The 108,338-nt window shown below is 72.5% G+C and carries 88 protein-coding genes, 2 pseudogenes and 1 riboswitch (1 of these 91 only partly in view); of the genes and pseudogenes, 52 read left to right on the forward strand and 38 right to left on the reverse strand.

Annotation, left to right across the window (positions count from 1 at the left end; all coding sequences use genetic code 11):
- Window positions 1–951, reverse strand: the 5' portion of a protein-coding gene (locus ABZ822_RS23995; protein ID WP_360857799.1) for a hypothetical protein. It extends 471 nt beyond the left edge of the window; 951 of the gene's 1,422 nt are visible here — the first part of the coding sequence; the start codon lies at window positions 949–951; its stop codon lies off the left edge, out of view.
- Window positions 952–1,751: 800 nt separating this feature from the next.
- Between ABZ822_RS23995 and ABZ822_RS24000 the strand changes: the two genes are divergently transcribed.
- Both ABZ822_RS24000 and ABZ822_RS24005 read left to right on the forward strand, forming a co-directional pair.
- The gene (locus tag ABZ822_RS24000) at window positions 1,752–3,392 is read left to right on the forward strand and encodes a hypothetical protein (RefSeq protein WP_360857802.1); all 1,641 of its coding nucleotides are present in this window, start codon (window positions 1,752–1,754) and stop codon (window positions 3,390–3,392) included.
- Window positions 3,393–3,614: 222 nt separating this feature from the next.
- Window positions 3,615–4,112 (forward strand): DUF6328 family protein, encoded by a 498-nt coding sequence (locus ABZ822_RS24005; protein WP_360857805.1) that lies wholly within the window; start codon window positions 3,615–3,617, stop codon window positions 4,110–4,112.
- Window positions 4,113–4,236: 124 nt separating this feature from the next.
- Here ABZ822_RS24005 and ABZ822_RS24010 read toward each other — a convergent pair whose 3' ends face one another.
- Complete coding sequence (locus ABZ822_RS24010) at window positions 4,237–5,250, reverse strand: hypothetical protein (protein ID WP_360857808.1); 1,014 nt, start codon at window positions 5,248–5,250, stop codon at window positions 4,237–4,239.
- A gap of 122 nt (window positions 5,251–5,372) precedes the next feature.
- Window positions 5,373–6,194: a PaaX family transcriptional regulator C-terminal domain-containing protein gene (locus ABZ822_RS24015; RefSeq protein WP_360857811.1), complete on the reverse strand. Its 822-nt coding sequence runs from the start codon at window positions 6,192–6,194 to the stop codon at window positions 5,373–5,375.
- A 101-nt stretch (window positions 6,195–6,295) separates the two neighbouring features.
- Between ABZ822_RS24015 and ABZ822_RS24020 the strand changes: the two genes are divergently transcribed.
- Both ABZ822_RS24020 and ABZ822_RS24025 read left to right on the forward strand, forming a co-directional pair.
- A complete protein-coding gene (locus ABZ822_RS24020) occupies window positions 6,296–7,942 on the forward strand; it encodes an acyl-CoA dehydrogenase family protein (RefSeq protein ID WP_360857814.1) in 1,647 nt (548 codons plus the stop codon).
- An 83-nt stretch (window positions 7,943–8,025) separates the two neighbouring features.
- Window positions 8,026–8,799 carry a crotonase/enoyl-CoA hydratase family protein gene (locus ABZ822_RS24025; protein WP_360858049.1) on the forward strand — a complete coding sequence of 258 codons (774 nt, stop codon included), beginning with the start codon at window positions 8,026–8,028 and terminating at the stop codon, window positions 8,797–8,799.
- 233 nt (window positions 8,800–9,032) lie between these two features.
- On the opposite strand, the gene ABZ822_RS24030 is transcribed toward ABZ822_RS24025, so the two are convergent.
- Window positions 9,033–9,203 carry a hypothetical protein gene (locus ABZ822_RS24030; RefSeq protein WP_360857817.1) on the reverse strand — a complete coding sequence of 57 codons (171 nt, stop codon included), beginning with the start codon at window positions 9,201–9,203 and terminating at the stop codon, window positions 9,033–9,035.
- Window positions 9,204–9,677: 474 nt separating this feature from the next.
- Between ABZ822_RS24030 and ABZ822_RS24035 the strand changes: the two genes are divergently transcribed.
- The 9 genes and pseudogenes from ABZ822_RS24035 to ABZ822_RS24075 all read left to right on the forward strand — a co-directional run bounded on the left by ABZ822_RS24035 (window position 9,678) and on the right by ABZ822_RS24075 (window position 17,572).
- Entirely contained in the window at window positions 9,678–11,231 is a 1,554-nt protein-coding gene (locus ABZ822_RS24035; RefSeq protein ID WP_360857820.1) for an FAD-dependent oxidoreductase, read from the forward strand.
- Window positions 11,232–11,337: 106 nt separating this feature from the next.
- Window positions 11,338–12,123, forward strand: coding sequence for a VOC family protein (locus tag ABZ822_RS24040; RefSeq protein WP_360857823.1), 786 nt, complete (start codon window positions 11,338–11,340; stop codon window positions 12,121–12,123).
- A gap of 148 nt (window positions 12,124–12,271) precedes the next feature.
- Entirely contained in the window at window positions 12,272–13,351 is a 1,080-nt protein-coding gene (locus ABZ822_RS24045; RefSeq protein WP_360857826.1) for an FUSC family protein, read from the forward strand.
- Window positions 13,352–13,411: 60 nt separating this feature from the next.
- A complete protein-coding gene (locus ABZ822_RS24050) occupies window positions 13,412–13,996 on the forward strand; it encodes a DUF1990 domain-containing protein (RefSeq protein ID WP_360857829.1) in 585 nt (194 codons plus the stop codon).
- Window positions 13,997–14,007: 11 nt separating this feature from the next.
- Window positions 14,008–14,778: a DUF72 domain-containing protein gene (locus ABZ822_RS24055; protein ID WP_360857833.1), complete on the forward strand. Its 771-nt coding sequence runs from the start codon at window positions 14,008–14,010 to the stop codon at window positions 14,776–14,778.
- 8 nt (window positions 14,779–14,786) lie between these two features.
- A complete protein-coding gene (locus tag ABZ822_RS24060; protein WP_360857836.1) occupies window positions 14,787–15,065 on the forward strand; it encodes an acylphosphatase in 279 nt (92 codons plus the stop codon).
- Window positions 14,960–15,868 (forward strand): annotated as a pseudogene (locus ABZ822_RS24065) (Mut7-C RNAse domain-containing protein); the annotation flags it as partial. The gene ABZ822_RS24060 and the pseudogene ABZ822_RS24065, both read left to right, overlap by 106 nt.
- 60 nt (window positions 15,869–15,928) lie before the next feature.
- On the forward strand, window positions 15,929–16,915 hold the full coding sequence (locus tag ABZ822_RS24070; RefSeq protein ID WP_360858052.1) for a DUF3048 domain-containing protein: 987 nt from the start codon (window positions 15,929–15,931) through the stop codon (window positions 16,913–16,915).
- Window positions 16,916–17,014: 99 nt separating this feature from the next.
- Entirely contained in the window at window positions 17,015–17,572 is a 558-nt protein-coding gene (locus tag ABZ822_RS24075) for a GH25 family lysozyme (protein ID WP_360857839.1), read from the forward strand.
- Between the two features lie 71 nt (window positions 17,573–17,643).
- Here ABZ822_RS24075 and ABZ822_RS24080 read toward each other — a convergent pair whose 3' ends face one another.
- Window positions 17,644–18,357 carry a hypothetical protein gene (locus ABZ822_RS24080; RefSeq protein ID WP_360857842.1) on the reverse strand — a complete coding sequence of 238 codons (714 nt, stop codon included), beginning with the start codon at window positions 18,355–18,357 and terminating at the stop codon, window positions 17,644–17,646.
- Between the two features lie 207 nt (window positions 18,358–18,564).
- Between ABZ822_RS24080 and ABZ822_RS24085 the strand changes: the two genes are divergently transcribed.
- The 3 genes from ABZ822_RS24085 (at window position 18,565) to ABZ822_RS24095 (ending at window position 23,316) form a co-directional block, all read left to right on the forward strand.
- Window positions 18,565–20,658 carry a SpoIIE family protein phosphatase gene (locus ABZ822_RS24085; protein WP_360857845.1) on the forward strand — a complete coding sequence of 698 codons (2,094 nt, stop codon included), beginning with the start codon at window positions 18,565–18,567 and terminating at the stop codon, window positions 20,656–20,658.
- Window positions 20,659–20,855: 197 nt separating this feature from the next.
- Window positions 20,856–22,343, forward strand: a complete 1,488-nt coding sequence (locus ABZ822_RS24090; protein WP_360857848.1) for a glycoside hydrolase family 16 protein — start codon at window positions 20,856–20,858, stop codon at window positions 22,341–22,343.
- Window positions 22,344–22,359: 16 nt separating this feature from the next.
- Window positions 22,360–23,316, forward strand: coding sequence for a DUF1996 domain-containing protein (locus ABZ822_RS24095; RefSeq protein WP_360857851.1), 957 nt, complete (start codon window positions 22,360–22,362; stop codon window positions 23,314–23,316).
- An 81-nt stretch (window positions 23,317–23,397) separates the two neighbouring features.
- Here ABZ822_RS24095 and ABZ822_RS24100 read toward each other — a convergent pair whose 3' ends face one another.
- From ABZ822_RS24100 to ABZ822_RS24125, 6 genes are all read right to left on the reverse strand, one after another.
- Window positions 23,398–24,789 carry an NADP-dependent succinic semialdehyde dehydrogenase gene (locus ABZ822_RS24100; RefSeq protein WP_360857853.1) on the reverse strand — a complete coding sequence of 464 codons (1,392 nt, stop codon included), beginning with the start codon at window positions 24,787–24,789 and terminating at the stop codon, window positions 23,398–23,400.
- A 480-nt stretch (window positions 24,790–25,269) separates the two neighbouring features.
- Window positions 25,270–26,418, reverse strand: a complete 1,149-nt coding sequence (locus ABZ822_RS24105; RefSeq protein ID WP_360857856.1) for a hypothetical protein — start codon at window positions 26,416–26,418, stop codon at window positions 25,270–25,272.
- Window positions 26,419–26,456: 38 nt separating this feature from the next.
- A complete protein-coding gene (polX, locus tag ABZ822_RS24110) occupies window positions 26,457–28,196 on the reverse strand; it encodes a DNA polymerase/3'-5' exonuclease PolX (protein ID WP_360857859.1) in 1,740 nt (579 codons plus the stop codon).
- Window positions 28,197–28,394: 198 nt separating this feature from the next.
- Complete coding sequence (locus tag ABZ822_RS24115) at window positions 28,395–28,664, reverse strand: DUF1876 domain-containing protein (RefSeq protein WP_360857862.1); 270 nt, start codon at window positions 28,662–28,664, stop codon at window positions 28,395–28,397.
- Window positions 28,665–28,681: 17 nt separating this feature from the next.
- Window positions 28,682–30,040 carry a phosphoribosyltransferase gene (locus tag ABZ822_RS24120; protein WP_360858054.1) on the reverse strand — a complete coding sequence of 453 codons (1,359 nt, stop codon included), beginning with the start codon at window positions 30,038–30,040 and terminating at the stop codon, window positions 28,682–28,684.
- A 126-nt stretch (window positions 30,041–30,166) separates the two neighbouring features.
- Entirely contained in the window at window positions 30,167–30,595 is a 429-nt protein-coding gene (locus ABZ822_RS24125) for an HIT domain-containing protein (RefSeq protein WP_360857865.1), read from the reverse strand.
- Between the two features lie 152 nt (window positions 30,596–30,747).
- Between ABZ822_RS24125 and ABZ822_RS24130 the strand changes: the two genes are divergently transcribed.
- From ABZ822_RS24130 to ABZ822_RS24150, 5 genes are all read left to right on the forward strand, one after another.
- Window positions 30,748–30,987 (forward strand): hypothetical protein, encoded by a 240-nt coding sequence (locus ABZ822_RS24130; protein ID WP_360857867.1) that lies wholly within the window; start codon window positions 30,748–30,750, stop codon window positions 30,985–30,987.
- Window positions 30,984–32,354: a glutamine synthetase family protein gene (locus ABZ822_RS24135; RefSeq protein WP_360857870.1), complete on the forward strand. Its 1,371-nt coding sequence runs from the start codon at window positions 30,984–30,986 to the stop codon at window positions 32,352–32,354. The genes ABZ822_RS24130 and ABZ822_RS24135 overlap by 4 nt, the downstream gene beginning before the upstream one ends.
- A 122-nt stretch (window positions 32,355–32,476) precedes the next feature.
- Window positions 32,477–33,544: an amidohydrolase family protein gene (locus tag ABZ822_RS24140; protein ID WP_360858057.1), complete on the forward strand. Its 1,068-nt coding sequence runs from the start codon at window positions 32,477–32,479 to the stop codon at window positions 33,542–33,544.
- Window positions 33,545–33,678: 134 nt separating this feature from the next.
- Complete coding sequence (locus ABZ822_RS24145; protein WP_360857873.1) at window positions 33,679–34,200, forward strand: hypothetical protein; 522 nt, start codon at window positions 33,679–33,681, stop codon at window positions 34,198–34,200.
- 89 nt (window positions 34,201–34,289) lie between these two features.
- Complete coding sequence (locus ABZ822_RS24150; protein WP_360857876.1) at window positions 34,290–35,003, forward strand: zf-HC2 domain-containing protein; 714 nt, start codon at window positions 34,290–34,292, stop codon at window positions 35,001–35,003.
- 139 nt (window positions 35,004–35,142) lie between these two features.
- On the opposite strand, the gene meaB is transcribed toward ABZ822_RS24150, so the two are convergent.
- The 3 genes from meaB to ABZ822_RS24165 are packed head-to-tail and all read right to left on the reverse strand — an operon-like array spanning window position 35,143 to window position 40,248.
- Complete coding sequence (gene meaB, locus ABZ822_RS24155; protein ID WP_360857880.1) at window positions 35,143–36,141, reverse strand: methylmalonyl Co-A mutase-associated GTPase MeaB; 999 nt, start codon at window positions 36,139–36,141, stop codon at window positions 35,143–35,145.
- Between the two features lie 4 nt (window positions 36,142–36,145).
- On the reverse strand, window positions 36,146–38,374 hold the full coding sequence (gene scpA / locus ABZ822_RS24160) for a methylmalonyl-CoA mutase (protein WP_360857883.1): 2,229 nt from the start codon (window positions 38,372–38,374) through the stop codon (window positions 36,146–36,148).
- Entirely contained in the window at window positions 38,374–40,248 is a 1,875-nt protein-coding gene (locus tag ABZ822_RS24165; protein ID WP_360857886.1) for a methylmalonyl-CoA mutase subunit beta, read from the reverse strand. The genes scpA and ABZ822_RS24165 overlap by 1 nt, the downstream gene beginning before the upstream one ends.
- A 100-nt stretch (window positions 40,249–40,348) precedes the next feature.
- On the opposite strand from ABZ822_RS24165, the gene cobF reads away from it, so the two are divergent.
- From cobF to ABZ822_RS24215, 10 genes and pseudogenes are all read left to right on the forward strand, one after another.
- Complete coding sequence (cobF, locus tag ABZ822_RS24170) at window positions 40,349–41,116, forward strand: precorrin-6A synthase (deacetylating) (protein WP_360857890.1); 768 nt, start codon at window positions 40,349–40,351, stop codon at window positions 41,114–41,116.
- A 75-nt stretch (window positions 41,117–41,191) separates the two neighbouring features.
- A complete protein-coding gene (locus ABZ822_RS24175) occupies window positions 41,192–41,590 on the forward strand; it encodes a MerR family transcriptional regulator (protein WP_360857893.1) in 399 nt (132 codons plus the stop codon).
- Window positions 41,591–41,652: 62 nt separating this feature from the next.
- Window positions 41,653–42,564, forward strand: a complete 912-nt coding sequence (locus ABZ822_RS24180) for a hypothetical protein (RefSeq protein WP_360857896.1) — start codon at window positions 41,653–41,655, stop codon at window positions 42,562–42,564.
- 4 nt (window positions 42,565–42,568) lie between these two features.
- Entirely contained in the window at window positions 42,569–43,582 is a 1,014-nt protein-coding gene (locus ABZ822_RS24185; protein ID WP_360857900.1) for a zinc-dependent alcohol dehydrogenase family protein, read from the forward strand.
- 252 nt (window positions 43,583–43,834) lie between these two features.
- Entirely contained in the window at window positions 43,835–44,320 is a 486-nt protein-coding gene (locus ABZ822_RS24190; RefSeq protein WP_360857902.1) for a helix-turn-helix transcriptional regulator, read from the forward strand.
- Complete coding sequence (locus ABZ822_RS24195; RefSeq protein ID WP_360857905.1) at window positions 44,307–45,116, forward strand: hypothetical protein; 810 nt, start codon at window positions 44,307–44,309, stop codon at window positions 45,114–45,116. Before ABZ822_RS24190 ends, ABZ822_RS24195 begins: the two co-directional genes overlap by 14 nt.
- Entirely contained in the window at window positions 45,109–46,320 is a 1,212-nt protein-coding gene (locus ABZ822_RS24200; protein WP_360857908.1) for an MAB_1171c family putative transporter, read from the forward strand. The genes ABZ822_RS24195 and ABZ822_RS24200 overlap by 8 nt, the downstream gene beginning before the upstream one ends.
- Window positions 46,321–46,528: 208 nt before the next feature.
- The gene (locus tag ABZ822_RS24205) at window positions 46,529–47,791 is read left to right on the forward strand and encodes a cytochrome P450 (RefSeq protein WP_360857911.1); all 1,263 of its coding nucleotides are present in this window, start codon (window positions 46,529–46,531) and stop codon (window positions 47,789–47,791) included.
- A gap of 104 nt (window positions 47,792–47,895) precedes the next feature.
- Complete coding sequence (locus ABZ822_RS24210) at window positions 47,896–48,588, forward strand: DUF429 domain-containing protein (RefSeq protein WP_360857914.1); 693 nt, start codon at window positions 47,896–47,898, stop codon at window positions 48,586–48,588.
- Between the two features lie 29 nt (window positions 48,589–48,617).
- A pseudogene (locus ABZ822_RS24215) lies at window positions 48,618–48,797 on the forward strand (zinc finger domain-containing protein); the annotation flags it as partial.
- Window positions 48,798–48,854: 57 nt separating this feature from the next.
- Here the strand turns inward: ABZ822_RS24215 and ABZ822_RS24220 are convergent.
- A complete protein-coding gene (locus ABZ822_RS24220; protein ID WP_360857917.1) occupies window positions 48,855–49,046 on the reverse strand; it encodes a hypothetical protein in 192 nt (63 codons plus the stop codon).
- Between the two features lie 232 nt (window positions 49,047–49,278).
- Between ABZ822_RS24220 and ABZ822_RS24225 the strand changes: the two genes are divergently transcribed.
- Complete coding sequence (locus tag ABZ822_RS24225; RefSeq protein WP_360857920.1) at window positions 49,279–50,412, forward strand: glutathione-independent formaldehyde dehydrogenase; 1,134 nt, start codon at window positions 49,279–49,281, stop codon at window positions 50,410–50,412.
- A 97-nt stretch (window positions 50,413–50,509) separates the two neighbouring features.
- Here the strand turns inward: ABZ822_RS24225 and ABZ822_RS24230 are convergent, their stop codons facing one another.
- Window positions 50,510–52,330 (reverse strand): AMP-dependent synthetase/ligase, encoded by a 1,821-nt coding sequence (locus ABZ822_RS24230; RefSeq protein ID WP_360857923.1) that lies wholly within the window; start codon window positions 52,328–52,330, stop codon window positions 50,510–50,512.
- Window positions 52,331–52,977: 647 nt separating this feature from the next.
- On the opposite strand from ABZ822_RS24230, the gene ABZ822_RS24235 reads away from it, so the two are divergent.
- From ABZ822_RS24235 to ABZ822_RS24270, 8 genes are all read left to right on the forward strand, one after another.
- Window positions 52,978–54,021 (forward strand): LacI family DNA-binding transcriptional regulator, encoded by a 1,044-nt coding sequence (locus ABZ822_RS24235; RefSeq protein ID WP_360857926.1) that lies wholly within the window; start codon window positions 52,978–52,980, stop codon window positions 54,019–54,021.
- 248 nt (window positions 54,022–54,269) lie between these two features.
- Window positions 54,270–55,517 carry a sugar ABC transporter substrate-binding protein gene (locus tag ABZ822_RS24240; RefSeq protein WP_360857929.1) on the forward strand — a complete coding sequence of 416 codons (1,248 nt, stop codon included), beginning with the start codon at window positions 54,270–54,272 and terminating at the stop codon, window positions 55,515–55,517.
- 214 nt (window positions 55,518–55,731) lie between these two features.
- On the forward strand, window positions 55,732–56,631 hold the full coding sequence (locus tag ABZ822_RS24245) for a sugar ABC transporter permease (protein WP_360857932.1): 900 nt from the start codon (window positions 55,732–55,734) through the stop codon (window positions 56,629–56,631).
- 125 nt (window positions 56,632–56,756) lie between these two features.
- Window positions 56,757–57,533, forward strand: coding sequence for a carbohydrate ABC transporter permease (locus ABZ822_RS24250; protein ID WP_360858060.1), 777 nt, complete (start codon window positions 56,757–56,759; stop codon window positions 57,531–57,533).
- A gap of 152 nt (window positions 57,534–57,685) precedes the next feature.
- Window positions 57,686–59,536, forward strand: coding sequence for a glycoside hydrolase (locus ABZ822_RS24255; protein WP_360857934.1), 1,851 nt, complete (start codon window positions 57,686–57,688; stop codon window positions 59,534–59,536).
- A 67-nt stretch (window positions 59,537–59,603) separates the two neighbouring features.
- Window positions 59,604–61,019 (forward strand): glucoamylase family protein, encoded by a 1,416-nt coding sequence (locus tag ABZ822_RS24260; RefSeq protein ID WP_360857937.1) that lies wholly within the window; start codon window positions 59,604–59,606, stop codon window positions 61,017–61,019.
- Window positions 61,016–62,434: a sulfatase gene (locus ABZ822_RS24265; protein WP_360857940.1), complete on the forward strand. Its 1,419-nt coding sequence runs from the start codon at window positions 61,016–61,018 to the stop codon at window positions 62,432–62,434. Before ABZ822_RS24260 ends, ABZ822_RS24265 begins: the two co-directional genes overlap by 4 nt.
- 209 nt (window positions 62,435–62,643) lie before the next feature.
- A complete protein-coding gene (locus ABZ822_RS24270; RefSeq protein WP_360857942.1) occupies window positions 62,644–63,504 on the forward strand; it encodes a formylglycine-generating enzyme family protein in 861 nt (286 codons plus the stop codon).
- Window positions 63,505–63,943: 439 nt separating this feature from the next.
- On the opposite strand, the gene ABZ822_RS24275 is transcribed toward ABZ822_RS24270, so the two are convergent.
- The gene (locus tag ABZ822_RS24275) at window positions 63,944–66,055 is read right to left on the reverse strand and encodes a DUF2264 domain-containing protein (RefSeq protein ID WP_360857945.1); all 2,112 of its coding nucleotides are present in this window, start codon (window positions 66,053–66,055) and stop codon (window positions 63,944–63,946) included.
- A gap of 361 nt (window positions 66,056–66,416) precedes the next feature.
- Between ABZ822_RS24275 and ABZ822_RS24280 the strand changes: the two genes are divergently transcribed.
- A complete protein-coding gene (locus tag ABZ822_RS24280; protein ID WP_360858063.1) occupies window positions 66,417–67,685 on the forward strand; it encodes a cellulase-like family protein in 1,269 nt (422 codons plus the stop codon).
- 102 nt (window positions 67,686–67,787) lie between these two features.
- On the opposite strand, the gene ABZ822_RS24285 is transcribed toward ABZ822_RS24280, so the two are convergent.
- Window positions 67,788–68,840 carry a magnesium and cobalt transport protein CorA gene (locus ABZ822_RS24285; protein WP_360857948.1) on the reverse strand — a complete coding sequence of 351 codons (1,053 nt, stop codon included), beginning with the start codon at window positions 68,838–68,840 and terminating at the stop codon, window positions 67,788–67,790.
- A gap of 159 nt (window positions 68,841–68,999) precedes the next feature.
- On the reverse strand, window positions 69,000–71,105 hold the full coding sequence (locus ABZ822_RS24290) for a SpoIIE family protein phosphatase (protein ID WP_360857951.1): 2,106 nt from the start codon (window positions 71,103–71,105) through the stop codon (window positions 69,000–69,002).
- Between the two features lie 218 nt (window positions 71,106–71,323).
- Between ABZ822_RS24290 and ABZ822_RS24295 the strand changes: the two genes are divergently transcribed.
- Window positions 71,324–73,081, forward strand: coding sequence for a SpoIIE family protein phosphatase (locus tag ABZ822_RS24295; RefSeq protein WP_360857954.1), 1,758 nt, complete (start codon window positions 71,324–71,326; stop codon window positions 73,079–73,081).
- Between the two features lie 193 nt (window positions 73,082–73,274).
- Window positions 73,275–73,886, forward strand: coding sequence for a TIGR03086 family metal-binding protein (locus ABZ822_RS24300; RefSeq protein WP_360857957.1), 612 nt, complete (start codon window positions 73,275–73,277; stop codon window positions 73,884–73,886).
- A gap of 52 nt (window positions 73,887–73,938) precedes the next feature.
- On the opposite strand, the gene ABZ822_RS24305 is transcribed toward ABZ822_RS24300, so the two are convergent.
- The 4 genes from ABZ822_RS24305 to ABZ822_RS24320 all read right to left on the reverse strand — a co-directional run bounded on the left by ABZ822_RS24305 (window position 73,939) and on the right by ABZ822_RS24320 (window position 77,979).
- Complete coding sequence (locus ABZ822_RS24305) at window positions 73,939–74,808, reverse strand: 3-hydroxybutyryl-CoA dehydrogenase (RefSeq protein WP_360857960.1); 870 nt, start codon at window positions 74,806–74,808, stop codon at window positions 73,939–73,941.
- 164 nt (window positions 74,809–74,972) lie between these two features.
- Window positions 74,973–75,722: a 2OG-Fe(II) oxygenase gene (locus ABZ822_RS24310; RefSeq protein ID WP_360857963.1), complete on the reverse strand. Its 750-nt coding sequence runs from the start codon at window positions 75,720–75,722 to the stop codon at window positions 74,973–74,975.
- On the reverse strand, window positions 75,719–76,303 hold the full coding sequence (locus ABZ822_RS24315; protein ID WP_360857966.1) for a methylated-DNA--[protein]-cysteine S-methyltransferase: 585 nt from the start codon (window positions 76,301–76,303) through the stop codon (window positions 75,719–75,721). The genes ABZ822_RS24310 and ABZ822_RS24315 overlap by 4 nt, the downstream gene beginning before the upstream one ends.
- A 107-nt stretch (window positions 76,304–76,410) precedes the next feature.
- Window positions 76,411–77,979 carry an AlkA N-terminal domain-containing protein gene (locus tag ABZ822_RS24320; RefSeq protein ID WP_360857969.1) on the reverse strand — a complete coding sequence of 523 codons (1,569 nt, stop codon included), beginning with the start codon at window positions 77,977–77,979 and terminating at the stop codon, window positions 76,411–76,413.
- A 369-nt stretch (window positions 77,980–78,348) separates the two neighbouring features.
- Between ABZ822_RS24320 and ABZ822_RS24325 the strand changes: the two genes are divergently transcribed.
- The gene (locus ABZ822_RS24325; RefSeq protein ID WP_360857972.1) at window positions 78,349–78,621 is read left to right on the forward strand and encodes a chaplin; all 273 of its coding nucleotides are present in this window, start codon (window positions 78,349–78,351) and stop codon (window positions 78,619–78,621) included.
- A 189-nt stretch (window positions 78,622–78,810) separates the two neighbouring features.
- On the opposite strand, the gene ABZ822_RS24330 is transcribed toward ABZ822_RS24325, so the two are convergent.
- Window positions 78,811–80,973, reverse strand: a complete 2,163-nt coding sequence (locus ABZ822_RS24330; protein ID WP_360857975.1) for a SpoIIE family protein phosphatase — start codon at window positions 80,971–80,973, stop codon at window positions 78,811–78,813.
- A gap of 281 nt (window positions 80,974–81,254) precedes the next feature.
- Between ABZ822_RS24330 and ABZ822_RS24335 the strand changes: the two genes are divergently transcribed.
- The 3 genes from ABZ822_RS24335 (at window position 81,255) to eccCb (ending at window position 88,055) form a co-directional block, all read left to right on the forward strand.
- Window positions 81,255–82,367 (forward strand): XdhC/CoxI family protein, encoded by a 1,113-nt coding sequence (locus tag ABZ822_RS24335; protein ID WP_360857978.1) that lies wholly within the window; start codon window positions 81,255–81,257, stop codon window positions 82,365–82,367.
- Between the two features lie 380 nt (window positions 82,368–82,747).
- Window positions 82,748–83,122, forward strand: a complete 375-nt coding sequence (locus ABZ822_RS24340) for a hypothetical protein (RefSeq protein ID WP_360857981.1) — start codon at window positions 82,748–82,750, stop codon at window positions 83,120–83,122.
- A gap of 127 nt (window positions 83,123–83,249) precedes the next feature.
- Window positions 83,250–88,055 (forward strand): type VII secretion protein EccCb, encoded by a 4,806-nt coding sequence (eccCb, locus tag ABZ822_RS24345; RefSeq protein WP_360857984.1) that lies wholly within the window; start codon window positions 83,250–83,252, stop codon window positions 88,053–88,055.
- A 167-nt stretch (window positions 88,056–88,222) separates the two neighbouring features.
- Here the strand turns inward: eccCb and ABZ822_RS24350 are convergent, their stop codons facing one another.
- Both ABZ822_RS24350 and ABZ822_RS24355 read right to left on the reverse strand, forming a co-directional pair.
- Window positions 88,223–89,023: a CbtA family protein gene (locus tag ABZ822_RS24350; RefSeq protein WP_360857987.1), complete on the reverse strand. Its 801-nt coding sequence runs from the start codon at window positions 89,021–89,023 to the stop codon at window positions 88,223–88,225.
- 16 nt (window positions 89,024–89,039) lie between these two features.
- On the reverse strand, window positions 89,040–89,261 hold the full coding sequence (locus ABZ822_RS24355) for a CbtB-domain containing protein (RefSeq protein ID WP_360857990.1): 222 nt from the start codon (window positions 89,259–89,261) through the stop codon (window positions 89,040–89,042).
- A 49-nt stretch (window positions 89,262–89,310) separates the two neighbouring features.
- Window positions 89,311–89,425, reverse strand: a riboswitch (adenosylcobalamin (AdoCbl) riboswitch).
- A gap of 383 nt (window positions 89,426–89,808) precedes the next feature.
- Here ABZ822_RS24355 and ABZ822_RS24360 point away from each other — a divergent pair.
- Together ABZ822_RS24360 and ABZ822_RS24365 are read left to right on the forward strand one after the other, a co-directional pair.
- On the forward strand, window positions 89,809–90,408 hold the full coding sequence (locus ABZ822_RS24360; RefSeq protein WP_360857993.1) for a histidine phosphatase family protein: 600 nt from the start codon (window positions 89,809–89,811) through the stop codon (window positions 90,406–90,408).
- 173 nt (window positions 90,409–90,581) lie between these two features.
- Window positions 90,582–92,084 (forward strand): DUF2252 domain-containing protein, encoded by a 1,503-nt coding sequence (locus ABZ822_RS24365; RefSeq protein ID WP_360857996.1) that lies wholly within the window; start codon window positions 90,582–90,584, stop codon window positions 92,082–92,084.
- Between the two features lie 56 nt (window positions 92,085–92,140).
- Here ABZ822_RS24365 and ABZ822_RS24370 read toward each other — a convergent pair whose 3' ends face one another.
- From ABZ822_RS24370 to ABZ822_RS24390, 5 genes are all read right to left on the reverse strand, one after another.
- A complete protein-coding gene (locus ABZ822_RS24370; protein ID WP_360857999.1) occupies window positions 92,141–93,166 on the reverse strand; it encodes a cytochrome d ubiquinol oxidase subunit II in 1,026 nt (341 codons plus the stop codon).
- Entirely contained in the window at window positions 93,159–94,550 is a 1,392-nt protein-coding gene (locus ABZ822_RS24375) for a cytochrome ubiquinol oxidase subunit I (RefSeq protein ID WP_360858066.1), read from the reverse strand. The genes ABZ822_RS24370 and ABZ822_RS24375 overlap by 8 nt, the downstream gene beginning before the upstream one ends.
- A 62-nt stretch (window positions 94,551–94,612) precedes the next feature.
- On the reverse strand, window positions 94,613–96,079 hold the full coding sequence (locus ABZ822_RS24380; protein WP_360858002.1) for an NAD(P)/FAD-dependent oxidoreductase: 1,467 nt from the start codon (window positions 96,077–96,079) through the stop codon (window positions 94,613–94,615).
- Window positions 96,080–96,132: 53 nt separating this feature from the next.
- A complete protein-coding gene (locus tag ABZ822_RS24385) occupies window positions 96,133–96,972 on the reverse strand; it encodes an SDR family oxidoreductase (RefSeq protein WP_360858005.1) in 840 nt (279 codons plus the stop codon).
- A gap of 179 nt (window positions 96,973–97,151) precedes the next feature.
- Window positions 97,152–98,744, reverse strand: coding sequence for a GMC family oxidoreductase (locus tag ABZ822_RS24390; RefSeq protein WP_360858008.1), 1,593 nt, complete (start codon window positions 98,742–98,744; stop codon window positions 97,152–97,154).
- A gap of 340 nt (window positions 98,745–99,084) precedes the next feature.
- Here ABZ822_RS24390 and ABZ822_RS24395 point away from each other — a divergent pair, with 340 nt between their 5' ends.
- On the forward strand, window positions 99,085–99,684 hold the full coding sequence (locus ABZ822_RS24395) for a hypothetical protein (RefSeq protein ID WP_360858011.1): 600 nt from the start codon (window positions 99,085–99,087) through the stop codon (window positions 99,682–99,684).
- A 61-nt stretch (window positions 99,685–99,745) separates the two neighbouring features.
- On the opposite strand, the gene ABZ822_RS24400 is transcribed toward ABZ822_RS24395, so the two are convergent.
- The 3 genes from ABZ822_RS24400 to ABZ822_RS24410 form a co-directional block, all read right to left on the reverse strand.
- Window positions 99,746–100,516 carry an alpha/beta hydrolase fold domain-containing protein gene (locus ABZ822_RS24400; RefSeq protein ID WP_360858014.1) on the reverse strand — a complete coding sequence of 257 codons (771 nt, stop codon included), beginning with the start codon at window positions 100,514–100,516 and terminating at the stop codon, window positions 99,746–99,748.
- Window positions 100,517–100,708: 192 nt separating this feature from the next.
- Entirely contained in the window at window positions 100,709–101,701 is a 993-nt protein-coding gene (locus tag ABZ822_RS24405; RefSeq protein WP_360858069.1) for a peptidase, read from the reverse strand.
- A 300-nt stretch (window positions 101,702–102,001) separates the two neighbouring features.
- A complete protein-coding gene (locus ABZ822_RS24410) occupies window positions 102,002–103,030 on the reverse strand; it encodes a methyltransferase (RefSeq protein WP_360858016.1) in 1,029 nt (342 codons plus the stop codon).
- Window positions 103,031–103,269: 239 nt separating this feature from the next.
- Between ABZ822_RS24410 and ppk2 the strand changes: the two genes are divergently transcribed.
- The gene (gene ppk2 / locus ABZ822_RS24415) at window positions 103,270–104,217 is read left to right on the forward strand and encodes a polyphosphate kinase 2 (RefSeq protein WP_360858019.1); all 948 of its coding nucleotides are present in this window, start codon (window positions 103,270–103,272) and stop codon (window positions 104,215–104,217) included.
- Between the two features lie 131 nt (window positions 104,218–104,348).
- Here ppk2 and ABZ822_RS24420 read toward each other — a convergent pair whose 3' ends face one another.
- A complete protein-coding gene (locus tag ABZ822_RS24420) occupies window positions 104,349–104,993 on the reverse strand; it encodes a hypothetical protein (protein WP_360858022.1) in 645 nt (214 codons plus the stop codon).
- A gap of 433 nt (window positions 104,994–105,426) precedes the next feature.
- Between ABZ822_RS24420 and ABZ822_RS24425 the strand changes: the two genes are divergently transcribed.
- Window positions 105,427–106,365: a universal stress protein gene (locus tag ABZ822_RS24425; protein WP_360858025.1), complete on the forward strand. Its 939-nt coding sequence runs from the start codon at window positions 105,427–105,429 to the stop codon at window positions 106,363–106,365.
- 297 nt (window positions 106,366–106,662) lie between these two features.
- On the opposite strand, the gene ABZ822_RS24430 is transcribed toward ABZ822_RS24425, so the two are convergent.
- From ABZ822_RS24430 to ABZ822_RS24440, 3 genes are all read right to left on the reverse strand, one after another.
- The gene (locus ABZ822_RS24430; protein WP_360858028.1) at window positions 106,663–106,971 is read right to left on the reverse strand and encodes a hypothetical protein; all 309 of its coding nucleotides are present in this window, start codon (window positions 106,969–106,971) and stop codon (window positions 106,663–106,665) included.
- A 434-nt stretch (window positions 106,972–107,405) separates the two neighbouring features.
- Window positions 107,406–107,645 carry a hypothetical protein gene (locus ABZ822_RS24435; protein WP_360858031.1) on the reverse strand — a complete coding sequence of 80 codons (240 nt, stop codon included), beginning with the start codon at window positions 107,643–107,645 and terminating at the stop codon, window positions 107,406–107,408.
- Window positions 107,646–107,657: 12 nt separating this feature from the next.
- Window positions 107,658–108,338: biotin/lipoyl-containing protein (locus ABZ822_RS24440; RefSeq protein ID WP_360858034.1), on the reverse strand; the 681-nt coding region annotated here is incomplete at its 5' end.

The raw sequence follows: 108,338 nt of genomic DNA on the forward strand, positions 1-108,338 counted from the left end.
CAGGTCGCACAGCGGGCACGCCTCGGCCGGGGGGAGGCCCTGGGTGATGCCGTCGAACCACAGGGCGTGGCGGCCCGTGAGCCCCATCCAGACGATGGTGGTGTTCAAGAGCCAGGTGTTCCACATCGGGGCATGCGCCTCGGGCATGCAGCCGTACTTGACGAGGGCTATCGCGCAGGCGGCGTAGAGAGCCTTGGTGTGGGTGGACATGTCGGCGAGCCAGAAGTTGCTGATCTCGCCGGTCACTGCGTCGGCCCGTACGTCAGTCATGTCGTCGATGACGCGGCACAGCAGCAAGGAGGCGAGGTGCTCCTCCTGCCAGAGTTCGGTGTCGGGTGAGACGTGCCAGAACAGGCAGTCCAGCATCTGCAGGCTTGCGTAGGCGCTCTGGCTGAGCGGATTGGTCTGGGGGAGCGCGACGTTGCCGGCGTGGTGCTGCTGCAGCCAGTACTCGTCGACGGAGCGCTTGTGGGCCGCGAAGAGTCCGGAGACCAGGGCCCGTGCGCTGTTGGTGCTGAAGTTCTCGGCCAAGCGGCCTTGGACGAGTTGGGTGAGGCGCGTGGTGTCGATGGTGTCGACCACGCGTTTGTATTCGTGGAAGACGAGGATGTCGTCCTCGAAACGGTGGCGGTGGCCCAGGTCCCGTTCAAGGTCGTTCATCTGCCGGGTCCAGGACCATCCACCGGTCAGCACGCTGTCGAGTTCCCGCCGGTACGGCCAGGTCTTGACGGTGAGGGGACGCCCGGCGCTCTGCCGCCAGCGGTAGTCGTCCAGCATGCGTGCGGGCGGCGTGGGCAGCCGACGGCACAGAGGGCACGCGCAGGCGGCTGCGTGCTCCTCCTCGCGCGGCGGGGTGAGTGCCCGGCTCCTCCAGGCCCCTTCCAGCATCGTGCAGGTCAGTCGGCAGACCTCGACATCGGTGCTGACTTGGGGGAAGGCTGCTTCGATCATGCGCAGGCCGGTATCGAGGTGCCTCAACCTGGCGTAGCCCGCCTCGTCGGGCGGGAGGAACGCTCGCTGCGCCGGACGGAGGGCTCCCTCCACGTGCAGCGTGGTGCCGGAGTGAGGGGATCCGAGTGCGTCCAGTCGCTGCTGAGCGGCGTTCCGGAACCTTCGGTACTGCTCCGTGCTCGGGTTGACGCGTCTCGCCAGGAGGCGGGCCAGGGTGTCCCCTGCCTCCTCGGGCCGGAGCTGGGCGCTCCGCTGCGCCGGCAGCAAGCCGTCGGCGGATGCCTCCGGAACAGCACCTGCGACTCGAGATTTCACACGGTTCCCTTCAAGCTGTGGTCCTGGCAACGGAATCGATCGACCGTGGTCGTCGGCCGGTCGATTCCGAGAACCCTCTTCGTCCTCGACACCGTCGGCCTTCCATGAACGGCCCGCCCTGCCGAAGCTCTCCTGCCGGCCGCGGACCAGGCCCACGTCTCAGATCCAGCACGGACGACGCTCCTGGGCGTACTCCGGATGTCTGCTGACGAGGGTGTTCAAGGGGAGGCCGAGGCGAACGTCCTGGGGCATCTGTCGTCCTCCTTGAGCGGGGGTCCCGGGGCTGGAGACGCGCTCGGGCTTCGGTCAACTGACGCTAGCCGTAAGGGTGTTGGCATGTCAGAAGAACAACCGACAAAAAAGATCAAGAGCTGCGCGCACCCGAACACATGCGCTCTCAAAAGCCGCGACTTTCGCATATGCCGAACGCCCTTGCGGACGGGCGGCGTTACGGCCCCCACCGCGCCTCCGGATACGGTGATCCCGTGGCGAACAGCGGGGACGGGACCGGACGGTACGAAAGCGGCACTGTGCCGGGGAGGGCGCTGCTGATCGCGGCGGCCCCCGTCGGCAAGGGCCGTCTGATGGACGCGGCGGCGGTGCTGCCCGCGCTGGCGGCCGTACCGCCCGCCGTCCTCGCAGGAACGGCGGCCGCGAGCGTCGTGGAGCTGGTCGACCCGGCCGACCCGCAGGTGATCCTGACCCGCCTCCGTACGGCGGCCGCCTCCCCCGGTTCCCTGCTGATCCACCTCATCGGACAGCTCACGCTCGACCGCAAGCAGCGGCTGCCGCATCTGGCGCTGGCCAGGACCACCCCGGCCACAGTCCGCTACACCGGATTCCCCTGGCATTGGCTGGCCGCCGAACTGGCCCACCGCGCACCGGGCAGCACCGCCGTCTTCGCGGATCTGGTGGCCGAGGCGGGCGCCTGGCAGCGCCTGCGGGCCGAACCGGGACTGCTGCTCGCCGGACTGCACCTGTACGGCACCGTGTCCCCGCCGCCGGACCGCCGAAGCGTCGCGTCGCCGGTCTACAGCCGCGCCGTCTCCGAAGTGCTTCGCCCGGCGGCCACGCGGCCCGCGCTGGACGAACTCCACCGCCACGCGGTGACCGTGGCGGGCATCCACCCGGAGGCATGGGACCTGGCGGGAACGGACCGTTCCGCAGGGCCCGGCGGTCTCTTGGGGGCCGGCGGTCTCTTGGAGGCAGGCGGCCTCATGGGGGCAGGCGGCCTCATGGGGGCAGGCGGCTCGACGGGACCGGGCCCGGTCCCGACGGGACCGGGCCCGGCTTCGGCTCCGGTTCCGTTTGCGGCTCCGGTTCCCGTTCCGGTCATGTCGCAGCCGGGCCCGCAGGACCGCGATCCCTCGCCGCCCGGCGCCGTGTACCCGGTCTCGCCGTCTCCGGACACCGCCGCCGCGCCTCCGGGCCCGTCGCACCAGGACGCCTCCCGCCCTCAGGCAGCCGACGCCGCGGACGCGCCCCCCGCGAGCCCGCCGCAGCCGGCCACCGGCGGCCACGCGGCCGTACCGCCCCAGCACCTGGCCGCTCCACCCGCCGCGCCTGCCCACGCGACCGGCTCGCGCCCGTACCCGTACCGGCAGGAGGCCGTCCCGGCCGGGCAGCAGCCGGTTCCGGCGCAACGGGGAGCCACCGTCCCCCAGCGGGACGCCGTACCGCCGCGGCCGGACGCCGTACCCGACCCGCACCCCGCGATCCTGGCCGCCGCCCACGAGGGCCGCCACGGGGAGGCGGCGGCCATGGCCGCCGCCTGGGAGCAGCAGGCCCTGCGCACGCACGGCCCCGCCTCCGCGGAGGCCCTGCACTGGCTGGAGGTCCGGGCCGACCTGGCCCGGCTGGCCGCCGACTACGCCCGTTCCTGCGAGCTGTGGACGGCCGCGGCGTCCGCCCGCCTGGGCCGCGGCGAGCTCGCGGACGCTCCCGACGTCGTGGCCGCGGTCGACCGGGCGCACCACTGCTGGGAACAGCTCGGCGACGGTGCCGCGGCACTGGCGCTGGCCGAGCACCTGGGAGAGGTACGACGGCGGGTGCCGGGCCGGCGACCGGGCGCGGTGGAGGCCCTGAACCGGCGGGTCGACGCCCTCAACACGATCGGCTCCAGCTGACCCGTACGCTCCCGTGCGGCCCCCGCCGCCGGACGCGCCTACGTCTCCCGTCGCCCCCGCTGCCTGGCCGGCTCCGTCCCCCGCACCGCACCCGCTGCCGGGCGCAGCTCCTTCCCGTGCGGCCTCCGGGACGGACGCCTGCTCCGCGACGACCCCCGCCTCGGAGCCGTAATCCCGGAGTCCCTGGGAACACGTCGGGAAGCGACGAACGAGGAGCGGGCCATGTCCGACGTCCACGAGTCACCGCCCGGCCGCGAGGAGACACAGGAGCAGCAGGCCGACCGCAGGTGGGGCGAGCTCCTGCAGGAGGTACGCGTCGCCCAGACCGGCGTGCAGATCCTGCTGGCGTTCCTGCTCACGGTCGCCTTCACGCCGCGCTTCGACGACCTGGGCGACGCCGACCAGGCGATCTACGTGATGACCGTCCTGTTCGGCACGGCCGCGGTGGGCGCGCTCATCGCCCCGGTCTCCTTCCACCGCATGGTCTTCGGCCGACGCCTGAAGCCGGAGACCGTGACGTGGGCGTCCCGCTTCACGCTCGTGGGTCTGGTGCTGCTGCTCTGCACCCTGCTCTCGGCGCTGCTGCTGATCCTCCGGGTCGTCATCTCGGACCCCCTGGCGGTCTGGCTGACGTTCGGGGCCCTGCTGTGGCTGGCGGGCTGCTGGTTCGTGCCGGCGCTCGTCGTACGGCACAGGACACGGGGTCGCAGAACGCCGTGAGGTGCGGCCCCGGCTGGGCGGGACCGCACCTCACGGCTCGATGCACTGCGCATACGCGGGCGGTCAGCGGGGCGCGTCCGCGGACCTCACCGCACGTGACGCCTCGGTTCGACGAGGCGTCACGTCAACGCCTTTGGGCGGCGTTTCCGAGCGTCTGCCCGGCGTCCGGCATGACGCCCGTGGCCGTACGCGTCACGGTGGCCAGCGGCAGCCGCTGGGGCTCGTTCCGCTGCGTGAGGCCGAGGCCCGCGCCCGGGTCGCCGTGCGCGGAGGGCGGTGTGAGGTCGGCGTCCGGCGCCTTCAGCTCCGGCAGGCCCTGCCGGCCGTCGCGCGGAGCCTGGATCGGCAGGTCGAGGCTGGTCCTGGGGCTGGTCGTGCGCACCGGGGCGTTGGGGGCTTCCAGGCGCGCGGCGCTACGGCCGCCGCCGTCCTGGAGCGTCGGGACCGGGGCCTCCAGGAAGGCCGTCGGGGCGCCCTGGGTGGAGAGCGAGGGGATGGTGGCGCGCGGAGCGACGCCGTCCTTGGTCATCTCCGGGGTCATCTCCCGCGCGCTGGGCTGCCGGACCGGCATGGCGGGCACGGAGCCTCCCAGCTCGGGGGCGTCGACGGGGAGGGAGGACTCCATCGTCCCCAGCGGCGCCATGAGCGGGACGCGCGGCTCCCGTGCGGTGCCGAAGTCGGCCTGAGGCATGGGGTTCTGGGCCATCCTGCCCTGGTCCGGCATGCCGAGGCCCATGAGCGTCTGCACCGGACCGGCCGGGGCGGGGGCGGCCTGTGCCTGAGCCGGAGCCGTCTGCGCCGGAGCGGCGTGGGCCGGTGCCTTGGCGGCCTGCGGCGGAGCGGGAGTTCGCGCGGTTCCCGCCACGTGGCCCTGGTCGACGGCGGCCGGATCCACGGCTCCGCCCTGGTCCGCGGGCGCGGGCCCGCTCACCGGTGACGGCCGGCCCGCCGCGTCCTGGCCAGGGGCCAGGCTCTCCACCGTCTGGCCCAGGAGGTCGTCCTGCGCGTTGCTGCCCGTGCGATCCCAGGTCGTTCCGCCGGGCTGTCCGGCGGCGAAGGCGGGCGTCGCCGTCACCGCCGCAGCCGCCGTCGCACAGAGTGCGAACGCGGCGAAGCTTCCACGCGAGGGGATCTTCATCTGTATTCCGTCCCTTTCAGACACGTCGGACACCGGCCGTCCTGCAAGAACGAGTCGGGGCGGGCGCGAGTGCGCGAATCCACTCCGATGGCTCAACACGCGTACGGGACTTGACCGCTGGGTCAGCGGTCGGCGTGCGCCTGGATGAGGCGGCCCATGCCCGCGCGGAACGCCGCGTAGCCCTGCCGCAGTTGGGCCCCCGGCCAGTCACCGGGCAGCAGGTCCTCCGGCAGCAGCGGATCGGCGAGCAGATGGCGCAGGACGGCGGCTCCCGCGGTGAACTCCCCCGCCGGTTCTGCGGCTTGCTCCAGGGCGTCGCCGAGCGCGCGGGCACGGCGCGCCCAGCCGTCCAGATCCCACAGCCCCGCCGCGAGGCGTACGGGATCGCCGTCCGGCGCGCCGGTCAGCAGCGTGCACTGCCCGGCGACGACGGGCGGGAGCTGCCGTACGAGGTTGGCGGGGCGCAGCCAGGTGCCCTCGCGGAGCTCGGCGAGGCGCAGCGTGGTCATGGCCTGGCGCAGGGCGGCCCGCTCGGCCGCCGGGCGGCGCTCGGCGGTGACGACGGCGATCTCCCACCGGCCGCGCCAGCGGCGGGTACGGGGGCTGAGGCTGTCGTCCTGCCGGGCCTGGCGCTCCAGGAGGCGGGCGGTGAGCGCGTAGCCGCCGTCGCGCTGTTCGAGATCGCCCCCGGCGACCATCCGGGAGAGCGCGACGCGGATCGTGCCCTCGGCGATGCCGAACAGTTCACCCGCGCCGACGAGGGAGCGTACGGGCAGGTGGGGCGGGTGGTGGCCGAGGAGTGTGCTGAGCACGACGGAACGGGCGGTGAGCGGACGCAGCCCGAGATCCCCGCCGCCGCGTCCGCTTCCGCCGCCGTTTCCGTGTCCGGTCCCGCTTCCGTTTCCGCTGCGGGTTCCGCCGTCGCCCTCGCCGTTTCCGTCCATCCGGTCCGCAAGCCTAGTCGTATGCGCTCTTACGCTCTTCCAACACCTGTATCTGAAGTGTAATGTCCACATCGGGACAAGGAACCGATCCGGAGGTAGCCGTGAGCGCCACGCACGAAGTCCTCAACCAGGCCCCGCCGCTGACCGCGTTCAGCACCGCGGACGACCCCGCACTGCTGGAGGCGCTGCGCCGCGACGGCGCCGAGTGGGGCGAGGAAGGGGTCAGGAAGCTCGGGGCCCTCGCGGGGTCGGAGGAGGTCCAGGAGTGGTCGCGGCAGGCCGAGGACCAGCCGCCCCGGCTGCGCACCCACGACCGCTACGGCCACCGCGTCGACGAGGTGGAGTTCCATCCGGCCTGGCACCGGCTGATGACCGTGGCGGTCGAGCACGGCCTGCATGCCGCCCCGTGGGCGGAGGAGCGGTCGGGCGCCCACCTGGCCCGCGCCGCCCGGTTCTACGTGTGGTCGCAGGCCGAGGCGGGTCACGGCTGCCCGATCTCGATGACGTACGCCGCGGTCCCCGCGCTTCGCGCGCAGCCCGAACTCGCCGCCGTCTACGAGCCGTTGCTCGCTTCACGGACCTACGACTACGGTCTGCGGCCTCCGTTGGGCAAGGCCGGCCTCATCGCCGGGATGTCGATGACCGAGAAGCAGGGCGGCTCGGACGTACGGGCCAACACCACGCAGGCCGTGCCCGCGGATGACGGCTCGTATCTGATCACCGGTCACAAGTGGTTCACCTCGGCGCCGATGAGCGACGTGTTCCTCGTCCTCGCGCAGGCGCCCGGGGGGCTGACGTGCTTCCTGATGCCGCGCGTCCTGCCCGACGGCACACGCAACCGGATGCATCTGCAACGACTGAAGGACAAGCTGGGCAACCGCTCCAACGCCTCGTCCGAGATCGAGTACGACGGCGCCGTGGCCTGGCCGGTCGGCGAGGAGGGGCGCGGGGTGCGCACCATCGTCGAGATGGTCAACATGACCCGGCTGGACTGCGTGCTCGGCTCGGCCGCCGGCATGCGCGCGGGGCTGCGCCAGGCGCTCCACCACACCGCCCACCGGCGGGCGTTCGGCGCCGAGCTGGCCGACCAGCCGCTGATGCGGAACGTCCTGGCGGACCTCGCCGTCGAGTCGGAGGCGGCGACGGTGCTCGCGATGCGGCTCGCGGCCGCGACCGACCGGGCGCAGGCCGGGGACGAGCAGGAGGCCGCGCTCCGCAGGCTGGGCCTGGCGGTCGGCAAGTACTGGGTGTGCAAGCGGGGCAGCGCGCACGCGGCGGAGGCCCTGGAGTGCCTCGGCGGCAACGGCTACGTCGAGGAGTCCGGGATGCCGCGCCTCTACCGCGAGGCACCGCTGCTGTCGATCTGGGAGGGCTCGGGCAACGTCGCGGCGCTCGACGTCCTGCGCGCCCTGGCCAAGGAGCCGGCGGGCCTCGACGCGGTCCTGGCCGAGGCGGATGCGGCCGCCGGGGCCGACGCGCGGCTGGACGCGGCGATCGCCCGGGTGCGCGCCGCGCTCCCGGGCCTCGCCGATCCGCACGCGGCACAGCTCGGCGCCCGTCGCCTCGCGGAGGAGATGGCGCTGGTGCTGCAGGGCAGCCTGCTCGTACGGCACAGCCACCCGGCGGTCGCGGACGCCTTCTGCGCCTCCCGCCTCGGCGGCGACTGGGGGAACGCCTTCGGCACCCTGCCGGCCGGCACGGACCTCGGCCCGATCCTGGAGCGCGCCCGGCCGAAGGACCTGGCGTGAGCGGCGGCGGGGTCGAGGACGGCGAGGCTTCGGCCCATGGAACGTCGGGCCGCGGCGCCGGTACGGACCACGGGAGCGACGCCTTGCGCGGTCCGGGCGTCCGTGTCGAGCGGCAGGGCCCGGTCACCACGGTCGTCCTCTCCCGGCCCGAGGCCCGCAACGCCGTGGACGGTCCGACGGCGCGGGCCCTCGCGGACGCCTTCCGCGCCTTCGACGCCGACCCGGACGCCCGTGTCGCGGTGCTGTGGGGCGAGGGCGGGACCTTCTGCGCGGGCGCGGACCTGAAGGCGTTCGGCACCGAGCGCGGCAACCGCGTCGAGGCCGAGGGCGACGGCCCCATGGGGCCGACCCGGATGCGGCTGTCCAAGCCGGTGATCGCCGCGGTGAGCGGCCACGCGGTCGCGGGCGGCCTGGAGCTCGCGCTGTGGTGCGATCTCCGGGTCGCCGAGGAGGACGCGGTCTTCGGCGTCTTCTGCCGCCGCTGGGGCGTCCCCCTGATCGACGGCGGCACCGTGCGACTCCCCCGGCTCATCGGCGCGAGCCGGGCCATGGACCTGACGCTCACCGGCCGTCCGGTGCCGGGCCCCGAGGCGTACGAGATGGGGCTGGCGAACCGTCTCGTGGCGACGGGGCACGCCCGCGAGTCGGCCGAGCGGCTCGCCGCCGAGATCGCCCGCTTCCCACAGGCGTGCCTGCGCGCCGACCGCGCCTCCCTCCTGGGCCAGGAAGGGCTGACGGAGGAGGAAGCCCTGCGGGCCGAACTGCGCGGCGGTCAGGACGTGTTGGGCGAGGCGGCGGACGGGGCGGCCCGGTTCGCGGCGGGCGCGGGCCGGCACGGCGACTTCACCGGCATCTGAAACCCGGACCGGCGCCGGGGGTCCGGCGCCGCGACGGCGACGGCGCCCGCACCACCAGGACGTCTCCGATACCGCTCCCGGACAGCTCAGGGACCGCCCAGGGACCGCTCAGGGACCGCTCAGGGACCGCTCAGGGACGGCACCAGCACAAGCGCCGGACCGGGCAACACGACGGCGCCGGGTGGCTGACCACCCGGCGCCGCAACCGAACGGGGGCGACTCTGCCCTGCCGATCAATCGATCCCGCGGAGAATGTGCGACTCCGCCGGATCGTCCTCGTAACCGGCGAGCCTGATCGGAGCCGATCGCGCCCAGACGTCGAAGCTACGGACGTCCACGCTCCGCTGGCGCCGTTCTCTGCGCTCGGAATGGATCTGGTTGGGCTGTGTCTCTTCTGGTGTCACCGCGCACACTCCTTAGCGTCGGGTGAAACCGGACGTGCCGACCACGGCCTCGACCGGTGCGCCGGACGCCCGGTTCGGGCTGCTGTGCAAGGGCAGTTCGGACGCGGTGGCGCCGGGCTGTACGACCGGGAGCGGGCCTTGGTGCCGGCCGGCTCCTCGGGACGGCCGAGGGTGTCGGTGCCTTCTGGAAGAGGCTGTCCGTCGACTTCCAGATTAGCGACCCGCACGCTCCCGCGCTCGCGATAATTCGTCCCCTCTCGGCCACGCTCCGCTTACCCCGCAGCTCCGGGGCCCTTTTTCGCCGATGCGATTCGCGACTGTTCGCATCCGCGGGCCCGCTCTGCGTCACCGGGTGCCGAATCGGCGGCACGGAGGGCACCTCACCACCCGCCACCGGCACCGACGGCCGTACCGGAGCACGGCTCCGTGGGCGGCCGCCCGTTATCCGGGGGCCCGGCGGGGAACTCGTGCCGCATGTCCGGCCAGGGTGCCCCCGGTGGATCCGGCGAGCCCGTGCACGAGTCGTACTGGATGGCGTCGTCGGAGAGCACCGGCTTCTCCCCGCTCGACGCCGATCTGGAGATGGACGCCGTCGTCGTGGGCGGCGGCATCGCCGGGCTCTGCACGGCGTGGGAACTGCAGCGCGCCGGGCTCTCCGTGGCGCTGCTGGAGGCGGACCGCATCTGCTCGGGCACGACGGGATACACCACGGCCAAGCTCACCGCCCTGCACACCCTGATCTACGCCTGGCTGCGGGAGAAGCACGGCCCGGAGGACGCCCGGCTGTACGCGCGGTCGCACCAGGAGGCCCTGGAGCGGGTGGACGGACTGTGTGCCGAACTGGGTGCGGACGCCGACCTGGAGCGGGTCCCGGCGTACACGTACGTCGAGTCGTCCCGGCGGGTCGAGGAGATCCGCGCCGAGGCGGAGGCGGCCCGTGAGGCGGGGCTGCCCGCGTCCTTCGTGAAGGAGACGGGGCTGCCGTTCCCGGTCGCGGGGGCGGTGCGGGTGGAGGACCAACTCCAGTTCCATCCGCGGAAGTTCCTGCTCGCGCTCGCCCGCGCCCTGACCGGCGGCGGGGGCCGGATCTTCGAGCGGACCCGCGCGGTCGCGCTGCACGACGGCGCGCGGTGCCGCGTCACCACCGAGAGCGGAGCGACGGTCGTGGCGCGGGACGCGGTGATCGCCACGCACTACCCGGTCTTCGACCACACGATGCTCTTCGCCCGGCTCAGGCCGCGCCGGGAACTGGTGGCCGCCGCCGTGGTCCCGGCGGAGCACACCCCGCCGGGGATGTACATCACCCCCGAGCAGCACACCCGCTCGGTGCGCAGCGCGCCGCTGCCCGGCGGCGGCGGGCGGCTGCTGATCGTCACGGGCGAGGCGTTCGAACCGGGAGCCGGCGGCGTGGAGGAGCGGTACGCGCTGCTGAGCGCATGGATCCGTGGCCGCTTCCCGGAGGCCGCGATCGCCTACCGCTGGGCGGCGCAGGACAACGACACCTCCGACCGGCTGCCGTACGTCGGCCACTTCCACCCCGGCACCCAGCACGTCTACGTGGCCACGGGCTTCGGCGGCTGGGGCATGAGCGGCGGGGTGATGTCCGGCCGTCTGCTGGCCGCCCACATCACCGGCGGGCCGCGCCCGGCGTGGACCGGGCTCTACGATCCGCGGCGGCTGCCCGGCGTGCGCGAGGCGGGACCGCTGCTCCGGCAGCAGGCCGCGGTGGTCGGGCGTTTCGTGGGCGACCGGCTGCACACCTCGCACGTGGACTCGGTCGCGGACATCCCGCCGGGCGGCGGCGCCGTCGTGCGGACGGGCGGCCATCCCTGCGCGGTCCACCGCGACGCGTACGGGGCCGTCACGGCGGTCGACGCCCGCTGCACGCACCTGGGCTGCCTCGTCCACTTCGACGACGCCGAGCAGGTGTGGGAGTGCCCCTGCCACGGCTCGCGGTTCGCCCCCGACGGCAAGGTGCTGCACGGCCCGGCGACCCGCCCGCTGGAGCCGCGTGAGATCACGGAATGAGCCGGAAAAGGAACCCAAAGGGGCTCAAAGGGGTGGCGTGGCGGCGCCACGGAGCGGAGTGTGGAGGCAGAGAGACGGCCCCCTGCCCGGAACGAGGTGAGCAGCCGTGCCCGTCGCGACGCGAGCGGTCCAGGGTGCGCCGTGCTGGGTGAGCCTGATGGCGCACGATCTGGATGCCTCCCGGGCGTACTACGCGGCCGTCCTCGGCTGGGACTACAAGCCGGGCTTCCAGGGCCAGGGCAACTACTCGGTCGCGCTCGCGCACGGGACGCCGGTGGCGGGGCTCGGCACGGGAGGCCGCGTCGTCGGATACCCGGTGTCCTGGACGCCGTACTTCGCCGCGGACAGCGCGGACCGCGCGGCCGAGCGCATACGGGAGCGCGTCGCCACGGTCGCGGTCGGCCCGCTGGAGTTCGGCAAGGGCCGCATGGTGGTGGCGGCCGACCCCGAGGACGCGGTGTTCGGGATCTGGGAGGGCGAGATCGATCCGGACTGGCGGGTCGGGCGCGGCACGGGCGCCCCGGCGCGGCTCGAACTCCGCACCCGGGACCCCTTCGCGTCGGCCCTCTTCTACGGAGGCGTCTTCGACTGGGACGCACCGGGTGCGGACCATATCGACGTGCGGTACGAGGACGAGCGCGTGGTCCTGCGGATCGCCGGGCACGCGGTGGCCGACCTGCGGGGCGGCGGCGAGGAGACCGCACCCGATCCGCACCTGCGGCCGCAGTGGCACGTGCACTTCGCCGTGGACGACGTGGAGGCAGCCGTCGCCAAGGGCGTCGACGCGGGCGGCTCGATCGTCTGCCCGCCGGGAGCGTCGCACTTCGGCCCGGTCGCGTCGCTGCGCGACCCCGAGGGCGGCCTCTTCCATGTCACCGAGGCCGACGACTGATCCGCACCGGGCCGACGCGACCGGTCTCGCGACGATCGCGGCAACACCGGTGACGCCGGCGACGAGGGCCGCGGAAATCGATGGCGCCCGTCACGTTATGCGCCGGGAGGCGTCGGGTACGACCGGCCCTATGCACCGTTTGATAGGTATGTCCCCTGATGTCCAATTGGTGGCCAAGGCGACGCTGGCCGCCGGTGGCGCCTGGTGGCTCTCGCAGTTCATGCCCGGCCACAACCTCCCCTACTTCGCGGCACTCGCCGCGCTGCTGGGCGTCTATCCCACGGTGCTGAGCTCGCTCCGCGAAGGCGGGCGTTACGCCTTCGGCTTCCTGCTGGGTCTGCTGCTCGGCGTCCCGGTCGCGATCCTCCTGGGGCCGACCGTCTGGGGCCTGCTCGTCGTCGTCCCGATCTCCCTGCTGATCGCCGCCTGGCCGCAGCTCGACGGCCACGGCATGCAGGTTCCCTTCGCCTCGCTGTTCGTCCTGCTCGCCGTCGGCAGCGAGCCGGTGGCCCGCGCGCTCCCGCTGCTGGGGGACGTGGTGCTCGGCGTCGCCCTCGGCCTCACCGTCAACGCCGCGCTGCCACCGGCCCTCCGGCAGCGGGAGACCGGGAACGCCTTCCGCCGGCTGGGTCGGCTCACCGCCGACCTGCTGCACGACACCGCCGCGGAGATACGGGCGAGCGACCTCTTCGATCCCGCGCACCGCGCACGGCGGGCGCTCGCCGTGCACAGCGGCGCCATGGACGTCGCCGAGGCGCGGACGAAGGCGGCCGAGAGCCTGCGGTTCAACGCACGGGCACGACTGGCCCGGCACGAGGGCCCGCTGCCCGCGAACCCCGTCCTGGAGGCGCTCTACGCGGCCGCAGAGCAGGCCCGGGTGATCACCCGCGAGGCGCGGCGCAGCGGCGCCGGTTCCGACCCCACGATGCTGAGCCCCGGTTTCCGCGCCCGGTTCGCCGAACTCCTCGATCTGCTGGCCGAGTTGGTGGACGAATGCGGCCGGTCCATGCGGCCGGTCCCGACGGAGCGGCTGGAGGAGGCGCAGACCCGGTTCCGGGAGCTGCGGGCGGAGGCGGTGGACTCCGCGCGTGCGGAGGAGTACGAGCGGGTCCCGTACCGGCGGCTCGCGGAGGCACAGCTCTGTGCCCTCGCGCTGCAGCTCCTCCTGGATCTCGCACCGGACGGTGCCGGGGAGATGGCCCCGGAACGGCTCGGGGTCTCGTACTGACCGCTCCCCGCGGCGGAACCCGGCTCCGGACGCAGGGGCGGCCCTTCGTAGATTGGCTCCATGTCCCCGTACACGGACCGGGCGATCGACCGGCGGTACCGCCGCGCCCTCGCGCAGGAGACGACGTATCCGGAGGACCTCACCGGCGCCGCCCTCGGCGGTGCGCTGCCCGCGGGGTACGACCGTCAGGAGCGCCGGGTGCGCCTCGGGGAGGGCGCGGACGTCTTCGAGCGGGCCGCCGCGTCCGTGATGGCCTGGGGCGTGCAACGCGGCTCGGGCTTCGCGGTGCACCCCGGCTCTCCCCCGGCCGCCGGGACCACCGCGCTCGTGATCATCCGGCTGCCCGGGCTGCCGGTGCCGCGCCTGGTGATCCCCTGCCGGGTCGTCGCGACGGTGTCGGAGGAGGACCGGGTGGGCTTCGCCTACGGGACGCTGCCGGGGCATCCGGAGTGCGGCGAGGAGTCGTTCGTCGTCGTCCGCGACGGGCGGGGCGCGGTGTGGTTCGAGGTGCGGGCCTTCTCCCGCCCTTGCTCCTGGTACGCCCGCCTGGGCGGCCCGCTGACCCGGCTGATGCAGCGCGCGGCGGCCTCCCGCTACCTGCGGGCGGTGGCGGCTGCGGTGGGCGCCGGGAGCGGCAGCCGCTGATACTGGCTGGTATGACCGTCCTCGTCGGAACCTCCGGGTGGCAGTACAAGGACTGGCGCGAGGTGCTCTACCCGCCCGATGTGCCGCAACGGCTGTGGCTGGAGGAGTACGCCCGGCACTTCGCCACGGTCGAGAGCAACAACGCCTTCTACCGGCTGCCCAGCGAGGAGAACTTCTCCTCCTGGCGCGAGCGGACCCCGGACGGCTTCGTGATGGCGGTCAAGGGGAGCCGCTATCTGACCCACATCAAGCGGCTGCGCGACCCCGAGGAGCCGGTACGGCGGCTGATGACGCACGCGGCGGGCCTCGGGCCCCGGCTCGGTCCCGTCCTGCTGCAGCTCCCGCCGACGCTCCGCGCGGACGCATCGGCCCTGGACGCCTGCCTGGCCTGCTTCCCGCCGGGAACGCGCGTGGCCGTCGAGCCCCGCCACGACTCGTGGTGGACGGACGAGATCCGTCGGGTTCTGGAGGACCGGGGCGCCGCGCTGTGCTGGACGGACTGGGGTTCCCGGCCCGCCACGCCCCTCTGGCGGACGGCCGGATGGGGGTATCTGCGGCTGCACCAGGGCCGGGCCGAGCCGTGGCCGCGCTACGGCCGCCAGGCCCTGGCCGCCTGGGCCCGGCGCATCGCCGACACCTGGGCGGACGATGCCGATGTGCACGTCTACTTCAACAACGACCCGGGCGGCGCCGCCGTCCTCGACGCCGTGGCCTTCGCGGACGCGGCGGCCGCGGCCGGCCGCACCGTGAGCCGGACGCCGGAGCACGGCGGAGCGGCGTGAGGCGGTCGGTGATCCGCAAGCACGTGACGGTCCTGGGCGATGTGCAGGGTGTGTTCTTTCGCGACACCTGCCGCCGTACGGCCCTGGGCCTGCGGGTTGCCGGCTGGGTGCGGAACCGGCCCGACGGGACGGTCGAGGCCGTGTTCGAGGGGGATCCGGACGCGGTGGATCGGATGGTCGGATGGGCGAGGGAGGGCCCGCCGTCGGCGATCGTGGACCAGGTGTCGGCTCGCGACGAGGACCCCGAAGGGCTCACCGGCTTCGAGATCCGTCCGACCCCGTACTGACGCGGCTCCCGGACGGACGCCGAACGGGTACGAGCGCCGACCGCGTACGGACGCGGGCCCCGGAGGCGGGCTCCGGTCCCGGTCCCGCCCCGCCCGCTCCCTCCTCGCCCCTCCCCGCACGGCCGGTCACGCCCGGATGCAGCCCAGCGATCCGGTGGCATCCTGAATACGTGTACGAACCGGCACTAAGCCTTCGTTTCCCCGCCGAGCTGCGGCTCTTCCTCCCGTCCCGCCACCGGCCGGACGGTGTGGTCAGGGTGGAGCCGGACGGGACGTCCACACTCGGCCACCTCGTCGAATCGGCGGGCGTCCCCCTCCCCGAGGTCGGAGCGCTGCTGGCCGACGGCCGGCCCGTCCCCGTCTCGTACCGCCCCCACGCGGGCGAGACCGTCGAGGTGCGTGCCGTGGAGCGGCCCGAGCCGGCCGGGCCCGAGCCCCTGCGCTTCGTGCTGGACGTCCACCTGGGCGCCCTCGCGCGGCAGCTCCGGCTCGTCGGCGTGGACACCGCCTACCGCAACGACATGGACGACGACGCGCTCGTCGAGCAGGCCGGCCGCGAGCGCCGTGTGCTCCTGACCCAGGACCGGGGGCTGCTGCGCCGCAGGGCGCTGTGGCGGGGCGCGTACGTGCGCGGCTCGCGCCCGGACCGCCAACTCGCCGATGTGCTGGAGCGGTTCGAGCCGCGGCTCGCCCCCTGGACGCGATGCATGGCGTGCAACGGGCTCACGGAGCCGGTCGGCAAGGCCGAGGTCGAGCATCTCCTCTGGCCGGGGACGCGCCGCACGTACGACACGTACCACCGGTGCCGTGACTGCGGACGCGTCTACTGGCGCGGCGCGCACAGCGGGCGGCTGGAGCGCATCGTGGCGTCGGCCCGGCGCTTCGCGGTCGCCGGGGTGGCCGCCGCGCTGCTGGCCGGCGGACTCGCGGCATGCACGAACGGAGGGGACGACGGCGGCCCCAGCCCCACCCCCTCGCAGACCAAGGAGTCCCCGGAACAGGAGCTGTCCCCGTTCACGGGGCTGCCCGCGAAACCGGCACCCGTCCTGACCGTCAAGATCGACAACGTCGGCCCGTCCCGCCCGCACACCGGCCTCGGCGCGGCCGACATCGTCTACGTGGAGCAGGTCGAGGCAGGGCAGAGCCGGATCCTCGCGGTGCTGTCGTCCAAGCTGCCCCCGACGCTGGGGCCGGTGCGCAGCGCGCGCGAGTCGGACCTCGAACTGCTGCGGCAGTTCGGGAAGCCCGCGCTGGCGTACTCGGGCGCCCAGTCGAAGCTCAATCCGCTGATCATGAAGGCGCCGCTGTATCCGCTGCCGCCGTGGAAGGCGCCCGACGCGTACTTCCGCGAGGGCAGCAGGCAGGCTCCGCACAATCTGTTCGCGCGCCCCGCCCGGCTGCTGGACGCGGCGCCCGACGCGTCGAAGTCGAAGGACATCGGCTTCCGCTTCGGGGACGCGCCGAGCGGCGGGAAGAACGTGAACACGGAGACGGTCCGCTTCCCGGCGGCGCGGTTCGCCTTCACCTGGTCCGCGCAGGCCAAGCGGTGGCAGGTGTCGATGGACGGGACGCCGATGACGACCACGGACGGCGGGCGGCTGACGGCGGCGACCGTGGTGATGCAGCGCGTCACCGTGCGGGAGTCGCAGTTCAGCGACTTCCTGGGCGCCAACTCCCCGTACAGTGAGACGGTCGGGTCCGGTACGGCCGAGGTGCTGCGGGGCGGCAAGAGCTACGACGCCAAGTGGAGCCGGAAGACCGCCGACGACGGCACGACCTTCACCACGTCGTCCGGCAAGCCGATGAACTTCGCGCCCGGCCCGGTCTGGGTGCTGCTGACCGCCAAGTGACGCCAGAAGCAGGGGCGTTGGCCTCTCGCCGTGGGCCGGCTTGCTGTGGATACGCCGTGAAAGCGCTTCACACACCCGTGCGGCGGGTACCCGATTCATATGACGGTCAAGGGTGTTGACGTCGCCTCATACCAGCCGACGGATTACAGCACGAAAGGTCTCGACTTCGTGTTCATCAAGATCACGGAGGGCAGGACCTACACCAATCCGAAGTGGGTCGACCAGCGGCAGACCGCGCGCGACGCCGATCTGGTCACCGGCTTCTACCACTTCGTACGGCCCGGCAGCATGACCGCGCAGGCCGACTACTTCATGTCGCGGATCAATCTGGTGAAGGGCGACATGCTCGCCCTCGACTGGGAGGACACCGGCGTCTCGAACGCCGAGAAGGACTCCTTCATCAAGTACGTGCAGAAGAAGCGCCCGCACACCCGCGTCCTGCTCTACTGCAGCCGCGACTTCTGGCTGAACCGGGACACCACGTCGTTCGCGGGCGACGGCCTGTGGATCGCGTACCACAACGGCAAGCCCGGCGAGCCGGGCATCAAGCATCCGTGGCGCTTCCACCAGTACAAGACGACACCGATGGACACCAACACCGGCCGGTTCGACGACAAGGCCGCGCTGCGCGAGTGGGCCCGCTCCAAGACGCCCTGACCGGAGCGGGCCACCCGCGTCCCGCGGCACGGCCGGGACGTCCGGACCGCGGGGTACGACGGTGCGCCGGATCAGCCGACGCGCTCGATCCGGGCGTTGCGGATGAGGTTCTTGCCGGGCTCGCGGACCTCTTCGAAGGCCGCGTTGTTCAGCAGGGCACAGCTGCCGGAGGTCGAGGTGACCTCGACGGTGACCGACTGGTCGTTGTCCAGGTTGGTGACCTTCAGCTGGGTGCCCACCGGGAAGTCGCCACTGGACGCGGCGGGCGCGCCGGCCTCGCCCGACAGCGTCACGGTCGAGCCCTCGCAGACCACCTCGCCGGCCGCCTGGCCGCCTCCTTCCGCCTGGCCGTCACCGGCCTGCTCGCCGCCCGCCTGGTCACCTCCCTGCGCCTGGCCGTTCCCGGCCTCCTCACCGCCGGCCGCTTCACCGCCGGGTGCGGCGGCCCCGCCCTGCTCCGGCGGCGCCTGGCCCTCGGGCGGAGCGGCGGCCTCGCCGCCCTCGGTGCAGCCCGCCGCCTTTCGCTGGGCCTCGATCTGCTGGATCACCTGCTGCCGGTTCGCGATTCGAGCGGCGGAATTGGCATCCGGATTCGCCTGCTGCCCGGCGATGAATTCCTGGTTATTGCCCAGCGCGGTCGAGAGTCCCTGGCAGGTGACCGATTCCTGGTTCGTCCCCGCCTGACTGGTCCCTGCCATGGCGAAGGCGGCGCCTCCGACCAGCGCCGCTGCGCCGACCAGTACGGCGATCTTCTTCTGGGGACTGACCGTTTTCTTCCGAGACACGTGCAAACTCCGTTCTCGATCACTGGCCGCGGCCGGGAAAGGGCCGCGTTGCCCTGAAGAACGTGACCGACGCGTAACTTGCTCAGAGTCGATAAATAGATGAATCAATTCGAAAGGAATCCGGTACGTTCGACTGCGCTGAACGCTCATCCAAGGGACCATGGATGCAGTGCCGCGCTGCATGGGCAACCGAGAGAGGTGCCCCGGATGAGACAGACCGATCCCCGGAGGGAGGACCTCCGCCGGATCGCGCCGCTTGGTGCCCCGGAGCCGTCGACTCCCGGGGGACTTCTCGACGTCCTGGGCATCGCCGCCGTCGTTCTGGACTCCTCCGGCCGGATCGCGCTGTGGAGCCCGGCCGCCGAGCAGCTCTTCGGTTACACCGCGGACGAGGCTCTGGGCCGCTCGGCGGCCAAGCTCCTGGTGGACCCGCAGCACGTACCCCTCGTCGTCGAGCTGTTCCAGCAAGTGCTGGGCGGGGCGAGCTGGTCGGGAGGCTTCCCGGTCCGGGTCAAGGACGGCAGCCTCCGCATGTTCGAGTTCCGGAACATGCGGATGCAGGACCAGCAGCGGAACGTCTACGCGCTGGGCATCGCCACCGATCGTGAGGCCCTGCAGACGGTCGAGACCGATGTCGCGCTGTCCATGCGGCTGATCTCCCAGTCCCCGATCGGGCTCGCCGTGCTCGACACGGACCTGCGCTACGTCCTGGTCAACCCCGCGCTGGAGCGCATCAACGCCCTTCCGGCCGCCCAGCATCTCGGCAAGCGCGTGGCCGAGGCGATGCCGTATCTCGACGTCGACGCCATCGAGTCCGCCTCCCGCCAGGTCCTGGCCACCGGCACCCCCCTGCTGGACCAGTACGCGGTCGGCCGCGCCCCCGGGGACCCGGCCCAGGACCACGCGTGGTCGGTGTCGTACTTCCGGCTCGAGGACACCGGGGGCAAGGTCCTCGGCATCGCGATCTCCGTGATCGACGTCACCGAGCGCCATCTGGCCACCACCGAGATGACCCGGGCCCGCCAGCGGCTCGCCATGATCGCCGACGCGGGCGTCCGCATCGGCACCACGCTCGACCTCCCGCACACCGCCCGCGAACTCGCCGACATCGTCGTGCCCGACCTCGCCGACCTGGCCGCGGTGGACGTGCTCGACGCCATCATCGACGAGCGGCAGAGCGGACCCCCGGTCTCCAACGGCAGCGGCCCGGCCGTCTTCCGCGCGCTCGCGGTGAAGGCCGCCTACCGCACGGAGGCCTCGCGCGCGCCGGACCCCGCGGGCAATGTCGCGCGCTACGACCCCGACCGCCTCATCACCCAGGTCGTCAACTCCGGTCAGCCGATCCTCGTTCCGCACCTGGACGACGAGTCCCTGCGCCGCGTCGCCCGGGACGACTACTCCGCCGCGCTGCTCGCCCGCGCCGGCGCGCACTCCTACCTCGGGGTTCCGCTCACGGCCCGCGGCGCCGTCATCGGCACGCTGAGTCTCATACGCGCCAGAACCCAGGCGCCGTTCGACGAGGACGACCAGCTCCTCGCCTCCGAACTGGCCGCGCGCGCGGCCATCAGCATCGACAACGCGCGGCTGTACCGCAGCGAGCGCCGCACCGTGCTGGCCCTGCAGCGCAGCCTGCTCCCCCGGCGCCCACCCGTCCAGCCTGGCCTGGAGATCGCCTACCGCTACCAGCCCGCCGGGTCCACGCACGAGGTCGGCGGCGACTGGTTCGACGTGCTGCCGCTCTCGGGCGACAAGACGGCGCTGGTCGTCGGGGACGTGATGGGCAGCGGCATCACGGCCGCGGCGACGATGGGTCAGCTCCGTACGGCGACCCGTACGCTGACCGCGCTCGACCTCGAACCGGCGGCGGTTCTCAGCCATCTCGACGAGGTCGCCACCGGCCTCGAGCAGACCTTCGCGACCTGTGTCTACGTGAGCTGCGACCCACGGACGACCCGCTGCCGGATATCCAATGCGGGGCACCTGCCGCCGATCCTGGTCGACCCGGACGGCAAGGCGCATCTGCTGGACATCCCGACCGGGGTGCCGCTGGGCGTCGGGGACGTCCCGTTCTCCACGGCCGATTTCGACCTCGCCCCCGGCAGCCGGCTCGTGCTCTACACGGACGGCCTGGTCGAGACCCGGGACGAGCCGATCGACGACCGGCTCAAGGCCCTGCTGCGGATGCTCAGCGGACCGCGGCGATCACTGGAGCGGACCTGCGACCTGCTGCTCCACTCCCTGCGCGACCCCGACGGGCACGACGACGTCGCCCTGCTCGTCGCCGAGGTCAAGCCCGGCTGACGCCACCGGCCACGCCGCCCGGTCCGCGCCGGCCACCCCCGTACGACCGCCTCGGAGCGGTGCCGCGCCATCGGTGCAGTCTGCATTCAGAAGATTGACGTGCTCAAGTCATTGACGCCCAGGACGCCTTCACTTAAACCATCTCTTGAGAGCGCTCTCATACCCTCTCTCCTCCCCCTCTCAGGAGGCACTCCCCCATGAGCACGAGCAGCCTCACCGCGGCGGAGCCGAATCCGCCGCGTCGCAAGCGCAGAGCCGTCCTGGCCGCTCTGTCCGCCGCAGCCCTCGCACTCGCCGGGCTCACCACGGCCGTCACCGCGCCGCCCGCACGGGGCGACGTACCGTCCGCACCCGGCTGGGACCTCCAGTGGAGCGACGACTTCACCGGTCCCGCCCGCTCCCTGCCCTCGTCCGCCAACTGGCAGATCGACACCGGCCATTCGTACCCCGGAGGCCCCGCGACCTGGGGCACCGGCGAGGTCCAGAACTACACGGACTCCCCCGACAACGTGAGCCTCGACGGCTCCGGCAATCTGCGCATCACCCCGCTCCGCGACGGCGCGGGCAACTGGACCTCCTCCCGCATCGAGACGCACCGGGGCGACTTCAAGGCTCCGGCGGGCGGCACGCTGCGCATCGAGGGCCGCATCCAGATGCCGAACGTCACCGGTGACGCGGCGCTCGGCTACTGGCCCGCGTTCTGGGCGCTGGGCTCGCCCTACCGCGGCAACTACTGGAACTGGCCGGGCATCGGCGAGTTCGACATCATGGAGAACGTCAACGGGATCAACTCGGTGTGGGGCGTGCTGCATTGCGGCGTCAACCCGGGCGGCCCGTGCAACGAGACCAGCGGTCTCGGCGACAAGGAGGTCTGCCCCGGGTCGAGCTGCCAGTCCGCCTTCCACCGGTACCGCTTCGAGTGGGACAGGACCACGACCCCGAACGAGCTGCGCTGGTACGTCGACGACCAGCTCTTCCACTCCGTGAACGCGGACCAGGTCGGCGCCTCGACCTGGGCGCAGATGACCGACCACGCGGGCTACTTCCTGCTCCTCAACGTGGCCGTCGGCGGGGCGTTCCCCGACGCCCTCGCCGGGAAGACCCCGACCGCCGACACGGTGCCCGGTCATCCGATGCTCGTCGACTACGTCGCCGTCTGGACCCGGGGCGGCGGCAGCACCCCGACGGATCCGCCCACCGATCCTCCCGGCGGCGACTCCTCCACCCTCAGTCTCCGGGCCGGCGGCGAGCTCGGCGCCGCCGCCGGCTCGGCCACCACGGCCACCCTCGCGTCCGCGGGCGGCGCCAACCACGACGGCGCCCCGCACAACCCGCAGACCTTCACGGCCTCCGGGATCACCAAGAAGCACACCGGCGGGTCCACGGCGTTCGATCTCTTCGTCGACGCCGGAACCTCGGTGGCCAACGGCCAGCAGGTGCGGGTGAGTTACGACCGCACGGGCGACGGCAGCTGGGACAGGACCGAGACCTACCAGTACTTCGCCACCGATCCCGTCACCGGTTACGAGCACTACACCCAGGACAAGGGCCTCAAGGCGTCCACCGGATCGCACGGCGACCTGGTGAACGGCAGGGTCCGGGTCGAGGTCTGGAACGCCATCGGCAACGGCGCCAGCACCCTCGGCACCGGCAACCAGTCCACCGTCCGCATCCCTTACGCGTGACCGGGGAGGCACCCTCATGCGACGGATCCTGGCGGCCACCGCCGCCGCACTCGTCCTCCTGACCACGGCCTGTACCGGCAGCAGCAGCCCCTCCGGCGCGCCCGAGCGGCACCATGAGCACCGGCAGAAGCAGCAACACGCCGCGCACGCCTACCGGTTCACCCAGGCCCAGACGGCCGCGATCACGGAACAGGCGGCCGCACCCGTCCGCGGATCCGAGTTCCGCGCCGAATGCTCCTCCAGCCACCGCAAGGGCGACGACCCGATCGTCTTCCCCGGGCAGGCCGGCCGGTCCCATGTCCACGAGTTCTACGGGAACAGGACCGCGAACGCCTCGTCCACGCTGGAGTCGCTGAGCGCTGGCACCACCAACTGCTCACCCCAGGTCGACCTGTCCTCGTACTGGACACCGACCCTCTACCAGAACGGCGCCCCGGTGGCCCCCGAGAAGGTCACCGTGTACTACCAGGGCATCACCGAGCCCACGCGCGCCGTCGCGCATCCCCGCGGACTGCGCTACGTCGTCGGCAACGCCCTGGCCACGAACCCCGACCAGAATCCGGCGGCCCGCTGGTCCTGCGTCGGCCGGCCCGAGTCGAGCCGGGACTTCATGAACTGCCCGGCCGGCACCAAGCTGGAGAACTACCTGGACTTCCCGACCTGCTGGGACGGGAAGCGGCTGGACAGCGACAACCACCGCGACCACATGGCGTACGCGACGGGCGGGACGTGCCCGTCCACGCACCCGGTGGTCGTGCCACGCCTCGAACTGCTCATCACCTATCCCGTCCACGGCGACGGGCTCGGCCTCGCGGGCACCCGCAACGGCACGAACGTCACCGACGCTCCCGGCTACACCTTCCACGGCGACTTCTTCAACGCCTGGGACGAGAGCGAGTTGAAGCAGCGCGTCACCACCTGCATCAACGGCGGCTACATCTGCGGAACGGACGGCCGTCCGATCGAGCAGTGACCCTGCCCGGTCCCGGCGCCTCCGCGTCCCCTGACTCCCGCGGGAGGGGGACGTGGAGGCGCCGGCCGTCCCCACGGAACGTCAGACGCCGTACCAGATCGTCGTCGCGTTGCAGAACTCGCGGATGCCGTGCCCGGCCAGCTCCCGCCCGTAGCCCGACCGCTTCTCGCCCCCGAAGGGGTAGCCGGGGTGCGAGGCGGTCATGCCGTTGAAGTAGACGCCGCCGGCCTCCATGTCCCGTGCGCAGCGCTCCTGTTCGTCAGGGTCCTGCGTCCAGACGTTGGAACTCAGGCCGAACGGGGTGTCGTTGGCGACCTCCAGCGCCTCGTCCAGGTCCGCGACCCGGTAGAGCGTGGCGACGGGCCCGAACGCCTCCTCGTAGTGGATGCGCATGTCGGGGGTGATGTCGGCCAGGACCGTGGGCTCGTAGAACCATCCCGAGGGCTGCTCCTCGGGCCGGTCCCCGCCGCACAGCACGGTCGCGCCGCGCCCGCGCGCGTCGTCCACCAGCTCCTCCAGGGAGCGCCGGCCCTGCTCGCTGGAGAGCGGGCCCACGTCGGTGGACTCCTCCATCGGGTCGCCGACGGTCAGCGCGGACATGGCCTGCACGAAGCGGGAGACGAAGGTGTCGTAGACGGCGTCGTGCACGATGAAGCGCTTGGCGGCGATGCACGACTGCCCGTTGTTCTGGACCCGGGCCGTGACCCCGACGGGTACGGCGCGGTCGAGGTCGGCCGAGGGCAGCACCACGTACGGGTCGCTGCCGCCGAGCTCCAGGACGGTCTTCTTGATGACGTCACCGGCGATCGAGGCGACGGCTCGGCCCGCGGGCTCGCTCCCGGTGAGCGTGGCGGCGACGACGCGCGGGTCGCGCACGATGTCGGCGACCGCGTCGGAGCCGATGAGCAGGGTCTGGAAGCAGCCCTCGGGGTAGCCGGCCCGGTGGAACAGGTCCTCGAGGTAGAGCGCGGTCTGAGGGACGTTCGATGCGTGCTTGAGGAGCCCGGTGTTCCCGGCCATCAGAGCGGGCGCTGCGAACCGTACGACCTGCCAGAGCGGGAAGTTCCAGGGCATGACGGCGAGGACGGGGCCGAGGGGGCGGTGGCGTACCACGACCCGGGAGGCGCCGGAGTCCTTCGCGTCGGCGTCCCTCGGGTGCACGTCGGCGAGCTCTTCCTCGGCGTGCTCCGCGTACCAGCGCATCGCCTTCACGCACTTGGCGGCCTCGGCGCGCGCCGCCTTCAGGGGCTTGCCCATCTCCAGGGTCATGGTGCGCGCGATGTCGTCCTGGTCGGCCTCCAGGAGGTCGGCCGCGCGGTGCATCAGCTCGGCCCGCCGGGCGAACGACGTCAGGCGGTGCTCCCGGAAGGCGCGGTGCGCGCGGTCCAGCCGGACCTCGATCTCCTCGCTGCCGAGGGCGTCGAAGGTCTTGAGCGTTTCCCCCGTGGTGGGGTTGACGGTCGCGATCGGCACGGGGATCCCTCCTCGGGTGGCGTCGGGGAAGCCACGTACGGCAGCCGTGCGCGACATCGGGGTGTCAACTCGCGGGTGACCCGCTCCTCCGTTTCTACTCCCGCCCCGGAAGTTCCGCTTCCGCAGTCGGCGGGGGCGTGGAGGCCCTTCGACGGGCACCGCACCCGTTGGGGACGGCGGTCCTCTTCTGTGACGGAGGGGGCTGCAGTGACACACCCGCGGGCGAGTCCGTCCGGGGGAGGCGCCCGCCCGGACCGGTCGGGGCGCACCGCGTCACGCGGTGCCGGACGGGGCGGCGGGCGCGGCCGGAGCCAGGGGTCGGCCCGGCGGGCGGCGCAGGCGCGGCGGAATGCGGGACCGACCTCTCAGCGGCGCGGGCCCGACGCTTGCCGCGCCACGCCGTCCGGCGACGCAGGCGCGGTGCGCCGGCCCGGGCGCGGTGCACCGGGACGGTGGCCGTACGGCGTCCGCCCCGCCTGGTCAGAAGCTCCAGCGCAGCACCGCGCCGAGTCCGCCGGACGGTCCCCGCATGCCCTGGGGCACCAGCAGGACGTTCGCGTCGGCCCCCGCGGCGGACCGCATCAGCGCGTCGTCCGCCCGGGCCCGCTCGGGCCGGGCGACCCCCATCGCATGGGCCTCGGAGCGCTGGACGGCGATCTGGTCCGGGCCCGGTCCGATCCATACGTCGCGCGCCGCGTCGGAGGCCGCCTCGGCCATCAGCATCGTCTCCACCTGGTGGCTGCGGGCGGCGTCCACGAGCGCCGGTACGCCCTCGGCGGCCCCGCCGGGCCCGGTGTCGACCGCTCCGGAGGGTCCGGAGCGGTGGTCCCCGGGGCGGCCCCGTCCGACGCGGAAGCGTTCGAGTGCGCTCTCCAGGCGGCCGCGCGCCTGTTCCGTGCGCACCTCGGTGATCCGCCGTTCGAGCTGGTCGTCGTGGGCGGAGGACCGGTTGCCGCGCTCGGCCTCGACGGTCATCGCCCGCATCGGTTCGGGGAGTTGGGCGTACACGGCCCTGCGCTCCCGCGCGTCCCCGACCAGCACCAGCGCCTCGGCCCCGATCTCCGGCCGGCGGCGGGTCAGCTCGGCGGCGATCAGCTCGGCATTCTCCTGCCAGATGTTCTCGGTCTTGTTCCGGTAGTGCCACTCGTACCGGTCCTCGGGGACGCTGCGGTGCGACCGCCACTCGCGGCCCTCGGCGCGCCCCACGGGCACGCGGCGGAGGGAGTCACGGATCTCCAGATCGGCCCCGGTGCGGTCGATGTACGCGATCACGCAGGGCGGCAGGGCGTCGACCAGGCCGACGAGCGGCGAGGTGTGCGGAAGCGTCGACCAGGCCGCCTCGCCGACGAGCGGTGCCCTCACGAGCGGGATGTCGAGGACGACCTCGGCGCCGGCGGCGAAGAGCGCGCGCCCGGGCGGTGTGCCGGAGACCGGCTCCTCGGCGAGTGTCAACATCAGGGCCCTGGTGGTGTACGCGTCGGCGCCCTCGTCGATCAGGCGGTTGGCGACGGCGCGCTCACGCAGGCGTTGCTGTGCGGGCGCGTCCTCCGTACCGCGTGTGGTGTCGATGTACACCGAGGCCCAGGGGCCCGGACGGTCGAAGAGCGGCTTGAGAAAACCAAGTTCCATGATCTCCCCCTGGCTCGGGGACGGTGAGTATTTCCAGGTTAGGCCGAACTGCCCGATGTGCCGCGCTTACGGAGAAACCTCCGAAGCCGGTCCAGCGGCCAGGTGTTGATCACGTCCTCGGCCGTGAGCCAGCCGCGCTGCGCGGTGCCCACCCCGTATCGCAGGTAGGAGAGGTGGAGCGGGGCGTGGGCGTCGGTGTTCACGGCGAACTTCACACCGTGCCGCCTGGCGCGCAGGATGTGCTCGTCGGACAGGTCGAGGCGGTCGGGGTGGGAGTTGATCTCCAGGGCCGTCCCGGTGCGGGCGGCCGCGGCGAACACCGCGTCGTGGTCGATGTCCAGCCCGGGCCGTCTGCCGATCTTCCGCGTGGTCGGATGGCCGATGATGTTGACCTCCGGGTTCTCGCAGGCGGTGACCAGGCGCCGGGTCAGGGCGGTCCGGTCCTGGTTGAAGTGCGAGTGCACGGACGCCACGCAGAGGTCGAAACCCTCCAGGAACTCCGCGGGCCAGTCGACGTTCCCGTCCGGGTCGATGTTCAGCTCGGTGCCGTGCAGCAGCCGCATCTTCCGGTGTTTTCCGTCGAGTTCGCGCACCCGCTCGCGCTGGGCGATGATCTTCTCGTCGGTCATGCGCTGCATGTAGAGGTTGGGGGCGTGGTCGGTGATCGCGAGATAGCGCAGACCGCGCCGGGCCGCCTCCTCGATCATCTCCTCCAGCGTCGCGAGGCCGTCCGTGAGACTGGTGTGGGTGTGCAGGTCGCCGCGGATGTCGGCCTCGGTCAGCAGATCGGGCAGCTCGCCCCTCAGCCCGGCCGCGACCTCGCCGCGGTCCTCACGCAGCGTCGGCGGGATCCAGGGCAGACCGAGCCGGGCGTAGACCTCCTCCTCGGTCTCGGACACGATCTTCTTGCCGCTCTTGGCGTGGAACAGGCCGTACTCGGAGAGCTTGAGCTTGTGGTGGACGGCCATCTCGCGGGTGCGGATGTTGTGCGCCTTCGAGCCGGTGAAGTACTGCAGGCCGGCGCCCCAGGAGTCGGGCGGCACGACCCGCAGGTCGACCTGGAGCCCCTTGGCGGTGCGGACGGACGTCTTCTTCGCGCCGTGCGCGATCACCTCGGAGATCCCGTCGAGTGCGGTGAAGGCGTCCATGAACGGCTCCGAGCGGTCGGCCGCGACCAGGATGTCCACATCGCCGATGGACTCCCGCATCCGGCGGAGCGAGCCCGCGTAACGGCAGTTCTCGCACCCGCTGATCGCCGACATCCGGGCGACGATCTCCTCGGCGACCTCCATGGCCACGTTGATCGGCACCCGGTCGCCGGCGGCCTGCATGAGCCCGATGCCGTGGAGGATGTTCTCCTCGGTCCGCGGGCCGAAGCCCTTGAGGTCGCGCAGGCGCTCCTCGTGGATGGCGTCCAGCAGTTCGGGCACGGAGGAGATGTGCAGGTCCTCGTAGAGGGTCATGGCCTTCTTGGGGCCGAGCGTGGGGATGCTGATCAGCTCGCGCACGCCCGCGGGGATCTTGGAGCGCACCTCGTCGACGGAGGGCATCCGCCCGGTGCGCAGGTACTCGAGGACCTTCTCGGCGATGGACTTGCCGACGCTGGGGATCTCGCGCAGTCCGTCGGCGTCGAGCGTGGAGACATCGGCGTGATAGCCGCCGATGGCCCGCGCGGCCTTCTCGTAGGCGCGTGCCTTGAACGCGTCTCCGCCGGTGATCAGGACGAGGTCCGCGTACTCCTGCAGCAGGGCCTCGACGTCCTCGTTGGGCCGGACCACACGGTCATTTTAGTTCGGGCCCGCGCCGCGGGCCTCCGCGGCGACGGGCCCGGGAGGTCCCGCACCGTGCCTGGCCGGGCGGACCGAGTCACGCCCGGCCGACGACATCGTCCGGCCGACCGACATCGCCCGGCGGGCCGTGCCTCGCCCGGCCGTCCGGCCACACCTGACCGATCCCCTCACCCCGCAGACCGAGCCTCACATGGCGAGATGCGCGCGGAGGTGCGTGACCTCCTCGATCTCCACACCGGCCTTGGCGAGCAGCTGGCGCGCCAGGTCGTTGAGGGCCCGGGCGGCCGCGATCTCCTCGCCGACCCGTGGCTGGTCCGGGTCGTCCGGGTGCTTGTTGGCGCGCCCGTGCGCCCGGATCTCCGTACCGTCCTGGAGCCTGAGCAGGGCGGCGGCCTCGGTCTTGTTGTCGACCTCACGGAACTCCATGTCGACATGCCATCCGACCGTGGTTTCCATGGCTTTCACCTCCAGCGTCACTGTCCAGCATGCGCCTTGGCATGGGGCAGGAACCAGTCCCGGGCGAGCTCGCAGACGGTCTCCAGCGCGCCGGGCTCCTCGAAGAGATGCGTCGCCCCGGGGACGACCTCGAGCCGGCACTCGCACGTCAGCCGGGCACGGGCCTGGCGGTTGAGGTCGACGACGGTCTCGTCCCGGCCGCCGACGATCAGCAGGGTGGGCGCCCGTACGGCGTCGAGGCGCTGCTCGGCGAGATCCGGCCTGCCGCCCCGGGAGACGACCGCGAAGACGGGCTCGTGCGGAACGGCGGAGCCGGGAGCCGCGGCGCCCGTCGCGGCGTCGTCCGCGGCGGCCCAGAGGGCGGCGGCCGCGCCCGTGCTCGCCCCGAAGTAACCGATCGGGAGCCCGTACTCCCGACGCACCATGCGGGTCGCCTCGGTGAGGCGGCGGGCCAGGGTCTCGATGTCGAAGACGTTCGCCCGGTCCCGCTCCTCCTCCGGCGTGAGCAGGTCGAAGAGGAGGGTGCCGAGTCCCGCCTCGGTGAGGGCGGCGGCGACGGCGCGGTTGCGCGGGCTGTGGCGGCTGCTGCCGCTGCCGTGCGCGAAGACCACGATCCCGCCGGCGCCCGGCGGCAGGACGAGGTCGCCGGGCAGGGCGACGCGGTCCGACGGCACGGGGATCTCGACCTCCCCGGACGCCGGAGGCGGCGCGGCGCCGGACCGGTCCGCGCCCCGGGTCCCGAGATCCGCGGCCCGCCGGTCCAGGAGTTCGACCACCTCGTCGTCGGAGGTCTGGGAGAAGTCCTCGTACCACTCCCCCACGGCGAAGAAGGCCGCGGGCGTGGACAGGCACACCAGTTCGTCGACGGCGGCGCGCAGGTGGTCCGCCGCGTCGGGCGGCGCGACCGGTACGGCCAGGACGACCTGTTCCGCCCCCTGGGCGCGCGCCACGCGGCAGGCCACGGACGCGGTCGCCCCGGTCGCGATGCCGTCGTCGATCACGACGGCGGTGCGGCCGTCCAGCGGCAGACGGTCACGGCCGCGGCGGAACCGCTCGGCCTGGCGCCGGAGTTCCGTCTCCTCGGCGTGTTCGACGGCGGCGAGCGCGCTGTCGTCGGCCCGGCTCAGCGCGGCGATGTGCTCGTGCACGATCCGCACGCCGCCCTCGCCTATGGCGCCGAACCCCAGTTCACGGTGGGAGGGGACGCCGAGCTTGCGGACCAGGATGACGTCCAGCGGGGCGCCGAGAGCGCGGGCGACCTCGTACGCCACGGGGACTCCGCCGCGGGGCAGCCCGAGCACGACGGGGTTCTCGTCCCTGAGGCGATCCAGCTCGGCGGCCAGCATCCGGCCCGCTTCGGCACGGTCGGTGAACATGGTGCACCCCCAGCCCGGGGAGAGGAGGAAACCCGCAGGACTGGTCACGTCCCTGATAGTCCGACTCCATCCCAAAACGACCGAACATGCAAACGGCCGATCCCTGTCCCCCGACCGGCGCACGCTCTACGTCGCGAGCTCCGCGCGTACGCGGGCCGCGACCTCCGCCGCCTGCTCCTCGTCCGCGTACGTCGTGCGGGGCCAGAAGAAGCCGCGCAGCCCGTCCTTCCGGTTGCGCGGCACGACGTGCACATGGAGGTGCGGTACGGACTGGCTGACCCGGTTGTTGGCGGCGACGAACGACCCGGCGGCCTCCATCGACCGCTCCACGGCGCCCGCGACCCGCCGGACCCGGCCGAAGAACGGCCCCACGTCCGCCTCCGGCAGATCGGTGAGCGTCTCCACGTGCCGCCGCGGCACCACCAGGACATGGCCCGGGAAGAGCGGCCGGGTGTCGAGGAACGCGACCGCCGTGTCGTCGTCGAGGACCCGGTGGGCCGGGACCTCCCCGGCGACGATCGCGCAGAAGCGGCAGTCCGCCGCGCGTGTACCCACTCCGCACTCCCCTCCGTCCGCGTTCCCTCCAGTCAACTATCCGGCGGCAGGCTCCGCCCCGCCTCGCCCCGCGCCACCCCCGCCGGGAGCTGCCCGCGGACCCCCGTCCGGCTCCGCTCGCAGGACGGACCGCCCCGGAGCACCCTGGATGCATGGAGAACGCCGCAGACACGCCCGATCCGGACTACCCGGTCGTCGTGGCCCCGTTCGAGACCGACGCCCGGTACCGCCTCGTCCATCTGGAGGGCCTCGGCTGGGAGCCCCTGGAGCGCGAGGAGTTCGAGGTACGGGTGCGGGAGGTGTTCCCCGACATCGATCTGGAGGACCCGGAACAGGTCTACTGGACGGACCGGCCCGGCGAGTGGCCCGCGTGGCACCCGGGCGAGGCGTGAGCGCCGCGCCCTCGCCCGCCGACCGTGAGCGCGCCCGGGAACGGGCCCGCCAGGAGGCCGGGGAACTGTCGGCCGAAGGCGTCCGCCGTATCGCGCTGACCTGGGTGGACAACGCGGGCATCACCCGTTCGAAGGCACTGCCGACCGGACGTCTGGCGCGGGCCGCCCGCTGGGGCGTCGGCATGTCCCCGGTCTTCGACGTCTATCTCGTCGACGACTCCGCCACGACCAGCCCCCACATCGGCGGCCCGGACGGTGACCTGCGGCTCTTCCCCGACCTGGACCGGCTGACCTCGCTGTCCGGGCAGCCCGGCTGGGCCTGGGCGCCCGTCGACCGCTACGACCAGGAGGGCGTCCCGCATCCCGGGTGCCAGCGGCTGTTCGCCCGGCGCATGGCCCGCCGCGCGGCGGACCGCGGGCTCGAACTGCGCATGGGCTTCGAGACGGAATGGGTCGTCACGCGCGGCGACACGGCGGGCGCCGGGCTGCGCTACCCCACCGGCGGCCCGGCGTACGGCATGACCCGGCTCGTGGAGCTCTCGGAGTACGTGGGCGATCTCCTCGACGCCCTGGTCGCCCAGCGCGTGGAGGTGCTGCAGATCCACCCCGAGTACGCGCCCGGGCAGTTCGAGGTGTCCGTGTCGCCCGCGGACCCGGTCGGGGCGGCCGACCTCGCCGTCCTCGTACGGGAGACGGTCCGCGCGGTGTCGGTTCGCCACGGGCTCGCGACCTCGTTCGCCCCCACCGTCGAGCCGGGCACGGTCGGCAACGGCGGCCATCTGCATCTGAGTGTGTGGCGCGACGGGATCAATCTGTGCCGGGACGGCGACGGGCCCTGCGGGATGAGTTCGGTCGCCGAGGGCTTCCTGGCCGGTGTGCTCCGCGCCCTGCCGGCCCTGCTGGCGATCGGGGCGCCGTCCCCCGCCAGCTATCTGCGGCTCGAACCCTCGCGCTGGGCCGGGGTGTTCCAGTGCTGGGGGCCGGAGAACCGCGAGGCCGCCATCCGCTTCGTCCCCGGGGCGCCGGACGATCCGGCGGGTGCGAACGCGGAGGTCAAGTGCTTCGACTCGGCCGGCAATCCGTATCTGGTCACCGGCGCCGTCATCGCCGCGGGCCTGGACGGGGTGGACGCGGGGCTCGCACTGCCGCCGCCGGTGACGGGCGACCCGGTGCACGCGGAGCGGGTGCCGCGGCTGCCGATGTCGCTGCCGGAGGCCCTGCGGCACTTCGAGGAGTCGGACGTGCTGCGGGAGGCGCTGGGCGAGGCTCTGTTCGGGGCGGTCGCCGCGGTGCGGCGGGCGGAGGTGGCGCTGTTCGCGGGGGCGGGCCCCGAGCACATCGCGGCCGCCACCCGCTGGCGGTACTGAAACCGGCGGTACGGAAAGGGGAAAGGACCGTGGGACCGCATTCCGTGGAGCCGGTACGGGAGGACGCCGCGCCGGGATCCGTCCCGCGCATTCCGCCCCTGGTCGACCACCACGGCCACGGCATCGTCCGGTCGGATCTCGACGAGACCGGGTTCGCCTCGTACCTCACCGAGTCCGACGCCCAGGCCGCGCCCGGCACCTCGTACTTCGACACACAGCTCGGCTTCGCCGTCCGGCGCTGGTGCCCGCCGCTGCTGGACCTCGAACCGCACTGCCCGCCGTCGGTCTACGTCGCCCGGCGGCGTGAGCTGGGCGCGGACGAGGTGGCGCGGCGGCTGCTGCGGGCGACCGGGATCGCCTCCTATCTGGTGGACACCGGGCCGCCCGGCGACCTCACGTATGCGCACGAACTGGCCGATCTGGCGGGGGCGTCGGCGCGCCGGATCGTCCGCCTGGAGCTGCTGGCCGAGGAGACCGCCGACGGCGCGCGCACCGCGGAGCCCTTCCTCGACGACCTGGCGGAGGCGGTACGGACGGCGGCGCGTACGGCGGTCGGCTTCAAGTCCGTGGTCGCCTACCGGTACGGGCTCGGCGTCGCGCCCGGCCCGCCCGACCCGGCCGAGGTGCGCGACGCCGCCCGGCACTGGCTCGACGGACGGGAGACGGGCGGCCGGATGACCGATCCCGTGCTGCTGCGCCATCTGCTGTGGTCCGCGGCGAGGACCGGGCTCCCGCTGCAGATCCACACCGGGTTCGGCGATCCGGACCTGGATCTCCATCGCTGCGATCCGCTGCTGCTCACCGACTTCGTCCGCGCGGTCCGCCCGACCGGCTGCCCGCTCGTCCTGCTGCACGGCTACCCCTACCACCGGAGCGCGGCCTACCTCGCGAGCGTGTACCCGCACGTGTACGCCGACGTGGGTCTGGCGCTGAACCACACCGGGGCGCGGGCCGGCGCCGTGCTCGCCGAGGTGCTGGAGCTGGTCCCCTTCGGCAAGCTGCTGTTCTCCACCGACGCGTACGGTCTGCCCGAGTTGTACGTGGTCGGGGCGCGGCTGTTCCGCGAGGCCCTGACCGGTCTGCTGGCCCGCTGGACCGCCTCGGGTGCCTGGTCGGACGAGGACGCGCAGCGGGTCGCGGCCATGATCGGCGCGGAGAACGCCCGGCGCCTCTACGGTCTCGAAGTGTGACGGACTGCATTACCCCACATATGCGTTGAGCAAACCTGGCACGCGCCGCGTGTGTGAGGGTGAAGAATCAGCGTTCGGGGGTCCCCTCGACGCATGAGCAGGAGACCGGAAGAACCGGAAGAAGGTGTTGCGGGATGCGTCCCGATTGCTCGTACGGCACCAGCGGTGGTGAGTTGGCGGTTCCGATGGCGTGGATGTACGCGGAGTACATCGCCGACGAGCTGCTGCGGACCGGCGACCTCATGCCCCCGACGACGTTCGAGTTCCGGGCCGGCCGTGACGCCCTCGCCCTGACGATCTTCCTCTCCGACACCGAGGGGGAGCTGTCCGGGATCCGCGTCATCTCGCAGATGGAGCACTGGCGTTCGCTGACCGCCCACGACCAGCCGTGGGAGGAGTGGGTCCGCGAGCGCCTGGCGCATCTCGAGCAGGAGGACCTCGCTCTGGGCGAGGAGGGCCGGAGCCCCGACCTCCGGCTGGCCCGCGCGGCCTGGCAGTGGCTCGACGAGACCGAGCTGCTCGCCGCCGACCTCGACGCGCCCGGCCCGTGGAACGACGCCGGTCTCGACTCGTGCGAGGAGGACGCGCCGAAGGTGTGGACCCCGGCCTGGCAGCTCGGCCTGCCGCTCGGGCACCTGGCGATCCACCTCTTCTGAGGTTTCTGACACATCTGTCAACTCGCTCGCCGCTCCGTTGAGCCGATCGCTCCTCCGTTGCGTACCTGATGGCGGACAAGGAGCGATGAATGAGAACGCAGCAGCATCTCGCCACAGGCGCCTATGCGCTGGGCATCATGGACCCGGCCGACGCCTGGCATTTCGAGGCGCACCTGGACGAGTGCGCGACCTGTGTCGCGCAGCTCCGCGAGTTCGCCGGCATCGAGAAGCTGCTGGCGGGTCTCGCGACGGCCTGGCCGCCCGGGGAGACCTGGCCGCCGCAGCCCAGTGACGGGCTGTGGGACCGGGTGGCCGGACAGGTCGCCACGGCCCGGCGGGCGAGCCGGAAACGGCGGTTGTACCTGGTCGCCGCGGCGGCCGCCCTGGTCTTCGGCGGCTCCGTGGTGACCGGGCTGGCCGCGTCCGGGCCCGCGCCGCCTCCACCCGCCGACCCCGACGAGCAGGTGCTGGCCGTGAACGAGAAGATCCGGCACACCGACGCGTCCAGCGGGGTGTCCGCGATGATCTCCATGACCGAGCGGGCCTGGGGGACGGACGTCGGGATCGAGATCCGGAACGTCCGCGGCCCCTTGCGCTGCAGCCTCGTCGCCGTCGGCAAGCACGGCGAGGAGGAGACCGTCTCGACGTGGTCCGTGCCCGAGCGGGGCTACGGCGTCCCTGGCACGGTCACCGAGAAGAAGGCCCTCCGCTCCGAGGGCGGCGCGGCCATGGACCGCCGGGACATCGACCGCTTCGAGGTGCGGACGCTCGACGGGAAGCGCCTGGTCGCGGTCGACGCGTAGGACCGCCGTCCCGTACGCGGCCAGGCCCCTCTTCCGGTCCAGCTCGGGCCCGCGACAGCGGCCCCGGCCGACGGCGGACCCCCGAGGGCCCGGCCCCCCGGAACCCGGCGCAGCAGCGTCCCCTCGGTGCAGCCGTACCTCAGCCGTTGCCGAAAGCGGACAGCAGGCGCTCGGCGGCGAGCGTGGCGGTCAGCGTCCCCTCCCGTACCTGCTGTTCGAGCTCAGGAGCAAGGCGGCGTACCTCCGGGTCGTCCCGCAGCCGGGCCAGGAGCTGTTCGCGGACCATCGACCACGTCCAGTCGACCTGCTGCTCCCGGCGCTTCTCCGCCAGCCGCCCGGTCGCCTCCAGCACCTTGCGGTGCTGCTCCAGTCGGTCCCAGAGGGTGTCGAGCCCGGTGCCCTCGCGGGCGCTGCAGGTGAGCACCGGCGGGTTCCATTCGGCGTCCGGGGGCTGCAACAGCCGCAGCGCGCCCGCCAGTTCACGGGCCGCCGACTTGGCGTCCCGCTCGTGGGGCCCGTCGGCCTTGTTGATGGCCACGACGTCCGCCAGCTCCAGTACGCCCTTCTTGATGCCCTGGAGCTGATCGCCGGTGCGGGCCAGGGAGAGCAGCAGGAAGGTGTCGACCATGTTCGCCACGGCCGTCTCGGACTGGCCGACGCCGACGGTCTCGACCAGCACCACGTCGTAGCCCGCCGCCTCCATGACGACCATCGACTCGCGGGTGGCGCGCGCGACGCCACCCAGCGTGCCCGCGCTCGGCGAGGGCCGGACGAAGGCCGAGGGGTCGGTGGCCAGCCGCTCCATCCGTGTCTTGTCGCCGAGGATCGAGCCGCCGGTACGGGTGGAGGACGGGTCGACGGCGAGGACCGCGACCCGGTGGCCCTGCCCGGTCAGCAGCGAGCCGAGGGCGTCGATGAAGGTCGACTTGCCGACACCGGGGACGCCGCTGATCCCGACCCGGCGCGCGGCACCGGTGTGCGGGAGCAGCTCGATCAGCAGCCGCTGCGCGGCCTCCCGGTGATCGGCGCGGGTGGACTCCACGAGGGTGATGGCCCGGGCGACATGCGCCCGGGACCCCTCCAGCACGCCCTTGGCGTACGCGTCGACGTCGATGCTGCGGGTCCTGCGAGCTGTCATGGGCTCACAGCTCGTGGCCGAGGACCCCGGCAAGGGCCTTCAGCAGGTCGTAGGCGGCGTCGGGAATGACCGTTCCGGGCGGGAAGACCGCTGCGGCGCCCATCTCCTTCAGCGTCTCGACGTCCTGGGGCGGAATGACACCACCGACGACGATGGTGATGTCCTCGCGGTCCTGGGCGGCGAGTTCCTCGCGCAGCGCGGGCACCAGCGTCAGATGTCCCGCGGCCAGCGAGGAGACACCGACGATGTGCACGTCGGCCTCCACCGCCTGGCGCGCGACCTCGGCCGGCGTCTGGAACAGCGGGCCGACGTCGACGTCGAAGCCGAGGTCGGCGAAGGCCGTGGCGATCACCTTCTGGCCGCGGTCGTGCCCGTCCTGGCCCATCTTGGCGACCAGGATGCGCGGACGGCGGCCCTCCTCGCGCTCGAACGCCTCGACCAGCCCGCGGGTGCGCTCCACGCCGGACGACGGTCCGGCTTCCTCCCTGTACACACCGGAGATGGTACGGATCTGGCCGGAGTGCCGTCCGTACACCTTCTCCAGGGCGTCCGAGATCTCGCCCACGGTCGCCATCGCGCGGGCCGCGTCCACGGCCAGCGCGAGCAGATTGCCCTCGAGCCCGGCGCCGGGGCCGGACTCGGCGGCCCTGGTCAGCGCGTGCAGCGAGGCCTGGCACGCGTCCTCGTCGCGCTCGGCGCGCAGCCGCTTCAGCTTCTCGATCTGCTGGGCGCGCACCGAGGTGTTGTCGACCTTGAGGACCTCGATCTCCTCGTCGCCGCCGACCCGGTACTTGTTGACGCCGATGACGGGCTGCCGTCCGGAGTCGATACGGGCCTGGGTGCGGGCGGCCGCCTCCTCGACGCGCATCTTGGGGATGCCCGCGTCGATGGCCTTCGCCATGCCGCCGGCCGCCTCGACCTCCTCGATGTGCTGCCAGGCCCGCCGCGCCAGGTCGTGCGTCAACCGCTCGACGTAGGCACTGCCGCCCCACGGGTCGATGACCCGGCAGGTGCCCGACTCCTGCTGGAGCAGGAGCTGGGTGTTACGGGCGATCCGGGCGGAGAAGTCGGTGGGCAGGGCCAGCGCCTCGTCGAGGGCGTTGGTGTGCAGCGACTGGGTGTGGCCCTGGGTCGCGGCCATGGCCTCCACGCAGGTGCGCGCCACGTTGTTGAAGACGTCCTGCGCGGTGAGCGACCAGCCGGAGGTCTGCGAATGGGTGCGAAGCGACAGCGACTTGGCGTTCTGCGGTTCGAAGCGCTTGACGAGCTTGGCCCAGAGCAGCCGCGCCGCGCGCAGCTTGGCGACCTCCATGAAGAAGTTCATGCCGATCGCCCAGAAGAAGGAGAGCCGGGGCGCGAACGCGTCCACGTCCAGGCCCGCCTCACGTCCGGCCCGCAGGTACTCGACGCCGTCGGCGAGCGTGTACGCCAGCTCCAGGTCGGCCGTGGCCCCGGCCTCCTGGATGTGGTAGCCGGAGATGGAGATGGAGTTGTACCGCGGCATCTTCTGCGAGGTGAAGGCGAAGATGTCGGAGATGATCCGCATCGAGGGCTGCGGCGGGTAGATGTAGGTGTTGCGGACCATGAACTCCTTGAGGATGTCGTTCTGAATGGTCCCGGCCAGCTTCTCGGGCGGTACGCCCTGCTCCTCGGCGGCGACGATGTAGAGCGCCAGCACGGGCAGCACCGCGCCGTTCATCGTCATCGACACGCTCATCCGGTCCAGCGGGATGCCGTCGAAGAGCTGCCGCATGTCGTAGATGGAGTCGATCGCCACGCCCGCCATGCCGACATCGCCGGTCACCCGCGGGTGGTCGCTGTCGTAGCCGCGGTGGGTGGGCAGGTCGAAGGCGACGGACAGGCCCTTCTGGCCGGCCGCGAGGTTGCGGCGGTAGAAGGCGTTGGATTCCTCGGCCGTGGAGAAGCCGGCGTACTGGCGCACGGTCCAGGGCTGGTTGACGTACATCGTGGGGTAGGGCCCGCGGAGGTACGGGGCGATGCCCGGGTACGTGCCCAGGAAGTCCAGGCCGTCCAGGTCCTCGGAGGTGTAGAGCGGCTTGACGCCGATGCCCTCCGGGGTCTCCCACACCAGGTCGTCGTCCGCCTTGCCGGTGGACTCCTTCAGCGCGGCGCGCCACTGGTCGCCGGTGACGGCCGGGGCGTCCCCGGCCGGGTCCAGGTCGACGCCGGTGAAGTCGGGGATCGTCGCGGGCTCGCCCGCCTTGCCGTGCATCACGCCACTCCCATGTCGTCGAGGGCCGCGGTCAGAGCCGCGACCGCGTCGGCGCCCGCGTACAGGAACGCGCCGATCCCGGCCGCCTCGTAGGCTTCCCGCTTCTCCCCCGGCCTTCCTGCCAGGTGGAGGCGGGTGGCGCCGGCGGCCCTGAGTTCAGCGGCGGCCTTCTCGGCCTGCTCCGCGTACACCGCGTCGCTGGAGCAGAGGCAGACGGCCGTGGCACCACTGGCCGCGAAGGACTCGGCGAGCGGGCGGCCGTCCTCGGCGGGGACGGCCTCGATGCCGCCCGCCTGGAAGAAGTTGGCGGCGAAGGTGGCTCGCGCGGTGTACGCGGCGGGGGAACCCAGGTTCGCCAGGAACACCCGGGGCCGCGCGCCGGTGGCGGTCAGATGCGCGTCGGAGCGGGACCGCAGCGCCTCGTACGCCTCGTCACGGCGCACCACCGGCAGACCGCCGGTCGAGCGCGCGGGCGCGGGCTCGCGCTCCACCGGCTGCTCCGCCAGGAACGGGAACTCGCTGACGCCGGTGACCGGTTCGCGGCGGTGGGCCAGCTCCTCCGAGCGGCGTTGCCAGGTCCCGCCGATGCGCTCGGCGATGACGCCGGAGCGCAGGGCGGCCGCCTGGCCGCCGGCGCGCTCGATGCGCTGGAACCACGCCCAGGCGGCGCGGGCCAGCTCGTCGGTGAGCCGCTCCACGTACCAGGAACCGCCCGCCGGGTCGATGACCTGCGCGAGGTGCGACTCCTCCAGCAGGATCGAGGACGTGTTGCGGGCGATCCGGCGGGCGAAGACGTCCGGCAGGCCGAGCGCGCTGTCGAAGGGCAGCACGGTGACGGCGTCGGCGCCGCCGACCCCCGCTCCGAGCGTGGCCACGGTGGTGCGGAGCATGTTCACCCACGGGTCCCGACGGGTCATCATCACCGGGGACGTCACGGCGTGCTGGCGCTGCGCGGCCGCGGCCGGGCTCACCCCGCACACCTCCGCCACACGCGCCCAGAGGCGGCGTGCGGCGCGGAGCTTGGCGATCGTGAGGAACTGGTCCGCGGTCGCCGCGTAGCGGAACTCCAGCTGCCCGCAGGCCGCGTCGGCCGACAACCCGGCCTCCGTCATGGCGCGGAGGTAGGCGACGCCGGTCGCCAGCGCGCAGCCCAGCTCCTCCGCGGGCGAGGCGCCGGCCTCGTGGTACGGCAGCGCGTCGGCCACCAGGGCCCGCACGCCGGGGTAGTTGTGGTCGCAGCGGCCGGCGAGCGCGGCGGCGGCCGCGGACCGGCGCGCGAGGTCCTCGTCCTCGCCCGTGCGGGCGAACAGACCGAGGGGGTCGGCGCCGAGGTGGCCGAGCGCGGCCTGCGGGGCGACACCGCGGTCGTCGTAGAGACGGAACAGCTCGCGCGCGGCCGGCTCGAAGTCCGCACCGGGCTCGAGGACGACCGGCGCGAGGTCGAGGTACACGCCGTCGAGGACCTCGGGGAGTTCGGCGACCGGCACGCCGGACTCACCGACCGTCAGCCAGACGGAGGTGGCGCCGTTCTCGAGGTCCGCGAGCAGCGCCTCGTTGGACCGCTTGGCGTCCGGATGCGTATGGCGCTGGCGCACGTCCCACCCGGAGACCGCGGTGCCCGCCGCTCCGCCGCCCCGCAGGAACGGGGGGAAGCCCGGGTAGCCGGGGTCGGCGGCGCCGTCCTCCGCGGTGTACAGCGGGCGGGTGGTGAGCCCGTCCTCGAGCTCGGTGGAGAGGGCGTCCTCTGCCGCGGTGCCCGACACGTCCGCACCCGATTTGCGCAGCACGCCTTCCACGAGGCTCTGCCACTGCTTGCGGGGCGCGTCCGGGAACTCGGCGGCCAGGGACAGCCCGTCGTCAGGCAGGACCGTCATAGGGGAAGGCTAGGGGAGTTCGCCCCCGCGGCAGCAGGTCACACGGCTGTGACCTTGCCCTCGTTCGATGGACGTACCACCCGTACGGCAGACTCGGGGGGTGCGAAAGATCCTCGTCATCGGTATCGGAGCGGGCGACCCCGACCATCTGACCCTGCAGGCCGTGAAAGCCGTCAAAACGGCCGATGTCTTCTTCATCCTCGACAAGGGGCAGGAGAAGGCGGATCTGGTGGAGTTGCGCCACGAGATCCTGACCCGGCACGCCGGGGACCGGCCGTACCGCGTGGTCGCAGCCCGGGATCCCGAGCGCGACCGCAGGGCCCCGACTCCCGGTTACGCGCCCGCCGTCGACGACTGGCGGCGGCGCCGGGCGGACGTCTGCGAGGGGCTGATCCGTGACGAGTTGGGGGACGGGGAGTGCGGGGCGTTCCTGGTGTGGGGCGATCCGGCGCTCTACGACAGCACGCTCACGATCCTCGACGACATCCTCGCGCGCGGTGCCGTGTCGTTCGGCTACGACGTCGTCCCCGGCGTCAGCAGCGTCTCGGCCCTGGCGGCCCGTCACCGCACGGGCCTGAACCAGGTGGGCCGCCCGGTGCGCATCACGACCGGCCGCCGACTCGCGGAGGAGGGTTTCCCCGAGGGCGCCGAGGACGTGGTGGTGATGCTCGACGCGCACGAGGGCTACCTCGGGCTGCGGGACGAGGATCTGGACATCCACTGGGGCGCGTACGTGGGGACGCCGGACGAGATCCTGATCGCGGGCCGGCTGGCGGAGGTCGCGGACCGGATCGCGGCGGCGCGGGCGGAGGCACGGGCACGCAAGGGCTGGATCATGGACACCTACCTGCTGCGCCGCCGCCGGTAGGTGCGGCGGCGGGGCCGCCCGCCGCGGGGCCCGGCCTTTCTTGACTCGGGCTGCGTCGCGGAATTTCATGCACACATGAGGACCAGAGGCGACGAGCCGTCGCTGACCATCGGCGAGCTCGCCGAGCGGTTCGGGCTCCGCCCTCACGAGCTGCGGCACTGGGAGGCGACCGGCCTGCTGGAGCAGGCGCACCGGGTCGGCCGCCGCCGCCGGTACAGCGACGAGCACGTCGCCAAAGTGGCGACGATTGTCCGCTGGAAGGCCGCGGGCTTCAACCTGGAGCAGCTGCGTGCGGTCCTCGACGCACGCAGCGCGGACGACCGCCATGAGCTGCTGCGCCGCCATCACCGCGAGCTGGAGGACCGGATCCGGCAGGTCGAGGCGTCCAAGGCGCTCATCGAGCATGCCCTGGAGTGCTCGGCCGAGGACTTCACGGAGTGCCCCGAGTTCCGCCGTCTGGTCGAGCGAATGTGACGATTACGGGTATACGTCACGGAACAGGTGATTGACGACGCACGAGTGATGGCGAGGTCGCGATGACCGGTATCCAGAACAAGGCGTACGAAGCCACCCCCGCAGGTCAGGGCGGAGACTCCACCGCCCAGAGCCCTGGCAAGACGTCCTTCGACGACATCTACGACCTCCCCGACCCGCGCGGATACTTCCGCACGCTGCGACCTCTCGAATACCAGATCCCGCACCACGCCCAGCAGGTCTTCCGGCGCCTGCTCGCCGCCCACACCCCCGTCACAGGACGTGACGGACCGGTCACCGTGCTCGACCTCTGCTGCTCGTACGGCGTCAACGCCGCGCTCCTCAACCACGACGTCACGCTGGGCGATCTGTACGAGCGCTACACCAACGACCGCAGATCGCGGCTGAGCACCGCTCGGCTCGCCGAGGAGGACCGGGCGTTCTTCGGCTCCCGCCACCTGCCGCACGGCGCCCGCGTGACCGGCCTGGACGCGGCACGGAACGCCGTGGCGTACGGGCGCGCGTCCGGACTGCTGACCGAGGGCTTCGGGGAGGACCTGGAGCACGCCGAGCCGAGCCGGGAGCTGACCCGGGCGCTGGAGCCGGTCCGGCTGATCACGGTCACGGGCGGCATCGGCTACGTCACCAGCCGCACCTTCGAACGGCTCCTCCCCCACATCGCCGGGCCGGTGTGGGTGGCGGCGTTCGTGCTCCGCACGGTCTCGTACGGGCCCATCGTCGACACCCTGGCGGGCGCCGGGCTCGTCACCCAGAAGGCCACCTCGCGGACCTTCCCGCAGCGGCGCTTCAGCGACCCGGACGAACAGCGCCACGCCGTCGAGGCCGTCGAGGCCGCGGGCCTCTCACCGGCGGGCAAGGAAAGCGCGGGCTATTACCACGCCGATCTGTACCTCTCGCGGCCCACGGCGCACGCCGCCGCGTTCCCGGTCTCCGACCTGCTGGAGGAGGGCTGACGGCATGCCGCAAGGGACGCGGCGGACCCGGGCCTGGGTGGTCGCGGAGCCGGGCCCGGTCGCCTCCGGCCCGCTGCGCCGCCGCGAGCGCACCGTCCCCGCCCCAGGCCCGTACGAGCTGCTGCTCGAGGTCGCCGTCTGCGGCGTCTGCCGTACGGATCTGCATCTGGCGGAGGGCGATCTGCCGCCCCGCAGGCCGGACTGCGTCCCCGGCCACCAGGTGGTCGGACGCGTCGCCGCCGCCGGTCCCGAGGTCCGCGAGGTCTCCGTGGGCGACCGCGTGGGTGCCGCCTGGCTGGCGGGCACCTGCGGCACGTGCCGCTTCTGCCGGTCGGGGCGGGAGAACCTGTGCCCCGACTCGCGCTACACCGGCTGGGACGTCGACGGCGGCTACGCGGGGCTGACGCTCGTCGACGCGCGCTACGCCTACCGGCTGCCCGAGGACTGGAGCGACGAGGAGGTCGCCCCGCTGCTGTGCGCCGGGATCATCGGCTACCGCGCCCTGCGGCGCGCGGAGTTGCCGCGGGGCGGGCGGCTCGGTGTCTACGGCTTCGGGGCCTCCGCTCATCTCACCGCCCAGCTCGCCCTCGCCCGCGGCGCGACCGTGCACGTCGTCACCCGCTCCCCCGCGGCGCAGCGACTGGCGCGCGAGCTGGGGGCGGCGTCCGCCGGGCCGGCACCGCCGCCCGAGCCGCTGGACTCAGCGATCCTCTTCGCTCCGGCCGGGGATCTCGTCCCGGTCGCGCTGGAGGCTCTGGACCGCGGCGGCACCCTGTCCGTCGCCGGGGTCCATCTGAGCGCCATCCCTCAACTGGACTACGAGCGGCACCTGTTCCAGGAGCGGACCGTGCGCAGCGTCACCGCGAACACCCGCGAGGACGGGCGAGCCCTGCTGGCGGAGGCGGAGCGGCTGCGCCCCGCGGTACGGCTCACGCGCTACCCGATGGACCGTGCGGACGAGGCGCTGGCCGACCTCGCCAGCGGCCGCGTCACGGGGGTGGCGGTCCTGGTCACCTGACCTCGGACCGTCAACTTGCCTGTACTGAGGGCCGGATGACGGTGTGCCAGGTGCGTCGGAGTGGCGATGCGCCGACCGAATCGGGTGACGACGGTCACGCCAACTGCCGGTTAAGTTGCCTCGCTCAACTACCGTCCGGAACCGGGCTGGTGCCCTCCGTTCGTACCGTGGCAAGATGCTCTACGCGGGTTGGTACGACTTAACTGACCGTGAATCAGTGGCAGTGGAAGCTGGGGGAAGGTGAAGATGCCGGTGGGGGATGGGGCATCGCCGAAGGCTGCGGGTTCTCCGCTCGCCCGCCGGCTCAACTACCTGTTCACGAACATGCATCCGCCGGGATCCCCGTACACCAACGCGTATGTGGCCGAGGAGATCAGCCGCGGAGGCGAGTACGGCGGCGTCACGCTCACCGAGCAGTATCTCTCGATGCTGCGCAACGCCAAGCGGGCCAATCCGAGCCCCGAAGTGCTGCGCGCGCTCGCCAAGTTCTTCGCCGTACCCGTCGGCTATCTCCTCGGAGACCTGTCGGAGTCCCAGGCCGAACGGGTCGAGGAGGAGGTCCAGTTCCTCGTCGCCATGCGCGACCAGCGGGTGCGGGCGATAGCGCTGCGCTCCGTGGGCCTGCCGCCCGAGGTGCAGGACAGCCTGACCGACATCATCGGCCAGTTCCGCCGGCAGATGAATCTCCCGGAGGCCCCGCCGGAGTCCGGGGGTGATACCTCCCGTGGAGGTCAATGAGGTCGACCGGGCCCGGGCCGGGCTCTTCCACGAGTGGCGGCGGATCGGCGACGAGGACGGTGCGGGTGTGCGAGTCGGAGGAATGCGCAGACGGTGCAAGCAGCTCATCAAGGAGCTGGGGCTGCCGGCGTCCACCGATCTGCAGGGGCTGTGCGATGTGGTCGCACGCCGGGTCTCGCGCTCCATCCACCTGGTGCCGATGAGCCTCGACGGTGTGGTCTCCGGCATGACGGCCACCACCGACGACGGCTACTGGATCTTCTACGAGCTCAAGACCTCGCCCTGGCACCAGGTCCACATCGTGCTGCATGAAATCGGCCATCTTCTGCTCGGCCACGAGCAGGACCCGGCCGTCACGGAGGACGCCCTGCGCGTCTGGACACCCACGGTCGACGTGTCGACGGCGATGCGCCGTATGGGGCTGACCATGGGCTTCGCCCGCCACCACTGCTACGACAACGTCACCGAGCGCGAGACCGAGGTCCTGGGCACGCTGCTGATGGAGCACGTCGTGCCCTCATCCGTGGACGAGGGCCCCCCGCTGCGGGGCCAGGCCGCCCGGCTGGCGGCCCAACTCGGCCCGGCGCTCCAGCACGTCCGCCGCACGGGGACCGGCGGCGCGGACGGAAGCCGCGGCGCCGACGGCATGGGTGAGACCGACGGCATGGGTGAGACCGACGGCATGGGTGAGACCGACGGCATGGGCGGGGCGAGCGGCCTGCCTCCCGTTGGGGACACCGGCGACGGCGACACCGGCGACACATCGCCGGACGAGGGCGGGGACGCCCGTGTTTGACGCCATCTACCTCTGCTTCGGCGCCGTCGCGTGGGCCATCGTCGCGTACAAGACCCGGGCCTGGCTGCGCGACCGCGGCAACGCCGACCTCGGACTGACCTGCGTCATGACCGCCGGTGTGGCGACGGTCTTCCTGCTGTCGGCGCCCAGCGTGTACCGCGCGTTCGACCAGCTCACCGGGGTCGCGAACCTCGCGATGGTCTTCCTCTACTCGTCCGTGGTGCAGTTCGCCATCGGCGCCCTGGTGCTGCTCCTCCGCTGGACCGGCGGCACGAGCGAGCAGGAGCGCGCCCGTACGGCCCGGCGGGCCTGGACCGTGGTGGCCGTCGTCTGCGCGGTGTGGACCGTCGCGATCGTCTGCTTCGCCGTCGGCCGCCCGGACGCCGTCGAGCATCCGCGCGACTTCAGCACGGCCTACGCGAACGCGCCGGGTGTCGTCGCCTTCCTGGTGATCTATCTGGCCATCTTCGGGACCGGTCTCGCCGCGCTCGGCGTCCTCTGCCCGCGCTACGCAGGACGGCTGGACGGCTCCTGGCTCGCGCGCGGTCTGCGGGTGATCGCCGCCGGCTGCTGGCTGGGCCTGCTGTACTGCGCCTGCAAGCTGACCGGGTTCGTCTTCTCCTGGTCGGGCCGGGAGCTGTACTGGCTCTCCAACGGCGTCGCCCCGATGAGTGCTTCGGTCGCCGCGCTGCTCGTCCTCACCGGGTTCGCACTGCCCGCGATCGGCCCCCGGGTGTCGGCCTGGCGCAGGCTGCGCCGTCTGGAACCGCTGTGGCGGACCGTTACAGCGGACGCCCCCGAGGTGACGATGGAGGACCGCTCCTGGCCGGCGCTGTGGCCCTTCGCCGATGTGGAGTGGCGCGCCAACCGGCAGATGGCGGAGATCCGGGACGTCCAGCGGGGCATCCGGCGCTTTGTCGAGGCGGAAGCCCTCGGGCTCGCCCGGGCCAAGGGCACGGAGGCCGGGCTCGACGACCGCCGTCTGACCGCGCTGGTCGAGGCGTCGGCGCTCCGGCGCGGCCTGCAGAACCAGGCCGTCGGGCACGTGCCGGCGCACAGCGCCGACAGCGTCGTGGTGACCATGGGCGCCGATCCGGCCGAGGAGCACGAGCACTTGGCGCTCGTCGCGGACGTCTACCGCCTGCCGCTGGTGGACGACGTCCTCGACGCGCTGCGGGAACGGAGCGCGGCACAGTCACCGTGACCGCGCGCGCCCTGAGCGAGGTGGCCCTGGACGGGGGTCTGGGCCACCTACGACACGGGCGGCGTCGGGGAGGGAAGGATCCCCGACGCCGCTCCTGCGACCGGATCGCGCGTCCGGATCGCCCGGCCGGATCGCGCAGGTGGCGGCCCACGCTTCGCGACGGAGGCTGTGACCGTTGTGTCAACTGCCGCGTCTAGAGTCGGTCTTCATGCAGAACACCGCCGAGTCCGGCACCACACCCCCTGACGAACCGGCCGGTGACGTACCGGCCGCTGATGTCGCCGCCCTGCTGGCCGACCCGTACGCGGAGTACGCCCGGCTCCGGCAGGCCGGGCCCGTCCACCGGATCACCGGAAGCGACGGACTGTCCGCCTGGCTGGTGACGCGCTACGAGGACGTACGGCAGGCGCTCGCCGATCCGCGGCTCTCGCTCGACAAGAAGAACGGGAGGCCCGGCAACTACAGCGGGATGCGGCTCCCCCCGGCCCTCGACGCCAACCTCGGGAATCTGGACCCGCCGGACCACACGCGGGTCCGGCGCCTGGTGACGAAGGCGTTCACCCCGCGCCGGATCGAGCAACTCCGGGACCCCGTACGGCAACTGGCGAACGACCTCCTGGACGCCGTCGCCGACGACGGCCGCGCCGACCTCATCGCCGCCTTCGCCGCACCTCTGCCCATCACCGTGATCTGCGAACTGCTGGGCATTCCCGCACGCAACCGGCCGGACTTCCGCTCCTGGACCGACGCCCTCATCGCGCCCGATCCGGAGCGGCCCGAACTCGCCCGGGACGCGGCGGGCAACATGCTGCGCTTCTACACCGAACTCATCGCCGCCAAGCGCGCGGAGCCCGGCGACGACCTGCTGTCCGACCTGGTGCGCGTGCGTGACGCAGGCGGTGACGACCGGCTCTCCGAGGACGAACTGACCTCGCTGGCCTTCATCATCCACTTCGGCGGCTACGAGAACGTCGTCCATCTCATCGGCAACGCGGTGGTGGCCCTGCTCGACCACCCCGAAGTCCTGGAGGAGTTGCGCAGGAATCCGGCCAAGCTCCCCGCGGCGGTGGAGGAGTTCGCCCGCTACGACGCCCCGGCGTCGCTGGCCGTCCGCCGCTTCCCCCTGGAGGACGTCGAGATCGGGGGCGTGACCGTTCCCGCCGGTGAGACCGTTCTGCTGTCCCTCGCGTCCGCCAACCGCGACCCGGAACAGTTCAAGGATCCGGACCGTCTGGATCCGCACCGCGTACCTTCCGGACATCTTTCCCTCGGTCACGGCATCCACTACTGCCTCGGTGCACCCCTGGCACGGATGGAGACGGAGATCGCCCTGACCGTACTGCTGGGCCGATTTCCCGGGCTCTCCCTGGCAGTTCCGCGGGACGAGCTGCGGCGGAGGCCGACGATCCGGGCCCATGGCTTGATATCGCTCCCAGTGTTCTGGCATCCGGAAAAACGAACAGGCATTTGATGCATGACCACTCCTCGATGAGGTAGAAAGGTGCTCGTGCCCGCCCGGTGTGCATCCCCCGTCGCACCGGGCGGGCCTTCTGCGTATCGACTACCGTCGGCGCCGTGAGCAACTCCCGTACCGACGTGATGGGTGTGGACGCCTGTCCCACCGGCTGGGTGGGCGTGGTGCTCCGCGCAGGACGCTTCGCATCCGCACACGCGGCACCGGATCTCCACGGACTGCTCGACCACGGCCGGGACGCGGCCGTGGTGGGCATCGACATCCCCCTCGGACTGCTGGACTCCCGCTGGCGGCAGGCGGACCGGCTCGCGGCAGCCCGGCTCGGACCGCAGCGCGCCCGGGTCTTCGCCGTACCGCCCCGCCCGGTGTGGGAGGAGGACGAGTACGCGGCGGCGAACCACCGCTGCCGGATGGTGACCGGCTCCGGGCTCAGCCGGCAGACCTGGGGCCTGGTGAAGAAGCTCCGCGAAGCGAACGGCATCCGGGAGGCGGGGGACGAGCGCCTGCACGAGGTGCACCCGGAGATCTCGTTCGCGGCGATGGCGGACGGCTCCCCCGTGACCTGGAGCAAGAAGAGCTGGACGGGACAGCGGATGCGGCACCGTCTGCTGCGCGCCCACGGCATCGTGCTCCCCGAGGACCTGGGCGCGGCCGGACGCGTTCCGCCCGACGACGTACTGGACGCCGCTGCCGCGGCCTGGAGCGCCGACCGCATCGCACGCGGAGCGTCCGAGCGCCTGCCCGACCCGCCGGAGCTGACCGCGACCGGACTGCCCATCGCGATCTGGTGGTGACGGGCGGCGCCGCGGAGCCGGGGAGGGATCGCCGGACACTGGGGCCGGCGGTGCGAGAGGGCCGCGTTCCGCCGCGGAGGGTTTGGCTCACGGGCCGGCGCGACGATCCGGATGCGGTGTGTCCGCGCTGTCACGGTCCGTTGCGCCGCGGCCGTCTCGGCGGACGGGGCACGCTGTGGTGCCCGCGCTGCCGGCCGGACACCGAGTGAAGGAGAGGTCACGCGGCGCGACGGCCGCGCGGTGGCGACCCGCGTCCGCGGGCGCGATCAGCGGTCCGCGGCGATGTCCTCGCGGAGGCCGTCGGAGAACTCCCACCACGACAGAGGGAGCCAGTCACCGTCGATGAAGCCGTCGACCGTCGCCCCGCGGCCACGGATGGCCACCGTGGTCCCGGGCGGGTAGGTTGTGCCGGACAGGCCGGGTACCGGGACGAGCAGGGTCCCGAGGCGCTGTGCCACTTCTCGTCCTCCTCCTTCACCCGATTTCGTCGCAGGACGGTCCGACTTTCATGACGACTTTACCGGGGTTGTCTGATCGTCCCCCCGGAGGAATCATGAGAGATAGGTCACGCGGATGGAGCGGCCGTGCCGCCTCGCGCTTTACGCGCCCGACTCGGGCCGCATTCGACCGACCGTGCCGTTCCCCCGCGGGCAGCAAAGACAGTGCATCGCCAAGCGGAGGTGGTATCCAATGAAGGCCGTCGTCTACAAGGGACCGTTCAGCGTGGCGGTCGAAGATGTCGAGAAGCCTCGGATCCAGCACCCGAACGATGTGATCGTACGGGTCACCTCTACCGCGATCTGCGGCTCCGACCTGCACATGTACGAGGGCCGCACGGCGGCCGAGCCGGGGATCGTCTTCGGCCACGAGAACATGGGAATCATCGAGGAAATAGGCGAGGGCGTCACCTCGCTCAAGAAGGGCGACCGTGTGGTCATGCCCTTCAACGTCGCCTGCGGATTCTGCACCAACTGCGTCGAGGGATTCACGGGATTCTGTCAGACCGTCAATCCCGGCTTTGCGGGCGGCGCTTACGGTTATGTCGCCATGGGACCCTGGCCCGGCGGGCAGGCGGAATACCTCCGGGTCCCCTACGCAGACTTCAACTGCCTGAAACTCCCGGCAGGGAACGAGCACGAAACCGACTTCATGCTGCTGGCCGACATCTTCCCGACCGGCTACCACGGCTGCGAGCTCGCCCAGGTGCGCCCGGGCGAGAGCGTCGCGGTGTACGGCGGTGGGCCCGTCGGTCTGATGGCCGCCTACTCGGCGCTGCTGCGCGGCGCGAAGAAGGTGTTCGTGGTCGACCGGGTGCCCGAGCGGCTGCAGAAGGCCGAGGAGATCGGGGCCACTCCGATCAACTTCGCCGAGGGCAACCCGGTGGAGCAGATCAAGGACCGGACCGAGGGCGTCGGCACCGACAAGGGCGTGGACGCGGTCGGCTACCAGGCGATGGCGCACGGCGAGGAACGCGAGGAGCCCGCGACCGTCCTCAACTCCCTCGTCGGCACGGTACGGCCGACCGGAGCGCTGGGCATCCCCGGCCTCTACGTCCCGGCCGACCCCGGAGGCCCGGACGAGAGCTCCAAGAAGGGCATGCTTCTCGTCTCCATCGGCAAGCTCTTCGAGAAGGGCCTGCGGCTGGGCACCGGTCAGTGCAACGTGAAGCGGTACAACCGGTACCTGCGCGACATGATCATCGAGGGCAGGGCGAAGCCGAGCTTCGTCGTCTCGCACGAACTGCCCCTGGACCAGGCCCCGTCGGCGTACGACAAGTTCGACAAGCGGGTCGAGGGCTACACGAAGGTGATCCTGCACCCGTGACCGCGTAGAGGCCGCGCGCCACGACATCCGGGGTGAGGGGCCGAGCGCCCCTCACCCCGCTCGGCGCGCCTGTACGGTCCTCTCCGCCGTACGGTCCTCACCTGCCGTACAGCGCGTCGATCTCGGCGGCGAAGACCTCCTCGATCCTCCCGCGGCGGAGCTTCCGCGACGGGGTCACCAGGCCCGCCTCCTCGGTGAACGAGGAGGACAGCACGCGGAACGTCCTGATGGACTCCGCCTTGGAGACAAGGGTGTTGGCGGCCGTGACCGCCCTGCGGATCTCCGTCTCCAGGTCGTCGTCCACGGCCGGATCCCAGGCGTCCAGCGGCGGTTTGCCGCGCAGCGCCAGCCAGTGCTTGACCGCCTCGAGATCGAGCGTCACCAGCGCCGCCACGTACGGCCTGTTGTTCCCGACCAAGAGGCAGTGCTCGACCAACGGGTGCTCGCGGACGCGCTGTTCGAGCTGCGGGGGCGAGATGTTCACGCCCCCGGCGGTGATGATGATCTCCTTCTTGCGCCCGGTGATGGTGAGGTACCCGTCGGAGTCGAAGGCCCCGATGTCACCGGTGGCCATCCAGCCGTCCCGCAGGACTTCGGCCGAGCCCTCGGGGTCGTTCTGGTACTCGGCGAAGACCGTTCCGCCGCGTACGAGGATCTCGCCGTCCTCGGTGATCCGGATCGACGTACCGGGGATCGGCGGACCGACCGTGCCGAAGCGGACCCTGCCCGGGGGGTTGCAACTCGCGGCGGAGGAGCACTCGGTGAGCCCGTACCCCTCGTAGATCGTCAGCCCGGCCCCCGCGTAGAACAGCCCGAGGCGGCGCCCCATGGTCGAGCCGCCGCTGACCGCGTTGCGCACCTTGCCGCCGAGTGCTTCGCGGACCTTGCTGTAGACGAACTTGTCGAAGAAGCGGTGCTGGACGCGCAGGGAGGCCGACGGCCCGGGACCGGTGCCGAACGCCCGGTTCTCCTGGGCCTCGGCGAAGCGCACCGCCACGTCGACGGCCTTGTCGAACACGGCGGCGTTCCCCTCCGCCTCGGCCTTGTTCCGGCCGGCGTTGAAGAACCGCTCGAAGACCTGCGGCACGGCCAGGAGGAAGGTGGGCCGGAAGCCGGCGAGGTCCTCGACCAGTGCTTCCGCCGTCATCTCCGGCTGGTGACCGAGTTGTGCCCAGGCCCGGATCGCCGCGACCTCGACCATGCGGCCGAAGACATGGGCGAGGGGGAGGAAGAGGAGGGTCGACGCCTGGACGCCTTCCGGCGCGAAGACCGGACTCCAGCGGGCGACGAGGTTGTCGGAGACGGTCATGAAGTTGGCGTGGGTGAGGACGCAGCCGCGGGGCGAACCGGTCGTGCCGGAGGTGTAGATGACCGTGGCCACCGAGCCCGGGGTGACCGCGAGGCGCTGCCGGTGCACCACGCCCTCGGGAATGTGCTCGCCCGCCTCGACCAGCTTCTCGACGATGCCGGTGTCGAGTTGCCAGACGCGGGTGAGCGCGGGCACCCGGTCGATGACCGAGCCGAGGGTCATGGCGTGGTCCTCGTGCTCGACGACGATGGCGACGCAGCCCGTGTCGAGCAGGATCCACGCGACCTGCTGGGGGGACGAGGTGGGGTAGACGGGGACCGGCTGGGCTCCGATGCTCCAGAGCGCGTAGTCGAAGAGCGTCCACTCGTAGCGCGTACGGGACATGACGGCCACCCGGTCGCCGAACCGGATGCCGTCCGCGATCAACCCCTTGGCCAGGGCCACCACTTGGTCACGGAACTCCGCCGCCGACACGTCCGTCCACCGGCCGTCCACCTTCCGGCCGAGCGCCGCCCTGCCGGGGGCCTCCGCGGCATGGTCGAAGACGGTGTCAGCCAGGCCACCGACGTGGGGCGCCGTGGCCATGACAGGCGTGGTGAACTCGCGCACGCGCATGCTCCTTGTGGGACTGGGAGCCCGGGGGACGTGCACGCTAGCGCGTGGACGGGTGTGATGAAAGCGCTGCAGCGCGTAGTCATGGTCTGTTGCGGAATTGTGTTTCGGGTCGCCGTACGGTGACCGGTCGAAACCGCCCGTACGGGACCGGAGTTGGCTCCGATCGGCGCGAATACGGCGTGAAGGCGGGGTGTCCCCCGGCGCGAAATCTCCACGCTCCGGCGCTCGGTGGACGGCTCACGCCGCGAAGCGGAATCCCACGACCGGACTCCGGCGCGAGTGGCCGCCGTGCGCCACGCGCCGTGCATCGGTCTTTTCGTGCCGCCGTTGCGCTGCCGCACTCCGGGTCACCGGGCCGTCGTGCGCCGCAATTCCGTCACCGGGCCCCCGGTCGGCCGTCACAGGCTACGGTCGTCCTCGCCACGTGCGCGCATGGCGGCGCCGGACCTGGCGCGATCCGACGGCAGCGGCGGAAGACGACCGGTGCGGAGAGCCTCGGCCGTACGCACCGTAGGGGCGGCCGGGGGCCACCCTTGCCCGCCGCCCCTGCGCGACCGTAGGCTGAATGCGCTTTCAGGCAGGTCACGGCGGGCGGGGAAGCGCGTCGGCCCGCGGGGGAACGGAAGAGACGAGGCTGCTGGATGAGCACACCCACGGTGTACGACGTCGCCGAACGGGCGGGCGTGTCCATCGCCACGGTCTCGCGCGTCTACCGCACCCCCGACTCGGTGCGCGCCGCCACCCGCGACCGGGTGCTCGCCGCGGCACGTGAACTCGGCTACCTCCCGAGCGGCAGCGCCCGCGGTCTGGCCAGCCGGACGACCGGCGTCCTGGGCCTGTGTTTCCCGGACTTCCACGACACGGAGGCCGAGGACGTCCCCGACGCCGACGACGCCGAGCTGATGCTCTACTCCGACGAGGTCATCCGCGGGATGGAGCGGGCCGCCCGGCGGCACGGCTACGCGCTGCTGATCTCCGCCTCGCACGCCGACCGCGCGGGCGAGCAGCTCGCCGAGGTCGCCGGGCGGGTGGACGGCCTCGCCGTGCTGGCGCAGACTGTGCCGGGCGAGGACCTCGAGGTCGTGTCGCGGCGGCTGCCCGTCGTGATGCTCGCGGGACAACGGAATGACGACCACGACCACATCGAAGTGGCCAACTTCGACGGTCAGCTCGAGCTCACCCGGCACCTGATCGTGGACCACGGTCTGCGCCGCCTCGCCTTCGTCGGCGGTCCCCCGGACTCCCCGGACGGCGAGGCCCGCTTCCGCGGTTTCCAGGCCGCTCACCTCGAAGCCGGACTCCCTCTGCCGGACCACCCCGACCTGCGCGGGGACCTGACGCAGTCGGCGGGGCGCAAGGCCGTCGCCGAGCTGCTGGACCGGGACGGGGAGCACCCGCAGGGCATCCTGCTCGCCAACGACCAGATGGCGGTGGGTGCGCTGCACGCCTTGGAGGGGCTCGGCATCGGCGTCCCGGACGGGATGGCGGTGACGGGCTTCGACGGGATCCCGCTCAGCAGGCTGGTCCGGCCGACGCTGACGACCGTACGGCAGCCGATGGGCCGGCTCGGCGAGGAGGCCGCGCAGCTCCTGGTGGCCAGGATCCGCGACCGGGACCGGGCGCCGGCGGCCCGGCTGCTGCCGGTGACGGTGACGCGGCGCGCGAGCTGCGGCTGCGGGCAGTAGCGGGACCGCTCGGTGGGCGCGGACGGCTCACCGGGGCCGGGTGGTGACGTACGCGCGGAGCAGTGGTCGCACGGATACACGGTGCGGTGGCCGCACGGTGACGCGGTGGTCAGGTGTCCGCACATGCGGACTGACCCTCCGGGTTTACGAAAGCGTTATCGTCCGGCCCCTTGAGCCCGCCGACAGGGTGCTACAGGGTCATGTATGCGCTTACAGGCAGCGCATACATGAACTCGAGGAGGGGCCGCATGACACGCACTGCCAAGTCCGTCACCATCGCCATGACCGTGGTGTCGGCGCTCGGCCTGACGACCGCATGCGGCAGCGACGGCGGCGACCAGACCAAGGCCGACGCCAAGCAGACGCTCACCGTGTGGGGCATGGGCGAGGAAGGCAAGCGGCTCCAGGCCGTGGCCGACGAGTTCACCTCGAAGCACCCCAACATCAAGGTCAAGGTGACGCCGGTCGGCTGGGACGTCGTCCACCAGAAGCTGGTCTCCGCGGCGGCCGCGGGGAACCTCCCCGACATGGCACAGATGGGCTCGACCCTCATGGGCGAGTTCATCGAGCTCGGCACCCTGGAGCCGGTGGACACCGGCACCTTCGACAAGGGCGACTTCTTCCCGGCGGCATGGGACGGCAACGTCAAGGACGGCACCGCGTACGGCGTCCCGTGGTACGTCGACACCCGGGCCCTCTACTACCGCACCGACCTGGCCGAGAAGGCGGACGTCGAGGGCGCCCCCGCCACGTGGAAGGACCTGCGTGCCCTGGCCGCCGCTTACCACGGCAAGGCGGACACGGACTACGGCATCAGCCTGCAGGCCGGCGGTACGGGCGCGTGGCAGAACTGGCTGCCCTTCCTCTACTCCGCGGGCGGTTCCGTCCTGGACAAGGACGGCAAGCCCGCCCTGGACTCCCCCGCGTCCGTGAAGTCCCTCGAGGAGTACGCGCACTACTTCGGCAAGGGCCTCGCCAAGAAGAACTTCACACCCGGCTACGACGTGGTGAAGGACTTCGGCTCCGGCAAGGTGCCGATGTTCCCCTCCGGTCCCTGGATCGTGCAGAACATCAACGACCAGCAACCGCAGCTCAAGGGAAAATGGAAGGTCGCCGAGCTTCCCGCCGGCAAGAAGTCCGCCTCGTTCATCGGCGGCTCCTCCCTGGTGACGTTCAAGGACAGTGAGCACAAGGCCGCGGCCGCGGAATTCACCAAGTTCCTGACCACACCGGAGAAGCAGGCCGACTGGTACAAGGTGTCCAAGACGCTGCCCGCCGTGAAGGCCGCCTGGGAGCAGCCCGTCCTCAAGGACGGCGACGACTCGCTCAAGGTCTTCCGGAAGTCCCTGGACAGCGCCCAGGAGGTCCCGCCGCTGGCGAAGTGGAACGAGATCTCGGTCAAGATGGACGACGCGCTGGGCAAGCTCGCCCGGGGCGCCGACCCGGCCGCGACGGCCGAGCAGCTGCAGAAGGCCACCGAGGGCCTGGTGGACTGAGCCGATGAGCACCACCGCCGCGAAGCCCGGCGCCGCCCCCGACCCGCCGCCGAGGGCCGGGGGGCGTACGCCCCCCGGAACCGGGGACGGAACCGGAACCGGAACCGGCGCGGGATCCGGGACCGGGAACGGGAACGGGCACGGTACCGGCGCCGGGAACAGGACCGGGCCCGGAGCCGGGCGCCGGGGCCCGCAGCAGAGGCACGGCCGGAAGATGCCGTCCCGCCGGGACCGGCTCTCCACACAGAACCTCTCCGGCTGGCTCTACTCCGCGCCGTTCCTGTCGCTCTTCCTCACCTTCATGGCGTTCCCCATCGTGGCGACGCTGGTGATGAGCTTCACCGATTTCGATCTGCAGAACGTCACCGATCCTCTGTCCGCGGAATTCATCGGCCTGGAGAACTACAGCAAGCTGGCCGAGGACGAGAAGTTCGTCCGCGCTCTGATCAACACGGTCTATTTCGTGGTGCTGGGCGTACCGCTGACGATCGGCGGCGGACTCGTCGCCGCGGTGCTGCTGAATTCCGGTATCGACCGTTTCCGCACCTTCTTCCGCGTCGGTTTCTACGCGCCCGTGGTCACCGCCATCGTCGCGGTCGCCGTCATCTGGCGCTTCGTCCTCGACCCCTCCGAAGGGCTCATCGCCGGGCTCGCCCATCAGGTGGGGCTCACCACCCCGAACTTCCTGGACTCCGAACTCCTCGCCATGCCGTCGCTGATCGTGATGGCGGCCTGGCGGAATCTGGGCACCGCGATGGTGCTGTTCCTCGCCGGGCTGCAGTCCATCCCGACCGAGGTCAGGGAGGCGGCGCGCATCGACGGGGCCGGGATCTTCCAGGAGTTCCGGCGGATCACGGTGCCGCTGCTGCGCCCGACCCTGCTGTACGTCGCGGTGATGACCACCATCGGCTTCCTCAACGTCTTCGAGGAGCCGTTCGTGATGACCGACGGCGGCCCGGGCAACAGCACGCTGACGATCTCGCTGCACATGTACAAGGAGGGCTTCGACTTCTTCCACATGGGCTACGCGAGCGCCATGGCGTACGTCCTGTTCGTGATCGTCCTGGCCGTCACGACGCTCCAGCTCCGCCTGCTGAAGGACAAGACGCGATGAGGACGACCGAGCTCCGTACCCCCGCACCCGGGTCCCCGTCCGGCGACGGCGGGGCCGTGCCCCCCGGCCGCCGGGGCGGCTCGCGCGCGGGCAAGATCCTCACCTACGCCCTGCTGAGCGCCGGCATGCTGGTGATGGTCGCGCCGTTCCTGTGGATGGCCCTGTCGGCCTTCAAGACCGATCGCGAACTGGGCGCCTCCCCTCCGGCGTGGATCCCCACCGAGTGGACGCTGGCGAACTTCCGCAGGCTGGTCGACCTGCTCGACATCCCGCAGTACTTCTTCAACTCCGTACTCGTCGCGGTCGTCGTGACGCTGTGCAATCTGCTGTTCTGCTCGATGCTCGGCTACGCGCTGGCCAAGCTGAACTTCGTCGGCAAGCGGCCGGTCTTCGCGATCGTGCTGGGCGCGCTGATGGTGCCGGGGAATCTCATGCTCCTCCCCATGTTCGTGATGATGAGCAGGATGCATCTGATCGACTCGTACGCGGCGCTCGTCCTGCCGTTCGCGGCCGGGGCGTTCGGGGTCTTCCTGATGCGGCAGTTCATGACGGCGATACCGGACGAGCTGCTGGAGGCGGCCCGGATCGACGGTGCGCGCGAGTGGTTCATCTTCTGGCGCATCGTGCTGCCGCTGGTGAAGCCCGCGCTCGCGACGCTGGCGATCTTCGTCTTCCTCGGCTCCTGGAACAACTTCCTGTGGCCGCTGGTCGCCACCAACGACCCGGACAAGTACACCCTCCCGGTGGCCCTGGCCACCTTCGCGATCGACCCGACCAAGGCCAACGGCTCCAACGGCGTGCTGATGGCCGGCGCCTTCCTCGTGGTGCTGCCGGTGCTGCTGGTCTTCGTGCTCCTCCAGCGCTACTTCACCCAGGGCATCGCGACCGCGGGCCTGAAGTAGCCCGGCCGGGGCCGGGGTTCGCGGGAGCCTTCCCGCCGGCTCCGGCCCCGGCACCCACCGCTCCTCCCCCACCACCCGCCCCACGGACCACGACCGACGACGGAACCCCTGCCGCACGCCCGTCATGTATGCGCATCCATGAAAGGTGGACCATGACCGACACGAACGCCGCCCGGCTCGACTGGGAGCAGCGGATCGGCCTCCCCAGCGACCGGCCGCTGGTGGGCACGGCCGATCTGCCCGCCCCTGCCGGGCTGCGCTCCGAGGACGGCACCGGGCACGTCCTGCTCGACTGGGAACCCGTCGAGGGCGCCCTGGGCTATCTCGTGCACCGCGCGCCGTCCGTCGACGGCCCCTTCGAGCCCCTGGACCACCAGGGCGGTGACGTCCTGGCCGTGCCCCATCCGCCGTACGCCGACTCGCTCGTCGAGCCCGGGCGCGGCTACTGGTACAAGGTCGCCTCCTGGACCGACGCGGGCCCCGGCCCGCTCACCGCGACCGCCGTTCCCGGCTGCGCCCGCGCACGGGGTGCCGAACCGGCCCGCGTCACCGTCACGGTGGACGCCGCAGCGACGCCCGTCCCCCTGCCGGGCGTCTGGAACCGCATGATCGGTGCCGAACACTTCTCGCTCCTCGTCTGGGACCGGGAAGGCCCGGGCGGCGCGGGCGTGGCCGCCGAGTACGCCCGGGCGCTGGGCATCATGCGCGACGAGATCGGTGTCCGCACGGTCCGGGCCCACGGCACGTTCCTCCCCGAGAACGTCACCGTGCGCGATGACGGGTCCTTCGACTTCTCCGGTCTGGACGAGGTCTACGACCGCTTCCTGGCGACCGGGCTCAAGCCGGTCGTCGAGCTGTCCTTCATGCCGCGCGAGCTGGCCGCCCACCCGGACTCCACCGTCTTCCAGTACCAGGCCGTCAACTCCGTCCCCGCGGACTGGGACCGGTGGGGCGACCTGTGCCGGGCGCTGACGGTGCATCTGCGGGAGCGGTACGGCGCCGACGAGGTCGCCGGCTGGGAGTTCGAGGTCTGGAACGAGGCCAACCTGGAGGTGTTCTGGACGGGGACGCAGGCCGACTACCACCGCCTGTACGAGGTGGCCGTCCGCGCCGTCAAGGAGGTGGACGCCCGCATCCCGGTCGGCGGACCGGGCTCGGCGGCGGCCGGGTGGGTCGGTCCCCTGCTGGAGTTCTGCCGCGAGCACGACGTGCCGATCGACTTCGTCTCCACCCACACCTACGGCAACGCGCCGCTGGACTTCCGGCCGCAGACCCGGTCGTTCGCCGAGGCGACGGGCCGGCCCGAGCCGGAGATCCTGTGGACCGAGTGGGGCGTGACGCCGACGCACTTCCACCGCGTCAGTGACGCCGTCTTCTCCGCGCCGTTCGTACTGCGCGGGATGAAGGCGGCCCTGGCGTCGACCGACGCGCTCGCCTACTGGGTGGCCAGTGACCACTTCGAGGAGCTGGGCTGGCCTCCGAAGCTCTTCCACGGCGGCTTCGGCCTGCTGACCGTCGGCAATCTGCGCAAACCGCGGTTCTGGGCGCTGTCCCTGCTCTCCGCACTGGCGGGCGGCCGGGTCCCGGCCCGGGTCACCGGCGACGGCGCGGAGGCGCTGACCGAGGCGCTGGCGACGCGTACGGAGGACGGCGCGCGCGTCGACGTCCTGGTGTGGAACGGCACGCTCGACCAGACGCGGATCGACGGGGCCCCGGCACTGGACCGTACGGCCGCGGTGGAGGTGAACGGCCTCGCGCCGGGCGCCTCGTACGCGGTCACGCTGCACCGCGTCGACGAACGGCACAGCAACATCAAGGCGGTCTGGGAGGACCTCGGCGGGGGCGACTGGCCGGACGCGCAGCAGTGGGCGAAGCTGCGCGCCGCCGACCGGCTCTCCGAGGAGTCCCTCGCCCCGGTCACGGCGGGCGCCGACGGCCGCGCGACGCTCACCGTCGATCTGCCGATGCCCGGTATCCGCGCCCTGCGCCTGACCCGTACCTGACCCGCCCCGGGCCGGGCACGCTCGCGCCACCCCCGGATTTCCCTTCCGACGAACGGAGTTGGACGCCATGGAACGCCGTACCTTCCTCGCCGCGGGCGCGGGCGCGTCCGCGGTCCTCGCCCTGGGCGCCCCCGCAGCAGTGGCCGGGTCCGCGGCACGAGCCGGCCGGACGGGCGGCTCGACCGAGGCACTGCTGCACCGCTGGTTCCGCGACACCTACCGCTCGATGGAGGCCATGACCACGCGTCTCGGTCTCGCCACCGACAAGATCGACGTCAGCGGCGACGCGCCGGTGCTGTCCGTCAACACCTCGCCGACCAACATCGGCTGCGGCCTGTGGTCGACGGTCGCGGCCGCCGGGCTCGGGGTGATCGGCCGCGACGCGATGCACCGGAAGCTCGAGCGCGCGCTGACGGCGGTCGAGAAGCTGGAGCGGGCGCACGGCTTCTGGTTCAACTGGTACGACGCGCACACCGGCGATGTCCTCACAACCTGGCCGGAGAACGGCGACCCGGTCCGCCCGTTCCTGTCCTCCGTGGACAACGCCTGGCTGGTCACGGGACTGCGTATCGCCGCCGACGCCGACCCCGCCCTGCGCCCCCGGATCCACCGCCTGCTGGCGGACGCCGACTGGTCGTTCTTCTACACGCCGTACGACGCCGACGACCCGGCGACCCACCCCGGCCAGCTCCACGGCGGCTACTGGACGGACGACGACACCTTCACCCCGCACTGGTACGGCGCCCTCAACACCGAGCCCCGTATGGCCAGTTACCTCGGGATCGGGGACGGCTCCCTGCCGCCCGAGCACTACTGGCACACCTTCCGCACCATGCTGCCGGAGTGGGAACAGGAGCAGACGCCCGAGGGTGAGTGGGTGACCGTCGACGGGGTGCGGGTGTGGCGAGGCCACTACACCTACCGCGGACGGAAGCTGGTGCCCTCCTGGGGCGGCTCGATGTTCGAGGCGCTGATGGTGCCGCTGTTCGTCCCGGAGGCCGCCTGGTCCCCCGGCGCGTGGGGGCTGAACCACCGCCGCCACGTCCTGAGCCACATCGAGCACGGACTGGAGGAGGAGAGCTACGGCTACTGGGGCTTCTCCCCCGCGAGCATCCCGGCCGGCGGGTACGGCGAGTACGGCGTGGACGCGATCGGCATGCAGGTCGAGGGCTACACCTCCAAGGGCGTCGTCACCCCGCACGCCTCCTTCCTCGCCATGCCGTTCGCCCGCGACAAGGCCATCGCCAACCTTCTGAAGACGGCCCGTGACTTCGGCGCGTACGACGACGGGCTGGGCTTCCGCGACGCGGTCGACGTCCGCACGGGGCGGGTCAGCGACGTCATGCTGGCGCTCGACCAGGGCATGGTCGTCGCCGCGCTGGCGCAGGTGCTCCGCCCGGGGCTGCTCCAACGGCCGTTCCGCACCGGTGGGTTCGCCCGCCGCGTCCGGCCCCTGCTCGAACGAGAGGACTTCGGGCTGTGACCGGGCCGGGCAGGCGCCCCGACATCGTCCTGCTGATGACCGACGACCACGCGGCACCGGCCATCGGGGCGTACGGCAGCGTGATCAACCGGACTCCGGCGGTGGACCGGCTGGCGGCCGAGGGCATGAGGTTCGACAGCGCCTTCTGCACCAACTCCATCTGCTCACCGGCGCGTGCGACGCTGCTCACGGGCGCCTACAGCCATGTCCACGGGATGACCACGCTGGAGCAGCCGGGCCAGAAGTTCGACGCGAGCCAGCCCGCGTTCCCCGCCATGCTGAGGGCGGCGGGCTACCGGACGGCGATCGTCGGCAAGTGGCACCTGGGGCACGGCGGGAAGAGCGACCCGCACGGCTTCGACCACTGGGAGATCCTGCCGGAGCACGGGGTCTACCACGACCCGGTGTTCCTGACGGCCGACGGCGAGCGGCGGTACTCCGGCTACGTCACCGACATCATCACCGATCTGGCGCTGGCCCGGCTGGACGAGCGCGACCCGGACCGTCCGTTCGCGCTGCTGATCCAGCACAAGGCCCCGCACCGGGCGTTCGAACCGGCGATGCGCCACCGGAACCTGTACGCGCGCGAGCACATCCCCGTACCCCCGACGCTGCACGACGACCACGCGGGCCGCTCGCGTGCGGCGTCCGAGGCACGGATGCGGATGTCCGACCTGCAGCCGTTCGACCTCAAGGAGCCCGTGCCCGAAGGGCTTCCGGAGCGCGAGGAGCGGGAGTGGCGCTACCAGCGCTACATCAAGGAGTACTTGAGGGTGGTGGCCGGGCTGGACGAGAACGTCGGCCGGCTGCTGCACTACCTCGACGTGAGCGGGCTCGCCGGGACCACCGCCGTCGTCTACACCTCCGACCACGGTTTCCACCTGGGCGAACACGGCTGGTTCGACAAGCGGTTCATGTACGAGCCGTCGCTGCGCATCCCGCTGATCGTGCGCTGGCCCGGTGTCGTCGAGCCCGGCTCGTCGTGCGACGAGCTGGTCGCCAACGTCGACTTCGCGCAGACCGTGCTCGACATCGCCGGGGTCGCGCCGCACGAGCGCATGCAGGGCCGCAGTCTGCTGCCGCTGCTGCGCGGCGAACGACCGCCGGACTGGCGGCAGTCGGTGTACTACCGGTACTTCGAGCACCTGGACGTCAGCCACAACGTCCAGGCCAGCTACGGCATCCGCACCCGCACGCACAAGCTCATCCACTACCCGGGGCACGGTTCGGGCCAGGTGGGGGCCTCGCCGGAGACGCGCGAGCCGGAGTGGGAGCTGTTCGACCTCGAACGCGACCCGGAGGAGCTGCGGAACCGCTACGGCGATCCCGCGTACGCGTCGGTCGTCGAGGACCTCACCGGACAACTGGCGCTGCTGCAGGTCCGGTACCGCGACGCCGCGGGGCGTCCGCGATGAGCACCGGACCGGCCTGCTGCCCGCCGCCCCGCGAGGGACCGCGCCCACCCGCATCCGTGACCGGTGCCGCATCCGTGACCCGCGCCGCAACCGCACCCTCGGCCGCGGGTACGTCCACGGCCACGGGCCCGTCCGGAGCCCTAGGCAGGTCCGGAGCCGCAGGCCCGTCCGGAGCCCTGGGCAGGTCCGGAGCCGCAGGCCCGTCCACGGTGCGCCCCGAGCCCTCCGGCGGCTGGCGCCCGCTGCCGGGCGGCACCTACGCGATGGGCTGCGACAGGAGCCCGTACCCGCAGGACGGGGAGGGCCCGGTGCGCGAGGTGAGCCTCGATCCGTTCCGCCTGGGCGCCACCGCCGTCACCAACCGCGAGTTCGCCGCCTTCGTGGACGCCACGGGCTACACCACCGACGCCCAGCACTTCGGCTGGTCGTTCGTCTTCGGCGGCTTCCTGCCGGACGACTTCCCGGCGACCCGGGCCGCGGCGGCCACCCCTTGGTGGCGGCAGGTCTACGGCGCCTGCTGGCGCCATCCGGAGGGCCCGCAGTCCGCCCTCGCCGGGCGCTGGGACCACCCGGTGGTGCACGTCTCGCACGCGGACGCAGCTGCGTACTGCGCCTGGGCCGGCGCCCGGCTGCCGACGGAGGCCGAGTGGGAGTACGCGGCGCGCGGCGGACTGGAGGGCAAGCCGTATCCGTGGGGCGACGAACCGGACCCCGGGGGCACCTACCGGATGAACATCTGGCGGGGGGACTTCCCGGACCGCAACACCGCCGCCGACGGCTACGCGGGGACCTGCCCGGTCGACGTCTTCCCGCCCAACGGATACGGGCTGTTCAACATGGTCGGCAACGTGTGGGAGTGGTGCGCCGACTGGTTCACCCCGGCCCGGACAGGCCCAGTCCCCGGCCCCGCCGTGAACCCCGCGGGGCCGCCCGTGGGAATGGTCCGGGTGCTGCGCGGCGGCTCCCATCTGTGCCACGTGTCGTACTGCTTCCGCTACCGCACCTCGGCCCGTATGGGCAACACACCGGACAGTTCGAGCGGCAACACGGGCTTCCGCTGCGCCCGTTGAGCCGCTTCGGGATCCGGGCCGGGAAGCCATGGCCACCCCGCCGTCCCGCCTCCTGCGGTCGTTCACCGTGGCCGAGAAGGGCAAGCCTCCGTTCGGGGCGAGCGGGTGCATCCGGCGGGGCGGAGCGCGGCCCTGCGCTGCCACCGGACCTCGCCGTGGGCGGCCTGCGGATCGCATACGCCACCACGCAGACCACCGGGGTGCCGGACGGCGGCGTCACCTTCCGGGCAGTGGGCGAGGAGGCGGTCGGGCGGTCGCGGCGGTCGCGGGCCGGGCGCGCTGCGAGGGCTCCAAGTCCTCGTACGGGCGCGGGCGTACGGCGGCGGGCGTACCGTGCCGCGGGTCCGCCACCGCGCGTTCACGGTCCGCGGCGGCCGAGGCACCCGCGGCGGGCCGGGCTCGCCGCCCGGCGGCGGGGTTCACCCGGCGGCGGGGCGGCTCAGGCCACCACGTCCGCGACCGTCACCGCGTCCCGGGTGAAGGCCACGCGCTGGTGCGGGCCGCCGTCCGGCCAGGCGATACGGACCTCGTCGTCGCCCACGCGCAGTGCGGCGGCGAGCGGTTCGGCCGTCGCATCGCCCGACAGTCTCGCGAGGCAGACGAACAGGCCGTGGCCGGAGTCGTCCACCGTGCCGGTGAGCACGGGCATCCAGGCTTCCCGGGTGTACGCGGTGCTGCCCGCGGCGATCGACTCGGCGACCCCGCCGTAGCCGTGCACGGGCACCAACTCGGAGACGACGTCGGGTTCGTGAAGGGCGGGCACCTGCGCGGAGGCGGGTTCCCGCGCGGCCGGCTCTCGCGCGGCCGGCTCTCGCGCGGCCGGCTCTCGCGCGGTGGCGGGGTCCTGTACGGCGGGCCGCGGTGCAGCCGGTGCCGGTGCCGTGGCCGCGGCGGCGACCGTCGCCCTGCCGTCCACCGCCCAGCCGGAGATCCGCACGTCCGTGCCGGGTGCGGCGCCGCGGACGCGGTGGATCCGTACCTCCGCCGCACCGCGCGCCAGCGTCACGGCGGTGACGGTCACCCCGGGCAGCTCCGCGTCGCCGACGAGCGGCCGGTGGGCGGAAGCGGCCCAGCCGGGCCCCGAGCCGAGCGGGGTGATCCGGCCGCGACGCGTCAACCAGTGCTCGCCGTCGGCGTCTTCGGCGAGCAGCCCGAAGTGGTTGTCCGGATCCTCCCCCGGGACGGTGGGGCCGGTGCGGGTGGAGTAGGCGAGGCGGGCGTAGAGCGGATCGTCGCGGGAGGGTGGGAAGACCTGGCCGTGGCTGCCGTGGTTGTGCACACGGACGAGCCCGTCGGCCGCCGTCGACTGCACGAGCCAGCCGGGCGCGGGCAGCGGCGTGACGGCGTCGGCGGCCTCGGACGGTGCGGGGCGCTCCGGCGCCGTCCACTCCGCGTGGTCCGGCGGGAGCAGCAGACCGACGAAGCCCTTGCTCGCCCAGTACGGGGAGGCGGTGCCGGAGTAGTCCTGCACGATGGGCGCGTACGGGCCGTGCCAGCCGAGCGAGAGAAGTCCGGGCGGCGCATCCGGGGCGACGGGACGCGAGGCCCGGGCGTCCGGAACCCCGTCCCCGGCCCGATCGGTCGTGTGCCCGGCCGCCGCTCCCCGGTCGAGGAAGTAGCGCAGGCTCCCGCTCGCGATGCGCCGCGTCGCCCCGGTGGGCAGCGGCGTGTGACCGGTCAGCGCGCCCGCCCACAGCGCCGCGGTGGCGGCGAACCGGTAGGTCAGGGACCGGCCCTGGTGGAGCGGGGCCCCGTCGCCCCCGAACAGCCGGGCGTATCCGGCGAGGAACGCGCGGAGGCGGGCGCCGTAGCGCTCCAGCAGGTCCCGGTCGCCCGCGAGCCGGGCGTGGAGCACCGGATACAGGTGCAGGGCCCAGCCGTTGTAGTGGTCGAAGGAGCGCTCGGGCCCGTCCGTGTACCAGCCGTCGCCCGCGTACCACTCCTCGATCCGCTCCAGACCGCGCTCGACCGCTGCGCGGGACGCCTCGGTCCGTACGCCCGCATCGGCGAGGAAGCCGCCGACGGTCAGCGGGAAGAGCCACCAATTGTTGTCGACCGGCGGCTCGCCAAGGGCACCGGACAGCCAGTCCGCGGCGCGCTGCCGCACGGCGTCGTCCAGCCGGTCCCACAGCCACGGCCGGGTCAGCCGGAGGGCGAGCGCGACGGAGGCGGACTCCACCCACGCCTGGCCGCAGTCCGCCTGGCGGGGCCAGGACTCGGCGTCGTCCCGGCCGGGTGTGCGCGTACCGACGGCGAGTCCGTCGGCATAGCGGTCCAGCACCCCGTACGGGTCCCGGCCGCCCGCCCCGGCGACGCGGAAGGCGGCGAGCAGGAAGGTGCGGGCGTAGCCCTCCAGACCGTCGGAGCGCCGTCCGGACGAACTGTGGGCGCCGGGCAGGGTGATGAGCCCGCGGGCGGGTGAGGTGTACGGGTCCACCGCGGCGAGCAGCCCGTCCGCCGCGGCCTCCCAGTGGGCGCGGGTCCACCCGGTGTACGGGCTCGTCGTGCGGTCCTCGGGCGGCAGCGGCCAGGGGTGCGGGGGCACGGGCATGGCGACGACTCCGGGCGGGCGAGCGGCGGTTCGAGGGCCGAGGCGGATGATGTATGCGCTTACAGCCCTGTGGGCAGAGTACATCTCCGCCTGGACCCATGGAAGCTGCCGGGAGCGGAGCGGTGCCCGCGCGCCGCCCCGTGCACCGCCGCACTCCGGCGCGCGCCCTCTGCCCACCGGGGCTTCGTCCACGAATACTTGGAGGCGGCTCCATGCCTCGCCGACACGCCTCCCCGCCACCTCTCGCCGATCTCCGGCGCCGAAGGAGACGCCCGTGCCGACTTCCGTACCGTCCGAGCCGACCTCCGTACCGAGCGGGCCGACTCCCGTACCGGCCGAGCCGACTCCCGTACCGGCCCATCTGCCCGACCGGCTCACCCTCTCCCTCTGGGACTTCAGCTGGTACACCCGCACCGGTCCCGGCGAGCCGTTCGAGGATCTCGACCGCGCCTTCTCGGAGGCCGTCGACCGCGGCTACAACACCGTGCGGATCTGTGCCATGCCCTATCTGCTCTTCGGCTCGGGGCTGGACACCTCGCGCCTGACGCTGGGGCCGCTGGGCGGCGCGTACGGACAGCGCACCCGCTGGTACGACGTCCGCGCCACGGTGACCCTCGACGGGCGCGAGCGCCTTCTCGCGCTCCTCGAGGCCGCGCGGCGCCACAACTGCTGTGTCGTGCTGTCCAGTTGGGAGTACCAGCAGAGCCCCTCGTTCGCCGAAGGACCCGCCTGGTACGAGGCGCTGTACGCGGTCCCGCCCGAGCGCCGCGCCGAGGCCCTGGCCGACGCCCTCGCGGACCTCGTCGACTTCCTCGCCGCTCACGGTCTCGACGACCGGATCGCCTTCACCGAACTGCACAACGAGGTGCAGGGCAGCCGTCTGACCGAGGGCCTGCCACCGGACGCCGACCGTGTCGTCGCCCTGCGGCCGCGCCTGGAGCGCGGGCTGGCCCGTTTCAGGAAGCGTCACCCGGAACAGCTGGTGACCGTCAACTACGCGAAGGTGCCGGTCGGTTCACTGCGCGGCGTCCCGCGCTCCGCCGACGTGGCCGTCTTCCACCCGTACGTCTACGGCGTACTGGAGGAGCTGATCACCACCTTCGCGCTGCGCGACGCCTCCCGCCCGTTCCCGCAGGAGGAGATCCGCCGTGCTCTCCTCCGCCCGGACGCGCCCGACCTCGCCGACTGGACGCCGGGCTCCGCCGGTGGCTGGCGCCGCGCGGCCACGACGGTGCAGCAGCGGGAGGTCTACGCGCACGACTGGTGCGACCCGGAGAAGTGGGACCGCTGGCTCCACGACCACTACCCCCCGCACCGGCGCGAGATGGAGACACGGCTGGCGCTGTGGATCGACGCCGCGGCCGACTGGGCGGCGGAGACGGGCGTTCCACTGGTGTTCGGCGAGGGCTGGATCGGCTACACGCCCTTGCACGGCACCTTCGAGGAGGGCCCGGTGGGCGCGGCGTTCTGCCGCACCGCGGTGGCCCGTGCGCGGAACGCCGGTGCCTGGGGGACGGTGGTGTGCTCCAACGCGGCGCCGCACCACCCCATGTGGGACGACATCGCGCTCCAGCTCGACTGCACGACGGCCTTCCGGGCCGCCCGGGAGGACGAGGGGGCAAGGTCCTGACTCCCAGGTCCCGACACCCAGGTCCCGACTCCGACGTCCTGATACCGCGGCGCCGCGGGGGCCGGAAGGTCGGGGCGTCCCCCGGAGCCGTCTCTGCCCGCGTCAGAGCCAGCCGTTCCGGCGGAAGCCGCGGTGGATGGCGACGCAGGTGGTCGCGATGACGCCGAGCACCAGCGGATAGCCGTACGTCCAGCGCAGTTCCGGCATGTGCTCGAAGTTCATGCCGTACAGGCCGCACACCATGGTGGGCACCGCGATGATGGCCAGCCAGGCACTCATCTTGCGCATGTCCTCGTTCTGGGCCACCGTCACCTGGGCGAGGTTGGCCTGCAGGATCGAGTTGAGCAGGTCGTCGAAGCCGGTGATCTGCTCGGTCACCCGGGTCAGGTGGTCCGCGACGTCACGGAAGTACGCGCGGATGTCCGGGTCGACACCGGGCAGCCGGTGGCCCGGCGCGGGCTCGGCGAGGGTCTGCATCGGGCGGTCCAGCGGCGCGACCGCCCGCTTGAGTTCGAGGAGTTCACGCTTGAGCTGATAGATCCTGCCGGTGTCGGCACCGCCCCTGCGGCGGGCGAAGACATCGCTCTCGACGTCGTCGATGTCGTTCTGGAGGGCGTCGGTGACGGCGAGATACTCGTCCACGACATGGTCGGCTATGGCGTGCAGGACGGCCGACGGCCCCTTGGCCAACTGGTCCGGGTCCGCCTCGAGTTCCTCGCGCAGCGGGCCGAGCGAGCCGTGGCGGCCGTGCCGGACGGTGATGACGAAGTCGGGTCCGGTGAAGACCATGATCTCGCCGGTGTCGACGACCTCGCTGGTCGCCGTCAACTCGGCGTGCTCGACGTAGCGCACGGTCTTGAGGACGGTGAACAGCGTGTCGTCGTACGGCTCCAGCTTGGGCCGCTGGTGGGCATCGACGGTGTCCTCGACGGCGAGCGGATGGAGGCCGAACAGCTCGGCGACACCGGCGAACTCCGCCCGGTCCGGCTCGTGCAGCCCGATCCAGACGAAGCCGTTGCCGCTGCCGCGCTTGCGTACCTGCTCGCAGTTCACCACGGCGCTTCCGAGCGGCGACCGGGCCGGGTGGCTGAGATCCACCTTGCGGCGACGGTGCGGCAGACGGACCGCTCTGCGGAGATTGCTGATCACTGACACGGGCTGGCTCCTCACACTGCTGAGCGGCCAGTGTCGCAGGCAGAGCAATGGCGGGACGAGCCTCCGTCGGACGACGTGGTGGGGGCCGGGACGCGTCAGGGCCGGGCCCGGGGCCGGCTCGGAGCCGGGCTCAGGCCGCGAGCCAGGCCCGGGGCGGGCTCAGGCCGCGATGGGCAGCTTGAACCAGATGCGCTTCCCCGCGCCGAGCGGCTCCGCGCCCCACTCCTGGGAGAGCTGCTCCACGATGAGGAGCCCGCGGCTGCCCGCGGAGGTCTCCGTCGGCGTCCTGCGGTGGGGCAGGGTGCTGGAGCTGTCCTGGACCTCTATCTTGAGCTGCTCCTGCGAGCAGTCGCCGTTGAGCCGGAGCAGCCGTGCCGTCAGCATGGCGTCGCCCTCGGTGTGCATCACGGCGTTGGCGATCAGCTCGTTGGCGGCCGTCACCGCCGCGTCGCACATCGTCCCCAGACCCCAGTGGGTCAGCGTGCTGCGCAGCATCTGCCGCGCCTGCGCGGGCGCCTTGGGGTCGGTGTTGGTGACCAGGCAGCTCCAGTGGCGCCGTTCCTCGGGGTGGCGGGCGCCGGTGAGGCCCACGAGCAGCAGGGCGACGTCGTCCTCCTGCCCCTGACGTGACTCGATGGTGGCGACGATGTGCTCGGCCAGCTCGTCCTTGTCGTTGGGGCCGCCGCACAGGATGCTCTCGATCTGGTGGACCCCTTCGTCGATGTCCATGCCGTGGAACTCGACGAGCCCGTCGGTGCACAGCAGCAGCGTCTCCTCCGGGCCGATCTGCAGGCTCGTCGGCGGATACGGGGTGTTGCTGCTGTACTGCGGCAGGCCGAGCGGGAGGCCGCCGTGCACGTACGGGCGCGAGCACCGGCCGTCGGCGTGCCGCACGAGCGGGCCGTGGTGTCCGGCTCGGACGAACTGGGTGCGGCCGGTCACCGGGTCGAAGTCGGCGTAGATGCAGGTCGCGAAGCGGTCGGTGTCGAGGTCGTGCAGGAACGCGGAGGCGCGGGCCATGACCGTGGAGGGTGGGTGGCCCTCGGCGGCATAGGCCCGCAGGGCTATGCGGAGTTGGCCCATGACCGCTGAGGCGTGGACGTCGTGGCCCTGTACGTCGCCGACGACCAGCCCGACCCGGCCCGTCGGGAGCGGGACCACGTCGTACCAGTCGCCGCCGATCTGGTGGCCGTTGCGGGCGGGGCGGTAGCGGACGGCGATGCTGGCCCCGGCCACGTCGGGGATGTTGGCGGGGAGCATGGCCTGCTGGAGGCCGACCGCCATCGCGTGCTCCTCGTCGTACAGCACGGCGCGCTGGAAGGACTGTGCGGTCGTCGCGCCCAGGGCGAGCAGCAGATTGCGCTCCTCGGGGCTGAACTCGCTCCTGCCTTCGTAGACGATGGCGATGGCGCCGATCGTCTGGGCCTGGGCGATCAGCGGCAGCACGGCCGCCGCGGTGCAGTCCTTCGACTTGCAGTACGGGACCAGCATCGGGAAGCGCTTCTCGGTCTCCTCCCGGTTGATGAAGAGCGGGGTCTCGGTGCAGACCACGTGGTTGGGCGGGAGCGGGGTGTCCAGGCGCGTCACGCTGGTGCCCTCGATGAGTTCGGGCGCCATGCCGCAGCTGCCGACGATGCGCAGCCGGTCGTTCTCGACCAGGTAGAGGGCGATGCTGACGGCCCCGATGCTGTCCAGGAGGTCGGCACTGGTCAGCGCGTCCACCACGTCCTGAATGGTGAGGGCCTGGGAGAGCACGCTGGTCGTCGCCTGCACGACGTCGGTCTGGCGCTCCCGGTCCTTCTCCAGCGTCGCCTGCTGCGTCAGATGCTCCAGCTCGGGGCTGGCGTCGCGGACGATGCCGACGATGCGCAGCGGGCGGCCCGTGACGTCGCGCTGGATGTGCCCCTGGGTGTGCGTCCAGCGGATGGAGCCGTCCTTGCAGATGACGCGGAAGTAGGCGCCGTAGTTGTCGCGGTGGGCGATGGCGTCCGCGACCAGCTCCTTCAGCCCCTCGACCTCCTCGGGAACCATGTGCTGGGAGAGGGTGTCGGTGCGGTCGTCGTACTCGCCCGGCGCGAAGTCGAAGACGGACATCGCGCCGGCGTCGAGCAGGAATTTGTCGCTGTCCAGATCCCACAGGAAGCTCCCCATACCGTTCAGGGCGAGCGCTTCCGGGAGTTCCTCCCGGAGATCGGTCCCGGGCTCCTCCAGACGCATGGTCTGCGGGGCTATGTGGGGCGGTTTCAGAATGGGATGGCTCGTCATGAGGTCTCCGGGCCTCGGGTCATACAGGAGTACTCCGATCTACCAGAACACATATCGATACGCTCGTACAGATGGATTTAGGGACAGATCGGCTCTACGCCTGAAAATTTAGGGCGATCCGACAAAGAGATCCACGGTCCGCCGCGGGATGCGCATCTCGCATCGCGGACCGACGATGGGATCACGCGGTCCCGACGCGCGGACGAGGAGGTACCCGGGTGTGCCCCCACGATCCCGGTGGTGACGGCGCCGACCCGCTCCTCGACAAGGCCGCCGCCGCCCTCGCCGCGGACAGCCCCGAGCAGGTGCTGCGGCAGGTGCTGGGCGGCACCCGCGCGGGCGTCGCCATCCTCGACCCGCGGCTGCGCTTCGTCTGGGTCAACCCCGCCTTCGCCACCATGGCGGGCATCCCCGCCATGAACCTGGCCGGCCACACGCTCGCCGAGGTGGCTCCCGGCATCGAGAGCCGCACCGACGTGCTCCGCGAGGTCCTCGCGGACGGCAGGCCCCGCGAGGCGATCACCAGCGGCCGCACCCGGTCCGAGCCCCCGTACGAGCGCCGCTGGTGGCACGGCGCCTACCACCGCCTGGAGACGGACGGCCGGGTGACCGGCATCGTCGGCGTCATCCTGGAGGTCACCGGCTCCCAGCGGCAGCAGCGGGACCTGGAGCAGGCGCGCGAGCGGCTGTCCCTCCTCGACGCCGCCGCGACACGGATCGGCACGACGCTCGATATGGACATGACGTGCGCGCAGCTCGCCGACTTCCTCGTGCCGCTCCTCGCGGACATGGCCACGGTCGAGCTGCTGCCCACCGACGCCCCGGAGGGCCGGCCGCTCGGACCGACCCGTGACCTGCGGCTGCGACGGGCGGCACTGTCCGTCGTACCGGCGCTGCTCACGGCCGTACCGCACTTCGGCAGATCGGGCGAGTTCGTGGTCCACCCGCCCGGCTCGACCGTGGCCCGGTGCCTGGAGACCGCGAAGCCGGTGCTGCAGAACCTGCAGTCCGACGAGGAGCTGAACCGGTCGGCACCCGAGGAGGGGCGGCTCGCCGCCTACCGGGCCGCCGGCATCCACTCGACCCTCGTCGTACCGCTCACCGGCACGGAACACCCCATCGGCACCGTGTCCCTCGCCCGGGCCGGGGACTCCCCCGCGTTCTCCGAGGAGGACGCGGTGATCACACAGGACCTCGCCCGCCGAGCGGCGATCAGCATCGGCAACGCCCGCCGCTACGCCCGCTCCCAGGGCATCGCGCTGGAGCTGCAGCGGGCCCTGCTGGCCGAGCCCGGCAGCCCGCACCCCAACCTCGAACTGGCCTCCCGCTACCTGCCGTCCGGGAGCAGCGCGCTGGTCGGCGGCGACTGGTACGAGACGGTGCGCCTGTCGTTCGGCAGGACCCTCCTGGTCATGGGCGATGTGATGGGGCACGGCGTCGAGGCGGCCGTCGACATGAGCTACTACCGCTCGACGCTGCGCTACGTCTCGGCGACCGACCTGCCGCCGCACCGGATCCTGCGCCAGCTCGACGCGACGGTCTCCGGCAGCGAGTCCGCCCGTCCCGCCACCTGCCTGCTCGCCCTCGTGGACCCGACGCGCGGCCAGTGCTCCTTCGCCAGCGCGGGCCACCTGCCCCCCGCCCGGATCCTCCCCGACGGCACCATCGAGCTGATCGAGCTGCCGAACGGGCCGCCCCTGGGCACCGGCTTCGGCGGATACGAGCCGGCCACCCGCGACTTCACCGAAGGACAGGTGCTGCTCCTCTACACCGACGGGCTCGTCGAACGCCGGGGCGAGGACATCGACGCCTCCCTGGCCCGCCTCGCCGCCCTGCGGCTCCCGGCCACCGCCGACCTCGACACGATCCTGGACGAGGTGCTGCGGAGCATGGCGGGCGAGGCCGCGGAGGACGACGTGGCGGTGCTCGCCGCGCGGGCCCGCCCCGCGTCGGGCAGCAGGGCGGAACAGGCGTGACGCCCCGGGAGCCGGGCGAGGACGGGGCGCCAGGGCGAGGGCGGGGGTGCGGCCCAGGCCTCGCTCCCGGGCCGGGGAGCGATGAGTTCCGCCCGTACGTCCCGTCCTACCTGCATGACGACAGCCATCGGCAGGACGACGACAGCACCCGACGCGACCGCGGTGCCGCACCGGACGAAGGGCGAGGCCTGAGATGACCACCGTGCTCGATCTGGAACCGCCGGCCCGCAGCGTGGCGCGGCTGCTGGACCGCATCACCGACGACCAGCTCTCGGGGCCGACGCCCTGCCCCGACTACTCCGTACGCGATCTCCTCGGGCATCTGGTCCACCTCACCGCCGCCTTCCGGGACGCCGGGACGAAGACCCGCAGCGCGGCCACCGGCACCGACCCGGGCAGCGTCCCGCCGCCGGGCCTGGACGGCGACTGGCGCACCCGCCTGAGGGAGCAGCTCGACGAGCTGGTGACGGCCTGGCGGAACCCCGGGGCGTGGGAGGGCATGACCGAGGCCGGCGGCTTCACCTTCCCGGCCTCGGAGGCCGGGAAGGTCGCGCTGAACGAACTCCTCATCCACGGCTGGGACCTCGCCCGTGCCACCGGACAGGAGTACTCCTGCGACGACGCGACGGCACGAGCCTCGATCGACCTCATGGCGCCGACGGACCCTGAGGCGAGCGACGGCATGTTCGGGCCGGCGGTCGCGGTGCCCGAGGACGCGCCGCCGCTGGACCGGGCGGTGGGACTCAGCGGCCGGGACCCGTCCTGGTCACCGCACGCGGCCTCGCGCCCGTCGTCACCACGCTGACGGGCGGGACGGCTCGGCCCCGGCCGCTGCGCCTCGCGGGCGGCCGTACGGCTCACCCCTCGTCGTACGGGTGGAAGCCACGTCCGCTCTTCCGCCCCAGCAGCCCGGCCTCGACCATGCGCTGGAGCAGGGGCGGCGGGGCGTGGAGCGGCTCCCGGTACTCCGCGTACAGGGATTCGGCGATCGAGGCGACCGTGTCGAGGCCGATCAGGTCGGCGAGCTTCAGCGGGCCCATGGGGTGGGCGCAGCCCAGTTCCATGCCCGCGTCGATGTCCTCGGCGGTCGCGAGTCCGGACTCGGCCATACGGATCGCGGAGAGCAGATACGGGATGAGGAGGGCGTTGACGACGAAGCCCGCGCGGTCCTGGGAGCGGATGACGGTCTTGCCGAGCCCGGCCGTGGCGAAGTGCTCGGCGGCCGCGACGGTGCGCGGGGCGGTGTGCAGCGAGGTGACGATCTCCACCAGCGGCATCACGGGCACGGGGTTGAAGAAGTGGAGGCCGACGACGCGGTCGGCGTGCTGTGTCGCCATCCCGAGGCGCATGACGGGGATGGACGAGGTGTTGGTGGCCAGGATCGCGTCCGGGTCCTCCACGATCTTGTCCAGGGCGGCGAACACGTCGGCCTTGACGTCCGCGTTCTCCACGACGGCCTCGACCACGAGCTGACGGTCCGACAGGTCGTTGAGATCCCCGGTGAAGGTGAGGCGCGCCAGGGCCGCGTCCCGCTCGGCGTCGTCCGCCTTGCCGCGCTCGACGGCGCGCCGGAGGGATGCGGCGACGCGCTCGCGCGCCGCGCCCGCGGCGGTCGCGTCGGCCTCGCAGACGATCGTGTCGAGCCCGGCGCGGGCGCAGACCTCGGCGATCCCGGCGCCCATCTGCCCGCCGCCGACGACTCCGACGCGCTCGAGGGAGGTGGTCATGACTACCCCTTTCCGTCCGTCCTGGTTTCCTCTGGTTTCTACCGTTCTGGACGGAGAGGAGGGGTGTGCCACGCGCGGAGGAGAGCGGGGGCGGCGGCCGACGGTACGGGCGGCACGCCGTGGACGCCGGTACACGCGGCACGCCGTGGACGCCCGGTGTCCGGTCACGCGGCGTCGTGGAAGACCAGGCCGAGGGTGTGCCGGGTCCCGGAACGGATCGCGCTGACCCCGTGCCGCACGGGCGACGCGGACCAGCCGCGGGCCGAGCGGACCGGCCGGTCGCGGGTGGTGAAGATCAGCCCGTGGCCCTGCCGCAGCACCGTCGCCGTGCCGCGAGACTGGGCACGGGGCCGCTGCTCGACGAGCAGGAACTCGCCGCCGGTGTAGTCGGCGCCCTGCTCGTCGAGCCCGATGACGACCTGCAGCGGGAAGACCAGATCCCCGTACAGGTCGCGGTGCAGGGCGTTCCAGTCGTCCGGGCCGTAGCGCAGCAGGATCGGCGTGGGCCGGGTCTGCCCGGCCTCATGGCACATCTCCAGCCACTCCCCCAGGCTGTCGGGCCAGGGCGCGGGACGGCCGAGCCGCGATGCCCAGTCGCGGGCGACGGTCAGCAGATGCGGGTAGAAGGCCTCGCGCACCTCCCGTACGACATCGGGGAGCGGGTTGCCGAAGTACCGGTACCGGCCGGAGCCGAAGCGGTGGCGCGCCATGTCGACGGTGGAGCGGAAGCGGTCGGTCTCGTCGTACAGGCCGGCCAGCGCCCGGCACTGGGCCGGGGTCAGGACGCGGGGCGTGAGCGCACAGCCGTACGCGTCGAGTTCGGCGGCCAGCGCCGGCCAGTCGGCCCGGCCGACGCGGTCGCGCGGCGCGAGCCGGGCGCGGGCGGTCGCGGTGTCCGGGGCCGCGGCGCTCATGACGCCTCCACGGTCGCCCCGGCCACTGTGCTTCCGGCGGCTGGGCGCCGGGCCGCGGGGCTTGGCGTCACGGCGGGTCCGGCCGGGAGCGCGCCTTCGAGATCCAGCAGCGTCCGCTTGCGCTCCAGGCCGCCCGCGTAACCCGTCAGCGAACCGTCCGCACCGATCACCCGGTGGCAGGGGCGCACCACGAGCAGCGGGTTGGCACCGATCGCGGTGCCGACCGCGCGAACTGCCGCGCGCGAAGCGCCGATCGAGGCCGCGAGCGCGCCGTAGCTCGTCGTGGCGCCGTACGGGATCTCCTCCAGCGCCTTCCACACCCGCTGCTGGAAGTCGGTGCCGCGCGTGGTGTGCTCGATGTCGAACGCGGTGAGCCGGCCGTCGAAGTACGCACGGAACTGCGCGGTGATCTGTGCGAAAGCCGCCGGGTCGTGGCGCCGGCCGTCCCCGATGAGGGCGCCGCCCTTCTGACCCGGTACGGACACCGAGGCGAGCGCGGTCCCGCCCTTCGCGGTCGCCGACTCCTCGCCCACGAGCAGCAGTTCGCCCAGCGGGCTGTCGATCGTCGTGTAGACCGTCATCGGTCCGTCCTTTCCTTGCCGTTCGTCGGTCCGGGTACGAGTCTGCGGCGGCGGGCCGGGACTTTCCGGCGGGATTCGGACGTCGCCTTCCCGCGACCCGGCCCTGGTCACCGCCGGTCCTTCCGCCCGCCCGCGCCCACGGCCACAGCTTTGGCGGTCATCGGTTCCGGTGCGGTAGCGGTGGCCGCTGCCGCCTGCCACACGTGGTGCATGGCGTACGTACGCCACGGCCGCCACGCTGCGGCGTCCGCGGGTGTCGCGCCGATGCGGAGCAGACCCGCGCGGATCCCGGCGTCGCCGGTCAGCAGGACGTCGGGGTCACCGAGCGCGCGCATGCGGATGTATCCGGCGGTCCAGGGCCCGACGCCGCGCAGCGCGAGCAGGTCACGCTCGGCTTCCGCGCGGTCGGCGCCCGGGTCGAGGCTCACGGTGCCGTCGGCGAGCGCGGCGCCCAGGGTGCGCAGGGCCGCCCTGCGGGACTCGGGCATGCCGATCTCCTCCAGCGAGGTCCCCGCGAGGTCGGCGGCGCGCGGGAAGAGACGGGTCAGGCCGCCGTCGGGGACCGGCAACGGCTCCCCGTACGCCTCGACCAGCGCACGGCCCAGCCGCTGTCCGGCCGCCACCGACACCTGCTGGCCGAGGACCGCGCGGACGGCGAGTTCGTGGCCGTCGGCCGCGCCGGGTGCGCGCAGGCCGGGGCGCCGGGCCACCAGGGCGGCGAGTGCCGGGGAGTCGCCGAGGCGGGCGGCCACCGCGTACGGGTCGGCGTCGAGGTCGAACAGGCGCCGTACGCGCTGGATGGCCGTGGTCAGATCGCGCAGCTCGGTCAGGTGCAGCCGGCAGTCCAGCCAGCCGCCCTCCCGGTGCCGGGGCACGCCCGTACTCCCGCCCGGCCGTTCCCTCACCTCGGCGATCCCGCTGCCGTGCGGGAGCCGGAGCGTACGGCGGTAGGTCCGGGCGCCGGGAGCTCCGGTGACCTCCTCGATCCCGGGGAGGGCCCGCCGCTCCAGGTAGTCGAAGAGTTCGGTGGACGCGTACGGGCCACGGAAGGCGAGCCGGAGCGGCACACCCGCTCCCGTCGCACCGTCCGGGCCCCTCTCGCCGGGGCCCGCCGCCCGCCCGGGGCCCGCCGCCCGCAGTCCGCGGGGCGTGATGCCGTAGATCTCCCGGATCGTGTCGTTGAACTGCCGCACGCTGGCGAATCCGGCGGCGAAGGCGATCTCGGCCGCCTGCAGGCCGGTGGTCTGCAGCAGGACGCGGGCGGTGTGGGCGCGCTGCGCGCGGGCGAGCGCGATGGGGCCCGCGCCCAGCTCGGCATTGAGCTGCCGCTGCACCTGGCGGGTGCTGTAGCCGAGCCGCGTGGCCAGGCCGGCCACACCTTCCCGGTCCACCACACCGTCGCCGATCAGCCGCATCGCGCGGCCGACGACATCGGCCCGGGCGTTCCACTCCGCGGAGCCGGGCACCGCGTCGGGGCGGCAGCGGCGGCAGGCGCGGAATCCGGAACCCTGGGCGGCCGCCGCGGTCGGGAAGAAGGTCACGTTCCTGCGCTTCGGAGTCGTCGCCGGACAGCTCGGCCGGCAGTAGATACCGGTCGTCGAGACGGCGAAGAAGAACTCGCCGTCGAATCTCGCGTCCCGGCTGCGCACGGCTTCGAACTTGCTGTCCTCACTCATCACAGGGTCCAGTGTGTGCCTGCGCCGGGCGGGGAGCTGGCGGAAATCGGACATGACGGTACGGGGACCCGGCGGCGGGACGGGACGGGGCTCCGCGGTGTACGGGCAGGGGCCCGGCGTGCGTACGGGGCAGGAGCTCGCGGAGTGCACGGGGGCTCCGGACGTGGCTGCCGGGGAGGACTTCCGTTCGGACCGGGACCGGCCGCCGCCCGCGCGTCCCGGCGACCGCGAATGGCCGCGCTGCTCATCCGATGTGATGACTCGCTGATCCTTTCGGCGCATCGTCACGCAACCCGCGACCCTCTGCGCCCTTTTGACTGGGTGCCATGTCCGCTGAGAGGCGGCGGATTCCTTGCTGAAGGAGAAGACATGTCACGCATGGTCAAGACCTTTGCTGTTGCCGCGGCCGCGGCCGCGCTGGTCTCGGGTGCCGCGGGCAGCGCCCTCGCCGACTCCCACGCGAACGGGGTGGCCGCCGGATCACCGGGCATCGGTTCCGGGAACGTGCTCCAGCTCCCCGTCAACATCCCGATCAACCTCTGCGGCAACACCCTCGACGGTCTGTTCAGCCCGTCGATCGGCAACGTCTGCGTCAACGGCGACGTGGACCGGGACCGCAACCGCCACGACGTCCGGAACTAGGCCAAGTAGGGCCGTTCCCGGGAGGATCGGCCGGCCGCGAGTAACACCGGCCGGTCCCGGGATCGTCCTCACCGCCGCAGAACACAGGGGTGGCCCCCCGCACGTGCGGGGGGCCACCCCTGTGTGGTCCGGGTGCCGCCATGTGTCGCCCGGGCCAGCCATGTGTCGTCCCGGTCCCCGCCCGCGCGCTCAGCCGTCCTCCGCCGGTACCAGGCGGAGCAGCAGCAGTGCGGTGTCGTCGGTGCGGTCGCCCGAGGGCTGGGCGCATTCGATGAGCCTGTCGGCGAGTTCGTCGAGTCCCGCGTCGCCGGCCCGTGCGAGCGTCTCGACGAGATGGGCGAGCGTCCGTTCCTCGTCCGCGCCCGGCGCCTCGATCAGGCCGTCGGTGTAGAGGGCGAGCACGGCGCCCGCCGGCAGCGGGATCTCCAGGGTCGGGTAGCCGGCGTCGCGGTCGATACCGAGCAGCAGCCCGGGCGGCGGGGAGAGGATCTCGGTACGGCCGCCGGGGTGGCGCAGCAAAGGACGGGGATGACCGGCGGACGCCATCCAGGCCCGTTGCCGCCGCAGTTCGATGTGCACGTAGAGGCAGCTCGTGAACAGCCCGGGGTCCAGATCGGTCAGCAGGCGGTTGGTGCGCGCCAGGACGCCGTCGGGCGGTGCGCCGGCGACGGCGTGGGCGTGTACGGCGGTCCGCACCTGGCCCATGAGCGCGGCCGCGGTCACGCTGTGGCCCTGCACGTCACCGATGACGGCGCCCGCGGTCCTGGAGTCCAGGCGTATCAGGTCGTAGAAGTCGCCGCCGATGTCCAGGCCGCGGGTGGAGGGCAGATAGCGGGCCGCCACCTCCAGACCCGGCACGTGGGGCAGCTCGTGCGGGAGCAGCCCGGCCTGCAGGGTGCGCGCGAGCTGGTGCTTGGCGTCGTAGAGCCGGGCACGGTCCAGGGCCTGGGCGATCAGCCCGCTGAGCGAGCTGAGAGCCGCGCGCTCGTCGGGGGTGAAGGGGTGCGGCGCGTCGTACGACACGAGCAGGCAGCCGACCGTACGGCCGGAGGCGATCAGCGGCAGGAACGCCCAGGCGGCCATGGAGGCGTGCGCGGCGGCGAGCGCCGGGTACGCCTCGGCCAGCTCCCGGTGGGAGTCGTAGAACGCCGGCTCGCCCGTGGTCAGGGCGCGCACGCCGGGAGTGGGCGAGCTCAGCGGGGTGCCGTCGAACGCCTCCAGGATCTCGGGCGGGTAGCCGCGGGCTCCGACGACGTGCAGCCGGCCTCCCTCGGCGACGAGCAGGGCGAGCCCCTGGGCGCCGAAGGCGGGCAGGAGCTGGTCGGCCACGAGGTCGGCGACGTCGCGTACGCCGACGGCCTCCGTCAGCGCCCCGGCCAGCAGCATCAGGTGGTAGATGGCCCCGACGCGGGTGGGAGCGGCGCTGAGCCCCGCCTCGGGGAGGTCCCGGTCGCCGGGGCGGTCCCGGTCGCCGGGGCGGTCCTCGACGCGGGTGGGCGTGATGCGCACGCTGATGCCGGTGGCGTCCGGGTAGAGCTGGAAGAACAGTCCCTGGCCGTCCGGCCGCCGGACGGTGAAGGACGTCGCGCGGCGGCTGAAGACGGCGGCACGGTAGCGGTCCTCGTAGACGGGGTCGGCCAGCCACGGCAGCGCGTCCCACAGGCGCGATCCGGTCAGGGCGGCGGCGGGCTCGCCCAGCAGCTCCGCCGCCGCGCCGCTGACGAAGGTGACCCGTCCCTCCAGGTCCAGGGCGCATCCGCCGCCGGGGAGGCGTTCGACGAAGTCGACGGCGGCCTCCGCCTCGGCCCTATCCACCGGCATCGGGCGGAGCTGGGGCAGCACCCGCGGCTCGTGCCCGGGCAGCAGCGGCCGCCCGGCCTCGGACGCCTGCCGCAGCAGGCCCGCGAGGCGCTCGCAAGCGCTCTCGATCGCGGCGCGCTCCGTCGAGTTGAGTGACTCCGGGTGCGAGCCGGGCCAGAGGAGCAGCAGCGCGCCCCAGGTGGAGGTGTCGGTGGTGACGGGGGCCGCGGCCAGGGCGAAGTGGTACGGGAGGACGAGGGCGGCGCGTGGGTAGCGGCGGGCCAGCTCGCCCTGGGCGGCGACCCAGATCAGCCGCCCTTCGTGCACCGCGTCGGTCACCGGGAGCGGAGAGGCCAGGCCCACGCGGGACCACGGCGTGGCGAACTCGCGCGGAACCCCGGTCATGACGTCCAGGCCGAGCATCTGCCGCCCGGGGACCAGCAGATAGACCCCGCCGGCGTAGGCACCCGCGTCACGCACGACCTCGGCCAGGATCCGGTCCAGCAGTCGCCGCGCGAAGTCCGGACCCGGGGGCTGTGCAGCGTGGCCCATATGCGGACCATACGCCCGGGACAGACCGAAAGCACCCGGTCCCCAGGGGTGGGGCGGACGAGCCGGTACGGGCGCGGGGCGCCGCTCCCGGGCCCGTACGCCGCCGGGCCCGTACGCTCCCGGGCCCGCACGCCGCCCGGCCCCTCGCCGTACGGCTTCGGCCGCCGCTCCCCCGCCACCCGTCCCCGCCGCTCCGTCGCCGTGCGCCCGGCGCGCGGCCTGGGACACTGGGCGGCAGCCGTGCAGGTGCAGGTGCGGTCGTGAGAGGCAGGAGCGCGTGGATGCGTGAGATCCTCCCGGCGCTGAGCCGCTGGTACGAGGCCGGGGCGACGTTCGGCCTGGCCACCGTCGTCTCCGTAAGCCGCAGCGCGCCGCGTGATCCCGGGGCGGCGATGGCGGTGGGCCCGGACGACGAGGTGGTCGGCAGCGTCTCCGGCGGCTGCGTGGAGGGCGCCGTCTTCGAACTGGCCCAAGAGGTCGTGGCGTCGGGCGAGGCCCGTCTGGAGACGTTCGGCTACAGCGACGAGGACGCCTTCGCCGTCGGCCTCACCTGCGGTGGCGAGATCACCCTGCTCGTACGCCCGGTGTCCCGGGAGCGCGACCCCTGGTTCGCGGACGTCGCCGGGGCGGTCGCCGGCGAGCGGCCGGTCGCCGTGGCGACCGTGCTCGACGGGCCCGCCCCGCGCGGCGCCGCGCTGGCGGTCCGGCCGGACGGCGTGTCCGGCACGCTCGGGACAGCCGGCCTGGACGTCGCCGTTTCCGCGGACGCGCGCGGCGAGCTGGCGCAGGGCGCGACCGGGCAGCGGCACTACGGGCCGCGCGGCGAGCGGCGCGAGGACGCCGTGACGGTGTTCCTGCAGTCGTTCGCCCCGCCGCCGCGGATGCTGGTGTTCGGCGCGATCGACTACGCCGCCGCCGTGGCCCGCATCGGCGGCTTCCTCGGCTACCGGGTCACCGTCTGCGACGCACGCCCGGTCTTCGCGACGCCCAAGCGCTTCCCCGAGGGTGTCGAGGTGGTCGTGGACTGGCCGCACCGGTTCCTTGCGAACACCGCGACCGACGAGCGGACGGTGATCTGCGTCCTGACCCACGACCCCAAGTTCGACGTGCCGCTGCTGGAGGTGGCGCTGCGCACGCCCGCCGCGTACGTCGGCGCCATGGGCAGCCGCCGTACGCACGACGACCGGCTGAAGCACCTGCGGGAGACGGGCGTCGGGGACGCGGAGCTGGCGCGGCTGCGGTCGCCGATCGGCCTGGACCTGGGGGCCCGTACGCCCGAGGAGGTGGCCGTCTCGATCGCGGCGGAGATCGTCGCCCTGCGCTGGGGCGGCAGCGGCGCGGCCCTGACGGACACGGACGGGGCGATCCACCCGCCCGGTACGGGACCGGGCTGACGGACCCGGGGTGACGGGGGCAGGAGATGGCGGGCCGGGTCCGGCGACGCCCGTCCGCGCAGCAACAGATCCTTGGACGCGAGGAGTTCGGCGGCGTCGTCCGTGCGCCAGGGGCGCAGGGGGTCCGGGGCGGAGAGCCCGGGGCGGCCATTGCCACGTCAGCGAGCCGGTGGAGTCCGAGCCTCGGCCCCGCGCGAAGTGCCTTCCCTCGTACGGGTGTTCACGCGCGCGGCCGGTGGAGGCGGAAGGCTCCCCGGCGGCAAGCACCGGGCTCGCGCCACGCCGGGCCGCGGGTGGTACGAGGCGCGCCCGGTGTTGTTAGATGGCCTCAACGGGCTTGACGTGCGGGCGAGATGGGAGCGGGCGGTCTCATGGGGGCGATGAAGGTTTCGGTGGTCATCGAGTCCGACGGGATCGACCTGCAGGAACTGGACGCGCTGACCCGGAGTCTGGAGCAGGAGCTCGCCCTGCTCGACGCCGCCGACAGCGTGCAGCGCCCCGAGGTCGAGTCCCTCCCCGAGGGCGCCAAGAGCGGCACCGTCGTGACCATAGGGACGCTGATCGTCAGCGGTGTCTTCTCCCGTGCCGCTCTCCAGGCCCTGGTGGGGCTGGTCGGCGAGTGGCGCAAGCGCGCCGAGGCGCGCCGGGTCGAACTGACCGAGGGCGACGACTCCCTGATCGTCGAGGCGCTCTCACCCGGCGAGCAGCGCGCGCTGATCGAGGCCTGGATCGAGCGTCGCTCCACCGAGCGGTGACGACCGCCGGAGCCCGCGCGGGACTCATGGGCCGCTCACCTCAGGCCCCGCCCCCGTACGGCAGGCAGGACCGCGCCGGCGGATCACCCGTACCGACGTACGGCAGGCATGACGTCCGGAGCCGGTCATGACGCGGGCCGCCCTCCTCATCGCGACGACCGAGTACGTCGACCCGGGGTTGCGGCTGCTGCGCTCCCCCGCCCAGGACGCCCGCCGCCTCGGTGCGCTCCTCGACGACCCCTCCATCGGATACTTCGACCGCGTCACCATGCTGGTGAACGAGTCCAAGGCGTCCGTCGAGGAGCACATCGAGGAGTTCTTCCGGAACCGCGCCGCCTCCGACACCCTGCTGCTCTACCTCTCCAGTCACGGCATCCGCGACAAGCACGGGCGGCTGTTCTTCACCACGGTGAGGACGCGCCGTGAACTGCCGGACTCCACCGCGGTGTCCGCCCGGTTCGTCGAGGAGCAGATGAGCCGCTGCCGCGCGTCCGGCAAGATCCTGCTGCTGGACTGCTGCTACGGCGGCGCGTTCGTGCAGGGCATGGAGCCGTTCGCCGCGGAGTCCGAGGAGCTGACCGCACAGGCCGCGGGCAAGGGCACCTATGTCATGGCCGCCTCGGACGTCCTCGAATTCGCCTACGAGGGCGAGCAGATGAAGCACCGCTCGGGCCCGTTCCGGTCGGTCTTCACCGAGGCTGTCGTGGACGGTCTGACCACCGGACGGGCGGATGCCGACAACGACGGTGTGATCACCGCGCACGAGCTGTTCGCGTACATCCAGGCCCATGTGCGGGAGACCGGCGTTCCGCAGACCCCCACGGAGTTCACCTCCGGCGTGCAGGGGAACATCCCCGTCGCCAAAGCCGCGCTGTGGCACCGCGGGGCGGGTACGGACGCCGACCCGTTCGCCGTGGACGGCCTGCCGCTCGGCGAGCTGCTCCCGGCGCTCGTACCGACCGAGGAGCGCGGTCTGTGCGCTCCCGACTGGCCCCCCAACGGCTCGTTCGCCGTGCCGATCGGCCGCATGTACGACCCGGCCCAGGGACTGCAGGAGACCCTCACCGTGGACCTGTCCGGAGGCGCCGCGCACGTGGGCGTCGTCGGCGGGATGTGGAGCGGCAAGACCTCCGTCCTGCGGACGCTGGCCTGCTCGCTGGCGCTCACCCACTCGCCCGAGGAGATGCAGATCTACGCCCTGCACGGGGAGCCGGACGGCCTGGCGCGCCTGACCGGCCTGCCGCACGTGGGCAAGGTCGCGGACTACGCGGAGGGCGAGGAGGTCCGCGAGCTGGTCGAGGGCGTCACGGCGACGCTGGACCGGCGCGAGCAGCTCTGCGCCCAGCTGCGCGTCCGCTCGCCCCGCAGGTTCCGGGCCCTGCGGATGCGGGGCGAGCTGCCGGAGGAGCGCAACGGGGAGATCTTCCTGCTCATCGACTCCTGGCGGGAGTTCCAGACCCGGTATGCCGAACTCGCCCGCCAGGTGCTCCGCGTGGCCCAGCAGGGCGCGTACTACGGAGTGCACCTCGCCGTCTCCGCCGGCCGCTGGCAGGACTTCCCCGAGGACCTGGCGCTGCATCTGACCACCTGGATCGAGCTGGCGCTCGCCGCCCCCCAGGAGTCGCGCATCGACGCGGAACTCGCCGGCGGCATCCCGCCCGGCGGGCCGGGGTTCGGTCTGACGCGGGGCCGCCGGTACGTCCGTATCGCGCTGCCGACCCTGGCCGATCCGCGGGCGGAGGAGGACGCACCGGCGTCGGGTGCGAGCGCGAACTTCCTGAGCGGCACAGCAGGCATGGGCGCGGGCGGGGGCAGCGGGGGCGCGGGCGCGACGGCCTTCGACGACGAGGCCGTCGGACTGGACCGCCTCGTCGGGCGGGTGGCCGAGTCCTGGACCGGGCCCAAGGCGGCACCGCTGGACACCCGCCCGGCACCGGCCTCCACGGGCCCCGGCTTCATGGACCTGCTGGACGTGGACCCGCTGATCGTCGAGCCTGCGCGTACCGAGCCGACGGTCGGGGGTCCGGCGGGCACCGATCCTTTCGGCGGGACGCCGGTGAGCACCACGCCGGTGGGCGCCACGCCGACGGCCGTGCACGCGGCCACGCCGGTGGACGGCGAACCGGTGGACGAGGCCAGGGCGGAGACCGATCCGCTGGACGCGGACTGGATGGACGCGGACGAGCCGGTCACCATACGGCTGGGGACCGTCCGGCCGGGCGCGGACGAGCCGGTCGCCGATGCGCTGGACACGGACCGGCGGGAGACGGACGGACCGCCCACCACCCGGCCGGAGACGGACGGACCGCGCGCCACCTCGCCGGAGACGGCCCGGCGAGTGACCGGCCGAGCGACCACCCCGCCGGGCGCCCGCTTCCCGGGGCCCCGCCTCCCGGTACCGGCCTGGGCTCCCCGACCCCCGGCCCGCCAACTGACCGTGCCCCTCGGCGTCGACCCGACCGGCAAGCGCGTCCTCCTCGACCCCAAGGCCGCGGCGGACGGCGGCTGGGGCCCGCACGGCCTGCTGCTCGGGGCGACGGCCTCCGGCAAGTCCGAGCTGCTGCGCACCCTGGTCCTGGGGCTGGCCTCGCAGCACTCCCCCGAGGACGTCAATTTCTTCCTGCTCGACTACAAGGGCACCGCCACGTTCTCCGGCCTCGACCGACTCCACCACGTCACGGCGGTCGTCGCCGACCTGGAGGCCGAACCCTCCCACGCCGAACGCCTGTCGGCCGCCCTGACCGGCGAACTGCAGCGTCGTCAGGACGTCCTGCGCAGCGCGGGCAGCTACGCCTCGCGCACCGACTACGAGAAGGCCCGCGCCGCCGGAGCACCCCTGGAGCCGTTGCCCGCGCTGTTCGTCATCGTCGACGAGTTCTCCGAACTCCTCACGGCCCACCCGTGGTTCCTGGACCTCTTCGTCGCGATCGGCCGCGTGGGACGGTCGCTCGGGATCCATCTCCTGCTCTCCGCCCAGCACATCGAGGAGAGTGCCCTGAAGGGTCTGGACACCTACCTCTCGTACCGGATCGCTCTCCGGACGGGCTCGGCGGCGGTGTCGCGGGCGGCCCTCGGCACGCCCGACGCGTACACGCTGCCCGTCCAGCCCGGCGGGGGATATCTCAAGGTCGGCCTCGACAGCATGACGCGCTTCCAGGCCCCGTACGTCTCCGGGCGCGTGCGGCCGGACAGCGAGGAGACGGTCTACGACACGGTGATCGACCGGATCGCCGGGCTCGGCCCGCTCGCCCATCAGGTCCTGCTGCCGCCGCTGGACGCACCGCCGACGCTCGACCGTCTGCTGCCCGTCCACACCTGGCGTTCCGGGAGCGGCGGGCCGGCGGTGCCGCACTCCGCCGGTCATCTGCGCGTCCCTGCCGGAGTGGTCGACCGCCCGTTCCAGCAGCGCCGCGACGTGCTCCACCTGGACTTCACGGAGAGGACCGGGCATCTCGCCATCGTGGGCGGCCCGTTGAGCGGCAAGTCGACCCTGCTCCGCACGCTCGTCTGCTCGCTCGCCCTGACGCACACGCCGCGCGACGTGCAGTTCTACTGCCTCGACTTCGGCGGCGGCAGCTTGCAGAGCCTCAGCGGCCTGCCGCATGTCGGCGGAGTCGCCTCACGCCTCCAGCCCGACCAAGTGCACAGGACCGTCGCCGACATGACCGCTCTGCTCGACCGGCGGCAGCGGGAGGCGGCCGAGCCGGGTGCGGACTCCCACACCCCTTGGCGGCGGCGACAGGGGACCGCCGGCACCGGGGCGCCGGCGGGAGATCCCTACGGCGACGTGTTCCTCGTCGTCGACAACTGGGCGGTTCTGCGCGAGACCTACGAGCAGCTGGAGCCCGCGGTCATCGATCTGGCGGCACGCGGGCACGCCCACGGCATCCATGTCGTCATCACCGCGACCCGCTGGATCCAGGTCCGAGCGGCTGCCCAGGACCTGTTCCCCGTACGCCTGGAGCTCCGCCTCGGCGACACCTTCGACTCGTCCATCGACGGCGGGGCCGCGGCCGGCGTCCCCGAGGGGCGGCCCGGGCGCGGACTGGCCCCGGACGGCGCGCACTTCCTCGCGGCGCTGCCGCGGATCGACGGCGAACCGGGGGACGAGGGGCTGACGGCCGCTGTCGAGAGCCTCGTCACGGAGGTCGCCCGCGCCTGGTCCGGCCCGCCCGCCCCGCCCGTACGGCTGCTGCCCGATGTGCTGCCCGCGGATCAGCTGCCCGCACCCTCGGGCGACCGCATCGCCATCGGTACCGACGAACAGTCGCTGGCACCGGTGCACCTCGACTTCGCCAAGGACCCGCACTTCGTGGTCATCGGGGACAGCGAGAGCGGCAAGTCCAATCTTCTGCGGCTCATCGCCGAGGGGCTGGTCACCTCGCTCCCGCCGGAGCGGGCCAGGCTGATGGTCGTCGACTACCGCCGTTCGCTGCTCGACACCGCCGTCACCGAGCACCGCATCGCGTACGTCGCGTCCGCCTCGGCGCTCGGCCGCACCATCGACGATGTCGTCCAGGCGCTGCAACGGCGCCTCCCGGGACCGGATGTGACGCCGGAACAGCTCCGGTCGCGCAGCTGGTGGACCGGGCCGGACCTCTATCTCCTCGTCGACGACCTCGACCTCGTCACCACGACCTCGGCCGACCCGCTGCACCCCCTGGCCGAGCTGCTGCCGATGGCGCGCGACATCGGCTTCCACCTCGTACTCGCCCGCTCGTTCGCCGGCGCCGGACGGTCGATGTTCCACCCGCTCATGCAGCGGCTGCGGGAGATGGGGACACCCGCGCTCGTGCTGTCCGGCACCAAGGAGGAGGGGGAGCTGTTCGGCGTGCGGCCGCGTCACCTTCCGCCGGGCCGGGGCCAGTTCGTGGACCGGCGCGCCGGAAGCCGCCTGATCCAGACGGCGCTGCTCACGCCGGAGGACGCCTAGGCTCCCTGGCTCTCTCCCGCGTCCGGGAACGTGTCCGGAAACGGGCGGGACCCGCCGGTCGCGCCCCCGGCGGGTCCCCTCTGCTGACGTACGAACCGCTGGTACGAGCCTTTCCGTACGCGCTGTCCGTACGAGCCGTTCCGTACGCGTCCTTCCCTCCGTACGGCTCAGCTCGCCGCCGACGCGGCCGACTGCTGCTGCGCCGAACCGTCCGCGGCCCCGCTCTCCTGGCTCTCCGGGCTCTCGGCGCGCACCGTGCGCGGCAGCAGGACCCGCTCGGCCAAGTACCCGAAGAGCAGGCCGAATCCGGCCCACAGCAGCGCCTGGATGGCGAAGGCCGCCATCCGGAACTCCCACAGCACGGTGGCCGGGAAGTCGGCCGGCGTCTCGTCGACCACCGGCAGGAAGACCATCGCGAGGGCGACCGTCCCCACGAAGGCCGCCGATGCGGTGATCGAGGAGTTCCAGTTGCCGAGGCGCGGAGCGAGCCTGCGTCCCAGGATGATCGCACCGATGGCGAGCAGCACGGTGAGCGCGATCATGAGGAAGAACAGCGCCGTGCGCTGGTCGAGCGTCTCCGCGTCGGTCGAGGCGGGCGGATTCGCCGGGTACTTCAGGAACGGCACCAGACAGGTGGTGACGAAGGCGCCTCCGGCGACGAGCGCCGCCGTGGCCCGCGGCCCGAAGCGCCCGATGCGCCCCAGGGCGAAACAGAACGCCAGCGCCGCGATGCCGCCGACGGCGATACCGAAGACCAGGGTTCCGGTGGCCAGGCCCGCGGTCGACTGGACGGTACGGCTGACCAGTTCGACGCCGCCGTGCTCGTGGGAGTGGGACTCCTCGTAGGCGATGGCGGCGTCGACCGAGGGTTCACCGAGGAGATAGGCGAGCGCGAAGGCCGGAATTCCGGCGATGACGCCCGCGAGCATGCCGCGCACCAACAGGGTGCGGATGGTGACCGAGTTCATGTGTGCGCTTCCCCACTCAGTGGCAGGGGAAGCCGAGAAGGTGCCGGCCGTCGTGCACCCACTCGTGGACGCCCTCCCCGGAGAACACCGCGAAGACACCCTGCTCGGCGCCGACGAAGTACAGCAGGACGAGCATGAGGACGCCGACGAACGCGGCCCAGGGCAGGATCGCCCGGACCGGCAGCGGCGCTACGGCAGGCGGTTGAACAGGGGTGGGGGCAACGGCGGACTGGGCCATGGCGAGACCTCCTCGGGAACACGCGTCCCGTCATCGTGTGGAGCACGCGACGACGGAGCGTGGGTCTGACTCACCGGCGGCGACCCCTCGGGGAGTTGCTGCCGCTCGGCACACAGTGGCGCGACCGTGCCGGATTTTCACCGGACTTCCGTACGCACCGTCGTCCTTTCGGACCAGACGGTACAGCCACCTGTTCCGCCGGCCAATACCGGCCATGGGCCAACGGTCCCCGGCCGGCGCGCGGAACGGGCGGGACGATCACCGAGCCGTACGGGTGTGACGATCACCGGGCGGACCGCGCGGGACGGCCAACGGCCCGCCCCCGTACGCCGACCGCCGACCGTCAGGCCGGTACGCGGGCGGCTGCTGCCCCTCCGCGTCACGCCGGGCGGTCCCGGGCCGCCGCCCGCTGCCCTTCCGCGGACCGTGACGTACGGCACGGCCGTTCACTACCATCACGGCGCACCGCCCCGGAGGCCCGCGTCACCTCGGACGCGTCACCGCGCGGCGGAACCCCCGGCGAAAGGACCCTCCCATCACCCTCCGGATGACCCTGATCTCCCCCGCGAGCAGCGACGCTCTCGGCGACGCGCGGTTCGACGACGGCAGCCCGCTCGACGACCGCGGGGTCGCGGCGGCGCGCGCCGCCGCGGCATCCCTTCCCGCGCGCCAATGGCGCCAGTTCTGTGCGCCGTCCCCCCGCTGCCGGCAGACCGCCGACGCCCTCGGGCTGAGGGCGGACGTGGAACCCGCCTTGCGCGACTGCGACATGGGTGCCTGGCGGGGCCGCACCCTCCATGATGTCGGCCGGCACGATCACCACGCGTTCAGCGCCTGGCACCAGGACCCGGCCCACGTGCCGCCGGGTGGCGAGTCGAGGCTGGACTTCGGCGAGCGCATCGCCGCATGGCTCGACCGGACGCTCGCGCTCGCGCAGTCCGCCCGGATCGAGGGGGACGAGGTGGCGCGGCGTGGTGGCCGGATGGTCGTCGTGGCCGAGCCCGGCGTGATCCGGATGGCGGTGCTGCACGCGCTGTCCGCACCACCGGAGGCGTTCTGGCGCATCGATGTGCCGCCGCTGTCCGCGACACATCTCGTCGGGCGCGGGCCACGGTGGAACCTCCGCAGCGGCCCCCTCGATCCGTAGTCCGCGGCTCCGGAATCCCGCTCCTTCCACGGCAACTCCGTTCCGCGACGACCCGGTCACACCTGGTGACAGCATCGTGCGGCCACGGCGGACGTGTGCCACCGTGAGATGGTCGAAGACCGCCGGTCGGCACGCCCGACGACGGCCACGTTCTCGAGCCCGAGGAGCGAGTCATGGCCGGTCAAGGAACTGACGCGCGCAAGGGCCGTTCGGGCTCGGGGTACACCCCGCTGCGCCCGGCCCCCTCCGTGCGCTCCTCCTACCCGGCGCGGTCCGAGCGGAAGCCGGGGCCCGCGCCGACGCCGCAGGAGCGCGCCGCCCGCGGAAAGGCGGCACGCACGGGCGCACCCCGCAGTGCGCACGGCGAGTTCGAGCCCTCGCAGGGCCGGCCGGACCCTCTGGAGATCATCGAGAGCCAGTCGGCCACGCGGGTCTCCGATCTGGTGCCGATCCGCTACGGGCGGATGCTGGAGTCGCCGTTCCGCTTCTACCGCGGGGCCGCGGCGATCATGGCGGCCGATCTGGCCACGACCCCGCGGAGCGGCCTGACGGCCCAGCTCTGCGGGGACGCGCACATGCTGAACTTCCGCCTCCTCGCCTCGCCCGAGCGGCACTTGATGTTCGACATCAACGACTTCGACGAGACCCTGCCCGGCCCGTGGGAGTGGGACGTCAAACGGCTGGCCACGAGCCTGGTCATCGCGGGCCGGGAGAACGGCTTCTCCGACGCCGAACGGGCGGGTGTCGTCCTGACCGCCGCCCGCCGGTACCGCGAGCAGATGCGCCTCTACGCCGGTATGCGCAACCTCGACGTCTGGTACGCGCGCCTCGACATGGACGAGATCCAGGCGGTCGTGGCCGAGCAGCTCGACAAGGTCCACCGCAAGCGCCTGTCCCGCGCCCTGGACAAAGCGCGCTCCCACGACACCCTGCAGGCGTTCGGCAAGCTGACCGAGGAGATCGACGGCGAACGCCGGATCGCCCCCGACCCGCCGCTGATCGTGCCGCTCGGCGATCTCCTCCCCGAGGTGCAGCGCCACCATCTCGAGGACGCGATCCGCGAGCTGATCGAGCGCTACAGCCACAGCCTCCGCGCCGATCACCGGCATCTGCTGGAGCAGTACCGGTTCGCTGACGTGGCCCGCAAGGTCGTCGGCGTCGGCAGCGTCGGCACCCGCTGCTGGATCGTGCTGCTGGTCGGCAGGGACGACGAGGACCCGCTGCTGCTGCAGGCCAAGGAGGCGGACACCTCCGTCCTCGCCCCGTACGCGGGCGCCGGCCGGTACACCAACCAGGGGCAGCGGGTGGTCACCGGCCAGCGGCTGATGCAGGCCGCGAGCGACATCTTCCTCGGCTGGGAGCGCGCTGTCGGCATCGACGGCAGGAAACGCGACTTCTACATCCGGCAGTTGCGCGACTGGAAGGGCATCGCCCAGCCGCAGACCATGGAGCCGTACGCGATGAGCCGGTTCGCCGAGCTGTGCGGCGCCACCCTGGCCCGCGCCCACGCACGGTCCGGCGACCGCATCGCGATCGCGGGCTACCTGGGCAGCGGTGACTCCTTCGACCGGGCCATGGTGCGGTTCGCGGAGAGCTACGCGGACCAGAACGAGCGCGACCATCAGGCTCTCGTCGACGCGGTGCGGGCCGGACGGCTCTCGGCAGAGGCGGCGTAGCCCGGCCGGAGGGCCCGAACAGGCCGAGCGCTCCCGGCAGTCGGAGTCCTCCGGGATCACGCCTGCTGCCGCAGGTCCTCGTCGGTGAGGGACTGCAGATCGCCCCGCGCGTCCAGCCGGTAGAGCACCACCAGCGCGGGCCCGACGCACACGACGGCGACGAGGGTGACGAGCATCAGCCACCGCAGCGTGGTGTTCGCGCCCGCGCCCTCGGCCACCGTGAGCGAGGTCGGCACCAGGTACGGGCGCTGGGCCAGGCCCCACGCGAGCACCGTCAGCGCCACCGCTCCGACCGCGGTCACCCGCGACCAGCCGGTGACGCCGCGCGCGAGGAGCCCCGCGGTGGCCAGGGCGCACACCGCGGCGAGGACGACGAAGACCAGCCCGGCCCCGCCGGTGAGCCCGTGGTGGACGTAGCTCGCGTCGTCGCGGGTCACGCGCAGGCCGATGACGGCGAGGACGGCCAGCGCTCCGAGAGCGGCCAGCGCCCTCAGGCGGAAGTAGCCGACGAGGTCGGCGGCCCCGAAGCGCCGCGCGTCACCGGCCAGGAACACCGCGCCGAGGAAGGCGCTGGCCCCGATCGCCAGCAGTCCGGCGATGACGGAGGTCGGGTTGTGCCAGGCGTCCGCCGACGCCTCGGTGCCCGGTGCGACGCGCCCGGTGGCCACACCGCCCACCGCGGCGCCCAGGAAGAACGGGGTGAGCAGGGACGACACGGCGAACATGGCGCCGTAGACGCGCCGTCCCGCCACCCTCCGCGTCGGTTTGCGGAGGGCGAACCCGGCCCCGCGCAGCACGAGTCCGACGGCGGCGAGCACCAGCGGCAGCCACATCGCCGAGAAGACCGTCTGGTAGAAGACCGGGAAGCCGGTCCACATGAGCACGAAGACGAAGATCAGCCAGACGTTGTTGACCTCCCACACAGGGGCCATGGCGTGGTCGATCAGCCATCGTGGCCGCCGTCCCCGGTCCGCGCCCCCGGCGAGCAGGTCCCAGAAGCCGGCGCCGTAGTCCGTACCGCCGCCGCAGACGTACGCGGCGACGGCCACCAGCAGCACCCAGGCGACGAGGTCGTCAATCATTGCGGGCTCCCGTGGGCGGAGCGGACAGCGCGGTGGCGCGGGGGCCGTACGGCGTCTCGCTCTCCGGGGCCTTGGCGGGCCGGGCCGTGGCGAAGCCCTCGTCGGCGACGCGCCAGCGGGCGCTCATCCTCCGCAGCACCGCGACGAAGGCGCCGAAGATGACGACGTAGACGACGATGACGACGCCGAGCGCGGCCCACAGCGCGTCGGCGCGGGTGGTGGTGACGGCCTCCGAGACCCGCATCACCTCGTAGACGATCCAGGGCTGGCGGCCGACCTCGGTGGTGATCCAGCCGCACTCCACGGCCACGACCGAGGCGACACCGGCGCAGGCCGCGGAGCGGAAGAACCAGCGCGACGTCGGCAGGTCCCGCTTCCGCCACCAGCACCAGGCGAACCAGAGGGCGAGCACCACGAGGAGGGAACCGATGACGGCCATGGTGTCGAACGCCCAGTGGACGACGGTGGCCTGAGTGGCCGTCGGACGGTGGGTGGCGGGGACGGAGCTGAGTCCGATCACCCTGGTGTCGGGGCTGTACCCGGCGAGGATCGAGTCCAGGTCGGGGATCTTGATGCCGCCCGTCACGCTGCCGTCCGGATGCATGCGGCCGTAGAGATATTCGGGCACATGGGTGTCGGTCTTCCAGACGAGTTCCGCGGCCGCGAACTTGATCGGCTGCTTGTGGAAGAGGGACCGGGCGATGGAGTCGCCGACCACGAACTGGATCGGGGTGAAGATCGCGGCGACGGTGAACGGCAGGGTGAATCCGAGCCGGTGGTAGCGGTCGCGGCGGCCGCGCAGCCATCCGACCGCGTAGACGCCCGCGACGACGAATCCGGCGGTGATGATCATGGCGACGACGAAGTGCCAGTACTGCGGCCCGAACATCGGGGTGAACACGGCTTTTCTGAGGTCCACGTCGACGGGCCGGCCGTCGGCGTCGAGGGTGAAGCCGCGCGGTGTGTTCATCCAGGAGTTGGCGGCGAGGATGCCGAAGGCTCCCATGAGCGCGGCGGCGGGCAGGGGGACGGCGAGCCAGAAGTGGGTCCAGGGCTTGAGCCGTTTCCAGCCGTAGAGATAGATCGCGATGAGGATCGACTCCAGGAAGAACGCCCACGCCTCGACACCGAAACCGATGCCGAACACATCGCCCCAGCGCCCCATCATGCCCGGCCACAGCAGACCGAATTCGAAGGACAGCACGGTGCCCGTCACGATGCCCACCGCGAACTGGACCGCCATGACGGCCGACCAGCGGCGTGCCAGGAGCAGCGCCACGGGGTCGTCGCGGCGCAGCGCGCGGTAGTGCATGAGCAGCGTGAGGAAGGGCAGCGCGACACCGAAGGGCACCAGGATGATGTGGGTCCCCAGAGTGAAGGCCATCAACTCCCGTGCGGGGAGGAGCTGTTCGGGTGCGCCGGCGGCCAGCAGGGCCGCTGCGGTGCTCAACTCTGCCCCGCGGGGCCGGGGCGCCCGGCGGCGTCCGGCCGTACGCCGCTGCCCGTCGAGCCGTCGCTCGTCGCGTCGTCCTTCTGCGACCCGCCCTTCTCCGACCCGTCGTTCCGTACGGAGTCGCTCTTCGCCCCGTCGCCCGGCTCCCCGCCCGCGTCCGACTGCCCGTCGGTGCGCCGCGACAGATGGGCGCGCTCGCGGCGGGTGCCCGAGGAGAAGGCGACCAGCCAGGTGAGCACCGCCCCGATCCTGCTGCGGAATCCGGTGAGGAAGGCGATGTGGATGAACAGCCAGATCAGCCAGCCCAGGAACCCGGACACCTGGAGGGGACCGGCCTTCACCACCGCCCGCCCGCGCGTGATGTAGGCGGCGCTGCCGAGGTCGCGGTAGCGGAACGGGCGCGGCGCCTTGGTCCTGCGTTCCACGCTGTGCCGGATCTGGCGGGCGGCGTACCACCCCGACTGCATGGCGACCTCGGCGAGACCGGGCAGCTTGTCCAGGCTCATCATGTCGCCGACGACACGGATCTCGGGGTGTCCGGGAATCGTCAGATACGGGTCGACGACGATCCTTCCCGCCCGGTCCTGTTCCGCCCCGGTCGCCTTTGCCAGGGCGTCCGCGAGCGCCGGCGCCTGAACTCCCGCCGTCCACAGCACCGTTCCCGCGCTGATGCGCTCGGTGGCGCCGTCGTGGCCGCGTACGTCAAGCCCGGTCGCGTCCACGTCCGTGACCACGGTCTTCAGGTGGAGTTCGACGCCGATCCGGCGCAGGGTGCGTTCGGCCCGCTCGGCCAGCTCGGTCCCGAACGATCCGAGTGCCGCGTCCCCGCCCTCGAAGAGCAGCACCCGGGCCCGCCCGGAGTCGATCGCGGAGAACTCGCGCTCCAGGGTGCGGGTCGCGATCTCCCGGATCTGCCCGGCCAGTTCGACCCCGGTCGGCCCGGCTCCGACGAGCGCGAACGTCAGCCAGTGCCGCTGCTCCTCGGGATCCTCGCTCGCCTCGGCCAGTTCGAAGGCCCCGTAGATACGGCGGCGGATGTCGAGCGCGTCGTCGAGGGTCTTCATGCCGGGCGCGTAGCGGGCGAACGCGTCGTGGCCGAAGTAGGACTGGCGCACGCCCGCGGCCACGATGAGGTCGTCGTACGGGACGGTGACCGGTACGCCGTCGGGCCGCTCGGCGTGCACCACACGGCCGGGGACGTCCACCCCGGTGGCCTCGGCGAGCAGGCAGCGCACGTTGTCGTGGCGACGGAGGACGGCACGCAGCGGGCGGGCGATCTGGCCCTCGGAGAGGATGCCGGACGCGCACTGGTAGAGCAGGGGCTGGAAGACATGGTGGGCGCAGCGGTCGACGAGGGTGACGGCCACCGGTGAGTTGCGGAAGGCCCTGGCGGCGAACAGCCCGGCGAATCCGCCCCCGACGATCACTACTTGACGGGGTGTCACATGATCCTGCAACACGGCGGCCTCCTGCCGGTCCTCGCCCTCGTGCCGGTCGTCCTCACGACGACCGGTCAGCCACCGGTCGCGAAGCCGGGGAAGAGGGTCATGCCGCCGTCGACGAACAGCGTGGTGCCGACGACGTAGTCGAGCAGGTCGGACGCGAGCAGGACGACGGCGTTCGCGATGTCGTCGGTGTCACCGATGCGGCCGTACGGGATGAGCTTCAGCAGATCCTGCTGCGCGGCGTCGGTCTCCCAGGCGTCGCGGTTGATCGGGGTCTTGATGGCGCCGGGACCGACGGCGTTCACCCGGATCCGTTCCGGGGCCAGCTCCTGCGCCAGGGTCTCCATCATCATCTGCACCCCGCCTTTGGACGAGGCGTAGTTGACGTGTCCGGCCCAGGGGATGATCTGGTGCACCGAGCTCATGCAGACGATCTTCCCGGCGGAGCGGGAGACCTCCGGGACGACGCCGCGCCGCCGGAACTCCTTCACCGCCTCCCGCGCGCACAGGAACTGCCCGGTGAGATTGACGTCGATGACCTTCTGCCACTGGGCCATGGACATGTCGGTGAGGGAGGCGTCGCGCTGGAGGCCGGCGTTCGCGACGAGGATGTCGATCGTCCCGAACTCTTCGGCCATACGCCCGATCATGGAGACGACCTGATCCTCCTGGGACACGTCGGCCTCATGGGCGTAGGACCGTACGCCGAAGGACTCGATCTCCTTGACGACGACGTCCGCCGCGGCCTGGTCGGCGACGTAGTTGACGACGACGTCCGCCCCCGCACGGCCGAGCGCGACGGCGGTCGCCTTGCCGATCCCGGAGTTGGCGCCGGTGACCAGGGCCTTCTGACCCTTGAGCAGGGTGCTGGAGATCTGCGGGCGGGCTTCGCGCGTGCTGGTACTCAACTCGTGTCTCCTTCACCGCGGAAAGCGGAGTCTCGCCGCATCTGTCCACGGTGAAGAAACCACGGGCGGCGGCGCGCGGCGGGGACCACGGCCCGGCGCGCGCTGCCCCATTCGCCCGCCTGGGCGAGCGGCCTTAAGTCCAACGGCTCAACCCCGGTGGGGCGGCGGGCCCCGACCGGTCAGCGGAGGCGGTCGATGATGTGGTCGCCGACGCGCAGGGCGTTCGCCATGGCCGTCAGGGACGGGTTCACGGCGCCGATGCTCGGGAAGAAGCTGGTGTCGACGACGTAGAGGTTGTCGAGGTCGTGCGCCTTGCAGTGGACGTCGAGCGCGGAGCTGCGCGGGTCGGTGCCGAAGCGTACGGTTCCGGCCTGGTGCGCGGTCGCCCCGATCGGCATGTCCTTGTGGAGATAGAGGCTGTGCGCCAGCAGGTGGTGCTCGCGCATGCCGAGATGGCCGAGCATCTTCTCCAGCTTGTGGCGCAGCCGTTCGACACCGGTGGTGTTGTTCTGCTCGTCGATCGCGAGGCGGACGCCGCCGTCCTTCTCCAGCGTCACGCGATTCTCCGGTGCGGGCAGGTCCTCGCCGCACAGCCAGAAGTCGACGGCGTGATGGGCGAGCACCTCGAAGGGCATGTCCGGCGAGAGGGCGGCGGCCCAGCGCGGCGCCTCGCCGTGGATCTGCTCGGCGTCGGACTTGCCGAGCATCTGGATGCCGCCCAGCGGGTAGTCCCAGTCGTCCGAGCCCAGATACCAGTCGTTCATCGCGAGCGTCTTCTGGAACGTGGTGTCGTTCGGCTCCTTCGACACCGCCATGAGGGCGAGGTTGTTGTGGCGCATGTAGTGGCGGCCGACCACGTCCGAGCTGTTGGCGAGCCCGCCGGGGTGCCGGTCGCCGGCCGAACGGAGCAGCAGCAGCGCGGAGTTGAGCGCCCCGCACGCCACGACGACGATGTCGCCGCGGTAGGTGACGGTGGAGGCCGGACCACCCGGCTCGCCGACGGTGGTGACGACCTCGGTGACCGTACGTCCCGTGGGGTCGGTCTCCAGCCGGTCGACGCGGGCGTGGGTGACCAGGTCGACGTTGTCGTGCTCCAGGGCCGGGTCCACGCAGATCACCTGGGCGTCTGATTTGCCGTTCACCAGGCAGGGGAAGCCGTCGACGCGGTTGCAGCGGATGCACACGCTGCTGCGGGTGGCACGCCCGTACTCGTCCTGGGTCAGGTTCACCCCGATCGGCAGGTGGAAGGGGTGCAGTCCGCGCTTCTCCAGGTCGTCGCTGAGCTGCTGGATCCGCGGCTCGTGCTGCACGGGCGGATGGGCGTACTGGGCGCTGGTCGGCCCGCAGGTCGGGTCCTCGCCGTGCCGGCCGTGCACGAGATAGAGGTGCTCGGCCTGCGTGTAGTACGGCTCCAGGTCCTCGTACCGGATCGGCCAGGCCGGGGAGATTCCGTCCTGGTGCCGCAGCTCGCCGAAGTCCTCGGGGCGCAGCCGGAAGAGGGCGGCGCCGTAGAACTTGGTGTTGCCGCCGACGTAGTAGTTCAGCTCCGGGGGGAAGGTGCGTCCGTGCCGGTCCTGCCAGAACTCGTCCGCCCGGTACTTGCCCTGCACGAAGACGGCGGTCGACTCCCAGTTGTCGCGCTCGCGGGGCAGGTAGCCGCCGCGCTCGAGCAGCAGGACACGCCGCCCGGAGCCGGCCAGCCGGTGTGCCAGGGTGCCGCCGCCCGCACCGGTGCCGATGATGATGACGTCGTACGTCCGGTCCTCTGCCACGGGATCCCCTGCCTTCCTGGAGGAAACGGGGACGGGGCGGACCGCGGTGGCCCGTGAGGCCCCTGCCCGCCAGGGTGCGCCCGGCCCCCCGTCCTCGCGCCTCGCCCACCGCGGGTGATTCCGCCGTACGCACGATGACCTGGGCCGTTGCCTCCCCGTGCGGGGTCAGGGGTGACCGTGCGGGACCGCGCGCCGTCCCGGTCGACCACCCGTATGGCGACGTCTGCTACCCGAACGGCATGGCTGAGGTTGAGCGCGGTTTTCGGTCGCATGATCGTGGCCCTGCACCGGTATTCCTCCGATGCCGTCGGCGTCGGAGTCACACGATGTGGAGGGTTCCATGCGTAGGTCTCTGTTGTTCGCCATGGGCGCGGTCCTGTGCGTCACGGGGTTCGCCGCCCCGGCCGCCGCCGTCGAGCAGCCCGGCCCGCCCGTGCAGGCCGACCCGTCCGTGCGGGTCGACCCGTCCGCGCAGGCCGGCCCGCTCGTACAGGTCGGTCCGTCCCAGCAGGCAGGCCCGTCCCTGCAGGCCGACAGCGCGAAGGGGTTCGAGCGGATCGAGCTCACGACCCGGACGACGAGTCACTACAACGACAGCGGTCCTGACGGGCCCAGCGCGGGGGACGAGGTGCTCTCCACCGGTGTTCTGCTCAAGGACGGCCGTCCGGTCGGGGAGTTCGGGAACGAGTGCTCGTTCCTGGCGGCCGACGCTCAGTCACAGACGCTGCAGTGCGTGGAGTCCTGGTCCTTGGAGGACAAGGGGGAGCTGACCTCCCAGGCCCTGACGGAGCAGACGTCCACGACCGGGCCGCGTGCGTGGACCGCGGTCATCACCGGCGGTACCGGTCGTTTCCTGGGCGCCGAGGGCTTCATCGTCACCCGGAAGGACACCCCGGAGGAGGGGACGGACCGGGTCACCATCTTCCTCAAGCGGGGCTGACCACGCCTGTGCCGAGGCCGCGTGACGCGGCCCGCAGGTGATGTGTCGCCGGTGGCGCCGCTCAGGGCGCTGCCGGCGACGCGTTCGTTCCGCGAGACCGTCGGCCTTCCGCCGTACGCACGATCACCTGGGCCGTTGTCTCCCCGGCGCGCAGCGCGTGCTCGGCGGTGGCGGGGCGGCACCGGCCCAACTCCGGGTCGTAACTCGCCATGACCACGTGCCCGTGGTCGGCGCCCGGCACCTCCTCCAGAGTGACGGGACGGCCCGTGCGCTCCAGGGCGGAGAGGAGCGTGCGGGAGTGCGCGGGGGCGATCGTCGTGTCCGCCGTGCCGTGCACCAGCGCGACGGGGACGAGGGCGGCGGTCGTGTCGGCGAGGTCGTCGAGGGGGCAGGTGCCGGTGGTGCGCGCGGGGACGTCGTAGCGGGAGGCGATGCCGACGACCGCGGCGGGCGGCGGGTGTCCGTCCGCCTCGGCCCGCAGGGCGAGGGCGAGCGCGGCAGGAGCTCCGGCGGACCAGCCGGCGAGGACGATCCGCTCCGGGTCGGCGCCGTACGCGTCCGCCTCGCGCAGGACGAAGTCCCGGGAGCCCAGCAGGTGCGCGCGCCCGTGGTCGGACGCGTCGGGACGCCAGTCCGGGACGAAGACCGGGACGCCGTGGCGGGCCACGGCCCGGGCGAGCGGCGCGAGGACCTGGCGGTCGTCGGGACTGCTGCCGTGCCAGAGCAGGACGGCGGCGGCACCCGCCAGCGGCGATCGGGGCTGATGGACGTCGATGAGCTTGCCGTGCGGCCCCCGCACGGTACGGCACTCCGTCAGACCGTCGTCGGCCATGGATCCCTCCCCGTTCGTCGCGGAGGCGGGAGCCGATCTCGCCTCCGCGACGTCTGCTTGCAGGTGAGAACGCTATCAACGGGGACTCGGCGTAAGGAATGTGAGGGGATTTCAGGCAAGTGGCGACGTGCCGTCATGAGCGCTGCCGCCGTGCGGGCACGGCGGCAGCGTCGCGGAGCGGGGACGGGGATGTCAGGAGGTCTGGGCCTTCTCGTAGAGGTTCTTGGCGTCGTTGCCGAAGACCGGGCCGAACATCCAGGTGGTGATGAAGTTGTACTTGAAGCTGTTCACCGACGACTGCAGGCCGGTGCCCGTCTTCTCGTCGAACTTGGTGAACCACGGGCCGCCGCTCGAACCGCCCGTCATGTCACAGGTGATGCCGTGGTCCTGGGAGAGCAGGAAGTCCTTGAACGTCTTCCCGCTGCAGTGGATGAACTTCTCGCCGTCGTACGGGGCGGCGGCCGGGAAGCCGAAGGAGTACATGTCCTGGTTGTAGCCGACGTTGAAGGCGACACCTTGACCGCCGACGGCGTCGGTCAGCTTCTTGCCCTCCAGGGGGCTGACGACGGCGGCGCCGATGTCGTAGTTGATGTCCTCCGTGGCGGTCCACTGCGGCGTGGACAGCGTCTTCGACGCGGCCCAGCGGCCGTGCGGAGCCTGGCCGTCGTGGTAGCCGGGGACGAAGACCCAGTTGGTGTGCCAGGCGCCCTGGAGCTTCACGCAGTGCCCCGCGGTGAGGACGGTGGAGCCGTTGGTGCTGTTGACGGCGTTGCCCGAGCAGGAGGCCGTACGGCCCTGGTAGGTGAAGAACACCCGGCCCGCGGTGGAGACGACCTTGCCGCCGCCGGTCCAGGGGCCGCCGCCGTTGGGGAAGGCCATGGTGCGGGAACCGGACGGCGCGACCGGAGCGACGGTCATCGCCTTGCCGGTGGCCACCTTGCCCGAGAGGCCGCGCAGGTCCTCGCGGTCGACGGAGAGGAGGTCGAGCGGTTCGGCCTTCCGCATCCGCTCGGCCGTCCAGAACTCCTGGACCCGCTGCTGCGCCGCCGAGTTGTCCGCGGCGATGTGGACGGTGGACGGTACGCGGTCGGGGCCGGGGGCCGCCGCGCCCGCGGTTCCGGCCAGCGTCCCGGTGGTGAGGAGGGCGCCCACGGCGATCAGGGTGCCGAGGACGGATCGAGGCATGCGTCTCACTCGCGTACTCCTTCTGCGACGGCCGCGCGGTGTGGCGCGGGCGGTGGGGGCCGGGCCGCCGGGTGAGCTGCCCGAGCAGAGCAGGCGGTGCGGGTGTGATGTGCGCGCATGCAGAGTGCCAGCAGATCCGGTGCGTTGGACAGGCTCATGTCAATATTGGCGAAAACAAGGTGACGCCCACTCATCTGCCCATCGGTGCCGACCGGTTGATCGCCGGTCGCGGCTCACGGCGAGCGGACATGAGCCGGACCTCGGCGGCCGGGCGCGCGAGGGCCGCGCGCCCGGCGACGCTCAGGCCGGCACGGCCTCGATCACGGCGTGGGCCCCGACCGGGGTGAGGGCGGTGCGCCGGAGCCCGGCCGCGGCGAACAGCGCGTCGAATTCGGCGCTCTCGCGTTCCTTCCCGCCGGTCATGGCGAGCATGTTGAGATCCATCAGGGGCGCGGTGCCGGGGGTGCCGACCTCGGGCACGAGATAGTCCACGACGACGATCCTGCCTCCCGCATCGAGCGAGGCCCGGCAGTTCTTGAGGATGCGCACGCAGGTGTCGTCGTCCCAGTCGTGCAGCACGTACTTCAGGACGTACAGGTCGGCCGCCGGGACCGCCTCGAAGAAGTCGCCACCGACCGTGGTGAAGCGTTCCTCCAGACCGTCGGCGGATGCCGCCGCGGCCGCATCGGGAACGATGTGGGGAAGGTCGAACACCCCACCGCGCAGGCCCGGATCTGCCTGCATCATGGCCCGGACGACCGCACCGTCGGCGCCCCCGACGTCCAGAGCGAGCCGCACGCCCTCCGTGCCGACCACCGCCGCGATGCCCTCGGCCGTGGCTCGCGAGAGATTGCCCATGGACTCGGTGAAGTGAGCGGCCTCCTCCCGGTTCCGGGCGAAGTAGTCGAAGATCGTCGATTCGCCGTGCGCCGCCTCGATCTGGTGCCCACCGCTGCGTACGGCTTCCGGGAACAGTCCCCACGGCAGCCAATGGCCCGGGGCCGCCTGGGAAATGGCGAACCCGCGCAACGAATTCGGGTCGTCCTTGCGCAGGGTGCCGAGCAGAGAGGTGCCCTCGTAACGCCTGCCGCCGTCCGGACTCGTCATCAGGCCGAGCGAGGCGCAGGTCCGCAGCAGACGCCGGGCCGCCCCGGTATCGATGCCTTCCGCCCGGGCGATCGCGTCGGGCGTGTCCGTCCCTTCCGCGAGGTGGTCCGCCAGCCGGTAGAGGGCCGCTGCGCGGACCGTCTGCGTCACCCAGAAGCCCGTGACCATGGCCATCATGCGCTCGTAGTCCTGCGCCTGGGCGGGGTTCGGTTCCGTCGACACCTGTGTGAGCTCCTCTTTCGTGAACGGCGCAGCCCGGGACACGGTGTTGTGCGGCTGCCCACTCCGGCAACGGAGCCGGGGCCGGATCGGTTCAGCGCCCACCGGAGTCCGTCCGCTCGCCGCGCGGACCGCGCCCCCAGCGGCCATGCTGGTCCCGTCGGCCGGTCCGCGACGACGAGGGGACCGGGTGGCGGGGACGGCCACGGCGGCGAGGACGCGAGGACGAGGAGGCGAGCGCGATGCCCGGCAGGAAGACGCCCGGGACGCCTTCCGGAGGGAGGTCCTCCGGAGGGAAGTCCGGCCGGGACGCGCGGAGCGAGCAGGACTCACGGGACACCCCCCGGGCCGCACCGCCGGACGGGCGCGCCCCCCGCGTCCCCAAAGCGCTCTACGAGAAGGAACTGCTGCGCCTGCAGACCGAGATGGTCCGGCTCCAGGAGTGGGTGCGCGCCGAGGGCGCCCGGCTCGTCGTCGTCTTCGAGGGGCGCGACGCGGCGGGCAAGGGCGGCACCATCAAACGGCTCGCCGAGCACCTCAACCCGCGCGTCGCCCGTATCGTCGCCCTGCCCGTGCCCACGGAACGCGAGCGCACCCAGTGGTACTTCCAGCGCTACGTCGAGCATCTGCCGGCCGCGGGCGAGATCGTGCTGTTCGACCGGAGCTGGTACAACCGGGCCGGCGTCGAGCGCGTGATGGGCTTCTGCACACCGGAGGAGCACCAGCGCTTCCTCCGCCAGTGCCCGATCTTCGAACGGATGCTCGTCGAGGACGGGATCCTGCTGCGCAAGTACTGGTTCTCGGTGAGCGACACCGAGCAGCAGCGGCGGTTCCGGAAGCGGCTGCACGACCCCACGCGGCGCTGGAAGCTCTCCGCCATGGACCTGGAGTCGATCACCCGCTGGGAGGCGTACTCCCGCGCCAAGGACGAGATGTTCGTGCACACCGACGTCCCCGAGTCGCCGTGGCACGTGGTGGAGAGCGACGACAAGCGCGCCGCCCGGCTGAACATGCTCGCCGACCTGCTGGCGAGCGTGCCGTACGGGGATGTCGCCCAGCCGGATCTGCGGCTGCCGCCCCGTCCCGCGTCCACCGGATACGAGCGGCCGCCCAGGGACCTCCAGACGTACGTCCCCGACCACGCCGCCACGCTCACGGACCGCGGGGAGCGGGCGGACGGCGGGGCATGAACCGTACGCGGTAGCCCCTCGAGCCCTGCCCCCGTGCGCCGTCGCCCCTTGCGTCCCGACGCCTCACGCCATCGGCCTCCGCGCCGCGACGCCTTACGCCATCGGCCTTCACGTCCCGTCCTCCGGCGCCGTCACTCCTCGCGGAGCCGGCGGGACCACTGGGGCTCCAGCAGCTCCCACTCGGCGTCCCACTGCGCGTAGCGGTGCCGGTCGAGCATCCAGCGCAGGCCCGTCCGAGCGCCGATCGCCGCCACGACGACCGCGCCCGCGGTCACGCCGCCGGCCGCCCAGCCGGTCACCGACGCCGACGCGGCGGTCATGGGCGGCGTGGTGACACGGCCGTCGCGGTCGGCCCAGAGCCTGACGGTGGAGCCCTTGTGCGCGTCGGGATCCACCCGTGCCGTGCCGGTCCGCTGGGTGCCGTCCTTCTCGGTCCAGGCGACGCGCGCGTGGTGCAGATCGTCGCCGGTGTCGGCCTGTGCGGATCCGACGACGTCCGCGTCGGTGGTCAGACGGGCGGTGACCTCGTGGCGCTCGGCCGCCTGCGCGTGCACGGTGCGCATCTCGGACGCGTGGACCGCCATGCCCGCCGCCAGAGCCGCCGTCGGGAGTCCCAAGGCGACCAGAAGCAGGATGAGCCGGCCCACCCACCTCTGGACCCGGTCGGAGCGTCGCACGAGCGGGTTCGGTCCTGCGTACGGATCCTCACGGCCGCCCGGATGCCCCTGCCCGAAGGGGCCGGGTCCTGACGCGTACGGCGGTCCCTGCGCGTTCATCGGCTCGCCTCCCCCAGTCGGGGCACGATGTCTCCACGTCCCACCGTCGTCGCGGGGCGGCGGGACGTCACGGGGCCAAAGGTCCCCCGGCTGCGGCCACCCGGTCCGCAGGTGCCGTGGGCAGCGGTCCGCGGCTCCCCTCCCGCGCCCCGGGGCACCGCACCGCTCGCCCTCCCCACGCCGACGACCAGGCAGAACAGTGCCGAAACGGCTGTCTCCGCTCGGGCCGTTCCCACCGCGACGACCCCTACGGGGCCCGGGACGACGAGGGTGCCTTCGGCGCGGGTCCGCTCGGCGCGGCGGTCCGGGACCGGGTGGGCCGGGCCGCAGATCAGGCCGGTCGCCTGCCCTGCGCCGGGCCGTACGGCCGCCGACGGGGGCCGAACGTCCCTGTCCCGGGCACCCGGCTGGACAGCACGCTGGAGAGGCGGACGTGTCCGCGATCTTCCCGCTTCGCTTCGAGACGGAGGCCATCGCCATGGAGCCAGTCGTCACCGTCGGCCTCGACGGTTCACCCGAGAGCCTGGACGCAGCCCGATGGGCCGCGGAGGATGCGTCGCGGCGCAGGTACGCCCTGCGTCTGATGCACGCCTGGGTCATGCTGGCCGAGGACGAGAACCACGCCCCGTCGGAGAACGAGCAGAACTACTGGGCGGAGCGGATCGTGCACGACGCGCACGCCGAGGTCCGCAAGGACCACCCCGACCTGCCCGTCATCGAGGAACTCGTCGCCGGGCAGCCCCTGGCCTCGCTCATGAGGGCCCTGTCGGAGTCCGAGATGCTCGTACTGGGGTCACGCGGGATGGGCACCGTCGAGGCCTTCCTTCTCGGCGACGTCAGCCTCGGTGTCGTGGCACGGGCGGAGCGGCCCGTCGTTCTGGTGCGTCGCGGTCTGCACATGGCGGAACGATCCGGCTCAGGCCGGGGGCGCGTGGTGCTGGGTCTCGACCCGCAGGACTCCACCGACGCGCTGCTCGAGTTCGCCTTCTCCGACGCCGCGGCGCGGGGTGTGCCGCTGGAGGTCGTGAACGCGTACCACGGGCACGGGATCCACCGGCATCGAAACGGCCGCAACGGGCGGCACAAGCGGAACGGGAACGGTGAGGCCGCGCAGCAACTCGCCAAGGAGATGCAGAGGCGGCTGGACGAAACGGTCGAGCCCTGGCGGGAGAAGTTCCCCGGCGTCGAGATGATCGACACCGTACGGCAGGAGAGCCCGACCAAGGCGATGGTGCACGCCGCCGAAGGCGCGGAGCTGCTGATCGTGGGACGGCGGTTGCACCGCGCGCACAGGGCGGCGCGCATCGGCAACGTGGCGCACGCGGCCTTGCACCACGCGCCCTGCCCCGTCGCCGTCATCCCCTACGACTGACCCTGACGACCGATCACTCAACGACTGATCCCTACGACCGAACGACCGACCGCTACGACGGATCGGCTCGACCGCTACGGCGGATCGACCGTCACCGACCCGGCCGGGGTTGCCGCGGGGGCATGGGGATGCGGGGCGCCCCGGTCGACGACACCGCGGCCGGGCCCTTAGGGCCCGGCCGCGGTGTACGGGACGTGGACTCGAGCGAACGGCGACAGTCGCACACATGCCCCAGGGGCTTTTCACGCACCCGGGATCCGGCTCCGCCGTCACGCCCTTACGTCGTGAAGCCCCGAGTCAGAGCAGGTTCAGTCCGTGACCGAGGTCGAGGAGGGTGAAGTCGTTGCTCTCACGGTTGACCGTGTTCTTCTCGCCGTTCTGGCAGATGACGGGGCCCTCGGCCGACTGGTGGTAGTCGCCGCCCAAGAGGGCGGGAATCAGGCCGCCGCCACCCTCCTGCTCCTGGTTGACGTTGCCGCAGATGTTGGTGTTGTCAGCGTCGTCGTGGTGCCCCTTCGCCTCGGTGGCGCTCGCGGTCACCGCCGAACCGACGATCAGACCCGCGGTGGCCACTGCCATGATCGATGCCTTGATGGAAGTACGCACGCTTCTCTCCATTTCTTGTCCTTCTCCGGATGAAAGAACGTGGCAGAACTACCTCCGTCGGCTTCCGCTCCTAACCCCGGACTGGGCCATCCGCGTCACCGGTCCACCCCATTCCATTCGGACGGCCCAATTTCTCTCCCGGGCCCGGCAGTTTTGGCTGCCCGGGAACGGCGGAACGCATTGCGCACCCTGGCATGGCGTGGCTTGCGGCAATCGGAGCAACACCTTTCGGCGCCACTCGCGTTCCGTCAGTTCGGTGGGGCATTCTGGATTTCTCCAGTTCCTGGGTTGGGTACTGGCCGAGAGGGCGGCCCCGCATTCACTGATGTGATGTGGGGCCGCTTTTGTCCCGGCCGTTCTTGCAAACAGCCGCCGTCACCGCCGTAACCTGATTCCGGAGCCGGTCGCCGCCATGGGGAACGGCCCGCCCGTCGTCAGCGGCCGGACGGACGGTCGCGCACCTCCGCGGCCGCGTGCAGGATCATCTCCAGCAGGCCGAGCGCCGTGCAGCTCCCCACATCCGCGTCCGCATCGGCGTCCGCGTCACCGGTCGCCGGCCGCGCGGCGCCCGGAGCGTCCGCCGGCTGTTCCGGTTCGCCGCCGAGGGCCAGCCGGAAGCGACGCAGGTCACTGCAGCGGTCCGCACCGCCCGCCGGAACGTAGTGCCCGAACATCTCCCCGCCCGCTCAGTTTCTGATCTCGCAGATGACCGCGCCCGACGTCACGCGCGCACCGACATCGGCCGTCAGGTCCTTGATCACTCCCGAGCAGTGGGCGCTGAGGGGCTGTTCGGTCTTCATGGCCTCCAGGACCACGACGAGGTCGCCCTCGTTGACGTACTGCCCTTCCTCGACGGCGACCTTGACGATGGTGCCCTGCATCGGGGAGGCGAGGACGAAGTCCGAGAGCGCCGACCGCGTCCTGCCCTTCGGCATGTACCTGGGCGGGCGCGGAGCCTCGGGGAGCGGTGCGACGGCGGACGCGGCGAGAGCCGCGAGCCCCTGAGGGAGGCTGACGTCCAGTCGCTTGCCGCCGACTTCGACGACCAGGCGCTCGCGCGGTCCGGACCCGGCGTTCCGCCCCTCGCTCTCCGGGTCGGTCTCCGGCGCCGTGAAGGGCTCGATGCCACCCGCGAATGCGGTCTCGATCCACTCCGTGTTCACGGTGAACGGCCCGGCGGCTCCGGTCACTTCGGGCGCGAACGCGGGGTCCTCGACGACCGCGCGGTGGAAGGGCAGGACCGTCGGCAGCCCCTCGACGCGGAAGTCCGCGAGGGCGCGGGCCGCGCGCTGCAGCGCCTGCTGCCGGGTGGCGCCGCTCACGACGAGCTTGGCCAGCAGGGAGTCCCATGCCGGGCCGATGACCGA

This window comes from Streptomyces sp. NPDC047108, assembly GCF_040643575.1.
Classification (GTDB): Bacteria; Actinomycetota; Actinomycetes; order Streptomycetales; family Streptomycetaceae; genus Streptomyces.

Bases quoted from the DNA above. Each gene is read 5' to 3' on its own strand.
- ABZ822_RS24435 (WP_360858031.1), bottom strand. From the start codon at position 107,645: ATGTTCGGGCACTACGTTCCGGCGGGCGGTGCGGACCGCTGCAGTGAC.
- ABZ822_RS24405 (WP_360858069.1), bottom strand. From the start codon at position 101,701: ATGCCTCGATCCGTCCTCGGCACCCTGATCGCCGTGGGCGCCCTCCTC.
- ABZ822_RS24335 (WP_360857978.1), top strand. From the start codon at position 81,255: ATGCGTGAGATCCTCCCGGCGCTGAGCCGCTGGTACGAGGCCGGGGCG.
- ABZ822_RS24255 (WP_360857934.1), top strand. From the start codon at position 57,686: ATGACCGACACGAACGCCGCCCGGCTCGACTGGGAGCAGCGGATCGGC.
- ABZ822_RS24225 (WP_360857920.1), top strand. From the start codon at position 49,279: ATGAAGGCCGTCGTCTACAAGGGACCGTTCAGCGTGGCGGTCGAAGAT.
- eccCb (WP_360857984.1), top strand. From the start codon at position 83,250: ATGACGCGGGCCGCCCTCCTCATCGCGACGACCGAGTACGTCGACCCG.
- ABZ822_RS24240 (WP_360857929.1), top strand. From the start codon at position 54,270: ATGACACGCACTGCCAAGTCCGTCACCATCGCCATGACCGTGGTGTCG.
- ABZ822_RS24350 (WP_360857987.1), bottom strand. From the start codon at position 89,023: ATGAACTCGGTCACCATCCGCACCCTGTTGGTGCGCGGCATGCTCGCG.
- ABZ822_RS24400 (WP_360858014.1), bottom strand. From the start codon at position 100,516: ATGGCCGACGACGGTCTGACGGAGTGCCGTACCGTGCGGGGGCCGCAC.
- ABZ822_RS24115 (WP_360857862.1), bottom strand. From the start codon at position 28,664: ATGGAAACCACGGTCGGATGGCATGTCGACATGGAGTTCCGTGAGGTC.
- meaB (WP_360857880.1), bottom strand. From the start codon at position 36,141: ATGACAGCTCGCAGGACCCGCAGCATCGACGTCGACGCGTACGCCAAG.
- ABZ822_RS24325 (WP_360857972.1), top strand. From the start codon at position 78,349: ATGTCACGCATGGTCAAGACCTTTGCTGTTGCCGCGGCCGCGGCCGCG.
- ABZ822_RS24185 (WP_360857900.1), top strand. From the start codon at position 42,569: ATGCCGCAAGGGACGCGGCGGACCCGGGCCTGGGTGGTCGCGGAGCCG.
- ABZ822_RS24360 (WP_360857993.1), top strand. From the start codon at position 89,809: ATGACCCTGATCTCCCCCGCGAGCAGCGACGCTCTCGGCGACGCGCGG.
- ABZ822_RS24235 (WP_360857926.1), top strand. From the start codon at position 52,978: ATGAGCACACCCACGGTGTACGACGTCGCCGAACGGGCGGGCGTGTCC.
- ABZ822_RS24120 (WP_360858054.1), bottom strand. From the start codon at position 30,040: ATGTTCACCGACCGTGCCGAAGCGGGCCGGATGCTGGCCGCCGAGCTG.
- ABZ822_RS24245 (WP_360857932.1), top strand. From the start codon at position 55,732: ATGCCGTCCCGCCGGGACCGGCTCTCCACACAGAACCTCTCCGGCTGG.
- ABZ822_RS24305 (WP_360857960.1), bottom strand. From the start codon at position 74,808: ATGACCACCTCCCTCGAGCGCGTCGGAGTCGTCGGCGGCGGGCAGATG.
- ABZ822_RS24300 (WP_360857957.1), top strand. From the start codon at position 73,275: ATGACCACCGTGCTCGATCTGGAACCGCCGGCCCGCAGCGTGGCGCGG.
- ABZ822_RS24330 (WP_360857975.1), bottom strand. From the start codon at position 80,973: ATGGGCCACGCTGCACAGCCCCCGGGTCCGGACTTCGCGCGGCGACTG.
- ABZ822_RS24145 (WP_360857873.1), top strand. From the start codon at position 33,679: ATGCGTCCCGATTGCTCGTACGGCACCAGCGGTGGTGAGTTGGCGGTT.
- ABZ822_RS24420 (WP_360858022.1), bottom strand. From the start codon at position 104,993: ATGAACGCGCAGGGACCGCCGTACGCGTCAGGACCCGGCCCCTTCGGG.
- ABZ822_RS24090 (WP_360857848.1), top strand. From the start codon at position 20,856: ATGAGCACGAGCAGCCTCACCGCGGCGGAGCCGAATCCGCCGCGTCGC.
- ABZ822_RS24250 (WP_360858060.1), top strand. From the start codon at position 56,757: ATGCTGGTGATGGTCGCGCCGTTCCTGTGGATGGCCCTGTCGGCCTTC.
- ABZ822_RS24290 (WP_360857951.1), bottom strand. From the start codon at position 71,105: ATGACGAGCCATCCCATTCTGAAACCGCCCCACATAGCCCCGCAGACC.
- ABZ822_RS24005 (WP_360857805.1), top strand. From the start codon at position 3,615: ATGTCCGACGTCCACGAGTCACCGCCCGGCCGCGAGGAGACACAGGAG.
- scpA (WP_360857883.1), bottom strand. From the start codon at position 38,374: ATGCACGGCAAGGCGGGCGAGCCCGCGACGATCCCCGACTTCACCGGC.
- ABZ822_RS24320 (WP_360857969.1), bottom strand. From the start codon at position 77,979: ATGAGTGAGGACAGCAAGTTCGAAGCCGTGCGCAGCCGGGACGCGAGA.
- ABZ822_RS24130 (WP_360857867.1), top strand. From the start codon at position 30,748: ATGGAGAACGCCGCAGACACGCCCGATCCGGACTACCCGGTCGTCGTG.
- ABZ822_RS24175 (WP_360857893.1), top strand. From the start codon at position 41,192: ATGAGGACCAGAGGCGACGAGCCGTCGCTGACCATCGGCGAGCTCGCC.
- ABZ822_RS24050 (WP_360857829.1), top strand. From the start codon at position 13,412: ATGTCCCCGTACACGGACCGGGCGATCGACCGGCGGTACCGCCGCGCC.
- ABZ822_RS24055 (WP_360857833.1), top strand. From the start codon at position 14,008: ATGACCGTCCTCGTCGGAACCTCCGGGTGGCAGTACAAGGACTGGCGC.
- ABZ822_RS24365 (WP_360857996.1), top strand. From the start codon at position 90,582: ATGGCCGGTCAAGGAACTGACGCGCGCAAGGGCCGTTCGGGCTCGGGG.
- ABZ822_RS24375 (WP_360858066.1), bottom strand. From the start codon at position 94,550: ATGGCCTTCACTCTGGGGACCCACATCATCCTGGTGCCCTTCGGTGTC.
- ABZ822_RS24105 (WP_360857856.1), bottom strand. From the start codon at position 26,418: ATGGAACTTGGTTTTCTCAAGCCGCTCTTCGACCGTCCGGGCCCCTGG.
- ABZ822_RS24310 (WP_360857963.1), bottom strand. From the start codon at position 75,722: ATGAGCGCCGCGGCCCCGGACACCGCGACCGCCCGCGCCCGGCTCGCG.
- ABZ822_RS24010 (WP_360857808.1), bottom strand. From the start codon at position 5,250: ATGAAGATCCCCTCGCGTGGAAGCTTCGCCGCGTTCGCACTCTGTGCG.
- ABZ822_RS24015 (WP_360857811.1), bottom strand. From the start codon at position 6,194: ATGGACGGAAACGGCGAGGGCGACGGCGGAACCCGCAGCGGAAACGGA.
- ABZ822_RS24085 (WP_360857845.1), top strand. From the start codon at position 18,565: ATGAGACAGACCGATCCCCGGAGGGAGGACCTCCGCCGGATCGCGCCG.
- ABZ822_RS24275 (WP_360857945.1), bottom strand. From the start codon at position 66,055: ATGCCCGTGCCCCCGCACCCCTGGCCGCTGCCGCCCGAGGACCGCACG.
- ABZ822_RS24340 (WP_360857981.1), top strand. From the start codon at position 82,748: ATGAAGGTTTCGGTGGTCATCGAGTCCGACGGGATCGACCTGCAGGAA.
- ABZ822_RS24075 (WP_360857839.1), top strand. From the start codon at position 17,015: ATGACGGTCAAGGGTGTTGACGTCGCCTCATACCAGCCGACGGATTAC.
- ABZ822_RS24165 (WP_360857886.1), bottom strand. From the start codon at position 40,248: ATGACGGTCCTGCCTGACGACGGGCTGTCCCTGGCCGCCGAGTTCCCG.
- ABZ822_RS24355 (WP_360857990.1), bottom strand. From the start codon at position 89,261: ATGGCCCAGTCCGCCGTTGCCCCCACCCCTGTTCAACCGCCTGCCGTA.
- ABZ822_RS24205 (WP_360857911.1), top strand. From the start codon at position 46,529: ATGCAGAACACCGCCGAGTCCGGCACCACACCCCCTGACGAACCGGCC.
- ABZ822_RS24395 (WP_360858011.1), top strand. From the start codon at position 99,085: ATGCGTAGGTCTCTGTTGTTCGCCATGGGCGCGGTCCTGTGCGTCACG.
- ABZ822_RS24260 (WP_360857937.1), top strand. From the start codon at position 59,604: ATGGAACGCCGTACCTTCCTCGCCGCGGGCGCGGGCGCGTCCGCGGTC.
- ABZ822_RS24180 (WP_360857896.1), top strand. From the start codon at position 41,653: ATGACCGGTATCCAGAACAAGGCGTACGAAGCCACCCCCGCAGGTCAG.
- ABZ822_RS24150 (WP_360857876.1), top strand. From the start codon at position 34,290: ATGAGAACGCAGCAGCATCTCGCCACAGGCGCCTATGCGCTGGGCATC.
- ABZ822_RS24035 (WP_360857820.1), top strand. From the start codon at position 9,678: ATGTCCGGCCAGGGTGCCCCCGGTGGATCCGGCGAGCCCGTGCACGAG.
- ABZ822_RS24095 (WP_360857851.1), top strand. From the start codon at position 22,360: ATGCGACGGATCCTGGCGGCCACCGCCGCCGCACTCGTCCTCCTGACC.
- ABZ822_RS24370 (WP_360857999.1), bottom strand. From the start codon at position 93,166: ATGATTGACGACCTCGTCGCCTGGGTGCTGCTGGTGGCCGTCGCCGCG.
- ABZ822_RS24045 (WP_360857826.1), top strand. From the start codon at position 12,272: ATGTCCCCTGATGTCCAATTGGTGGCCAAGGCGACGCTGGCCGCCGGT.
- ppk2 (WP_360858019.1), top strand. From the start codon at position 103,270: ATGCCCGGCAGGAAGACGCCCGGGACGCCTTCCGGAGGGAGGTCCTCC.
- ABZ822_RS24315 (WP_360857966.1), bottom strand. From the start codon at position 76,303: ATGACGGTCTACACGACGATCGACAGCCCGCTGGGCGAACTGCTGCTC.